Origin of the sequence: Chromobacterium sp. IIBBL 290-4 (assembly GCF_024207115.1) — a bacterium.
In the GTDB taxonomy this organism is placed as follows: Bacteria; Pseudomonadota; Gammaproteobacteria; order Burkholderiales; family Chromobacteriaceae; genus Chromobacterium.
Genome location: NZ_CP100128.1, coordinates 342796 through 456255 on the forward strand (window position 1 = coordinate 342796; position 113460 = coordinate 456255).

Sequence of the window (113460 nt, forward strand, 5' to 3'; positions counted from 1 at the left end):
GCGATGACCGCGCACGGATAGACCCGAAAGCGGCGGTTTTGCAAACCCATCGCGCCGCAGAGACGCCTCCTGGATTGTCTGCGGCGACTGGCCCATGCAAAATGTCAAAATCATAAACACATTTTTGACCGCCATGAGCTCGCCTGAAATCGTCATCCAGAACCATATCGCCCCCAGCGACGCCGCCATCATCGAGGACGGGCTGAGCCGCTACAACGATAATATCGCCGGCTACGCCGACAGACTGCCGCTGGCGGTGCTGGCGCGCGATCCGGACAGCGGCGAAGTCCTGGGCGGCGCCTATGGCCGCAGCTCGCTGGGCCTGCTGTTCCTGGACCTGTTCCATTTGCCGGAATCGCGGCGCGGCCAGGGTTTGGGCAGCAGGATACTGGCCGCCTTTGAAGAGGAAGGCCGCCGGCGCGGCTGCCGACATGCCGTGCTGTATACCATCAGTTTCCAGGCGCCGGACTTCTACCAAAAACACGGCTGGCAGGCATTTGGCGAAATTCCGTGCGATCCGCCGGGAACCAGCCGCATCTTTCTGCGCAAGGCGCTGTGAAGACCTCGTCCGCTTGCCCGCATAATCAAGAAAAACCTCATGAACGAGAGCGCTCATGAGGTTTTTTGGGTATGTCGGCCTGGCGCCCCTGCCCCTTCTTCCCGATGATGCGAGGGCCAAAGGCACTCGCGGGAGGCAATGAGGCGCCAGTCCGCCAGGCTTTTGGGACTGGCGATTTAATCCAGATACTTCTTGAAGAACTTTTCCATCGCGCCATAGGCGTCGAAGCGGTTTTCCACATTGTGGAAACCATGGCCTTCGTTTTCCTTGACGATATACTCCACCTCCACGCCGCGCTTCTTCAAACCGTCCACGATCTGGTTGGATTCGTTGATATTGACACGCGGGTCTTTAGCGCCTTGCAGCACCAACAGCGGCGCCTGGATGCGGTCGACATGGAACACCGGCGAGCGCTCACGCAGCAGTTCCTTGTCCTTTTCCGGATTGCCCACCATCTCGTACATCGAATCCAGGAACGGCTTCCAGTACGGCGGAATCGTCTTCATGAAGGTGAAGAGGTTAGACACGCCTACATAGTCCACCGCGCAACGATACAGTTCCGGCGTTTTGGTGATGCCGGACAAGGTAGCGTAGCCACCGTAGCTGCCGCCATAGATGCAGACCTTTTTCGGATCAGCCACGCCTGACTTCACCAGCCAATCGACGCCGTCGCTGACATCGTCCTGCATCTTGCCACCCCACTCCTTGAACGAGGCCTCCCAGAACTGGCGGCCGTAGCCGGTGGAGCCGCGGTAGTTCATCTGCAGCACCGCCCAGCCGCGGCTGGCGAAGAACTGCACTTCCGGATTGAAACGCCAGCTGTCGCGCGCCCACGGGCCGCCGTGCGGATTGATGATCACCGGCAGGTCCTTGGCGTCTTCCTTGCCCTTGGGCAGCGTCAAATAGCCATTGATGGTCAGGCCATCGCGGCTTTGGTAGTGCACCGGCCGCATTTCGGACATCTGGTCTTCTTTGAGCCAGGGCGTAATTTCAGCCAGCAAGGTCAACTTGTCCGTGGACTTGTCGTACAGATAAGCCTTGCCCGGCGTCTTGTCGTTCCAGGCTCGCACCACGAAGCGGGTCTCATTGTCGTCGGCGGAGACGATATCGACCTTATAGCCTGCCAGCTGCGGCTCAAGCTTGTCATACAAGGCTTGGGTCTGCGCATCGAAACACTGATGGCCCGGCTTGTCCGTCTGGTAGTCGGCGCAAGTGATCACCTTGCGCTTATGCGAAAACGCCAGCTCCTCCACATCGACATCCTGGCGGCCGTATACCTCTTTCACTTCCTTGCCGGTTTTGGGATCGAATTCGACGATGGCGGTCTTGTCGCGGCCGTTCAAATTACTGGCGGCATAGAAACGCTGATTGTCGAAGGTGAAAAACAGCGGCGCGAATGTCTGGCGGAAATCAGTGTTCAGCAGCTTGCGGAAGGCATCGTTCGGTCCATCGCGATACAGCAGCGACTTGTTGACGCCATCGGTCTCCACCGCGATGCGGACATGGCCGTCGTGATCGGTCACCCAGCTATCGACCTTACCTGGATTCTCCGCCTCCAGCCTCAGCTCTCCCGTCTTCAAATCGACATGGTAAACATCGAAGATTTCCGGATTGCGCTTGTTCATGCTGATCAGCATTTCGCCGTCGCGATCGCGCAAGTCATCGATGATGTCGGCGCGCACGCCGTCAAACGGCGTCAGATCGCGCGTTTCGCCGCTGTCCAGATCGACGCTGTACAGATGGAAATTCTCGTCGCCGTTCTTATCCTTCAGGTACAGCAAATGGTCATTGCCCTTCCAGAAATAGCCGGCCAGATCGCGGTCGGCAATGGCGGTGACTCGCTTGTCCGGCTGCCCATCGCGCCGCACTACGATATTCTTGCGCTTCTCCCAGGGCGACAGAAACGCCACACTCTTGCCATCCGGCGAAACGGTGAAATTGCTTTGCTCGGGATTACGGAAAAAGTCCTGCAGGGGGATTTCCGCCGCCATAACGCGGCCCGACAGCAAGGAAGCCGTCAACACGGTCAATGCATGCTTCTTCAATGGTTTTCTCCTCTACACAAGTACCGTGTCTGAAATCGATATTTTATTTGTCCGACGATACTATCCCTCGATCACCAAACTTGCAATATGCATAAAAATGGCATTGCCGCTCAGGCAACAAGGCATACTCTTGCAAGCCTCTCACAGCGTCTGTCCAATACGTTCGCGGCATGCCTGAAAAGATGCCGGCACGTCAAGGGAAGTCCACGCAGACGGGATATCGATTAAAACAATGCCTGCCTGAATTCAACTACTTAAAAAATTCAACCATGGCCCGCATTTACTATTCGCTTTTCTGAACTTAAACATATGTAAAAATTTAAATTAGCATTTAAACCCAGCAACAATAATTCATTTGGAATAAAAATTCCGGCAAGACATTTTAGAATGTTGGAGAGACTTGTTTCATCGCCGTTTGTTTATTGACCTTCATCGACCGTGTCAAACCAATAGGAGAGAAGCATGCAACTACGCAGCTGGTTTTCAGCCGTTTCCCTGGCCTGCGGCATCACATGTCTGGCCGCCGCGGCACACGCCGCGGACTCTCAGCCCAACGCCAAGCAAATCGAAGAGATCGCCAAATCGCAACAAGCGCTGCAAGCGCCGCTTCAACTAGGCGTGGCCTCGCAAAGCCAATATGTTTGCGCCGGCTGGGTGCCTGCCGGCTGGGTCATGGTGGGAGACATGTGGAGCCCCACCAGCTGCGGCAATCCCACTCGCATCACCTACAACGTCTGGCTGATCGAAAGCCTGGCCGACAAAGCCGTCGGTTCGACGATGTATATCTGCAATGGCCCCGTGCCCAGCGGCTGGAGCGTGGTCGGCTCGACGTGGAGCCCCAACACCTGCGGCCATCCCACGCGCATCATGAACAATCAGCTGATCATCCGCCGCATGAGCTAAGCCCCCTCGGCGGCCATGCGCGCGCGCCGGCAAGCGCGTCCCGGCGATGCGCCTGAGTGAACCCTGCATGCATCGCCGGCTTATCCATTCTTATCCGCATCAATAAATCCGCAAAAGACACAGCCTCGCGCGGCTTAGCCTTCTAAACTGAAAATCGGCTTTGTCGACTTAGGGAGCAAGACATGCATGTCAGGGCTTTGGGCGCCTCGGCCTGCATAGGCAACCCCGGCTACACCACTTGCCTGCTGGCCGGCCAGGACACGCTGGTGGACTGCGGAACCGGCGCGGGCACGCTCTCAACAGAAGACATTCTGGCGCTCAGAAGCGTGCTGCTCACCCACAGCCATCTCGACCACACCGGCCTGCTGCCGCTCTTGGCCGATGTGCACGCCTGTCATGACGGACCGGGGCTGGATGTCTACGGTTTGCCGGAAACATTGGATGCCTTGTCCCGCCATTTTTTCAATGACGCCATCTGGCCGGATTACGCCCGCCAGGAGAACGGCAAATCCTGGCTGCGCATGCGGCCCATCGATGTGGGCGACACGGTGCCGCTGACCAATGGCTTGGCGACGGCCCTTCCTGCGCAGCACACTCAGCCCGCGCTGGGCTGGCTGATTGAAGGACCATGGCGCGCGCTGGCGTATAGCGGCGACTCCGCGCCCTGCCCCGCCTTCTGGCAATGGGTCTGCGGCGTTCCCTCGCTGACCGACGTGATATGCGAAGTCTGTTACAACGATGCCCTGCAAGCGCTGGCCGGCAAACAAGGCCATAGCACGCCGGGCCAGCTGGCGTCCTACCTGGCGAAACTGCCCAGCCAGGCCCAATTCTGGGTGACGCATATCGATTCCCGCTGCAGGACTGAAGTGATTCAGGAAATGCAGCGCTTGTGCCCGGCCAATCTGCGTCTCAGCATGCTGAAGGAAGGCACGCTGATTGAACTGTGACTCCATGGCGGAGGACCATCATGCAAGGCTATCAATTATCTTTCTTCACGCAGCAAGACCATCGCCATCATGGCTTGCCGCTAGGCGAATGGATCATGCAGGAGGCTCGCCGGCTGGGCATACGCGGCGCGACGCTGTTCGCCGCCAGCGAAGGCTTCGGCAACGACAGGCGCATCCATGCCGCGCGCTTTTTCGATCTGGCCGACCAGCCGGTGGAGGTGACCCTGGCGCTCAGCGCGCAGGAGGCCGATCTGCTGCTGCAAAGGCTGCGCGAGGAAGGCGTCAAAGTGTTTTACATGAAAACGCCGGTGGAGTACGGCATGCTGGGAGAGGGGTGAAGCAAAAGCGCCGGAAGCCCGCCTCCGGCGCTTGATTCCACTCTTACTTGGGCTGGGTGAAAGTGATGTCGGACAAAGCCGGAACAGGAATGACCTGGCTTTCCACCGTGGCGAAATCGATGTCTTTCAGCTTCAGGCCGAAATACTGCATGCTCTGATAGGTTCGAATGCCGAACTCCCCGGTATTCAGCCCCTTCACCACCGCCCACTGGGTGTAATCCTGATCGTTGCCATCGCGGATGGTGCCGCGCGGAATATCCACGCTATTGAGCAGATGCGTGGCCAGGGTATACGCGTCCTGCACATTGGCCGGCGTATCGGCGTATTGCTTCAGATAGGCGGCGCGGACAAAACGCGACGGCGGCGTGGCGTTGCCCGGCAACCCAGCCAGGCCGCCGCCATGCCCCGGCGAGGAAACCGACAGCGACCCCAGGGTCTGGGACTTGGGATCATTAGGCGTCAGATTCACATAATTGCCCAGATTATCCAGATGCCACGGGAACCAAGGCGCGTTGGTGCATACCCCCACCGGGTTATCGTGGATTTTCTGTTCGCCATTCTGGAATTCGATCACCACCGCCGCGCCGGTCTTGTCCACCACAGAGGCATGCAGAGGCAATTGAGAAGCGAGCAGCGCCGGGAACCAGAAATGCCGAGTCGGCAGCTTGGCCTTGACCTCGGCGATGCTGCCGCAGTTGCCGAGCAGCCAGTCGGCCAGCAACGGCGCCAGCACCGTGTTTTGCAAGTCGCCGAAAGGCTGATACACGGTTCCCGGCAGCCATAGCAAACCCACGCTCAATCCCGCCTCGTTCATGCCGTCGGTCACGATGCGCTCGGACAGCGCCTTCAGCGGCAGATTGGTGGAGCTGATGCCGACATAACCGTATTCGGCGGTCCAGCCCGGCCCTCCCGCCAACTGGCCCAGCAGCTCATGCGCGCCCGAGGGCTGCCGATAAGGCTGGCCTCGCCGCTGGATGTAAAAAGCCGGGGCAAGCGACTGGGCGAACTCCATCGACCGCCCCACCACATGATTGCCGTCTGCAGAGCGGATCTGAAAATGCGTGCACATTCTAGCCTCCTTGGCGCAGGCCATCCCCAACCGCCGGGCGGCGCCGCCAAATCGGCGGCGGGATGGCGCAAACGCCTAGGAAACCCTGTCGCGCGCGGACGCGACACTGTCCTTTCGGACAAATGCTCAGTAGCTCACGTCGAAACCGGCATCGGCTACTGCGGCGGCCAGCTCCTCCGGCGACACGATGGCCGGATCGTACTGGATATCGGCCTGTTTGCCCTCCAGGCTGACTTGCGCCTCGCTGACGCCCGCCATGCCGGTCAGCACGCCGCTGACGCTCTTGACGCAGCCGCCGCAAGTCATGCCATCGATGTTCAAAATCAGGTCTGCCATTTCAATCTCCCTTACGCGTTAATTTGAACGTCAGCGCCAACGGCGCAACAACAAAGAATTGGATACCACCGACACCGAGCTCGCCGCCATCGCCGCGCCGGCGATGACCGGATTGAGCATGCCCAGCGCCGCCAGTGGAATGCCCAGCGCGTTGTAGACGAAGGCGAAGCCCAGATTCTGCCTGATCTTGCGCAATGTGGCGCGCGACAGGCGCATCGCGTCGACGGCATGATTCAGATCGCCGTGCATCAGGGTGATGTCGGCGGTTTCGATGGCGACATCCGAGCCTGCGCCCATCGCCAGGCTGACATCGGCGGCCGCCAGGGCCGGCGCGTCGTTGACGCCGTCGCCCAGCATGGCCACCACCTTGCCCTGCTTTTGCCAGCGCGCCACTTCGGCGGCCTTGTCCTCCGGCCGCACCTCCGCCCGGTACTGGCTAATGCCGGCCTCGGCGGCGATGGAGGCGGCGGTGGCCGGATTGTCGCCGGTCAGCATAAGCACCTCCACGCCCATTCTCTTCAGCGCCGCCACCGCGGCGGCGGAGCTGGGACGTATTTTGTCGGCCAGCGACAACAGGCCGAGCAAACCGCCGTCCGCTTCAACTGCGATCACGGTATGGCCGGCGGCCTGCAGGCTCGCCGCCTGGGTTACCGCCTCTTCTCCTATCCAGGCCGGCACGCCGACACGCACCCGCCCCACGCCCTCGATGCGCGCCGCCACGCCGCGGCCGACCTCGGCCGAGAAGCCGCTCACCGGCAGCAGGGCCAGCCCGCGCGCCTGCCCGCCTTCCAGCACCGCGCGCGCCAAGGGGTGTTCGGACCCGGCCTCCACGCTGGCGGCCAGCCGCAACAGCTCATCCTCGCCCACCCTGCAGGCATGGAGGCCTACCAGCTTGGGCCGCCCTTCCGTCAGGGTGCCGGTCTTGTCCACCAGCAACACGTCCACCTTGCTGGCCATCTCCAGAGCGCCGGCATTGCGGAACAACACGCCGCGGCGCGCGCCATTGCCCACGCCCACCATCACCGCCGTCGGCGTCGCCAGGCCCAGGGCGCATGGGCAGGCGATCACCAGCACCGCCACCGCGTGGATCAAGGCCTGGCTCCAGTCGCCCAACATCCAGGCGCTGAGCAGAAAAGTCGCCGCGCTGATGCTGACCACCGCCGGCACGAACACGCCGGAAATGCGGTCGGCCAATTGCTGGATAGGCGCCTTGGAGCCCTGGGCCGCCGCCACCAGCCGCACAATTTCCGCCAGCTGCGTGGCGCCGCCGACGCCGGTGGCGCGTATCTTCAGCATGCCGTCCTGATTGCGAGTGGCCGCATAGACCTTGTCGCCCAAGGTTTTGGTGACCGGCAGGCTTTCGCCGGTCAGCATGCTTTCGTCCAAGGCGGCCGCGCCGTCCACTACTTCGCCATCCACCGGCAAGCTTTCGCCGTGGCGCACCACCACGATATCGCCGAGCGCCAGGCTGTCCACAGCCACCTCGATCAGCTCGCCACCCCGCTCGACGCGAGCCGTCTTCGGCGCCAGCCGGATCAGCTCCTCGATCGCCGCCGAAGTCTTGCCCTTGGCCCGCGCCTCCAGCAGCTTGCCCAGCAACACCAGCGTGATCACCGCCGCGCTGGCTTCGAAATAGACATGTTGGCCTTCCAGATCCCATAGCGTCACCGCCGCGGACAGCAGCCAGGCCATGCTGGTGCCCAGCGCCACCAGCACATCCATATTGGCCCCGCCGCCTTTCAAGGCATGCCAGGCGCCGCGGTAGAAGCGCCAGCCGACGATGAACTGCACCGGCGTCGCCAGCCACAGCTGCCAATCGCGCGGCAGCAGGCCGTGGTGGCCGAACAGCATCGCCGCCATTTCCGCCAGAAATGGCAGCGTCAGCGCGGCGGAAAAGACGAACCAGGCCAGCTCGCGCCGGTAATGCGCCGCATGGCGCTCGGCTTGGTCCGGCGCCTCGGCGGCCGCCTCCGCCTGGTATCCGGCCTTCGCCACCGCCTGCAGCAGGCTGGCGCGGTCGGACAAACCGGCTATCCAAGTCACCTGCGCCCGCTCGGTGGCGAAGTTGACGCTGGCGGACACGCCAGGCAAACGGCTCAATACCTTCTCCACCCGGGCGGCGCAGGCTGCGCAAGTCATGCCCGAGATGGCCAGCTCCACGCTTTCGCGCCGCACTTGGAAACCGGTTTTGGCGATCGCGGCGATCACCTCGTCCACGCCCGTCCCATCGGCCAGACTGACGCTGGCGGACTCATTGGCAAAGCTGACCGCGGCCTCGACGCCGCTTAATTTGTTCAACTGCTTTTCGATGCGCGCGGCGCAAGCCGCGCAGCTCATGCCGGCGATAGGCAACTGCAGCGTGGTGATGGACATAGCGCTCTCCTTGCCGTCTTTATACCCCCAAGGGGTATCAAGAGCAAGCGAAATCAGGACGCAGGCCACACCTTGTCGCTTTACCGGCCACGGCGGCTGTGTTAACAAGATGGATTGATCGGCAACAACGAGGATGCCCATGCCTTTGAAGCGTTATGGCGCGGATTGCGCCTTGATCGTGGTGGATGTGCAAAACAGCTTCTGTCCCGGCGGCGAACTGGCCGTGCCGGGCGGCGATGAAGTGGCGCCGTTGATCAACCACCTGTCGCTGCTGTTCGAAAACGTCATTCTGACTCAGGACTGGCACCCGCGCGGCCACGTGTCCTTCGCCAGCAGCCATGCCGGCAAGCAGCCCTTCCAGAACATAGATCTGCCCTACGGCCCGCAAACGCTGTGGCCGGACCACTGCGTGGCGGGCAGCCATGGCGCGGCCTTCCACCCGGAGCTGGAAACCGAACGCGCGCGGCTGGTGGTGCGCAAGGGCATCCACGCCCAGGTGGACAGCTACTCGGCCTTTGTCGAAGCCGACCGCAGCACCGTCACCGGCCTGGCCGGCTATCTGAACGCGCTGGGGGTGAAAAAGGTTTGGCTGGCCGGCCTAGCCACCGATTTCTGCGTGGCCTGGAGCGCCATCGACGCCCGCGCCGCCGGTTTTGAAACCTATGTGATAGAAGACGCCTGCCGGGCGATAGACATCGACGGCTCCCTCAAGGAAGCATGGATGACGATGCGCCAGGCCGGCGTCAAACGGCTGCGATCCGACGAAGTGTAAGCGTCCTCAGCCGCGCCAGCGCTGATGCCGGCGCGCGGCCCAAGCCAGCCATTCAAACAGCGCGGACACCGCGGCGGACGTCAGCACGATCAAGGTCGCCATCGCCGCCGCGGCCGCGGTGTCGCCCGCATCGTCCATGGTGACGATGGACACCGCCGCCAGGCTGCGCTCCGGCCCGATGATGAAAATCAACGCCGACAGCGTCGTCATCGCGGACACGAACAGAAAACGCGCCACCTCAAGCAAGGCCGGCAGGCACACCGGCAGCGTCACCCGCCGCATGGTGACCCAGAACGGCACTTTCAACGATGCCGCCACCGCCTCGAATTCGCCATCCAGCTGCTTGAGCACGGTGCAGACCGTCAGGTGCGCGGTGGAGTAAAAATGGCCTATGGCGCACATCGTCAGCAAGGCCAGCCCGCCATACAGGCCGCTCAAGGGATTGAGCGGATGGTTGAAGAAAAACACATAGCCCAGACCCAACACCAGCCCCGGCACCGCCATCGGCAACAAGGCCAGAAAGCCCAGCGCGGCCCGCCCCGCCGGCGCGGCGCGCAAACGCTCGGCGGCGCTCGCGCCGGCGAACACCAGCAGCGTGCCGATCAGCGCCGCGGCGCAAGCCATCTGCAGCGAATTGAAATACGCGTCCCAGCCGCCGCCGTCGACCTGGTCGAAACGATAATGCGCCAGCGTCAGAGACATGTCGTAAGGCCAATAGCGGATGAAGGACGCGGCGACGCCCACGCCCAACAAGGCCAGGAGGGGGAGAGACAACCCCGCCAGCATCAACGCGGCCAAAAGATCGCGCCGGCCATCCGCGCCGGGCGCATAGGGCACGGCCCGCGCCGACATCGCCGCCTGCTGCCGCCGGGAAACCGCGCGCTCCACCCAAAACGACAAGGCCGCGGGCAAGAGCAGCATCAGCCCCACCACCGCGCCGCGCGGAAAGTTCTGCTGCCCCACCACCTGCTTGAACACTTCCACCGCCAGCACATTGCAATCGCCGCCCAGGACCTTGGGCACGCCGAAGTCGGTGGCCACCAGGGTGAACACCAGCAGCGCCGCCGACACCAAGCCATAGCGCGCGCCCGGCAGCGTGATGGTGACAAAGCGCCGCCAAGCGCCCGCGCCCAAGGCCCGGCCCGCCTCGTACAGGCGGGCGTCGGCCGAAGCCAGCGCGGCGCTCAGAATCAAGACGGCGTAAGGGAAAGTGTAAAACGCCTCGCCGGCCGCCACGCCCCAGAAACCATATACCGTGCCGCCATGCAGCCAGGATTTCAGCCAGCCCTGGTTGCCGAACAGATACACCAGCGAGATGGCCGGCATCAGCGATGGCGCCAATAAAGGCGACAGCGCGATCAGACGGAACAGGCTGCGTCCCGGCGCCAGGCTGCGGCTCAAGGCCCAGGCGAAAGCGAAGGCTGCCGGCACCACGATAAGCGCCACCGTCGCGCCCAGCAACAGGCTATTGAGCGCCGCGCGCAGCAGATTGGGAGAGGCCAGCACTTCGGCGAAATTGGCCAGGCCGGCAAAGCGGCCATTCATATCGAAAAAAGCCTTGGCCAGGATGCTGAGCAGCGGCAAGCCCACCGCCAGCGCCAGGGCGGCGACCACCAGCCACACCCAAGCCGCGGCGGCCATCGCCTCGCCATTCACAGTCCGGTCCGGCTCAGCCAGCTTGATTCTGCGCGCCAGATTCAGCATGCGGCCTCCGCGGCATAGGCGCGCAGCTTGCCGGCCGGCAACTCCAGCGCCACGATCTCGCCTGGCAGCAAGGGTTGCCTATCCAGCATCGACGGGCATAGTTCCGCCCGCAGCGTCACCCCCGGCATGCCTTCCGGCCGCAGACGCAAGCGGGTCATGGCGCCGCCGAAGGCCGCATCTTCTATCCTCGCCAGCACGCCGTTGCCGCCCGGCTGCCAACGCGGCTTGAGCAGCACATCCTCGGGCCGCAAAAACAGGGTCAAAGCCTCGGCATCGGGCACATTCTGCTCCAATTCGAAACAGCAACCGCCCACCTCGGCCTCGCGCGCGCCGCGCCGCCGCGCTGGCAGCCAATTGGCGTCGCCGACAAATTCGGCGACGAAGCGGCTGGCCGGCTGGCGATAAATTTGCGAAGGCGTGCCGATCTGCTCGATCCGCCCGCCGTTCATCACCACCACCCGGTCGGCGATGGCCAGCGCCTCTTCCTGATCATGCGTCACCATCAGCGTGGTGACGCCCAGCTTCTGCTGCAGCTGCTTGAGCTCGTCGCGCAGCTTGTCCCGCACCCTGGCGTCCAGAGCCGACAAGGGCTCGTCCAGCAACAACAAGCTCGGCGAAGTCGCCAAGGCTCGCGCCAGCGCGATGCGCTGCTGCTGGCCGCCGGACAGCTGCGACGGATATTTGTCTTCGCAGCCCGGCAAACCCACCATGTCCAACAGCTCGCGCACCCGTTGCGCGTGCGCGGCCTTGTCGCGCCGCGGCGTCAAGCCATAGGCGATGTTGGCGGCGACGCTCAGATTGGGAAACAAGGCATAGCTCTGGAACACGATGCCATAGTCGCGGCGGGCCGGCGCTTCGCGGGTGATGTCGCGTCTGGACAGATGGATGGCGCCGGCGTCGGGCTGATCCAGCCCGGCAATCAGCCGCAGCAGCGTGGTTTTGCCGCAGCCGGACGGACCCAGCAGGCACACAAACTCGCCCTTGGCGATGGAAAGGGAAACCCCGTCCAGAGCGGTAAAGCCGCCGAAGCGGCGGATCAGCCCATTAACAGACAAATGCTCGAACAAGAGGCTATAAGCCGGATGCATCGCGTACTCCAGAAACGCCAAAATCAAAGCCGCCCCGCGCCGGGGGCGGCCTGAGAAACGCCCTTACTCCTTGGGCGCGGACTTGCTTTCATAACGGCGCGACCATTCCTTGAGGATGGATTCGCGGTTCTGCGCGGCCCAGCCGAAGTTGTTCTTCGCCAGACGCTGCGCGTAATCCACCGGGATGAAGGGGTTCTGCTTGGCCACGCCCGGCATCGCCAGCACCGCGTAGTTCTGCTCATACAGTTTCATCGCCGGCAGGCTGACCGAGAAGTCGGCCAATTTCTTGGCGGCATCCAGATTCTTGGTGCCCTTGACGATGGCGGTGGCTTCCAGGTCCCAGCCCAGGCCTTCTTTCGGGTAGATCAGGTCGATGGGCGCGCCCTTTTCCTTCAACTGCGCGCCGCGGTATTCAAACGAGATGCCGATCGGAAACTCGCCGGCGGCGGCCATCTTGCACGGTTTGGAGCCGGAGTGGACATACTGGGCGATATTGCCGTGCAGCTTGTCCATATAGGCCCAGCCCTTCTTATCGCCCATCGTCTGCAGCCAGGCGGACACGTCCAGGTAGCCGGTGCCGGAAGACGCCGGATGCGGCATCACGATCTGGTCCTTATAGATGGACTTGGTCAGATCGGCCCAGGTTTGCGGTTTGGGCAGGTTCTTCTTGGCGGCTTCAACCGTGTTGAAACAGATGGTGGCGGCCCACACGTCCATGCCGGTCCACTTCGGCGGCTTGGCCTTGTCGACAAACTGCGGGCTCAGCTTTTCCACGCCCTTGGGCGCGTAAGCCTGCAACATGCCCTGCTGATCCAGGATCATCAGGCTGGTGGCGGCCAGGCCCCAGACAGCATCGGCCTGCGGACGATCTTTTTCTGCCAGCAGGCGGGCGGTGATCACGCCGGTGGATTCGCGCACCCAGCGGATTTCTACATCCGGGTTGGCCTTCTCGAATGCTTCCTTGTAATCCTTGACCTGATCCGCTTCCAGCGCGGTGTAGACGGTCAGCGTGGTCTTGCCCACGGCCAGCGGGGACAGCAGACCAGTCAGCGCGAGACCGGCGGCGATTGCCACATGCTTCTTCATCGACATTGCTCCTAGATTTAGACGTATAGACCACTACTGCGGCACGTCTTTCGACTTTCGCGAAACAAGCGACACTGTAGAGGGTGGGAATGAAGCCAAAATGAACAAGGGATGAAGTTTGTCTTGCGCCGCTAGACATATTCGCGCCGCTTGGCGCGCGAGACCGGCAGCCAGGCGGATATTAACTATATTTGCAATGCGGATGCTCCCGCGCACCGGCTGGCAGGCCGGCTGCCAACCGATAGGAACCCATGCACGATGGCGCCCCCGTGTCCCGCCCGACTAGCCCTTGCGCGCATGATACTCGGCGCCTTCGCTGTCGCGTTTCCGCTCGCGCAGGCGCAGGCTCAGCCGCTGCTGGAGTTGAGCGTGGGCGTCGTCCCACAACAATCGGCATCCGATTTGGCCAAAAGCTGGGGACCGTTGATCCAATACCTTGGGCAACGCTGCCAGCTGAATCTCCACTTCGATACCGCGCCCGATATCCCGACCTTCGAATCGCGGCTGGCGGACGGGCTCTATGACTTGGCCTATATGAACCCGCTGCACTATGTCCACTTTCATGTCTCTCCAGGCTATCTGCCGCTGACGCGGGAGAAAAACCGCCCGCTCAGCGGCCTGATCCTGGTCAGGAATGACAGCCCCATTCACGCCATCTCGGACTTGCAAGGCAAAACCCTTGCCCTCCCCGCTCCCGAGTCCTTCGCCGCCAGCGTGCTGCCGCTGGCGGAATTGACGGCGCGCGGCATCCGCGTCACGCCCCGCTACGTCGGCTCGCACGACTCTGTCTACCTGGGGGTCAGCAAAGGCTTCTTCGCCGCGGGCGGCGGCATCAATCGAACCTGGCTGCAACAAACGCCCGCCATCCGCAGCCAGCTGCGCATCCTGTGGCAAACCCCGCCGCACACGCCCCACGCCTTCGCCACCCACCCCAGGCTCGCGCCGGAAACCCGTTCCTGCCTGCGGCAAGCGCTGGTCGGTCTGGCCGATGGGCCGGAGGGGCGCGGCTTGTTGAAGACGCTGCAGCTCACGCCGCAAACGGCGGCCCAGGACAGCGACTGGGATGATATCCGCCGGCTGCGCATCCCCTACACTCCCCCAACCGAGCGCTGAACGATGTCATTCCGCATAAAAACCGTCCTGGGCATCGCGCTGATCCTGACCGCCATGCTGGCCATCCTGATCCAGACCGGCCTGACCCTGCTGTACGACGCCAGCGTGGGAGAAATGCGCCGCCATGCGGAAGCGAGCGCCGAGCTGTTCGCCCGCACCGTTCAAAATGCGGTGATCAGCACCGATCTCGCCACGCTCAACAGCGCGGCGGTGCAAATCGTCCAGTCGCGCAGCGTGGTCTATGCCCGGATCTACAACAAACAGGGATGGGTGATGGCGGAAGCCGGCGATCCGATGATCCTGGCCTTGCCGCCCAAAAACAACGTCGAGCCCAATAGCCTGCCGGAAGGACAGCCCTTGGTGACCATTCGGCCCATCTCGGTGGGCCCTGTCGTGTACGGCAGGGTGGAGGTGGGCAATTCCTTGGCCGCCCACCAGCAATTGATGACGCGCGCCCGCGCCTTCGCCGCCGCGCTGGCGCTGGGCGGCTGCGCCCTGTCCATTCTGCTGTCCTGGCTGCTGGGCGACTATTTGACTAGGCAACTGAGCATTCTGCGGCGCGGCGCGGAAAAAATCATCGCCGAAACCGGCTATCAGATGCGGATCTCCGGCCGCGACGAAATCGCCGACACCGCCCGCATGTTCAACCAAGTGTCCGCCCGGCTGGCGGATGAGCATGCCCGCTTGCAAGCGGCGCTCAATGAAGCGGACAAGGCTATCCGCGATCAGCGTCAGCAAGAAAAGATTCTGGACGCGGTCAATTACCTGCAAAGCCTGTTCATCGGCAAGGCCGACAGCGAATCCATGTTCAATTACGCGCGCGACATCTTGCTGCTGTGGTTCGGCGTGGAATGCGGCTTTCTATCCGAAGTCCGCGACAACGCGCATCCTCCCGCATTTCACCCGTTGACATCGCCGCAGCCGCCCTTGACCGCCACGCCGCCCGAGGAAAACATCATCGATCACTGCCTGTTGCGGCAAAGCGAGCAATTGATCAGGCTGCAGCAAAGCTGCGTCGGCGCCTATGGCGACCAACACTGCTTCCTCAGCCTGCCGCTTCAATTGGCCGATAGAGTCATAGGCGTATTCACGTTGTTCTTCCCCGCGGATTCGCCAGAACTGCAGGCCATCGACATTCCTCCCGTCTTGGGCAACACCTTGGCCCAGCTGATACTGGCCAGCCGGGATCAACATGCGCTGGAACAGGCCAGGCTGGAGCTGACTCGGCAGCAAACCCTGCTTTCCGGAGTGGTGAATACCGCCATCGACGGCATCCTGACGCTGGATCGCACCGGCATCGTCATCAGCGCCAATTCGGTGGCGGAAAAGATGTTCCGCTTGCCGCCGGGCAGCATGACAGGCCTGTCTTTGCTGGAGCTGGTGTCTCCTGCGGATCAAGACGAGCTCATGAATATCATTCTTGAGGCCGATGCCGCCGATTTCGGCGATCTCAAGCAAGTCACCGGCCAACGCGTCGACGGCAAGACCTTTCCGCTGGAGCTGGCCATCACCCGGATGCCGGATCTGGACGGCGCATGCTACAACCTGATGCTGCGGGACATCACCCGCCGCCAGGAGGAAAAAGAAGAGCTGCTGCGCGCCAAGGAGCAAGCCGACGCCGCCTATCGGGCCAAAAGCGCTTTTCTCGCCACCATCAGCCATGAAATCCGCACCCCCATGCATGGCGTGCTGGGCATGCTGGAGCTGCTGCGCATGACGCCGCTCAACCCAGAGCAGCAGGACACGCTGCACACCGCGCAGGAATCCGCCCAATCGCTGCTGCGGCTGATCGACGATATTCTCGACTTCTCCAAGATTGAAATCGACCAGATGGAGCTGGCCTCCACGCCCACGCCGATTCGTCCGCTGCTGCAGCAGCTCCAGGGGCTGTATGCCCAATCCGCCCAGCACAAGCAGCTGGATTTCAAGCTGGATATCGCCCCTGAATTGGCGCCGGTCCTGAGAATCGACCCGCTGCGTCTGCGCCAGATTTTGCAGAACCTGTTGAGCAACGCCTTGAAATTCACGGAGCAGGGCAGCATCCAGCTCCGGGCGCGGGTCATAACGCAAGAGGAAGACAACCAGCTGGTGAGTTTCGAAGTCATCGACACCGGCGTCGGCATCCCGTACGAGCGGCAAGCGGGATTGTTTCAGCCCTTCAGCCCCCAAGCCGCCCTGCGCCGACAGGGCAATACCGGCCTGGGGCTGGCCATTTGCCAGAAACTCGCCGCGCTGATGAACGGCAAGATAGAGCTGGAAAGCGAACCCGGCATTGGCACCCGCGTTCAGCTCAGCTTGTGGATAGAGACCGGCAGCCCGGGCGATCCCGTCCAGGAGGCGCCCCCCCTGCCGCCGGCGACCACCGCCAGCGAAGCGCGCATCTTGCTGGCCGAGGACAACCCCACCAATCTGAAACTGGTGACGATGCAACTGGACAAGCTCGGCTATCAGACCGAAACCGCCGTGGATGGCGAGCAGGCCTTTCAGAAATGGCGGCAAGACCGTTACGACCTGGTGCTGAGCGACTGCCATATGCCGCATGTGGATGGCTTCGAACTCGCCAGGCGCATACGCGAGCACGAGGCCGAGCACCCCTTGCGCTCGCGCATTCCCATCATCGCCTGCACCGCCAGCCCTCAAGAACAGGAGCGGATCCGCGCGGCCGGCATGGATGATTTTCTCGTCAAGCCGCTATCCCTGCGCGACCTCGCCGCCATGCTGGAGAAATGGCTGCACACGCAAGCCCATGCGGCCGACGACGCGCCCAAGGCAAGCCGGGAGAAATCGCCGCGCGCGGTCGAGGATGCGCCCGTCGACTTGAACCTGCTGGACGAGTCTGGCGAGAACATGGCGCGCCAGCTGGTGACGGAATTCATACGCCATTGCAAACGCGATATCTCTCGCCTGCGCGACGCCATCGCCTCGGACAATATGCAAAACCTGTCCAATATCTCGCAATCGCTGACCGAAGCGGCCCAAAGCATGGGCGCCAAGGCCATAGGCGCGGTCGCCACCCAGATGCAACAATCCGCCGATGCCGGGCTGGCGGAGGTTCAGCCGCGGCTATTGCTAGAGCTGGAAAACCGCTGCCGCCAGCTTGAGCAATGGCATGAACGCCGCAAAGAGGAAAAACAGCTCAATCAGGAATAGCCTGCCCGGCGTCTTGCCGCTGCCGAAGCAACAGGATCAAGCGCTCCCCGGCCTCTGACAAGGCGCCGTCATTCCACAGCACCTCGCAATCCGGCGGCGGCGCAAAGCTGGCCGCCTCGCGCAAACGCCCGGCGATGGCGTCCACCGACTCACGCCCGCGGCCGGCCAGCCGCGCGGCCAGCACTTCCGGGCTGGCGGTGATCCAGAGCGGCCGCAGCGTGGGGAAATGCGCCGCCGCCAGCGCCAGGCTGGAGCGCGAGCCGTTGACCACCACGTCCAAGCCTTGCCTCAGCCATAGATCAACCTCCACGCCCAGGCCATAAGCCAGGCCATGCCGCCGCCAACAGAGCGCGAAACAGCCGCTGGCCTCGCGCGCGTCGAACTCCTCCGCGCTCAAGGCCACATGATTCTCGCCGCCGGCGTCGGCCGGACGGGTGATATAGCGGTGGGCGAACATCACACCCTGGGGCAAACGCCGCCGAGCATACGCCAGCAGGCTGTCCTTGCCCGCCCCGGACGGGCCGATCACATACCACAACGCTCCCGGTTCAACACTCATAGCGCGCCACCTCGCCGTCAAAACCGCAGTAAGCCAGATAGCGGAACGGCTCGCCCTGCCCGCGCTCAATGAACAGCGCGAGTCCGGCGATCTCCACCTTGTCCAGCAGGCCGGCGAAATGGCGGCGCGCGGCGCGCTCCAGCGCGGCCGCCGTCTCGGATTCGCGGTCCAGCTTGTCGGAAAGCGTCTGGTGGAAACGGAACTGCTCGAACACATAGGGATAGCCCCAGCGCCGGTACAAAGCCTGCTGCCTGTCATTCAATCCAGCCCTGGCCTTCAAGGTCGCGGATCGGTCCGCCAAGGGCGCCAGCGCCACCACGCAGGCCGCGGCCAGCTCATCCAGCGCCGGCGACTCAGCTTGCGGCCGCAAGGCCAGGAAATCGCCCAGCCACGCCACTTGCAGCGGCAGGGAAAAAGGCTGGAATGTTTGGGCCAACGCCGCCGTCCGGCCGATCAAAGCGTCCTGATCGACATCGGCGCTCAAGACAAACGGCGCTTTCAGCGTGGCATGCCAGCCGTAGCGGGCGGCTTCGCGGGTAAGCACGGCCAGCGCCGGCGCGCCCTCCACCGCGGGCTGCGTCAAACGTTCACCAGTACAGGCATCCGCGCCCAGCCATTCGCAGCCAGCGCGCCAGAAATCGCCATCCGGCCGCGGCGCGTAGTACAGGGCATAGCGCATCACTCCTCCCCCATCACCAGTTGCACTAGGTCGCCGTTGAAGCAGGTGACGCCGTATTGCACCGGCGCGCCTGCCGCATCGACGTTCAAGGACTTCACATGCAGCACCGGCCGGTTCTTGGGAATGCCCAGATAATCCACCGTATCCGCGTCCGGCAGCCGCGCGGTGACGCGGGTGAAGCGGCGGGTGTAGTCCGCTACGCCGCAGTCGGCCAGCGCCCGCGTCACCGAACGATGCTTCAAATAGGCTTCCGGCAAACCGGGAAAACGCGCGGCCGGGAAAAACAGGGTGGCGTAATCGACCACCCGGTTCTCCACCCGGCTCAACGTCTTGATGCGGTACAAGGCGTCGCCGACGGCGACCTGCAGCAGATCGGCCAGTTCGGCGTTGGCCGGCACCGTATCGCTATTCAGAATGTCCACGTCGGAGCTGAGGTTCTGCTTGGCCATATTCTGCGAAAAACGCGTGCGCTTGCTGATGGCGTAGTCGATCGCATTGTCCTGTACAAAGGTGCCGCGCCCCTGCTCCACTCGCAACAGGCCGCGCTCCACCAAGGTGGCCACCGCGCGGCGTATGGTGTGGCGGTTGACAGCGAAACGGTCGGCCAATTGCAGCTCGGTCGGCAGCTGCGCGCCCGCCAGCAAGGCGCCTCTGGCGATGTCCGCAGCCAGGCTGTCTTCTATCTGCCGCCACACGGCGACGCCGGAACCTCTCTCAATCATTGCCACGCTCCCCTTTGTCTCGCCTCGGCGAAGGTCTAGCCGCGCCGTAAAAACGTCACAAAACCTTCATCGCCGCATGCTGTTAATCCGTCGATGCTCGCCATTATCATGCATACGTCTATACGTTTATATGAATCTTTCTTGAACCATGAGGCACACGATGGACACCTCCACCCGACAGCGCTGGCTTCGCGTGCTGGCCAACAGCCCGATCGAACCGCTGCTGGCCCTGTTGCCGCCGGCCCTGCCCGCCGCCCCGCGCTGGCTGCGCCGCGCCGAAACCGGACTGATGATGCTGCAAGGCCGCAGCGGCGGCACCGGCGCCCGCTTCAACCTCGGCGAAGTCAGCGTCAGCCGCGCCAGCTGCCAGATCGGCGACCACATCGGACACGGCTGGGTGCGCGGCGGCGACGGCCGCCACGCCGAGCTGATCGCCCAGGCCGACGCGCTGCTGCAAGACTCTGCTCGTCATGCGGAGTTGATGGCGGCCTGGATCGCGCCGCTTGAAGCCGAGCTGATTGAGCGCCGCGCCTCCTGTTCGCGCGAAGCGGCCGCCAGCAAGGTCGAATTCTTCACCATGGTGCGGGGAGAATGAAATGCTGACCGCTTTTGCCCAGCCGGTGGACAACGCCCAACAAACTTTCCGCGCCGTGCTTGGCGCGATGGCCGAACCGCTGCTGCCGCGCGCGCTGCCGGTGCTGCCGCCAGCCTTGCCGGGACTCAAGGCAGCCACCGCCGCCCTGCTCTATACGCTGGCAGACCAGGATGTGAGCGCCTGGCTGCCGGCGCTGCCGGATGAAACCATGTCCAGCCTGCGCTTCCACACCGGCATGCGCGTGACCGATCTGCCGGAGGAAGCCGATTTCATCGTGATCGCCGCCGGCATGCCGCTGCCGGACCTGATGAGCCTGAAAGCCGGCAGCGCCGAATACCCGGACCGTTCCGCCACGCTGTTGATCGAAGTGGATGGTTTCGGCGCCGAGCAGGTGGAAGGCAGCGGCCCCGGTTTCGCCGCGCCGCGCCGCTTCGGCGCCGCCGGCCTGCCCAAAGGCTTCTGGACCGAATGGCAAAGCAACCATGCCCGCTTCCCGCTGGGCGTGGACGCCGTGCTGATTACCGACACCCACATCGCCGGCCTGCCGCGCAGCGCCCGCATCCGGGAGGGTTGAATGTACGTAGCCGTAAAAGGCGGGGAAACCGCCATCGCCCGCTCCTGGGACTTGCTGGCCGCCGCGCGCCGCGGCGACGAGGACGTGCCTGAGCTGAGCATCGCCCAGATCCGCCAGCAGCTGCGCCTGGCCGTGGCCCGCGTGATGCAGGAGGGCTCGCTGTACGACGAAGAGCTGGCCGCATTGGCGCTGAAACAGGCCAGCGGAGACAGCATGGAGGCCGTGTTCCTGCTGCGCGCCTTCCGCACCACGCTGCCGCGCTTCGGCCAGAGCCTGCCGCTGGATACCGCCGCGATGCGGGTGCGCCGCCGCGTTTCCGGCACCTTCAAGGACGTGCCGGGCGGCCAGATTCTGGGCCCCACCGCCGACTATACCCAGCGGCTGCTGGATTTCGGACTGATGGCCGCCGCGGACCAGATGGCGCTGGAACAGGCCGACGCGCCGCTGCCGGACACGCTGCCCGGCGTGCTGCAACTGCTGGACCGCGAAGGCCTGATCGAGGCCGACCAGCCGCCGGCAGGCGATCCGGAACCAGTGGACCTGACCCGCGAGCCGCTGATGTTCCCGGCCAGCCGGCCGGCGCGGCTGCAAAACCTGGCGCGCGGCGACGAAGGCTGGCTGTTGGGCCTCGCCTACTCCACCCAACGCGGCTACGCCGAAAGCCACCCTTTCGCCGGCGAGATCCGCATGGGCGAAGTCAGCGTGATGGTCTGCCCGGAAGAGCTGGGCTTCGAGATCGACATCGGCGAGATCACGCTGACCGAGTGCCAGATGATCAACCAGTTCGCCGGCAGCAAAACCGCGCCGCCGCAATTCACCCGCGGCTATGGCCTGAGTTTCGGCGAGGCCGAGCGCAAGGCCATGGCGATGGCGCTGGTGGACCGCAGCCTGCGCGCCGAAGAACTGGGCGAAGCCGCCCACGCGCCGGCGCAGCAAGCTGAGTTCGTGCTGTATCACAGCGACAACGTCGAAGCCTCCGGCTTCGTCCAGCACCTGAAATTGCCGCATTACGTGGACTTCCAGGCCGAGCTGGCATTGATCCGCCAGCTGCGCGCCGCCGCCGACCAGGAGAAGGACCATGACTGAGGCCCGCCACGACCGCTACAACTTCGGCTTCCTCGACGAGAACACCAAGCGCATGCTGCGCCGCTCACTGCTCAAGGCGGTGGCGATCCCCGGCTGCCAGGTGCCGTTCGGCAGCCGCGAAATGCCGCTGCCCTACGGCTGGGGCACCGGCGGCATCCAGGTGACGGCCAGCGTGATCGGCCGCGACGACGTGCTGAAAGTGATAGACCAGGGCGCCGACGACACCACCAACGCCGTCAACATCCGCCGCTTCTTCGGCCGCGTGGCCGGCGTGGCCACCACCACGGCCACCGCCGAGGCAACACTGATCCAGACCCGCCACCGCATCCCGGAAACGCCGCTAAAGCCCGGCCAGATCATGATCTTCCAGGTGCCAGAGCCGGAGCCGCTACGCACGCTGGAAGCCAGCGAGGTGGAAACGCGCAAGCTGCACGCGCACCAGGAATACGGCCTGATGCACGTCAAGCTGTACGAGGACATCGCCCGCTTCGGCCATATCGCCACCAGCTACGACTACCCGGTGATGGTGAACGATAGGTATCTGACCTCGCCGTCGCCGATCCCGAAGTTCGACAACCCCAAGCTCGACATGAACCCGGCGCTGCTGCTGTTCGGCGCCGGCCGCGAAAAGCGGCTGTACGCGATCCCGCCCTACACCAAGGTGGAAAGCCTGGCCTTCGACGATCATCCGTTCGAGGCGCAAAGCTGGCAGCAAGGCTGCGCGATTTGCGGTTCGCACGACAGCTATCTGGATGAAATCGTCACCGACGACGCCGGCAGCCGGCTGTTCGTCTGTTCCGACACCGACTACTGCCAGCAGCGCACGCAGGAGAATCAAGCATGATCGCGCCCATCCTCACCGTGAACGGGCTTTGCAAGGACTACGGCAACGGCCAGGGCTGCTTCGACGTGGATTTCGAGCTGTACCCGGGCGAGGTGCTGTGCATCGTAGGCGAATCCGGCTCCGGCAAATCGACGCTGCTGTCCACGCTGGCCGGCCGCCTCCCAGCCGACGCCGGCAGCGTGCGCTTCGCCGACCGCGACGGCGCGGCGCATGAACTCACCCGCCTGCCGGAGGCCGAGCGCCGCCGCCTGGCGCGCAGCGAGTGGGGCTTCGTCACCCAGCACGCCCGCGATGGCCTGCGCATGGGCGTCTCCGCCGGCGCCAACGTCAGCGAGCGGCTGATGGCGCTGGGCGAACGCCACTACGGCCGGCTGCGGCAGACTGCCGGCGACTGGCTGGAAAAAGTGGAGATAGACCGCGCGCGGCTGGACGACAAGCCGTCGGCCTTCTCCGGCGGCATGCAGCAGCGGCTGCAGATCGCCCGCAATCTGGTGACGCAGCCGCGGCTGGTGTTCATGGACGAGCCCACCGGCGGGCTGGACGTGTCGGTGCAGGCGCGCTTCCTGGACCTGACCCGCCGCCTGGTGCGCGACGCCGGCATCGCCGTCATCATGGTGACGCACGATCTGGGCGTGGCGCGGCTGTTGGCGCAGCGCACGCTGGTGATGCAGAAGGGCCGCGTGGTGGAGGCCGGCCTCACCGACCAGATCCTCGACGATCCGCAACACCCGTACAGCCAGCTCCTGGTGTCTTCCATCCTGCAGGCCTGAAATCATGAATACGCTATTGATAGACGCGCAAAACCTGAGCAAGACCTTCACCCTGCACCAGCAAGGCGGATTGCGCCTGCCGGTGCTGACCGATGTCTCGCTGCAAGCGGCCGCCGGCGAATGCGTGGCGCTGGCCGGCCCGTCCGGCGCCGGCAAAAGCACCTTGCTGAAGGCGCTGTACGCCAACTACCTGGTCGAAAGCGGCCGCATCGGCGTGTTCCACCAGGGCGCATGGGTGGACATGGCCCGCGCGCTGCCGCATGAAATCGCCGCAGTGCGCCGCCACACGCTGGGCTACGTCAGCCAGTTCCTGCGCGTCATCCCGCGGGTGTCGGCGCTGGACATCGTCGCCGAGCCGCTGCGCGAATGGGGCTCGGCCGACGCGGAAGCCCGACTGGCCGCCGGCGAATGGCTGGCGCGGCTGAACATCGCCGAACGGCTGTGGAGCCTGCCGCCGGCCACCTTCTCCGGCGGCGAGCAGCAGCGCGTCAACATCGCGCGCGGCATGATCGCGCCGCGGCCCATCCTGCTGCTGGACGAGCCCACCGCCTCGCTCGACGCCGCCAACCGCGACGTGGTCGTACAATTGATGCGCGAGGCCCTTGCCCGCGGCGCAGCGCTGATCGGCATCTTCCACGACGCGCCCACCCGCGACGCCATCGCCAGCCGCGTCTTCCAGGTTCCCCTGGCGCAACAAACGGAAATCGCCGCATGAAACAGATTCTGAACCACGCCCGCATCGTGCTGGCCGACCGCGTCATCGACAACGGCGCGCTTCAAATAGACATCGAGACCGGACTGATCGTCGCCATCCATGAGCACGCGCTGCCCGACGGCGAAGACCTGGCCGGCGCCCTGCTGTTGCCGGGACTGGTGGAAATCCACACCGACAATCTGGAAAAACACCTGATGCCGCGCAACGGCGTGCTGTGGCCCGCGCTGCCGGCCGTCATCACCCACGACGCCCAATGCGTGGCCGCCGGCATCACCACCGTGCTGGATGCGCTGTCGGTCGGCGATCTGGAAGGCGACAGCGTGCGGCTGGACACGCTGCACAGCGCTTTCGCCGCCATCAACCAGGGCATGGACGAAGGCGCGCTGCGCGCCGAGCACTTCTTCCACCTGCGCTGCGAGCTGGCCTACCCCAAGCTGATGGACGAGCTGCTGCCGCTGATCGGCCACCCGGCGGTGAAGCTGGTCTCGGTGATGGACCACACGCCGGGCCAGCGCCAGTACCGCGACCTAGAACAGTACAAGAAGTACTACGGCAAGAAGAAAGTGGGCTGGAGCGAGGACACCTTCCTCGCCGCCGTCGAAGAGCGCAAAACCAAACAGGCGCAATACGCCGGCCGCCACAAACAGGCGGCGGTGGAGATGGCGCGCGCGCGCGGCATCGCGCTGGCTAGCCATGACGACACCGACGAAGCGCACATCGAGGAAGCGCTGCGCGACGGCGTGGCGATCTCGGAATTCCCCACCACGCTGGAGGCGGCCGCGGCGGCCAAGCGGCACGGCCTCGCCACCGTGATGGGCGCACCCAATGCGGTGCGCGGCGGCTCCCATTCCGGCAATGTGGCAGCGCTGGAGCTGGCCCACCAAGGCCTGCTGGACATCCTGTCGTCCGACTACGTGCCGGCCAGCCTGCTCCACGGCGCCTGGCTGCTGCACACGCAGGCGGGCTGGAGCCTGCCGCGCGCCGTCGCCGCCGTCAGCCGCAATCCGGCGCGCTCGGTCGGCCTAGCCGACCGCGGCGACATCGCCGTCGGCCAGCGCGCCGACCTAGTGGCGATGACGACGCTGGGCGACGTGCCGCTGGTGCGGCATGTGTGGAATCAAGGCCGGAGGGTGTTCTGATGGATGGCCGCGTCTACGAAATCTACGCGCTGTTCGAACGGCAAGGCCGGCAAAGCTACGGCGAGGCGGTCAGCCAGTTCGACCACGCCATCCAGGCCGCCACGCTAGCGCGCGACTGGGGCCACGACGACACGCTGATCGCCGCCGCCTTTCTGCACGATGTCGGCCATTTATTGGAACAGGAGGGCATGGAAGCGATGGGGGCTTACGGCGCGATGGCGCATGACAAGCTGGGGGAGGACTATCTGCTCTCCCTGGGCTTCAACCCCGCCGTAGCCATGCTGGTGGGCGCGCACGTGGCCGCCAAACGCTATCTATGCGCTGTCGATCCCGGCTATCGCGCTAGGCTGTCGCCAGCCAGCGAGGCGACCTTGGGCTACCAGGGCGGTCCGATGAGCCCGGAAGAGGCCGACGCCTTCGCCTGCCATCCCGATAGAGAAGCGATGCTGACGCTGCGCCGGCTGGACGAAGCCGCCAAAGACGGCGGCTGGTCGCTGGATCAAGCGGAGTGGGTCTGGCCGCTGCTGGCGCGTCAGCTCGATTAAGCCTCGGGCCGGGCGGCCCCCGCCCGGCTCAAATCCAGCGCCGCCGCCAAAACCACCAGCCCATGGCGCTGGAAATCAGCGTCATCGCCGCCAGCACCACATAGTAGCCATAGCGCCACTTCAGCTCCGGCATGTTCTCGAAGTTCATCCCGTAAATGCCGGCGATCAGCGTCAATGGCATGAAGATCATGGTGATGACGGTGAGCACGCGCATTTGCAGATTGAGCCGGTGCGACTGAGTGGACAAATACAGGTCCAGCATGTCGCCCACCATCTCGCGGCTCATTTCCAACGATTCCAGCACATGGATGGTGTGGTCGTAGGCGTCGCGCAAGTAAACCAGGGTTTCGTCGGCGAAACGGTCGCGCTCGTTGCGGTTGAGCGCCAGCAGCATTTCCCGCAGCGGCAGCAAGGCGCGGCGCAGTTTGAGGCAATCGCGCTTCAGCCGCTGGATCTGCCGCAGCACGCCTTGTTCGCCGCCCGCCATCAACTTGCCGTCGGTGGCCTCCACTTTTTCATTGAACTGGCTGAGCACGGCAAGATAGTCGTCTATCACCGCGTCCAGCAAGGAATAAGCCAGGTAGTCCGCGCCCTTGCGACGCACCTGGCCGCGCGCGTGGCGCAAGCGCTCGCGCACCGATTCGAACACGCCGGTCGGCCGCTCCTGGAAGCTCAGCACGAAACCATCGCCGATGACCAGATAGATCTGGTCCGATTGCAGCCGGCCGCCATTGGCGGGGTAATCGAATACCCGAGCGGCGATGAACAGATAGTCGTCGTAATCCTCCACCTTGGGCCGCTGCCGCGCGCTGAGGATGTCCTCCATCACCAGCGGGTGCAGGCCGAACCGCCCGCCTATCCGCTTCATCGCCGCCGCGTCGCGCAAGCCGTAGATATTGAACCAGGCCACACTGTTTTCCGGGCGATGGCCCAGCGCTTGCTCGACATCGTCGAATGCCGTTTCCGCCAAGCTATCGGCGCGGTAGTCGAACAACGAGATGCTGACGGTCTCGTGCTTGTCCTCACCGACCGGAATCAGGGCGCCGGGCGCTTCGCCCAGCATGGGAATCTTGTGCTTCAAGCTAGGGTGTCGCATAAGCCTCCGTGGCTGTTATCGGGCTGACCATCCAGAATGACAAACGGCCCGGCAAGACCGGGCCGCGGCAGACGCCATGGGGACGCCTTACTTCTGGACGATCACCAGTTGGAACCCGACGTTGCGCCATTGGTTCACTTCCTGCTGGAAGCTGCTGGCGGTCAGCGGATTGGCCTCCAGCCAGTCCGCGCTGACAGTCAGCGTGAAGCCGCGGGCATGCTGTTGCAGGTCCAGCACCTCCGGCAGCTCGATCACGATGCGGCTGCGATGGAACAGCACCGCCAAGCGCAGCGCCACCACCGCCTGCCACAAGGCCGGCTGGCTGATGTATTGCGCCATCTTGCCCATATCACCACGGTGGCCCAGCACGATGGCGGCCAGCGTGGCCTGTTCGCGCTTGGAGAAGCCGGGCATGTCGGCGTTTTGCAGAATGTAAGCGGAGTGCTTGTGATAAGCGGTGTGGGCGATGGTCAGGCCGATTTCGTGCAGCTTGGCCGCCCAGGACAGCCGCTTGAGCATGTCCTGGTCTACATCCTCGCCCGCCAGCATGCGGTACAGCCGCTCGGCCAGCTGATTGACGCGCTCTGCCTGCTGGGCGTCCGCGTGGTAGCGGCGCTTGAACAGCGCCACCGTACTGTCGCGCATGTCCTTCTCGCGCTGGCGGCCCAGCAGATCGTAGAGCACGCCGTCGCGCAGCGCGCCTTCGGTGACGATCATCTTCTCGATCTGCAGCTCTTCGAACACGGCGATCATGATGGCCAGACCGCCGGCCAATACCGGCGCGCGGTCGGCCTTGAGGCCGTTGACCTTGATCGCGTCTATGCTGCCTTGCTCGATCAGCACCGCTCGCAGCTTTTCCATGCCGTCCAGCGTGATGTCGGAACGGCTCCAGTCGTTGATTTCCAGCACGTCGCGCAAGGAGCGGGCGGTGCCGGAGGTGCCCACGGCGAGTTGCCACTCGCTGGGGCGGTATTCATGGCGGATGCGCTGGATCTCGTTGCGCGCCGCCAGCCCCGCGTCGCGGAAATTGCCGCGAGTGAGCTTGCCCTCCGGGAAAAAGCGCAACGTATAGCTGACGCAGCCCAGGGGCAGGCTTTCGGTCACCAGCGACTTGTAGTGGCTGCCGATGATGAATTCGGTGGAGCCGCCGCCGATGTCCACCACCAGACGGCGCTCCTTGGTGTCCGGCAAGGAATGGGCCGCGCCCAGATAGATCAGCCGGGCCTCTTCGCGGCCGGCGATCACTTCGATGGGGAAGCCCAGCCGCTCTTCGGCTTCGGCGATGAAGCCGGTGGCGTTCTTGGCCACGCGCAGGGTATTGGTGCCGACCACCCGCACTTGCGCGGGCTCGAAGCCGCGCAGGCGCTCGCCGAAACGGGCCAGGCAGGCCAGCGCGCGCTCTTGGGTGTCGTCGTTCAAGTATTTGTCCGCGGTGAGGCCGGCGCCCAGGCGCACGGTTTCCTTCATCACGTCCAAGGCGTAAAGCTGATCATCCACCACGCGGGATACCTGCAGCCTAAAGCTGTTGGAGCCCAGATCGATGGTGGCAAGCACGGTGTGGGGGGGCGTGGCGTGTGTCAAGGACACCCCTTTTCTTCTTGAGTTGCGTCTGTCCGGCAGCCGCGGCGCCTGGGCGCTTCGGCGGACCGGACAAACAAAATGGCGGTAACCGCGAGATGTTACCGCCATTTTGGCTCCAGCGTCATGTCCGTCGGCGATCAGCGGCCCAGGGTTTCGCGCTTCTTGTCTTCCAGCGTGGTGTGCCGGATATCCTTGCCCTTGACCAGATAGACCACGTACTCGGAAATGTTCTTGGCGTGGTCGCCGATACGTTCGATGGCCTTGGAGATGAACAGCGTGTCGATGGACATGCTGATGGTGCGCGGATCTTCCATCATGAAGGTGATCAGCTGGCGCAGCTCGGACGCGAAATTCTCGTCCAGGCGCTGGTCTTCTTCCGCCAATTCCAGCGCGGCGGTGGTGTCCAGCCGGGCGAAGGCGTCCAGCGCGCGGCGCAGCATGGCCAGCGCCACTTCGGCCATCTTTTCGATCTCGCGGAAGCGCGGCATCTGGTAGCGCTCGGACTGATGGATGGTCTTGCCCATGCGCGCGATCTTGGCCGCCTCGTCGCCGATGCGCTCCAGATCGGTGATGATCTTGATCACGGTGAAGACGATGCGCAGATCGCTGGCAGCCGGCTGGCGGCGGGCGATGATGTGCAGGCAATCGTCGTCTATGCCCACCTCCATCGCATTGACCAGCGCATCCTCGGCCATCACCTTGTCCAGGCGGGAGATGTCGCCGGACAACATCGCTTCGATGGCGGACAGAATCTGCTGCTCCACCAGCCCGCCCATTTGCAGCACGCGGGTACGGATGGTTTCCAGTTCCAGATCGAACTGTTTGGAAATGTGATCTGCCATGTTCGCCTCAGAATCTTGCGGGTAATCGGGGTAAACGGGAATTTTAATCCAGACAGATGACAATGCTATGACATGACATCTAAGCGCCGCCGGCGCGCGGCGGCGCGGATTCCCATTCGGTTTAGCGCAGCACTTCCACGCCGTCCTGCTTGCCCAAGAGCAGCACATCGGCGCGGCGGCGGGCGAACAGGCCGCAGGTGACCACGCCGGCGATGTGATTGATGATCTCTTCCAGCTCCACCGGCTTCATGATCTGCAGGCCGTGCACGTCGATGATGACGTTGCCGTTGTCGGTGCTCACGCCCTGACGCAGCTCCGGGTGGCCGCCCAGTTTCACCAGTTCGCGCGCCACATAGCTGCGCGCCATCGGGATCACTTCGATAGGCAGCGGGAAAGCGCCCAGCATCGCGACGTATTTTTTCTCGTCGGCGATACAGATGAACTCGTCCGCCACGCCGGCGACGATCTTCTCGCGCGTCAGCGCCGCGCCGCCGCCCTTGATCATGTGCAGGTGATGGTTGATCTCGTCGGCGCCGTCGATGTACACCGGCATCTTTTCCACTTCGTTCAAATCGAACACCGGGATGTGATGCGCTTTCAGGCGGGCGGTGGAGGCCTCGGAGCTGGACACCGCGCCCTTGATCCGGCCCTTGATGCTGGCCAGCTCCTCGATGAACAGGTTGACGGTGCTGCCGGTGCCCACGCCGATGATGGCGTCTTCCGGCACGAATTCCAGCGCTTTCTTGGCGACGGCGAGCTTCAGTTGATCCTGGGTCAGCATGGTGTGGCCTCCTGGCTTAGGTGTGGTTCCGCCCATACAGGCTGGGCGATGATGTCGGATTATCCCACAAGCGGGCCTTCATGACAGCCCGCGCGCCGGTTTCAGGCCGGCATCAGCAAGCAGACCGCCTGGGCTTCAATGGCTTCGCAACGGCCCAGATAGCCCAGCTTCTCATTGGTCTTGCCCTTGACGTTGACCGCGGCGATGTCCAGCCCCAGGTCGGCGGCGATATTGGCGCGCATCGCGTCGATATGCGGCGCCAGCTTGGGCTGCTGCGCGATCAGGGTACTGTCCACATTGATGGGCCGCCAGCCGGCCGCGCGCACGCGCGCCGCCGCCTCGCGCAACAGGACGCGACTGTCCGCGCCCTTGAACTCGACGGCCGTATCCGGGAAATGGCGGCCGATATCGCCCAGCGCCGCCGCGCCCAATAGCGCGTCGGTGATGGCGTGCAGCAGCGCGTCGGCATCGGAATGGCCTAACAGCCCTTTGGCGTGCGGAATGTCCACGCCGCCCAGAATCAGCGGACGTCCTTCCACCAGCTGATGCACATCGTAGCCTTGTCCGATTCGGAACATATTCTTACCGTTTATTCAGCATCCCTCGCGGCCAGGATGGCGCGCGCCAGCGCCAGGTCGCGGGGATAGGTTACCTTGAAATTCTGCGCGTCGCCTTCCACCAGCAAGGGCTTCATGCCCAAGCGCTCGATGGCGGACGACTCGTCGGTGATGTCTTCCGCCGCCACGCCAGCCAACGCCTTGGCCAGCAGGCCGGCGCGGAACATTTGCGGCGTCTGCGCCAGCCACAGGCCATTGCGCGACACCGTCGCGCCCACCCGCCCCTCGCTGTCCGCCCGCTTCACCGTGTCCGGCACCGGCAGGGCCAGCAGGCCGCCCACTTGATGCTGGGCCAGCGCGGCGATCAGACGCTCCACCGCCGCCGCCGGCAGGCAGCAGCGCGCGGCGTCGTGCACCAGCACCCAGTCATCCTCGGCGCAGGCCAAGGCCTGCAAGCCCTGCGTCACGCTTTCGGCGCGGCAGGCGCCGCCGACGCGATGGATGGACAGCTTGGGCAGATTCCAGTCGAAATCGTCGAACCACTCGTCCTGCGGCGAAATCACCACCGCCACTTCATCGATGGCGTCCACCGCCGCCAAGGTGGCCAGCGTATGCCACATCAGCGGCTTGCCGTTCAATTGCAGATATTGCTTGGGGCTGGGCGCGCCGAAGCGGCTGCCGGAGCCCGCCGCCGGCACCAGCGCGATCATTCTCGCCATGGCCTCAGCCCTCCGCCGGCGCCGGATTTTCCAAGGCGCGCCAGATGCACGCGCCTTTGACGGTTTTGTCCAAGGTATCCAGATAAGCCTGATGCTCGGCCAGCTCCGCCTCGTTCGCCCGCGCCACTTTCAACGGCTTGCGCTCGAAATCGATGTCCTGGCCGCTTAAGGCGCCCGGCACCTCCACATCGATGTCCATGGCCAGGCTTTCCTGGCCGCGCGTCATCCACAGATAGACTTCGGACAGCAGCTCGCAGTCCACCAGCGCGCCGTGCAGCGTCCGGTTGGAGCGGTCGATCTCGAAACGGTCGCACAAGGCGTCCAGGCTGTTGCGCTTGCCGGGGAACATGTCGCGCGCCTCGGCCAGCGTGTCGATCACATTGGCGCACAGCTCGTGCACCGGCGGCAGCCCCAGCTTGCCGAACTCGGCATTGAGAAAGCCTACGTCGAAGGGCGCGTTGTGGATGATCAGCTCGGCGTCGCGCAGAAAATCAGCGATTTCCTGCGCCACCTTGGCGTATACCGGCTTGCCTTCGAGAAACTCCAGCGAAATGCCGTGCACGCGCTGGGCGTCGGGATCGATGGGCCGCTCGGGATGAATATATAGATGCAGATGCTTGCCGGTGAGCTTGCGTCCAATCATTTCCAGGCCGGCGAACTCGATGATGCGGTGGCCCTGCTGCGGATCGAGACCGGTGGTTTCGGTATCGAGGATAATCTGTCTCATGCTGCTTCCCGCTCGCCGCCCCTTAAATAGAGACGGCCGCTGCTTGCTTTACGCCGCCGACACGCCTTGATTGGCGAGTTGGTCGGCTCTCTCGTTGAACTCATGGCCGGCATGGCCCTTGACCCAACGCCACTCCACTTCAAGGTGGCGGTTGCGCTCGGCGTCCAGCTGCATCCATAGATCGGCGTTCTTCACCGGCTCTTTAGCCGCGGTTTTCCAGCCGCGCGCCTTCCAGCCGTGTATCCACTCCGAAATGCCTTTCTGCACGTATTGCGAGTCGGTATAGACCACCACGCGGCACGGCCGGTTCAGCGCTTCCAAGCCCTTGATCACCGCCATGATCTCCATGCGGTTATTGGTGGTGCCGCGCTCGCCGCCGCACAATTCCTTTTCTTTGCCCTTGTAACGCAATAAGGCGCCCCAGCCGCCGGGGCCGGGATTGCCCTTGCAGGCGCCGTCGGTATAAATCTCGACTTTGTCTTCAGTAGTCATGCTGTCTCGTTGATTAACAGGACGGTGCGCCGTCCTGCTTGTTGCTGTCGGGTTGCTTGTGGGTATGCTGGCGCTCATTGCCGGCCACTACGCCGAGCGCGCCCTGGCTCTGGGCCGCCTGCTTCCATTTCGGCGTGATCAGGCGCATGCCGCGCCGGCGCTTCACCGCCTCGATGCCGTAAACGCCGGCCGCCAGCGGCCACCAACGCTCGCCGGCCCCCTCCATGAAATCGCAGCGGCCCAGCCAATCCTGCTTGGAGAACGGCGGCGCGTAAGCGATAAAGTCGCTCTCTTCCAGCTCCAGCTCCAGCAGCGCCAACCAGTCTTTGATCCGCAGCTGGGTGAAGAAGTTGCCGTTCCACGGCGCGCGCTCCTTGCCCTGGATCAACCGGCGCACGCCCCACAGCGACAAGGGATTGAAGCCGGTCAGGATCAAACGCCCCTCCGGCATCAGCACGCGATCGGCCTCGCGCAGTACTTGGTGCGGCTGAGTGGTAAAATCCAGCACATGGGGCATGACCAGCAGGTCCAGGCTGCGGGTTTCGAACGGCAAAAAGGCGGCGTCGCAACGCACGCCCACTTCGCCGTGATCGGCCACCCGGCACTGCCAGGCAATGCGGTTGCCGCGCAAGGCATCCATCTCCGGCACGCCCACCTGCACGGCGTGATATCCGAACACATCGGCGACCGCCCGTTCGAAATAGGCCTGCTCGCGCTCAAGCAGATAGCGGCCCAGCTCGGTGTCGGTCAGCCAGGCGCCAAACGAATTTTTCATCTAAGGAGGGCCTTATGCCAGCCAGTTTCAGCATCACCCCGGTTGGGGCGTTCACTGACAATTATATCTGGGTTTTGCGCCAGGGCGCGCGCGCGGTGGCAGTGGACCCGGGCGAAGCCGCACCGCTGATGGATTATCTGGCGGCCGAAAACCTTCAGCTGGAAGCGATTCTGATTACCCATCATCATGGCGATCATTGCGGCGGCGTGGCGGAATTGGCTCAAGCCTGGCCGGACGCCCTTGTCTACGGCCCGATCGGCCTGGCCGGCATCACCTGTCCGGTTTCAGAAAACGACAGCGTCACGCTGAGCATGGGGACGGCGAAAGTCTTGGCGGTGCCGGGCCACACCTTGGACCATCTTGCATACCATATAGAAGGACATCTGTTTTGCGGCGACACCATGTTCGCGGCAGGCTGCGGCAGGCTGTTCGAAGGCACGCCGCGGCAGATGCTGGATTCGCTGAAAAAACTGGCGGCTCTGCCCCCGGAAACCAAGGTTTACCCGGCCCACGAATACACGCTGTCCAATTTGCGCTTCGCCCTGGCCGCCGACCCGGCCAATCCGGTGCTGAGCATGCGGATGAGCCGCGATACGGCGCTGCGCGAACGCGGCCAGGCCACGCTGCCCTCCACCATCGCGCTGGAAATCGCCAGCAATCCATTTTTGCGCAGCGGCGTGCCGGCTATCCGCGCCAGCCTGCTCCAGCAAGGCGGCCGGCCCGATGACGATGAAACCGCCTGCTTTGCCCGGCTGCGCGCCTGGAAAAACGATTTCCGCTGACCATGCCCCATGCCGGATAAGTGAATCTGCGGTGCGCCGCAGCTTTATCCTTTGCTTGCGCTGGAATTGGGCTATTAACAATGAAAGCGCATGAAATTATTTGGTTTTTTCAATTGACACCCCTAAAGCGCGTGATTAGCATCAGCCAGAATCAGAATTACGGGTCCGCCAGATGATACGCCTTACACCATTGGCACTTTCCTTGTCGTTGGCTTTGCTTTCGGCATCGACAGCCATAGCCGCCGCCAATCCCGCCCCCGCGCAAAGCGTGGATGAGGGCTTGGCCGCCGGCCTCGACATGATGCTGCAGAACTCCAGCCTGTTGCGCAATGGCGACGATGTATGGAAACGCGTGCGGGAAGGCTTCCAAATGGACGAGGTCAGCGCCGACACGGTGCGCCGCCAGGAACGTTTCTACGCCAGCCGCCCGGAATACTTCAAACGCACGCTGGACCGCAGCCGCAAATACCTGTTCCACATCATGAACGAGGTGGAGCGCCGCGGCATGCCGACCGAGATCGCGCTGCTGCCCATGGTGGAGAGCGCCTTCGTGCCCACCAACAGCTCGCGCGTCGGCGCGGCCGGCCTGTGGCAGTTCATGCCGGCCACCGGCCGCCAGTACGGCCTGGAGCAAACCTGGTGGTATGACGGCCGCCGCGACGTGGTGGACGCCACCCGCGCCGCGCTGGATTATCTGCAAAACCTGTACGCCCAATTCGGCGACTGGGGTCTGGCGCTGGCCGCCTACAACTGGGGCGAGGGCAATGTCGCCCGCGCCATCGCCAAGGCTCAGGCCGCCGGCGTGACGCCCAGTTACGAAACCATCCGGATGCCGAACGAGACGCGCAACTACGTGCCCAAGCTGCTGGCGGTGCGCAATATCCTGCTGGATCCGGAAAAATACGGCGTCCACCTCGACAAATTCCCGAACAAGCCCTACTTCGTCAGCGTCTCAACCGGCAAGCACATGAATATCGACATCGCGGCCAAACTGGCCGGCATGTCGGTTTCCGACTTCAAGGAGCTGAACCCGGCCTTCAACTTGCCGGTGTTCGCCTACAAGGCCGGCCGCCAGATGCTGTTGCCGGTGGCCAAAGCCGAAAAATTCCAGGCCAGCCTGGAAAAATGGGACAAGCCGCTGCTGACTTGGGAAGTCTATGTTCCCAAATCCGACCAGAATGTCCGCGACATCGCCAACGATCACGGCATGAGCGCTTCGTCGCTGCTGGCCGCCAACCGCATCAGCGGCGCCACCCTGCGCGCCGGCCAACCGGTGCTGGTGGCGATGAACAAGCAACTGAACGACGGCCAGCCGCTGGAGTCGGTGGACACGCCGCTGAGCCAGCCGGCTATCGCCGGCGCGACCATGCTGGCGCAAGCGGATGAAACGCCCGCTCCCGCGCCGCAACCATCGCCCTCCGCGGCTCCCGCGGTATTGACCGCATCCGCCGCGCCAGTTCCGGCCGCGACGCCAGCCGTGCAGCCGGTCGCCGTCATCGCCGCAGCCGCGCCTGAAGCGGTCCCTGCCACGGCCAGCAATGCCATCGAACCCAACATCGCGCGGCAAACCACGACGCTTTTGGCCAGCGCCGCGCCTGACGACAACGGCCCGGCCCGCTCGCTCGCCACCCGCGACTTGGGCAGCTACACCGTGGCCAGCGGCGATACGCTGTACAGCATCGCGCGCCGCAGCAATTTGAGCGTGGATGAGCTGAAGGCGCTGAACGGCCTGGACGGCAACCTGGTGCAAGCCGGCCAACAACTGCGACTCAAAGCCGACGCCCAGCAAGACGCGCTTCTCGCCAGCAATGAAAGCAAGCGCGACCCGGCCTTGATCCAGGCCGCTGACAACCGTCCCGCGCCCAGCAACCGCCACAGCGCCGAATACGTGGTGCAGCGCGGCGACACGGTGTTCAGCATCGCCCGCCGTTTCGGCGTGACGCACCACGACATCCAGAAGCTGAACGGCAGCCGCCAGCCCAGCCATCTGCAGCCGGGTCAGAAAGTCAAAATCGTCGGACTGTAAGCAGCCGGCGACAAACAAGGCCGGGACAACTCCCGGCCTTGTTCATTTCCCCTTCGTCAAACGATCCAAACCCATCATCTTCCTCACCAGACTGCGCGCCGGCGGCGGCGCGGCGATCAAGCGGGGCAGGATCTCCTGCAACTGTCCGCGCAGCCCTTCCACCGTCAGCGACAATTCCGCCACCAGCCAGTGGCAATGGGTAGGTTGACGCATTTTCGCCGGATTGTCGGCGGCGGGCAGCGGATCGGCCAGCAACTGCGGCTGATTGAAACGCAAGGCATGCGCGGCGCGCAGCAAGGTGCGCACGATCACCCGCCGCGGCGAGCGGCTTTCCGCCAAAGCCGGCGTATCGGCGGCCACTTCGTCCATTCTGTCGAGCAAGGTCCAGATGCTGCGCTGCGCGCGCTGCACCTGGTCCAGCTCGGCATGTCTCAGCGCAGCCTCCTGCGTGACCGCGGCCAGCAAGCCCCGCATCCGGATCAGCCTGGCATTGAACTGATCCAGCGCCGCGTCCCCCTCCACCGGTAAGCGCCGGGCGATGCGGTTGTATAGCAAGGCCGCCTCGCGCAGATTGTCCGCCAGCAGGAAACGCCAGCTATCCACCGCCCGCAAAGGCAGCGTCGCCGCCGCGGCCATGCCTATCAGCGAGCCGATCAGCACATTGCAGCTGCGCCACAAGGCTTCCGCAATGGGCTCATCGCCCAGGCCGCCGACAATCACCAGGGTGATGCCGGTCAGCAAGGCGAGATAGCCGCCCTTCCCCTGCGCATGCCAGCTGCTCAGGCCCACCACCGCCAGCATCCAGCCATAGCAGGCCCAGGGCGACCAGCCATGCAGCACGATGGCTATCAGGCCCGCCGCAGCGCCCAGCAGCGAGCCGCCCATCCGCTCCAGCGCCTTGCGCCGCACGCCGCCCCAATGCGGCACGCCGCCCAGCACGATCAAAATCGTCACCAGCATCCAGCCGCCATGCGGCAACCCGGTCGTCAACACCAGCGCCAGCCCGATGAGAAAAGCCAGAACCACGCGCAAGACATGCGCCTGCCGCGCATACCGGTTCAAATAATAGGGCACCACCAACACGCGCCACGGCTGCTGCCAGCGATTCATCCCGCTACTCCGGATTCTTGCTGTCCAGCCAGATGGTGACCGGGCCGTCGTTGATCAGGCTGACCTGCATGTCGGCGCCGAAGACGCCGGTCGGCACCGGCTTGCCCAGCGCGCTTGCCAGCTCGGCGACGAAGCGCTCGAACATAGGCTGCGAAATATCGCCGCGCGCCGCCCGCGAATAAGAGGGGCGGTTGCCCTTCTTGACGCTGGCGTGCAGGGTGAACTGGCTGACCGCCAGCGCCTCGCCGCCGCTATCCTGCAGGCTGCGGTTCATCACGCCGGCCTCGTCGTTGAAAATGCGCAGCTGGACGATCTTGCGCACCAGCCAGCCGATATCGTCCGCCCCGTCCGCCTCCTCCACGCCCACCAGCAACAGCAGGCCCGCGCCGATTTCGCCGGTGATCCGCTCCTCCACCGTCACCGCCGCGCGGGACACTCTTTGCACCAGCACTCGCATGCTTCGTTCCTTTCATATCGCGTGCTTTCCATTCTAACGAAACCCGCGCCCCGGGCGCGAGCGCGCAAACTTGCTTACAATAGCGCTCTGACAAGGAGGATGTGCCGCATGCTGATGGTGATTTCGCCGGCCAAGACGCTGGATTACCAAACCCCGCCCGCGCTTTCGCGCTTCAGCCAACCCGATCTGCTGGACCACAGCGCCGAGCTGATCGCCGCGCTGCGCCAGAAAAGCCCGCTGGACATCGCCAAGCTGATGAGCATCAGCGACGCGCTGGCCAATCTGAATGTCGGCCGCTACGCCGACTGGCAGCCGCCATTCACGCCAGGCAATGCCAAGCAAGCCGTCTACGCCTTCATGGGCGATGTCTACGAGGGTCTGAACGCCGCCACGCTGGATGAGCCCGCCGTGAGCTATCTGCAAAACCATCTGCGCATCCTGTCCGGCCTGTACGGCGCGCTGCGTCCGCTGGACCTGATGCAGGCCTACCGGCTGGAAATGGGCACCCGGCTGGCCAATGGCCGCGGCAAGAATCTGTATGAGTTTTGGGGCGGCATCGTCACCGACAAGCTCAACGAGCAATTGGATGCGCTGGGGCAGCGCACTTTGGTCAATCTGGCATCGGATGAGTACTTCAAATCGGTCAAACCCAAGCTGCTGAACGCCGCCATCGTCACTCCGGTGTTTCAGGACAAAAAAAACGGCCAGTACAAGATCATCAGCTTCTACGCCAAGCGCGCGCGCGGCCTGATGGCGCGCTGGGCCGCCGAGCGCGGCGTGACCGATCCGGTACAATTGCGCGGCTTCGACAGCGAAGGCTATGCCTTCGACGCCACCGCCTCCAGCGAACTGAGCTGGGTGTTCCGCCGCGATCACGAATAAAGCACGCAAATATTCAAAACCGTTATGATCATGCCTTTGCCCACCCTGGACAAAGGCATGACTCTCACCCGCCTCGCCACGCCCGAAGACTCCGCCATCCTGGCGGAATTGTTCTATCAGATAGACCTGCATTATTTCGGCCCGGAACGCGCCAGCCGAGAGGCATCGGCCCGCTATGCGCGGGATAATTTGTTCCAGCCGCACTGCGGCGTGCAGATCATGCTGGCGGAACGGGATGGCCAGCCGCTAGGTTTGGCCACGTTCTCTCTGCTTTACCCCGCTCCGGAATACAGCGGCCAGTTGTATATGAAAGACTTGTTCACCTTGCCGGAAGCCCGCGGCAGCGGCGCAGGCCGCGCCCTGATGCGCGCGCTGGCGCAATTGGCCGTTCAAAATGGCTGCAAACGAATGGATTGGACCGCCGAACGCGGCAACGCCGGCGCGCTAGAATTCTATCGCCGCCTTGGCGCGTCCATTGTAGAAGACAAAATCTACTATCGGATCAGCGGCGAATCGCTAGTGAGCTTCAGCCGCCCGTCGGCATCATAATCGCCCTTCTCTGCCACCAGATATACACCAGCCATGCGCGGGATGGCGTGCCCAGCCTTGCCCGCAATGCCACCGCGCCCCATCTCGTCAGACTCCGCTTGTATCGGAAAATCCACGCTATAACTATCTCGCGTCAAAAATAATGGTGTCATACGGCAATCATTGACAATTCTCATGCTTTGGGAATTTTACCATCCATAGAATTCTTCTTTCAGCGACCACATCCCTCCTGGGGCCAAGCATGAAGAAGAATCTACCCGTCACGCAGCGTGAGCAGCGCTTCGAGCAAGGACTGATTGTCTCGCGCACGGATCCAAAAGGCATCATCACCCACGTCAATGACGCATTTGTCCAGGTCTCTGGCTTTTCTCGCGATGAGCTCTTGGGACGCAATCACAATATCGTTCGCCATCCCGACATGCCTCCCGTTCTGTTTGAGGACCTGTGGAGCCACTTGAAACGGGAACAGCCTTGGCGCGGCATCGTGAAAAACCGCTGCCAAAACGGCGATCATTACTGGGTGGACGCCATCGTGGTTCCCGTGAAGGAAAAGGGACAGCTTACCGGCTATATGTCGGTGCGCTCGCCAGCGACCCGCGCGGACATCGCCGCGGCAGAAAAAAACTACCCGCCGCTGTTGAACACCACGCAGCCCTCTTCTCATCCACGCCACGGCATAGAGGAAAATCGCGTCCGCCAATTGCTCGCCGCCTTGTTGTTCTGCGCATTACTCGGCCAGACCATGCTAAAGGACAATGCGCTCATGGCATACTGCATGGCCTCTCTCGGTTTGGCCTCGCTGATCGCCTGGTTGGTTTTCGAACAGTGGCGAGCCAAGCGGCGACAACGCCTATTGCGCATCTGCGAAAATATCGCGGAAGGCAAGCTTGACCAGGCGCTATCCATTCATGGCAGAGGCGAAGATGGCCGCTTGGAATGCGCGCTGGCCTATACCCAGGTACATTTGAAAGTCGTGATCGATGAGTTGCAGATGACCGCACGCGACTTGGAGCATGACGCAGGCAAGCTGCATCAGGCGCTGGAGAATGCTGTGGCGCGGGTTGTGGCCGGCAGCGACAATATTCAAACCCTGTGCGCCACCATCGAGCAGTTGTCCGTGTCGATAGAGCAGGTCGCCGGGCACGCCGGCCGCACCGCGGAGCTGAGCCAGGACGCTCGCCTCACACTTGAGCAAAGCTCGGGCCAAGTTGAACAATCCAGGCAATTGAGCGAATCCACCGTCGAAACGGTAGGCCGCGCGCAACTTTCCATCCACTCCCTGACTAAAGCGGTCGGCAACATCAATCAAGTCGCTCAGGCGATCCATGACATCGCGGAGCAAACCAATCTGTTAGCGCTGAACGCCGCGATAGAAGCCGCGCGCGCAGGAGAAAACGGCCGAGGCTTCGCCGTCGTCGCCGATGAGGTAAGAAAACTGGCAGAGCGAACCAGCAGCAGCACGATCGAAATCAAGCAACTGGTCAGCGGCGTGCGCCAAGCCTCCGACCAAAGCGTGGAGGCCATGGACCAAGTAGGCAGCGAAACCCAGGCCGGCAGCCTAGCCCAGCGGCAAACCGCCGGCCAACTTGAGCAAATTCTGGGCGCAGTCGGCGAAGTTAACCTGATGATGCAGGACATTGCCGGCGCCAATAGCCAACAATCCTCGACAGCAGGCGATCTCAATCAACAAATGCAGGACATGTCGCGCCAGCTGGCCAGCATGAGGGAGCACATCCGCCAGGCCCACGACACAGTCAATGATTTCAACCATCAGGCCCGCAGACTCAGCAAGATGACGGGACACTTTCAGATTGAAATGGAAACCGCGTGAACAAAGCAAAAATCAGGCAGCCCAAGCGCCTAGGAACGTAGCGCAGCCAAGGCATATGCTTCAGCTCCGGAGGGGAATGCCGGAACATAACAGCTAGAACACAATGCAAAAAGGCCAACTTTTTCAAGTTGGCCTTTTGCTTATTGGTTGCGGGGGCAGGATTCGAACCTACGACCTTCGGGTTATGAGCCCGACGAGCTACCAGACTGCTCCACCCCGCGTCTGAATTCTTTTCTGCGCTGCGTTTCGTGCAGAGGAGTGAACTATACTTCAGGTTAAATAATCCGTCAAGCGTTCTTTTGATTTTTCTTGCAGATCGACATCGTGACGGGTTCATATTCCTTAACAGTTGCCGCCGGCAAAAACATAAGCGATCAACAAAGAAGCGCTAAATTGACATCGTGGTCGGCAGCGATGCGAAAGCAAAGCTGAACCGCCCGCTAGCAGGTCTGCCAACCCGCTAGCGAAGCAACCGACCTTGTGCATTTTGACGGGTGTTGCAGTTCCAAAGCGACTGCCAGCGCGATGGATGTCCGCAATACCTGTTCTCCTAAGTGTTCATCACGGAACTTGGGGCCGCCTAGCGCGGCCCTCTTTTTTTTGGGTTTCACTCAGGAAAACGGTCCGACTATACCCGAAATAAATATAAAATGCCAATAAAAGACCAGTGATCCTCTAACTGGCAACCGTCTCCCGATGCGCCTCCACAACAAGCAACCCTCTCGCCATCCTTTTGCGCATCAACCATGTGGCACTCACCAGCACAGCCGCCACGCCATATCCCAACCAAGGCAGGATCAGTAAACAGCGCTCCACCGGCCACCAGCTCACCAGCCACGCGCGCAAAGCCATTTCCGACAACAAGCCCGCGCCCCACATCGCGCTCATCAGCCGGATGCCTTTGCGGAATGGCGCCTGTCGCCACAAGTTCTCGCAATGCTCCCGTCCGTCATCCCGGCTGCGCTCCATCGTCGCGCGCGCCAAATAAAACACCAATGGCCGAGGCAGCAATAGGGATAGCAAAAACGCGGTGCCGAACAAGCCGGTCAACAAGGATTCGCGCATCAGCAGCACCCGCTCATCGCCGCCCAGCAGCAAGGCCAGCAAGGACAGGCCAATGCCCGCCAGCACCAGCATGCTCAAGGCATCCACGCGCTTATGGCTGCGCAGCTCCCATAGGCTCCACAAGACGGGCGGCGCCGACGAAACCAACAAACCGTTGACCTCGCCCCACATCGGCCGGGCCCAGCGGTAACACAGCCACGGCAGCAGAAAATTAACCAGCAGCTCCATCAGTAGCCGCATGCGCTTAGACATATTCAGTACACCTGGCAGTAGAAAACTCAACACTGGCCGACAGTCATGCCAATGTCAAATGACAAAGCCCCGTTTTCACGGGGCCTGGGTGGGATGCAGGAGATTGCGCGCTGCTACGCGCAAGCGATCAGGCCGCAGCCTGAATAAAGCCATTGGCGGGATACATGGCGCTGACCAGGCCCTGAGCGGACTTGAAGGTCACCTCGAACATTCGCCCCACCTGACGAATGCTCACCACTTCGTAATGCTCGGTCCGGCCGCAATCCTTGTGCTCGAAAATCTTATGGCCGGGTTTCAGTTGAGAAATTTGCATGATCAATATCCTTATTCTTTTTTTAAACAAAACAAGCGCATATGAATTATCTTAGTCTGCCCCGCATGCGAGAAGTTCCGCCGCAGACCGCTTCCTGTCCGATGTAAGCCTATATTAGCAAGTCCGAATGACAGCACTGTTAAACGCCGTCGACAGAAAGCAAAACCCCAGCTACCAATATGGCGGCTGGGGCCGTTTACTCCAAGTAGATTCAGGCTAACTGGTAATACTACTTATTTACCTTGATCTGAATCAAAACACAATCTTTTTACACTCAGCCTACGCGCATGCCGGGCTTCACGCCGGCATCCACGTCCAGCAGGAACAGGCCTTCGCTGTCGTCCACGCCGGATGCGCACACAATCATGCCCTGCGACACGCCGAAGCGCATCTTGCGCTCAGCCAGGTTGGCGACCACGATCACATGGCGGCCCACCAGCTTTTCCGGCTCCTGGTAAGCCTTGCGGATGCCGGAGAAGATGTTGCGGGTTTCAAAGCCCAGGTCCACCTTGAACTGCAAGAGCTTGTCCGAGCCTTCGACAAAGTTGCATTCCAGCACCTTGCCGACGCGCAGATCCACCTTGGCGAAGTCGTCGATCTTGATGGTTTCAGCCAGCGGCTCGTGAGCGGCAGTAGCCGGCGTGTCTTGGGTCGTTTGCATATTCTGTTTGTTCGCTTCAATCAGTTTGTCGATCAGCGCCGGGTCGACGCGCTGCATCAGGTGCTGGTAGGCGTTGATCTTGTCGCCCAGCAGCAGGGTTTCCGCATCGCTCCAGGCCAGCGGGGCCACGTTGAGGAAGGCCTCGACGCTTTCCGCCAGCTTGGGCAGCACCGGTTTCAGGTAGATAGTCAGCAGGCGGAAGGCATTGATCAGCACGGTGCAGACTTCCTGCAGACGCGCGTCCTGGCCTTCTTGCTTGGCCAGCTCCCACGGCTTGTTGGCGTCGACATAGCCGTTCACCACATCGGCCAGCGCCATCACGTCGCGCAGCGCCTTGGCGTATTCGCGCGCCTCGTAGGCGGCGGCCAATTCCTCGGCCGCGGCCTGCAGCTGGGCCAGGATGTCGATATCGGACACCGTGCCGGCCAACTGGCCATCAAAGCGCTTGGCGATGAAGCCGGCGGAGCGGCTGGCGATGTTGACGAACTTGCCCACCAGGTCGGAATTCACCCGCGCCACGAAATCGTTCAGATTGAGGTCGATGTCCTCGATGCGGCCATTCAGCTTGGCGGCGATGTAGTAGCGCATCCATTCCGGATTCAGGCCGCAATCCAGATAGCTCTTGGCCTGGATGAAGGTGCCGCGCGACTTGGACATCTTCTGGCCGTCCACGGTCAGGAAGCCGTGGGCGAACACGCCGGTCGGCGCGCGCAAGCCGGAGTAATTCAGCATCGCCGGCCAGAACAGCGCGTGGAAGTAGAGGATGTCCTTGCCGATGAAGTGGTACATCTCGGTCTTGGAGTCCTTGCCGAACCATTCGTCGAAGTTCAGGCCGCTACGCTGGCACAGGTTCTTGAAGCTGGCCATGTAGCCGATGGGCGCATCCAGCCACACATAGAAATACTTGCCCGGCGCGTCCGGGATTTCGAAGCCGAAGTACGGCGCGTCGCGGCTGATGTCCCAGTCCTGCAGGCCGCCGTCGATCCACTCGTTCATTTTGTTCAGCGATTCGGGCTGCAGGTGCGGCTGCGCGCTGCCGTCGGCGCGGCGGGTGGAGCCCGAGGTCCAGCCCTTGAGGAAGTCGGCGCACTCGCCCAGGCGGAAGAAGTAGTGCTCGGAGGTTTTCAGTTCCGGCTTGGCGCCGGAAACGGCCGAGTACGGGTTCTTCAGCTCGGTGGGGTTGTAGGTAGCGCCGCAGACTTCGCAGTTGTCGCCGTACTGATCCTTGGCCGCGCACTTGGGGCACTCGCCCTTGACGAAACGGTCCGGCAGGAACATCTGCTTTTCCGGATCGTACAGCTGCTCGATAGTGCGCACGGCGATCTTGTCGTCGGCGCGCAGCGCCTTGTACACCTGCTCCGCCAGCGCCTTGTTTTCCGGGCTGTTGGTGCTGTAGTAATTGTCGTAGCCAATGCCGAAGCCGCTGAAATCGTACAGGTGTTCGCTCTTGACGCGGTCGATCAGCTGCTCGGGAGTGATGCCCTGCTTCTCGGCAGCCAGCATGATGGGCGCGCCGTGGGTATCGTCGGCGCAGACGTAATAGCATTCGTGGCCGCGCATCTTCTGGAAACGCACCCAGACATCAGTTTGGATGTGTTCGAGCATATGGCCCAGGTGAATGGCACCGTTGGCGTAAGGCAGCGCGCTGGTCACCAGAATCTTGCGTTTGGTCATGGTTGGGTAATCCGTATCGGCAATCTCAAGCGATCGATTATAGAGACAGAATGGTCGGCCGGCCATCGCCCGCCGCGCCGCAGCAAAAACACAAGCCCGGAACGCTGGGCGGCCGGGCTTGTGAACCTACTCAAAACAAAAATCAGGCGTTCTGGCCAGCCAGTTCGCCCTGCGGCTCGGCCGGCGCGGCGCGCTCGGCCATGGCGATGCCCACCATCTTGCGGCCCAGCATCACATATGCCAGCGAGAAACACAGCGCCAACGCGGCGAAACCGGCCAGGCCAAATGCCTGGTAAGCCTGGCGGAACAGCTCGATGCCCACCGCGTAGCCGGCCATAGACAGCATGCTCATGCTGGCGGAGATGGTGCCGCGGCCAGCCACGTCGCAAGACATCAGGGCGAAGCGGTACAGCACGCCGAAGGCCATGCCCTCGCCGAAAGCCATCAGGCTCATGCCGGCCACCATCCAATATTGCGGCACGGAAGAGAAGGCCACGCCGGCAGCCATCATCGCCAGACCGCCGACGATGGGCCACATGCCCACCAAGGCGGAACGGCCCAGCGGCCAACGGTCTGCGATCACGGCCAGCGCCAGGTTGCCGGCGATCAGGCCGCCGAACACCGGAATCTGCATGAAGCCGTATTCGACGGTGCTCATGTGCAGATCGCGCACCAGCAGCACCGGCGACAGCGCGATCCAGCCCATCAGCGGCAGCGCCAAGAGCGGAATGCACAGCGCGGCCAGCACGAAGCGGCGGTGGCCGAACACCTTCAGATAATCGCGCCCCATGCTGGACAGCGGCAGCTTCTCATGGCTGGGCTGCACGGTTTCCGGCATGCGGAAATACAGGCCGATCAAGGACAGCAGCGACAGCGCGGCGATGAACAGGAAGCAGCTGCGCCACGGCGCCAGCTCGATCAAGGCGGCGCCGGCCAGCGGGCCCACCAGCGGCGCGATCAGCGCCACATTGGCCATCAGCGCGGTCACGCGCACGGCGGCGGTTTCTTCAAACGATTCCTGCAGCGAGGCGTAACCGACGGCATTGATGAAGCACAGGCCCACGCCCTGCAATACGCGCAGAACGATGAAGGCTTCGATCGAGCTGACCAGATACGTCGCCAGGCAGACAACGACGAAATAAGCGACGCCGAACAACAGCACCGGACGGCGGCCGATGCGGTCGGACAGCGGGCCGGTCAGCCAGGGCAGGATCGCGCCGCCGGCCAGGAAGGCGGTCATCGACGCAGGCGCCCAGGAGGCGTCCACCAGAAACTCGCGGGTGACCGACAGCATGGCCGGCTGCACCATGTCGTTGCAGATGTAGACGGCGAATTCGAACAGAACCAGGGCCAAGGGAAACAGCAGATTGGACCAGGTGAGTTTGGCGTGTTTGGACTGCATAAAGCGGGAGATGCCTTTCTTTGACAAAGAACAGGGCCCGCGGCCTGACGGGGCCGAGCCTTGGCGGCGCTAGCTGCTCGCGCCGGGAAAAACCGGCCATTCTACGCTTTTTGCCCATCTATATCAAAAAAAACTGATAGACATCAGCCATTTCCGTGATTTTTACTGAGCCGCCGCCGAACGAAAGCGTAAGATCGCAGTCCAGATAGCACGCGCGCGCCGGCGCGTTCCGGCGTAAAATACGCGGAAACATCCACCCGGCACCCAGCATGTTCTCCAAACTCACCCGCCTGTTCGGCGGCCAAGCCGAACAAGCCACCCAGAACGAAACCATGGCCCAGCTCGAAAATCAGATTCTCGACACCCTGAAGCCGCTGATCGACGCCCATACCGGCAAAAGCTACGTCGCGGCCAAGAACATCAAAAACCTTCATTGCGGCGATGCCGAAATCAGCCTGGACGTGGTGCTGGCCTACCCGGCCAAAAGCCAGTTCGACCTGGTTCGCCAACAATTTGAAGCCGCGCTGGCGCCGGTGGCGGAAGGCCGCGCCGTCAAGGTGACGGTTTCCAGCCACATCGTCAGCCACTCCGCCCAGCGCGGCGTGCCGCTGCTGCCGGGCGTGAAGAACGTGATCGCCGTCGCCTCCGGCAAGGGCGGCGTCGGCAAGTCCACCACCGCAGCCAACCTGGCGCTGGCGCTGTCGGCCGAAGGCGCGCGCGTCGGCTTGCTGGACGCCGACATCTACGGCCCGTCGCAACCGCTGATGATGGGCCTGCAGGGCCAAAAGCCGGAAGCGGTGGACGGCAAGCTGATCCCGCTTTCCAACCACGGCGTGCAGACCATGTCCATCGGCTATCTGGTCGACGCCGATCAGGCCATGGTATGGCGCGGCCCCATGGTCAGCCAGGCGCTGCAGCAACTGCTCAACGACACCCGCTGGGACGATCTGGATTACCTGGTCATCGACATGCCGCCGGGCACCGGCGACATCCAGCTGACGCTGTCGCAGAAAGTGCCGGTCACCGGCGCGCTGATCGTCACCACGCCGCAGGACATCGCCCTGCTGGACGCGCGCAAGGGCGTCACCATGTTCCAGAAGGTGAGCGTGCCCATCCTCGGCCTGGTGGAAAACATGGCCATCCACATCTGCTCCAACTGCGGCCACGCCGAGCACATCTTCGGCGAAGGCGGCGCGGCCAAGATGGCGCAAGACTTCGGCGTGGAGCTGCTGGGCTCGCTGCCGCTGGACCTGGCCATCCGCCTGGCCGTGGACGAAGGCAAGCCCAGCGTGGCAGCCGATCCGGAGGGCAAGCCGGCGGAGCTGTACCGCGCCATCGCCCGCCGCGTGGCGGTGAAGGTGGGCGAGAAGGCGCAGGACTTTTCCGGCAAATTCCCCAAGATCGTCATCCAGAACAACTGAGCGGCAAGATGATAGCGATGTACGATTCCGGCCTGGGCGGCCTGTCGGTGTGGCGCGCGGTGCGCGCCGCCCTGCCCGCCTGGCCGATCACCTATCTGGCCGATCAGGCTTACTGCCCTTATGGTCCGCGCAGCCGCGAGGAAATCATAGAGCGCGCGCTGAAAATCAGCCGCTACCTGATCAGCCAGGGCGCCACCATCCTGGTGGTGGCCTGCAACACCGCCACCACGGCCGCCATCACCGCCATGCGCGAGGAGTTTTCGCTGCCCATCGTCGGCATCGAGCCCGCCATCAAGCCGGCGGCGGCGATGAGCCAGACCGGGCGCATCGCCGTGCTGGCCACCGAGTACACACTGGCCAGCGAACGCGTGCAGACGCTGCTGGACGCTCACGCAGAAGGCGTGGACGTGCTGCGCCGCCCCGGCCATGGCTGGGTGGAGCAGGTGGAGGCTGGCGAACTTTCCAGCGAACGCACGCGCGCGCTGGTGCGCCAAGTGGTGGAACCGCTGATGGGCGAGAACATCGACCACATCGCGCTGGGCTGCACCCACTATCCCTTCCTGGAACCGCTGATCCGCGAAATCACCGGCGACGCGATCCGCTTGTACGACCCGGCGGAAGCCATCGCCCGCCGGGTGGACGATCTGATCCGCCAGCATGGCGTGGATTGCCAGGGCGACAGCTACTATCGCTTCATCACCACAGCGGACGACGCCGGCGATATGGCGCAACGCCTGCTGCAGCTGATCGGCCATCCTTACCCGGTGGAATCGCAGCCACTGAATTGAGTGTCCATCCCTCCTCCGCCCCGCTACAATCCGGGGCGGAACCACTCCATCCACTCATCCTATGAAAACAAGACTCCTGCTCGCCTTGCTGGCCGCCTTCAGCCTGCCCGCGCTCGCCCAGACCTCCTGCAAAGATTCCGCCGCCGACGCCAACCGCAAAGTCGGCCACAAGCTCAACATCATCGAGCTGGCCGACATGCTGACCAGCCTGAACCGCGGCAACCAGCTGCCGGACAAATTCGTCACCAAGCGCCAAGCCCAGTCAGCCGGCTGGAAGCCAGGCCGTAGTCTGTGGAGCGTGCCGGCGCTGAATGGAAAATCGATAGGCGGCGACCGCTTCGGCAACTATGAAAAACGCCTGCCCGCCGGCCAATGGCGCGAAGCCGATCTGAACTATAAAGGAGGCAAGCGCGGCGCCTTCCGGCTGATTTTCGGCCAGCAGCGCTTCGTCACCGTCGATCACTACAACAGCTTCATCGAGGTAGCGCCATGTCAGTGAGAGTGTGCGAATTGCACCACATAATCAGCCTGGAACAATTATTCGAGGAGCTCAGCCGCCAGCTGCGGCTGCCGCCGCACTTCGGCCGCAATCTGGATGCGCTGTACGACTGCCTGGCCAACGACGTGCAAGGGCCGTATGAGCTGATCTGGCGCGAAACGGCCGAATCCCGCCAGGCGCTGGGCGCCGACGTCTACGCCACAGTGCTGGAAATCCTGGAAACCGTAGCCGAAGAACGCGGCGATGTGACGCTGGACATCCATCACTGAGCCGCGTTGCCGCGCCGCTACAACAGGCAGCCTCGGCTGCTTTTTCCATAAAAAATTCCATTAGATATTTAAAATACAATAAAAATACCAAATGATTTAATGATTTAATAAGCACATTCGCATATGAAAAGCAATTGTCGAAATCCTGCCAAGACAACTGTTTGCTAACTCACTATAATCGCTAACCTTCAGCCGGCCGCACCTGTCCGACAATGTCAGACACCCACCCGAATTCCGGACTAAAAACAAGAAAGTAACGCGGCCGCTACATAGCGAAGCACGCCGGACACACGGCCAGCCAACATGACCCCGCCCAACCCGATGTCATGTAACGAAAGTGCGATGCTCGTTTAGAATCTCGTCTCAAACAGGCAGGAACAACTCAATGAAGTCGAAAAAACTCACGGCCTTGATTCTGGTCGGCATGCTGCTGGGCATTCTGGTCGGCTATCTATTCCGTCAGCACGCCGGCAATGACGCCGCCGCCATCAAATCCTTCGTCGATGGCATGTCCATCCTCACCGATATCTTCCTGCGCCTGATCAAGATGATCATCGCGCCGCTGGTGGTTTCCACGCTGGTGGTCGGCATCGCCAAGATGGGCGACGCCAAATCAGTGGGCCGCATCGGCGGCAAGACCATGGGCTGGTTCATCAGCGCCTCGCTGGTATCGCTGACCCTGGGCCTGATCATGGTCAACATCCTGAAGCCGGGTGTGGCGCTGAACCTGCCGCTGCCCGACCTGCACGCCGACTCCGGCATCAAGGCCAGCGCCATCTCGCTGAAAGACTTCGTCACCCACGCCATCCCCAAGAGCGTGTTCGAGGCGATGGCGAACAACGAAATCCTGCAGATCGTGATCTTCTCGGTGTTCTTCGGCAGCGCGATGGCCGCGCTTGGCGAGCGCTCCAAGGCGCTGATCGACGTGATCGACGTCGTCGCGCACGTGATGCTGAAAGTCACCAGCTACGTGATGAACTTCGCCCCGCTGGCCGTGTTCGGCGCCATCGCCGCCACCGTCGCCAAGGAAGGCCTGTCCATCCTCGGCACCTACGGCAAGTTCATGGCCCAGTTCTATCTGTCCATCGGCATCCTGTGGGTGCTGCTGATCGCCGTCGGCGTGCTGATCGTCGGCCCGCGCCTACTGCACCTGATGGGCATGATCAAGGAACCGCTGCTGCTGTCCTTCACCACCGCCAGCTCCGAAGCCGCCTATCCGAAAACCCTGGAACAGCTGGAGCGCTTCGGCGTGTCCAACAAGATCGCCAGCTTCGTTCTGCCGATGGGCTACTCGTTCAACCTGGACGGCTCGATGATGTACTGCACCTTCGCGGTGATCTTCATCGCCCAGGCCTACGGCATCGATCTGACGCTGGCGCAGGAAATCTCCATGCTGCTGATCCTGATGCTGACCTCCAAGGGCATGGCCGGCGTGCCGCGCGCGTCGCTGGTGGTGATCGCCGCCACGCTGTCGCAGTTCAACATCCCGGAAGCCGGCCTGCTGCTGCTGCTGGGCATCGACCACTTCCTGGACATGGGCCGCTCCGCCACCAACGTGGTGGGCAACTCCATCGCCACCGCCGTGGTAGCCAAATGGGAAGGCGAATTGAAACGCCATTAAGCGTTTTGAACGCCAATGCCTACGCCACCCTCGCGGTGGCGTTTTTTATAGCTGATTCTTATAAAATCTATTGACAGCAAGGCTTAGCGCATCCATAATGCGCTTCTCGACTGACACCGGAGAGGTGGCAGAGTGGTCGAATGTACCTGACTCGAAATCAGGCGTACGTGCGAGCGTACCGAGGGTTCGAATCCCTCCCTCTCCGCCAGTAGAACGCAATCAAGCCCTTGAGCAATCAAGGGCTTTTTTGTTGCCTGCTCGCCATGAAAACCCAGTCATCCAGACCCGCGCTTCAAAGCGAGTCCATGCAAATCAAACCGCCTCCACATTGTTGTGCACCTCGCTGTCGCGCAACACCACCTGCGCCCACACCACCGAATCCAGATAATACTGATTGGCCAGATCCAGATCGAAATCCAGCACTTTCACCAGGGCCTCGATGCGGACGTTGTCGCCCTGCTCGCAGGCCAGCGCCAGCGCCAGGTGCGGGCCGAAGATGCCCTTCTGCTCCACCACTGCCTCGCGCACCGTCAGCGGCAGCTCCAGCGGATCGAGCACGTCAGGGAAAGGTTGATTGAGCAAGACATCCAGCAAGGAAAACATGCCGGTCAGGAACAGGTGCTCCGATTCCAGCTTGTTGCCGCGATAGCTGCCCAGTTTTTCCAGGAAACGGGCGCGGATCAGCGATTTTTCCAGCAAGGAGATGGCCACGCCGTCATCCTTGCGCGAGGTGAACAGCAGCATGGACAGCCATTTGAACAGCGTCTCCCGTCCCAGCAACAGCAGCGTCTCCTCTATGGTCTGCACCTTGCGGGTCAGGCCGTGGATGGGGGAGTTGATGAAGCGCAGCAGCTTGAACAACAGCACCGAATCCAGCTTGAACTGCGACTCCACGTCCTTAGGGTCGGCATTGGTGCGCAGCAAGCGCATGATCTGCAGCACGCGGGTCTGGCTGGTATCGACCTTGCCGCCTTCCAGCGCGTGGGCGGTGGTGACGAAGGGACCGTGGAACAGCGCGAAACGATTATTGCCCGGCGCCCGCAGGCAGACGTCCAGATCTTCCGCGGTGCCGACATTGCGCGCCATCCAGCGCGCGCCGGGATAACGCTTGGGCAGCTGGTCCAGTATCGGCGCCAGCACGCGGGTGGACGGGCCGGCGAAGTCCAGCACCATGAAGTCGACCCGGCTGAACAGATCGGCCTGCAAGGCGGGGCTGAGAACATGCGGATCGTAGGCGGCCGGCTCCAGCGCGAAGCGCAAGCCCAGTTTTTGCAGCTGATCGAGCTGGGCGATGACATCGGCCGTCACCGCCACGCCCGGCACCGCCTCCAGCACAAAGATCACGCTGCCGGCCGACATGCTGCGCAGCAGCGGCTCCTCCAGCGAAGTGAGGGAAATATGGACAAAAGCCCGCCGGTAAGCCAGCAGGCGGAAGATGTCCATATTCTGCAAGGTGGACAGCAACAAGCGGTCGAACTCCTGATTGGAGCCCGACTCCGGCTTGCCTTTCTTGCCCTGGCGGACAAAAAAATCATAGGCCACCACCCGCTGCTGTCGGTCCATCACCGGCTGGTGGGACACAAACCCCAGCGTGGCTGGCAGCTCTACCGGCTCCTCATCCGGCAACGGCAATCCCACCTCGACCTTTTCGGCTTGCACGGCGGGCACCGGCGGCGGCGGCTCCTCCGCAGTCTTCTTCGACTTTCCGGTCAAGCCATCAAACAGACCTTTCAGCATGACGCCTTCCTCGTGTTGACGGTTGTCACGGGCAAGACAAACATTCTGATAATAGTCTAGTCGATGCGGCCGGCAATTCTGGGGGTTTCCACCTTCACATCGCCGCATTGCGCGCGATGGCGCAAAGCATGGTCCATCAACACCAGCGCCAGCATCGCCTCGGCGATGGGCGTGGCGCGGATGCCGACGCAAGGGTCGTGCCGGCCGTGGGTTTCCATCGTGATCGCCTCGCCTTGCTTGTTGATGGAGCGGCGCGGCTGGGCGATGGACGAAGTGGGCTTGATCGCGATGGAGACATCGATCTGCTGGCCAGTGGAGATGCCGCCCAGCACGCCGCCGGCGTGGTTGCTGGCGAAGCCCTGCGGCGTCAGTTCATCTCCATGCTCGCTGCCTTTCTGCGTCACGCAGCCGAAGCCGGCGCCGATCTCCACGCCCTTGACCGCGTTGATGCTCATCATCGCGTAGGCGATGTCGGCGTCCAGGCGGTCGAACACCGGCTCGCCCCAGCCCACCGGCACGTTGTCCGCCACTACCCGCAGCCGCGCGCCTATCGAATCCAGGCTCTTGCGGATGGCGTCCATATATTCTTCCAGCCGCGGCACGATGTCCGGATCGGCGCTGAAGAAGGGATTGCCGCCCACATGCTCCCAGCCTTTGAAGGGAATGGCCACTTCGCCGATCTGGGTCATGTGGCCGCGAATCACGATGCCGTATTTCTCGCTCAGCCACTTCTTGGCGATGGCGCCGGCGGCGACGCGCACCGCCGTCTCGCGCGCAGACGAGCGGCCGCCGCCGCGCGGGTCGCGGGTGCCGTATTTGTGCCAGTAACAATAGTCGGCATGGCCGGGGCGGAAGGTCTCGGCGATATTGCCGTAATCCTTGCTGCGCTGGTCGGTGTTGCGGATCAGCAGCGCGATCGGCGTGCCGGTGGTCTTGCCCTCGTAGACGCCGGACAGGATTTCCACCGTATCCGCTTCGCGGCGCTGGGTAACGTGGCGGCTGGTGCCCGGCTTGCGGCGATCCAGCTCGATCTGGATGTCCGCCTCGGTCAGCGCCAGTCCCGGCGGGCAGCCGTCCACTACGCAGCCTATGCCCGGCCCGTGGCTCTCGCCGAAAGAAGTGATAGTGAACAAGCGTCCCATGCTGCTGCCTGACATCTGCTTTCCCCTGCTGTTTTTGGCTATTCAAACGATTCTAGCGGCGCGAGCGCGCGCGAGCCAGCGCGCATTGCGCACAATCGATTCCACTGGCATTATTTTTGCATATGACTGCCGGCACCCTTCTTCATCAGAAGGCTTTTCATCCTGCATCAGGAGTTGCCAATGAACGCATCGACACAGGGCCTCGCGCGCAAGCTCGGCGGCTGGCAGTTATGGGGCATCGCCGTCGGACTGGTGATTTCCGGCGAATACTTCGGCTGGAGTTATGGCTGGGCTCAGGCCGGCACGCTGGGCTTTCTCTGCGCCACGCTGTTCGTCGCGCTGATGTACACCGCCTTCATCTTCAGTTTTACCGAACTGACCACCGCCATTCCGCATGCCGGCGGCCCCTTCGCCTACGCGCGCCGGGCCTTCGGCCCGCTAGGCGGCTTCATCGCCGGTTTCGCCACCCTCTGCGAATTCGTGTTCGCGCCGCCCGCCATCGCGCTGGCCATCGGCGCTTACTTGAACGTGCAGTTTCCGGCCTTGGCACCAAAATGGACCGCCTGCGGCGCTTACCTGCTGTTTATGGCGCTGAACATCGTCGGCGTCGGCATCGCCGCCATGTTCGAGCTCGCCGTCACCTTGCTGGCCATCTTCGAACTGCTGGTGTTCATGGGCGTGGTGGCGCCTGGCTTCAGCTGGGACAACTTTCTGCGCCATGGCTGGGCCGGACAAGACGCCTTTCACTGGGGCGCCGTCGGCGGCATGTTCGCCGCCTTGCCCTTCGCCATCTGGTTCTTCCTGGCGATAGAGGGCGCGGCGATGGCGGCCGAGGAGGCCAAAGACCCGGCCCGGACGATTCCGCGCGCCTACATCGCCGGCATCCTCACCCTGGTGACGCTGGCCTTCGGCGTCATGGTGATGGCCGGCGGCGCCGGCGACTGGCAGCGGCTGGCCAATATCAACGATCCGCTGCCGCAGGCGATGAAGCTGATCGTGGGCGAGCACAGCGGCTGGCTGCATATGCTGGTATGGCTGGGCCTGTTCGGCCTGGTGGCGTCTTTTCACGGCATCATCATGGGCTATTCGCGGCAGATTTTCGCGCTGGCGCGCGCCGGCTACCTGCCGCGCGCCCTGGCCGCCATCCATCCGCGCTTCAAAACGCCGCACCGCGCCATCCTGGCCGGCGGCGTGGTCGGCATCGCCGCCATTTTCAGCGACGATCTGCTGCAGATCGCCGGCCAGCCCTTGACCGCCAACATCGTCACCCTGTCGGTATTCGGCGCCATCGTCATGTATATCGTGTCCATGCTGGCGCTGTTCCGCCTGCGCGGCCGCGAAGCTGCGCTGCATCGCCCCTTCCGCGCGCCCTGTTATCCCTGGCTGCCGGCGCTGGCGCTGGGCTGTTCGCTGATCTGCCTGATCGCCATGATTTATTACAACCGGCTGCTGGCCGGCATCTTCGCCGCCATGCTGGCCGCAGGCTATCTGTACTTCCTCGCCACCGCCCGCCAGCGCGCCGCGGCCGCCCAGGACGCCTTGCTGCGCGGAGCCTCGGACGAGCCCCAATCTGATCCCATCAAGGCACCGATATGAGCCACGCCATCGCCATAGGCCCCCGCCGCTATCGTTTCGACGACTTGAAAACGCTGCTGGCGCGCGCCAGCCCCCTGCGCTCCGGCGACCAGTTGGCCGGCATCGCCGCCGCCAGCGCCGAGGAGCGGGTGGCGGCGCAGATGTGCTTGGCCGACCTGCCGCTGACGACTTTCCTCAACGAAGCGCTGATTCCCTATGAAGAAGACGAAGTCACGCGGCTGATACTGGACAGCCACGACAAAACCGCTTTCGCCGCCGTCTCCCACCTGACCGTGGGCGGCCTGCGCGATTGGCTGCTGTCCGACGCCGCCACGGCGGAGTCGCTGGCGGCCCTCGCGCCGGGGCTGACGCCGGAAATGGCGGCGGCGGCATCCAAGTTGATGCGCAACCAAAACCTGGTGCTGGCGGCGAAGAAGTGCCGCGTCGTCACCGCCTTCCGCAACACCCAAGGCCTGCCGGGCCGCATGGGCGTGCGGCTGCAGCCCAACCACCCGGCCGACGATCCGCGCGCCATCGCCGCCGCCATGCTGGACGGGCTGCTATACGGAGCAGGCGACGCGGTGATAGGCATCAATCCAGCCGGAGACAGCCCGGACGATATTCGCGGCTTGCTGGCCATGCTGGACGAGGTGCGCCAGCGTTACGCCATCCCGACGCAAAGCTGCGTGCTCACCCACGTCACCAGCACGCTGGAGCTGATCCGCCAGGGCGCGCCGGTGGACTTGGTGTTCCAGTCCATCGCCGGCACCGAGAAAGCCAATGCCGGCTTCGGCGTCAGCCTCTCCGTGCTGGATGAGGCGCATCAGGCGGCGCTGGCGCTGAAGCGCGGCAGCGTGGGCGACAACGTGATGTATTTCGAAACCGGCCAGGGCAGCGCGCTGTCCGCCAACGCGCACTGGGGCGTGGACCAGCAAACTTGCGAAGCCCGCGCCTACGCGGTGGCGCGCCGCTACTCGCCGCTGCTGGTCAACACTGTGGTCGGCTTCATCGGCCCGGAATACCTGTACAACGGCAAGCAGATCATCCGCGCCGGGCTGGAGGACCATTTCTGCGGCAAGCTCCTGGGCCTGCCGATGGGCTGCGACATTTGCTACACCAACCACGCCGAGGCCGACCAGGACGATATGGACGCGTTGCTGACGCTTCTGGGCGCCGCCGGCGTTCACTTCATCATCGGCGTGCCCGGCGCCGACGACATCATGCTGGGCTACCAGAGCACCTCCTTCCACGACGCGCTCTACCTGCGCAATGCGCTGGGCCTGAAGCGCGCGCCGGAATTCGAGGACTGGCTGGAAACGATGGAAATCACCCGCGGCGGCAAGCTGCTGCCGCAAGACAAACAACAGCGGCTATTGGCGCTGTTGGAGGGCGTGGCATGACTGAGAAGCAGAATCCGATCACCGAAGACGGCTGGGGCGAGCTATCCCGCCTCACCGCCGCCCGCATCGCCCTAGGCCGCGCCGGCAACAGCCTGCCATGCAGAGAAACGCTGCGCTTCGCGCTGGCCCACGCCCAGGCGCGCGACGCAGTGCACACCCCGCTGGATGTGGCGGCATTGGCGGGAGAACTGGCTGCCGACAGCCATCGCGCCATCGACATCCACAGCGCGGCAAGCAGCCGCGCCGAATACCTGCAGCGGCCGGATCTGGGCCGCAAACTGGATGATGCCAGCCGCGCCCGGCTGCAGGCCGAAGCGGACAAAGGCTGCGATCTGCTGATCCTCATCGCCGACGGCCTGTCTTCGCGCGCGCCGGCCCTGCACGCCGCTCCGCTGCTGCGCGAGCTGCTGCCGCGGGTGCGGGAAATGGGTTTGCGCGTCGGCCCGCTGCTGATCGCGCGCGAAGCGCGGGTGGCGCTGGGCGACGAGGCCGGGGAAATCATGGGAGCGAGAATGACGGCGATGCTGATAGGCGAACGCCCCGGCCTGAGCTCGCCGGACAGCCTGGGCCTGTACCTGACCGCCGCGCCCCGCGGCGGCCGCAGCGACGCCGAGCGCAACTGCATCTCCAATGTGCGGCCGGACGGCCTGCCCTATCCCTTGGCGGCGTTCAAGCTGGCCTGGCTGATCAACGCCGCCTTGCGCCAGCCCACCGGCGTGGCGCTGAAGGATGGCAGCGCGGGAGATCCGCGCTGGGCGGCGCTGGCGGCGAGGCAGGCCAGCCTAGCCAAAGGCTGAACGCTGGTGCGACCAGTATGTGTCCGCTACGCGGACGATATTTTAGGTGGCGGTTCCGCCCGCCAAACGGGCCAGGGGCTGTACGGCCAGCCCTGTCGCTGAGCGAATCAAAGATTCGCACGCAGAGGCGATCCCAGGCCGCCCCAGCGGCCCACGAAACCCCGGCAAAAAAACGCCAGGCCAGGAGCCGCCGAAACTACATGCGTGCGAATCTTTGATTCGCTCAGCAGTACGCGCTAACGTCGCGCGGCGTCGAACAAATCGGCGGCTTAAAACCTGGCCAGACATTTTTTTGCCGGTGTGTGCCGAAGGGGAATATGGTCGCGCCATATCGATTCTGTCTAAAACTGGAATGCCAACAAGCTTCTAGCTCTATCAAACCTACAGCAGAAGGCGGGATTCAACATCGGCACTTGCCATGATGCTCACCACGGCAAGCTGCCGCCTTGGCGGCGATACCAGCCGGTGACGGACAAACGTTGTTGCCTGGCGGGCAACACCTCGTGCCAGAAACGGTCGGACAGGAACAGCACCAGCGTGCCGGCCTGCGGCTCCACGTCGATGAACTGTTCGCACGCCTCGTCCAGATACAGCCGGATCTGGCCGCCGGCGTCGGCTGGCCAGTTTTCGTTGAGGTAGAACACCGTGGTCAGGGTGCGGGCGTCGTCGTCTTGAAAGCGGTCCAGGTGCTTTTTATAGAAGGCGCCTGCCGGGTAGACGGCGAAGTGCGACTCCAGCTCGGCCAGGCCCAGATACAGGCCGCGGTTCACCGCCTGCATGATCTCGTCCATCGCCGCGTTGTAAGCCCGCACCGCCGGCAACTCGTCCACCTGGTCCAGCCACAGCACCGAATCGGAACGGATTTCTGCGCGGCGCGCCTGGCCATCGGCGCGGCCGGTGGCGGCTGCGTGGAAACGCCCCTCGTCCCAGACTTGCAGGCAGGCTTGGCGCAAATTGGCGGTCAGCTCCGCCGGCAAGGCCTGGGGAAGCACGATCCAGCCTTGTTCGGCCAGGGTGTCGAGAACGGTGTCGAGATCGAATTGCAGCAGAGTCATGAAGGTATTCGCGGAATAAACGGGCTGACGCTTTCTACCACAAGCCAGGACGCAAGGCGAATGCCGAAAATCAAGTTTTGCGCATCGCACCCGCCGCCCAGCCCATGCTTACGTGCCATCCGGCATCAAGCCGGGCGATCAGACTTTGGCCTCGCCGAGCCAGTCCTTGGCCAGCAGCCCGTACAACGCGGAATCGGAAACCTCATTGCCGACTATCCAGCGCTCCCTCAGCAGGCCCTCCCGCGCAAAGCCTAACTTTTCCAGGCTACGCGCCGACGCGACATTCCTGGGGTCGATGTCGGCCTCCAGCCGATTGAGCCCCAAGGCGCCGAAAGCAAAATCGATCAGCGCGCCTACCGCCTCGGACATATAACCTTGCCGCCAATAATCCGGCCGAATGCCGTAACCCACTTCGGCGCGACGGCACTGCGGCGACAAATGGAAAAGCGAACAGGTGCCGATCAGGTCCGACTCATTTCGAAAGAAAATCCCCAACCGCACATGCTCTCCAGCCGCAAGCTCGCGCAGATCGTTCTGGATTAATTCATCGGCTCGCCGCGGCGAAGCCCACGGCTCGCAACTCCAGTAGCGCATGAACTCAGGATCGGAATGCATGCGGAACAGCGCCTCGGCATCGTCCGGGCAAAACGGCCTGAGCATCAACCGCTCAGTGGACAATCGCACATCAGAAAAAGAAGCGGGCAAGAGCGTGGACATCGTCATGAATCCTGTATCGGCCAGCGAATCCAGTCTGGCATCTTAAAACGAACGCTGGCGCGGCTTTGCGCCCTCGGTTTCGCATAGACACGCCTGCCATCTCCATCGAGCCGCAAGCGCGGATGCGCCAGGTCAAGCCTCAACGCGGCGGTTTGCTTTCCGTCTGCTGCGGAAAATTATATCCGCCCAGCGTATAGCTGACGTTCTTGCACGCCGACACGCTCAACAAAACGCCAGACAGCGCCAACCATGCGAGTTTCATCTTCATTGCGACTGCCTTGACTTACCAATGGATAACCAATATTAATGACGAATGAATTAAATGGCAATCCATGGATTCATGCGCACGCGCAAGCGCCTTCAAGCCATATTCCGCATGCAATGGCAACAAATATTGAGCCGGCAAGCTCAGCATGAAAAAAGAGCTGAATCCTATTCAGCTCTTTTCGCAGCGCCAACCGATTTAGGCTTTTGGCGGCGTGCCTTCGGCGTTCGCCACCACGGCATCGATCTGAATCAAGGCATCATGCGGCAAAGAGGTAACGCCAACCGTCCGGCGCGCCGGGATGCCGCCTGGGAAGAAGGCCGAGTACGCCTCTTCCATCGCGCCCATATCCTCCATATTTTTAAGGAAAATATTGACCTTGACCACATCATTCATCGAGTGGCCAATGCTTTCCACAATAGCCTGAATATTCTTCAAACACTGTTCGGCCTGCGGCTTGATGCCGCCGGACACCAGCGCCCTGGTTTCAGGATGCAAAGGCAATTGCGCGGAGAGATGGTTGTAATGGGAGAAAGCCACTGTTTGCGTAGATAAGGCGCAACGCGGCGCGCAATCGGTGTTATTCGCCCAAATCACAATGCCATGCCTGTCTTCCACCGCTTGCGGCGGCGTGCCGTCGCCATGCGACACCACGGCTTCGATCTGGACCAAGGCATCCATAGGCAGGCCGGATACCGCCACCACCGTCCGAGCCGGAACATAGGCTACCGCGCGGGCGATGGCGGAATCGGGAAAGAAGGCGCGGTAAGCTTCGTTGACGGAATCGATATCCGACAGGTTTTTTAGGAAAATATTGATTTTGACGATATCGTCAAACGGCACATCCATATTTTCCAGAATGGCTTTTATATTTCTTAGACATTGGCTCGTTTGCTCTTTCGCGCCGCCAGCAACCAGCTTCCCCGATTGCGGATCAATCGGCAATTGAGCGGAGAGATTATTGTAGTGGGAAAAAGCGACCGATTGAGTGGACAGCGGGCTGGTCGGCGCATTATTGGTATTGCTGGCGATTTTAACGAGATCGCCAGCTTGCGGCGCATTCGGTATCGTGCCCTCGCCATTGGAAATCAGCGCCTCGACTTGCACTAAGGCCCCCAGCGGCAAAGCCGCCACGGCGGCAGTCGTCAGCGTGGGCTGATAATCTGAGAAGTGGATGGAGTAAACCTCGCCCACCACATTCAGATCCGAGATATTCTTCAAGAAGATGGTGATCCTCACCACATCGTTCATATCATGCCCGATGCTTTTCAACACCTCCTGGATATTCTTGAAGCATTGCTCGGCTTGCTCTTTTACTCCGCCCTCGACTATCCGCCCAGTCTCAGGGTTTACTGGCAGTTGAGCAGACAAATTATTGTAATGCGAGAAGGCTACGGTTTGGGAGTGCTTTCCCATTCCAGAAGGCGCATTTTCCGAATTTCTTGCCAGTACCGCGTTGAAGTTACTCATGATGGTAATTACCTGTTCAGCTTGAATTAATCCGCGACATGGCCGCATGCGTCTCACTCCGCCATGATCGCCATACTCCATTGGCATTACCAGTTTTCAAACCACTCAATCGCCAGATAAGGATTCGGCAAAACCGATCAAGCGAGAAGCGGAAGCAATGCAATCAAGATTCCGGATTTTATCGACAAGCTGACCAAGACTGTCAACATGACTAGCCAACAAAATAACAGACCATGCAACCATCTAAATGGATTAAAAGACCACCATTTCAGGATGTAGCCATTCATCATGTCTCATATCTGAATGAAAATGCTCTTTCAAGAAAACATTCAACCTCTAGCAATATTGACACACCTTCCCTACACATCTTTTAAAAATCTGAAAACCAAACACATTTCAAACAAACTGGATTTGACGACAATCAAAAATGGCAAACTAATGGATGAACTGATCTTCCATTTCCCTTGCACCCAACACCAAAGAAAATCAAAATATTTTTGAAGGAAATGCCGCGCCATGCTGGCGCGGATAACAACACGCTAGCGGGAGTCGCGCAGCGCGGCATATCAGATGGGGCAAGAAGGTCATGACCCGTCCGCGGCATGCAGCCAGTCAAACCATGAAGCCAAGTCCGGCTCAGTAATTTTCCAAGACCTTGTCCCGCCGCTCGGCCAACCAGTCCAATACCATGGGGAAATGGTCTTGCGGCGCGTCCTTGTGGGTCAGCAGCGAAACGTGGTTGTAGTCATGCTGGTGGCCGGTGCGGCGCGCCAGCAAGTGCAGGCAGGATACATGCGGACCGGATTCGTCGCGGAAGCGGCGCACGTCTTCCGGATGGCCGCGGCAGGGATCATTGGCGGCGGCGAAGTACAATACCGGCGGCAGACGGCTGGCCCGCGCCGCGGCGGCGTAATCGAAGCCGTCATCGCTGTCCACCCAGGGCTTGGGCTGCGCCCACAGCTTGCTTTGCAGGTGGCTCTTGTCGCTTTCGTCGTCCGCTCCCAGCCGGATGCGCCGCGCCGGCAGATAGCCGAACGCCTTGATCAACCAGCGCGAGGCGGTGTTCCACATGAAGTCCACTTCGATCAGCTTGTTCAGATTCTTGACCCGCACGCTGCGCTTGGCGCCGAAATAGACCACGCTGGCCACCTCCGCGGCGATGCCGGGAAAGCGCGCCAGGCAACTCGACATATGCACGCCGCCCCAGGAATGGGCGATCCAGTGCAACTTGCGGCCTTCGCTTTTGCGGCGGATGAAGGCATGCAGCGCCGGCAGGTCCTCGCAGATGGTTTCGGTCTGGCCATGGCGCGAAGCGCGGCTGATCTTGGGCGTGCTCTTGCCGCGGCCGCGCAGATCCGCCACATAGACGTCGTAGCCGACGTCGGCCAGAAAATGCGCCAGCCCCTTGCCGGAATCGGTGTAGAAAATCCGGCCATTCGCCATCACCCCATGCACCATCAGCACCGGCTCGCCGCCTTCGCGGCCGATGCGCTTCAGATACAGCCGCTCGCCGCCGCCCACCGGCACATACAGATCCTGCTGCAGTTTCTCCATGTTCTCCTCGCTGGATGATGCCATCGCCGTCTGCGCGGCAATTCAAGCAAACGCTTGATCATGACAAAGAACCCGGCAAAGGAAAAGCCGAACCCGCCTGCCGCTGTTGCAAACGCAGCCGCTCGCAGTAGAGCGCCAGCGCCGCGCCGGCCGCGCACAGCAGCGCCAGCATGGCGAACATCACCCACGACGGTCCGCGCGACAGCAGCACGCCCGCCATCGCCGGCCCCAGCGCGCCGCCCAGCGAGGCCAGGTTCTGCGCGCCGTAATAGCTGCCCTTCAGCGCGTCCGGCGCGATGGCGTCGATATACAGGTATTCGGCCGGCACCAGCACGATCTCGCCCAGCGTGAACAAGACGATGGCCGCGCACATCGCCGCCAGGCTCTCCGCCCAGCCCACCCACAGCATGCCCGCGCCGATCAGCAAAAAACCCCCGACGATGGCGCGCATCAGCCGCTGCGGCTTCAGCAGCCGTCCCAACGGATATTGGAACAGCACCACGGTGACAGCATTGCAGCTGATCAGCGCCGACATCCAGCGCATCGCCTCGGCCTCGTCCATCCGCGTCAGCAAGAACAGCGGCAGATAGCCGGAAAAACGCCCATACACTACGTAGGCGAACAGGCTGCTGATGGTGAACCACACCAGCACCCGGTCGCCGGCCAGCGTGCGCAGCGTGGCGGCGAAGCCGTCTGGCAGCGCCGCCGGATCATGGCGCCGCTGCGGCAGCCTGGGCTGCACGGCCAGACCGGCCAGCGCGATGGCCCCGCCCAGCCAATAAGGCGCCAATTCGCTCCAGAACAGCATCAGGCTGCACAGCATCGGCCCCAGCGCCCAGGCCACATTGGCCAGCGTGTAGCGCATCGAGAATGCCTTGCTGCGCCACTGCTCCGCCACCACGTCGCTGAGTATCGCCTTCACCGCGATGCCGTACACCACCATTGCCAGCTCGCCCGCTGCCAGCGCCGTCACCACCGTCACATAGCTGTGGCCATAGGGCAGCAGCGCGCTCCCCGCCGCCATCAATACCGCCGCGCCGCGCAAGGCCGGACCGCGCGGCAGCCGGTCCAGCCAATAGCCGCCGTAGAGGCCGAACAAAGCCGAGACCAGCAGCACGGCGGCCAGCAGCGTGCCGGTGGCCTGCACCGACAGCTGCAATTGCTTGCCCAGCGCCAGCACCAATAGCGGCGAGATCACCGCCCGCGACAGGGACAAAAGAAAAGAAGACAGCAGCACGCGCCGCACCGTCGGAGAACGCATATCCACGACAACACCTTGTAAAACAAAGGAAACTATTGCAGTATTGCCGATAAAGAGGAATATAAAAATGGATGCGATCCACAATAAATACTTCCTCTTTTAAGCCATCTCACCGGAAGCCGCGATGCGACTGCAAGAACAATATCAACGCCTCTATCAGGCCTATGGCGACGCGCCGGCCCAACCCGGCCTGCCGCAACTGGCCGAGTTATGGCGCTGCAGCGAGCGCAACGCGCGCTTGCAGCTGGCCCGGATGCGCGAACTGGGCTGGCTGGAGTGGCTGGCCGGCCGAGGGCGCGGCAAGCGCTCCACGCTGCGGCTGCTGCAGCGGCCGGATGAGCTGGAGTGGCAAAAATTGCAAAACATGCTGGCGCGCGGCCAGTTGGAGCAAGCTTTCTCCCGGCTGGAGCCGGCCCGGCAGCAGCGGCTGCTGGCCAGCCTGTCCCTGCACCTGGGGGCCGGCGACAGCGGCCGCAGCCTGCGCATTCCCATTCCGCACGCGCCGATGACGCTGGACCCGCAGCAGGTCAACTCCCGGCTGGAGGCCCACCTGGTGCGGCAGATCTTCGACCGGCTGTGCCGGCACGACAAGCAGGGCCGGGAATTGCGGCCGGCGCTGGCCCACAGCTGGGAGAGCGACGCGGAAGGCCGGCACTGGCGCTTCTGGCTGCGGCCCGGCCTGCGCTTTCACGATGGCTCCGCGCTGGACGCGGAGACCGCCGCCGCCAGCCTGCTCAGGCTCAAGCGGCCGGACAACCCCTGCCAGGCGCTATACGCCCATCTGCAAACAGTAGATGTCCACGATGCGTTGTCGTTCAGCTGCCAGCTGGCGGAGCCCGACCAGCTATGGCCGCAGCGGCTGGCCGCCGCCAACGCGTCCATCGTGCCGCGGCGGCGCGGCGCCGACTTCGCGCGCCTGCCGGTGGGCAGCGGCCCATTCCGCGTCGAGCTGCACAGCCCGCAACGGCTGAAGCTGGCCGCCTTCGAACAGCACTACCGCGAGCGCGCCCTGCTGGACGCGATCGAACTATGGATCATTCCATCGCCGGACGAGCAGGATTTTCACCTGCGGCTGGAGTACGGCAGCCATCGCGGCGCCACCATGCTGCAATCGGCCTGCACCTATCTGCTGCTGCGTCCCGGCTCGCGCATCGCCGAGGACCAGCGTTTGCCGCTAATGAGCTTCCTCGCCGAGCCGCACCCGGTAGCGGCCAGCGACGACCGCGCGCCGGCCTGGGGCTTGCAGCCAGGCTGGCGCCATCCGCGCCCAGAGTCGGACAAAACGCCGCGGCTGAATGTCCGTGGGCTGACGCTGTTCCATTATGACCTGCCCTGCTTCCCCTCGCTGGCGGCCGCGCTGGCCGAGCGTTTGTCTGGGCTCGGCATCGCGCTGGAGATCCGTTGTCTATCGCGGCGCGAGTTCTTCGACTCCAGCGCTTGGCGCAACCAGGCGGACTTGATCCTGTGCAGCGAAATCCTGCACGACGACCGCGACTACGGCATGTTCGAGTGGCTGAGCGGCTGCGGCACCTTACGGCTGGGCCTGGATGACGCCGCGGCCGGGCGGCTGGCCAAGGACATGCGCCGGCTGCAAGGCGAAGCGGCGTTCGCCGCCCGCGAGGATGGCTACCGCCGCGCCGGCGACTGGCTGGTAGCCGAGGGCTGGCTGCTGCCGTTGTCGCACGAACAGGTGGGACATAGCGCCAGCCCGCAACTGGCCGGCCTGCAGCTGGGCGGCAACGGCTGGACCGATTTCTCCGGCCTGTGGCTGCGCGCTTGACGGCGATCAAGCAGGCACTCGATTGACACTTGAATCCGCGCGGAGCGCCCTTATCTCCGACCATAAGACGGCAACCGCCGTAAGCCACTGAAACGAAAGGAGAAGCAAATGAGCATATTGCCTGCCCGCCATAGCCTGTTTGACGAATTTTTCCGCGATTTCACCCCGGGTTTCTTTATCAAACCGCTGCATGGCGACGCGCTGCCTTCGCAGATCAAGATGGATGTTAAGGAAACCGGCGAGGCTTATCTGGTGGAGGCCGAACTGCCCGGCGTAGGCAAAGAAAACATCCATGTCGAGATCGACGGTCCGCTGGTGACGATCAAGGCCGAGGTCAAGCAGGTCGACGAATCGAACAAGGATGAGCAGAAGCTGCGCAGCGAGCGTTACTACGGCCTGGTATCGCGCAGCTTCCAGCTGCCGCAAGACATCGACCGCGAAACCTCTTCCGCCAAGTATGAAAACGGCGTGCTGAGCCTGACGCTACCGAAACGTCGCGGCGGCGGCGCGGGGCAAAGGCTGCGGATCGAATAAGCGCCTCTATCGGCCATAAAAAACGCACCGGGGCACCGGTGCGTTTTTCATTCCGGAAAGAGGCGGGCGATACAGCGTCCCCTCTCCCCAACCCCTCTCCCGCGGGGGAGAGGGGCTGTCCCCCAAATATTGCGGCTGTCTGCAAAACACCCTGCATGCCGGTCGTCAACCCTGCGGGAGGCCGCTCGCGCAGGGTGGAAGCCCCCAGAGGCGTGCCGCCTTACGCTTGGCTAGATGGCGGAACGCCCCGGCAAGCCGAGGCTTCCGCCCTACCAAAGCCCGTAGCGCGGGTTGGCCGCCAGGCCATACCCGCGAGCCACGCAAACCACGAGAGCCACGCGGATCAAGCCAGGATCTTGGACACGATCTCGTACACGTCCTTGGACAGCTCGGCCTTGGCCATGCGCTCCAGTTCGGCGCGCATCAGCGCCTGGCGGGACGGCTCCAGTTTCTTCAGGCGGCGGAAAGCGCGGGTCAGGCCGCTGGCGCCTTGCGAGTTGATCGGGTCCAGTTCCAGGATGCGATCGGCCAGGAAACGGTAGCCGCTGCCGTCCGCCGCGTGGAAATGGAAGGCATTGGCGCCGAAAGCGCCCAGCAGCGAACGCACCTTGTTCGGGTTGCGGATGCTGAAAGCCGGGTGCTGCAAGGCCGCTTCCACATGCTGCAGCGTGCCGTCCAGCTGGCTGCTGCCGATCAGCATGAAGAACTTGTCCATCACCAGCGCCTCGTCGTTCCAGCGCGAGGCGAAGGCGGTGAAGCACTCGTCGCGCTCTTCGCCGTCGCGGTCGCGCAGCGCCAGCAGCGCGCCCATCTGGTCGGTCATATTGTCCGCTTCCAGGCATTGCTTGGCGGCCAGTTCCGCCGGCCAGGCGTCGTCCAGACGGTTCAACATCCACAGGGCGCGGTTCTTCAGCGCGCGCTTGCCGGAATCCTGCGCCTTGTATTCGCGGGTGAGGTTGAGCTCGTAAGCTTCGCGCCATTCGCCGCGCAGCGCTTGCGAGAGCTGATCCAGCACGAACTCGCGCACCAGATGGATGATGCCCGGATCGGCGACATCGACCATTTCCAGGATTTCGCTTTCGGTCGGCAAAGTCAGCATCAAGGCCTTGAAGGCCGGATCCAGGCTATGGTTCTTCAGCACCGAGCGGAAGGCGCCGATGAACACTTCCGACAGCTTCAGCTCGCGGCCGGCCGCCGCCTCGTCTATCAGTTGCTTGAACAGACGCTCGGCGAAAGTCTGGCCGGCCTCCCAGCGGCAGAAACTGTCGCTATCGTTGGCCATCAGGAATACCAGCTGGTCGTCGCGCCAGTCGTACTCCAGCTTCACCGGCGCGGAGAAGCCGCGCAGCAGCGACGGCACCGGCTCGGCCGGGATGTCGATGAAGGTGAAGCTTTGCTCGGCGGACTTGACGTCCAGCACGCGCGAAGTGCCCGCGGCCTCAGCCTCGCCAGCCAGACGCAGCGGCAGATCCTTGCCGTCCGCGCCCACCAGGCCCAGGGTCAGCGGGATGTGGAAGGGCTGCTTGCTCTCCTGTCCCGGCGTGGCCGGGCAGCTTTGCTTCACCGTCAGCGTGTAGCTTTGCTCGGCGGCGTTGTAGCTGGAGGAGACGGACAGGCGCGGCGTGCCGGCCTGGCTATACCACAGCGCGAACTGGGCCAGGTCCACATCATTGGCGTCCGCCATCGCCGCGCGGAAATCGTCGCAGGTGACCGCCTGGCCGTCATGGCGCTTGAAGTACAGGTCCATGCCCTTGCGGAAGCCCTCGCGGCCCAGCAAGGTTTCGTACATCCGCACCACTTCCGCGCCCTTCTCGTACACGGTCATGGTGTAGAAGTTGTTCATCTCGATATAGCTGTCCGGGCGGATCGGGTGCGCGGTCGGGCCGGCGTCTTCCGGGAACTGCGCCATGCGCAGGCCCTTGACGTCGTCGATGCGTTTCACCGCGCGGCTGTAAATGTCGGCGCTGAATTCCTGATCGCGGTAGACGGTCAGGCCTTCCTTCAAACTCAGCTGGAACCAGTCGCGGCAGGTGACGCGGTTGCCGGTCCAGTTGTGGAAGTATTCGTGGCCGATCACCGCTTCGATGTCTTCGAAGTCGGTGTCGGTGGCGGTGTCCTGACGGGCCAACACATACTTGGTGTTGAAGATGTTGAGGCCCTTGTTTTCCATCGCGCCCATATTGAAGTCGCCGACCGCGACGATCATATAGATGTCCAGGTCGTATTCCAGGCCGAAACGCTCCTCGTCCCACTTCATCGAGTGCTTGACCGACTCCATCGCGTGCGCGGTCTTGTCCTGATCGGCCGGCTCGGTCCAGATTTCCAGCGCCACTTCGCGGCCGCGCATGGTGATGAACTTGTCTTTCAGCGCCACCAGCTTGCCGGCCACCAGCGCGAACAGATAGGAAGGCTTGCGGTAGGGATCCACCCACTTAACCCAGTGGCGCTTCTTGTCCACCATGCCTTCGCCCACCTTGTTGCCGTTGGACAACAGCACCGGGTACTTTTGCTTGTCGGCCTTGATGGTGGTGGTGAACTTGGCCATCACGTCAGGACGGTCCAGGTAATAAGTGATCTTGCGGAAACCTTCCGGCTCGCACTGGGTGAACAGATTGCCGTTGGAGGCGTAGAAGCCCATCAGGCTGCTGTTGCTGGCCGGGTCCAGTTCGGTTTCCACTTCCAGGATGAAGCTGTCCGGCACGCCGGACACGGTCAGCACATCCTCGGCCAGGCTGAAGCGGCTGCCGTCCAGCTTTTCGCCGTCCAGCGCCACGGCCACCAGCTTGGCGCTGCCGTCCAGCTTCAGGTCGGCGGCGGTCGATTGGCCATTGCGGTTGATCACCAGCCGCGATTGCACGCGGGTGGCTTCGTCTTCGATGTCGAACACCAGATCGACGCGGTCGATCAGGAAGGCCGGGGCCTGGTAATCCTTGCGGTACTTCACTTCCGGCTGTTGGGCCATGCGTGTCTCCTTCGGTCCGGCTCGTGGCCGGTCTCATTCATAGACAGAACGGCGCCGGATCGGCGCCCTTCTTTATCGTTCTGATTCGCCTCAGCGATTTGCGATCCACTTGCCGCCTTCCGGCAGCAGCTTCAGGCGGCAGGTATCTTCCGGCGCGGCCTGCAGCGTCACTTCGAAGCTCATCAGCTCGTCGCGGCGGAAGGCGTGCAGCTTGATCTTGTCGCCGGCGGCGCGGCGGGCGATCTGCTTGTCCAGATCGACAGCCTTCAGCTTGTCCACCGCCACCACCACGTCGCCGCCAGACAGGCCGGCAGCCTGGGCCGCGCCGCCATCCAGCACATGGGTCAGCTTGACGCCGGCGGCCTCGGCCGCGCCGCGCGCGCCTAGGGTCAGCGGCGCCGGCTTGCCGGCGAAGGCGTCCACCACGCCGCCGCGATCAGACGCGCCCTGGCCGGCTTCAAACTTCAATTCGATGCCCTGGCTGGCCAGCAGTTCCGCCAACGGCAGGTCCTGCGTGCTGCGCAAGGCCAGATCGAAGAAAGGCTTGAGCTTGAGGCCGGTGGTTTCGATGGCGATCTTTTCCCACTCGTCTTCTTGCAGGCCCTTGCCGTCGGCCAGCCACTTGGCCCACAAGGCGCGCATCACGTCATCCAGAGACTGCTTGCCCTTGCTGTCGCGGCGGATCAGCAGGTCCAGCGCCAGCGCGGCCAGCGAGCCCTTGGTGTAATAGCTGACGATGCTGTTGGGGCTGTTTTCGTCCTGGCGGTAGTACTTGGTCCAGGCCTCGAAGCTCGACTGCTCCAGCGTCTGCTTCATTCTGCCCGCGCCGCGTTGCACGCCGGTGATGGTTTCGGCCAACAGGCCCAGATAGCGCTTCTCGTCGATCAGGCCGCTGCGCACCAGCGCCAAATCGTCGTAATAGGAGGTGATGCCTTCGAAGGCCCACAGCAGCCGGGTCATGCCCTCGCGGTTCAGATCGTACGGCACAAACGCCGCCGGCTTCATCCGCTTGACGTTCCAGCTGTGGAAGTATTCGTGGCTGATCAGGCCCAGCAGCTTCAGATAGCCGTCGCTGATCTCGGCCGCGCCCGGCGCCGGCAGGTCGTCGCGATTGGCCACCAGCGCGGTGGAGGCGCGATGCTCCAGACCGCCGTAGATGTCCTTGCCGACAAACAGCATGAACACGTAACGGTCGAACGGCGCCGGCTCGCCGAACAGCTTGATCTGGTATTCGCAGATCTTCTTGGTGTCTTCGGCCAGGCGCTTCAGATCGGCCTGGAAGCGGCCGGAGACGACGAATTCGTGCGGCACGCCGCAGGCCTTGAAGCTGACCTTGTGGAAATCGCCCAGCTCCACCGGGTGATCGATCAGTTCGTCATAGTTGGCCGCGCGGTAAGCGCCGAAGCCGCTCTTTTTCTTGACGTCCGCTGCCGGCAGGCTGGTGGCGACTTTCCAATCGGCATAGGCCTTGCCTTCCGGCGCGTGTATCTCCACCGCGCAGGGCTCGTTCTCATAGCCCTCCGCCGCCAGAAACACGCTGGTGCCGTTGAAGAAGCCGCGCTCGGCGTCCAGATAGGCGCCGCGCACCGACAGGTCGAACGCATACACTTGATAGCGCAGCGTCAGCGCGCCCTTGGCCGGCTCAGCCTGCCAACGGTTCTTTTCCAGCTGACGCACGGCGACTGCCTTGCCTGCCGATTCAGCCGACAACTGGATGATGTGCCTGGAAAATTCACGGATCATATAACTTCCGGGAATCCACGTCGGCAAGAAAAACACCTGGCCATTTTTGGCTGGATGCAAAACAGTGGCGGAAACCTCGAACAGGTGCGCCTCCGGCGAAACCGGGCGCAGAGAATAGCTAACGGGGGGGACTGTGTTCATGATCTGCCTGCAAGCGTTGCAAAACTTGATGATTTTAGCATTTCCGCGAGTTTCGCGGCACGACTCATGGCGTATTGATCCATATCAATAAGACTTGTCTGCATGCCAATACAATTGCATCGAGTGGCAATATGGACTGTCATATCGCCATCCGTGAAGTCAAGCAAGAAAGGACATACTAGGACCGCGGCATGCCGCCATGCAACTGGCTTGAAAAAGCCAATTGATCTAGAATTGCGGCATTCTAAAAAAGGTTTTTGGTGCTGTCGAAAAGGCTTGGAAGCTGCTAATACAGACATCAAAGCTTATCGATACAGGTCAAGCACTCCTTGCCTTTTACGTTCGGTTCCCGCGACCTGGGCCACCCTGTCGAGATTGGGATGCAGGGCCAAAGTTCAAGTCGCCATGGTTTGTCTGTTCTGAGTTAGCAACCTTGGAGAAAACCTTAATGGATACGCAACCCACTTATAACTATAAGGTGGTGCGCCAATTTGCCATCATGACCGTTGTTTGGGGCATTGTCGGCATGTTGGTGGGCGTCATTATCGCGGCCCAGCTGGTGTGGCCGGAGCTCAATTTCGGGCCCTGGTTCCACTTTGGCCGCCTGCGCCCGCTGCACACCAACGCCGTCATCTTCGCCTTCGGCGGCTGCGGCCTCTTCGCCACCTCCTACTACGTGGTGCAACGCACCTGTAACGTGCGCCTGATCTCCGACAAGCTGGCCGCCTTCACCTTCTGGATGTGGCAATTGATCATCGTGCTGGCCGCCATCACGCTGCCGCTGGGCATCACCTTCGGCAAGGAATACGCCGAACTGGAATGGCCGATCAAGCTGATGATCGCCGTCACCTGGGTGGTGTACGCCATCGTGTTCTTCGGCACCATCGCCATCCGAAAGGTCAAGCACATCTACGTGGCCAACTGGTTCTACGGCGCCTTCATCCTGGCGGTGGCCTTGCTGCACATCGTCAACTCCGCCTTCATTCCGGTGACGCTGACCAAGTCCTACTCGGTTTACGCCGGCGCGGTCGACGCGATGGTGCAATGGTGGTACGGCCACAACGCCGTGGGTTTCTTCCTGACCGCAGCCTTCCTGGGCATGATGTACTACTTCGTTCCCAAGCAAGCGGGCCGTCCGGTTTACTCCTATCGTCTGTCCGTGGTGCACTTCTGGGCGCTGATCTTCACTTACATGTGGGCCGGCCCTCACCACTTGCACTACACCGCTCTGCCCGACTGGACCCAATCCATCGGCATGGTGTTTTCGCTGATCCTGCTGGCGCCTAGCTGGGGCGGCATGATCAACGGCATCATGACCCTGTCCGGCGCCTGGCATAAGCTGCGCACCGACCCGGTGCTGAAGTTCCTGGTGGTTTCGCTGTCGTTCTACGGCATGTCCACCTTTGAAGGCCCGATGATGTCGATCAAGACCGTCAACGCGCTGTCCCACTACACCGACTGGACCATCGGCCACGTGCACTCCGGCGCGCTGGGCTGGGTGGGCTTCATCACCATCGGCTCGATGTACTACCTGATCCCGCGCCTGTTCGGCCGCGAATCCATGCACAGCGTCAAGCTGATCGAGGCGCACTTCTGGCTCGCCACCGTCGGCGTGGTGCTGTATATCGCCGCGCTGTGGATTTCCGGCGTGACCCAGGGCCTGATGTGGCGCGCGCTGAACGCAGACGGCACTTTGACCTATGCCTTCGTTGAAGCCGTCAAAGCCAGCTATCCGTACTATTTCGTGCGCTTCCTGGGCGGTTCCCTGTACCTGCTGGGCATGCTGCTGATGGCTTACAACACCTTCCGCACCGTCTCCTCCGGCCGCGCCGTGGATGCCAAGATCCCGGCCATCACCGCTGAAGCTCACTAAGGAGGCGAAGGAAAAATCATGGACAAAATCCAGAAACTGATCGAAGAACATGTGGGTTGGCTGATCGTGCTGACCCTGCTGGTGGTCAGCGTGGCCGGCCTGGTGGAAATCCTGCCGCTGGCCTTCCAGAAATCGGTGACCGAGCCGGTGGCCGGCGTCAAGCCCTACACCGCGCTGCAGCTGGCGGGCCGCGACATCTACATCCGCGAAGGCTGCTACAACTGCCACTCGCAGATGATCCGCCCGTTCCGCGCCGAAACCGAACGCTACGGCCACTACTCCGTCGCCGGCGAATCGGTGTACGACCACCCGTTCCAATGGGGCTCCAAGCGCACCGGTCCGGACCTGGCCCGCGTGGGCGGCCGCTATTCCGATGAATGGCACCGCGTGCACTTGAACAACCCGCGCGACGTGGTGCCGGAATCGAACATGCCGGCCTTCCCGTGGCTGTCCAAGAACCTGGTGGACGCCGACATCTTGCCGGCCAAGATGACCGCGCTGCGCCATGTCGGCGTGCCGTACACCGACAAGGACATCGCCGAAGCCAAGTCGCAAGCCGAGGGCAAGTCCGAGATGGACGCGCTGGTCGCCTACCTGCAAGGCCTGGGTCTTGCGCTAAAGAATGTGCGTTGAGCCATGGACTGGGTCACATTCGGGCGCTCGCTGTTCACGGTGGTCTGCTTCGCGTTTTTCATCCTGGTGCTGATCATCGCCTATAGCAAGCGCTCCAAAAACCGGTACGAGGAAGCGGCCAACCTGCCCTTCCTGGACGACGACAAGGTGCAGGAAGCGCAACAAGACATGGCTTCCAACGGAGCAAGAAAATGAGTCAATTCACAAGCGATTTCTGGAATATCTGGATTATCGTGATCGTGCTGGGCGGCATCATCGGCCTGACCCTGCTGGTGTTCACTCAATCCAAAACCACAGTCAAAAAGGGCGAAGAAGTCCAGATCACCGGCCATATGTGGGACGGCGACCTGGCCGAATACAACAATCCGCTGCCGCGCTGGTGGATGCTGATGTTCTACATCACGCTGCTGTTCGGCTTGGTCTACCTGGTGCTGTATCCGGGCCTGGGCGACTACAAGGGCTCCTTCGGCTGGACCTCGGTCGGCCAGTACAAGGATGAGCGCGCAAAGGCCGAAGCCAAGTACCAGCCGCTGTACGACAAGTATCTGAAACAGGATCTGAAGGCGGTGGCCGCCGATCCGCAAGCCCAGGAAATGGGCAAGCGCCTGTTCCAGACCTATTGCGTGCAATGCCACGGCGCGGATGCGCGCGGCGCCAAGGGCTTCCCCAACCTGGTGAACCATGACTGGCTGTATGGCGGCGATCCGGCCACCATCAAGACCACCATCATGGGCGGCCGCCACGGCCAGATGCCGGCCTGGGGCGCGGTGCTGGGCGAGGAGAAGGTCAAGGACGTCGCCAACTACGTGCTGTCGCTGTCGGTCAACAAGAAGAAGTTCGACGCCGAGCGCGCCAGCCGCGGCAAGGAAACCTTCGCCACGCTGTGCTCGGCCTGCCACGGCGCCGACGGCAAGGGCAACCAGCAACTGGGCGCGCCGAACCTGACGCACCCGTCCGGCAGCTGGCTGTACGGCGGCACCGAAAAGACCATCATCGAAACCGTCACCAACGGCCGCAACAACCAGATGCCGGCCTGGAAGGACTTCCTGGGCGAAGGCAAGGTTCACCTGCTGGCGGCTTACGTCTGGAGCCTGTCCAACAATCCGAAGGCGCCGCAATAAGCGCCAGCCGCACCCTCGCCGCCCGTTCATGCGGGCGGCGTTTTCGCACTTCACCCACCCAGAGGCTTTCGTAGAACCCATCCCGGTGAGTTTTACCAAATCCTCTCCAGGAAACCGACATGTCAGACTCCTTGAAAAAGATAGCCGTCAAGGTGGAGAACGGCGGCAACAATCAAGCAACCGTCTCGCTGTACGAATCCCAAAAGAAAATTTACCCTCGCGCCGTCAAGGGCACCTTCAACAACTTCCGCGTGCTGTTCGTGCTGTTCACCCAGCTGTGGTATCTCGGCCTGCCCTGGCTGCAATGGAACGGCCGCCAAGCGGTGTTCTTCGATCTGGTCGACCGCAAGTTCTATCTGTTCGGCCTGACCGTCTGGCCGCAAGACTTCGTTTACCTGGCAGCCTTGCTGATGTGCTGCGCCTTCGCGCTGTTCACCTGGACCACCATCGCCGGCCGGCTATGGTGCGGCTATTCCTGTCCGCAGACGGTGTACACCGAAATCATGCTGTGGATTGAGCAATGGGTGGAAGGCGACCGCAACAAGCGCATGAAGCTGGACGCGGCGCCGATGAGTTTCAACAAACTGCGGCTCAAGTCCACCAAGCATCTCATCATGATCGTCTTCTCGCTGTGGACCGGCTTCACGCTGGTGGGCTACTTCACCCCCATCCGCAGCCTGGTGGCGGCGATGCCCAGCTTCAACTACGGCCCGTGGGAAACCTTCTGGATGTTCTTCTACGGCGGCTTCACCTATCTGTTCGCCACTTTCATGCGCGAGCAGGTGTGCAAGTACATGTGCCCCTATGCCCGCTTTCAGAGCGTGATGTTCGACGCCGACACCCTGATCATTTCTTACGATGAAGCCCGCGGCGAACCGCGCGGCGCGCGCAAGAAAGGCAGCGACCCGAAAGAGCAAAACCTCGGCTCCTGCATCAATTGCAGCATCTGCGTGCAGGTGTGCCCGGTGGGCATCGACATCCGCAACGGCCTGCAATACGAGTGCATAGGCTGCGCCGCCTGCATCGACGCCTGCGACGATGTGATGGACAAGATGAACTACCCGCGCGGCCTGATCCGCTACACCACGGAAAACGCGCTGGAAGGCAAATATCCGGAAAAAGCCATCGCCTCGCGACTCAAGCGCCCGCGCGTAGTGCTGTACAGCCTGGTGCTGCTGATCGTGTTCGCCGCCGCCGTCACCTCGCTGGCGATGCGCAAACCGTTCAAGGTGGACATCCTGCGCGACCGCGCCTCGCTGGTGCGCGAGACCGAAGACGGCCAGCTGGAGAACACCTATATCGTCAAGATCATCAACACCACGGAACAAGACCAGATTTTCAGCATCTCAGCCTCAGGCCTGCCGGACATCAAGGCCAAGGCGGAAAAGCCGCAGATCCGCGTGGCGGCGACCCAAACCGAGGCCATCACCGTGCACGTGCAGGCGGACCCGCAATACGCCACCAAGGGCAGCCATGAGATCCACTTCCAGATCCAGTCCCTCAATCACCCCGGCCTGAGGGTGGAGGAAAAATCCAGCTTCATCGGAGAATAAACGATGCAACACACCGCCCACCACCCGCCCCGCCCCTGGTACCGCGAGCCTTGGCCGTGGATTTTGTTCGGCATCCCGCTGGTTTCCATCATCGTCGGCGTGTTCTTTCTGATCACCGCCATCCGCTCCGACGACGGCCTGGTGACCGACGACTACTACAAGAAGGGCAAGGCCATCAATATGGAGCTGCGCCGCGACAAAGTCGCCGCGCAGATGGGCCTGTCCGGCCAGCTGATGTTCGGCAACGACGGCCGCAGCTTAAGGCTGATCACCACCAGCAAGGCGCAGCTGCCCGACACCCTGACGCTGAAGATGATCCATCCGGCCCAGGACGATTTCGACCAGGGCGCGGAAATGACGCTGACCGGCCCCAATCTGTACCAAGGCGTGCTGAGCAAGGAACTGGTCACCGCCAACCACTGGTATGTGCAGGTGGAAGACCACGACAAGAAATGGCGCATCGTCGGCGAATGGAAAACCGCCCAAGGACCGATGGCGCAGCTGGGCCAGCCCAAGCTGGAGCCGGTGGAGCACTGAGACAGGCCATGCCCGACGAAAACGGCCCGCGATGCGGGCCGTTTTGCTTCAACTAGCTGAGTGAACAGGTCATCAGACCACCGTTCTCACCCGGCTGAAACAACATAGCGCGCCCGCCGCCAGTTGCCAGGCCGCCGTCGCCAGCATCAAGGTCCGCAACGGCATGTCGGCCGACAACATCCCGCCCAGCAACAGCGCCAGCGGCATCAGCAATTTGAACAGCGAGCCGGTCAAGCCGGACACCCGGCCGATCAACTCCGCCGGCGTCGCTTCCTGCCGATAGCTCCAGATGCCGACATTGCCGCACACCACGGCAAAGCTTTGCAGCGCCATCGCGCCGGCCAGCCAGGTCGGCGAATCCAAACACGCCTGCGCCGCCATCCCCGCCGCCTCCAATAGCAACGCCAGACAAATCATCCGTCCCAGGCCCAGCCAGCGCCGCACTTGCGCCACACGCAAGCCCGCGACGATGCCGCCCGCGCCGGCGCAGCCGAACAACACGCCGAGCTCGCCAGGCGACAAACCCAGTTGGTCGCGCGCCCGGAACAGGAACAGCACCTCGGCCACGCCAGCCGAGCCATTGGCCAACACCACAATCCAGCTGAGCTGCCACAAGGCAGCGTTGCCGCGCAAAGCGCGCCAGCCATCGGCCAGCTCCGTCAGGAAGCGTCGTTCGCGACTTGGCCGAACGGCGGACTTGGGTACCCGGACCATCAGCAGCGCTGAGCACAAAAACATCACGGCCGGCACGCCCAGGCTCCAATGCGGACGGGCCCAGGCAATCAGCAAGCCGGACAGCAAAGGCCCGCTGACGGCGAAAACATCGGACAGCGTGCCCAAATAGCCATTGGCCTGCACCAACTGCGCCTGCGGCACGCTCTCCTTCACCAAGGCCATCCGGCAGATGGCGGTCACGTAGTTGCACAGCATCACGCAGAAGGTCAGCGGATAGAACAGCCAGGCGCGCATGCCGCCCGCGGCCAGGGCCAACGCGCATCCGCCCAACAGAACCGCCATCGCCAGCAAGGCCCGCTGCGCCCAGCTGCGGCGGCATACTCTGTCCACCCATACGCCGATGACCGCCGCCAGAGCCAGGTTGGGCAGAAACTCCACCGCCCGCAGATTGCTCATCGCCGCCAGGGAGTGCGTCAGCTCATACAAGATCAAGGGCAAGGCCAATTGATAAATCTGGCCGCCCAGCGCCAGCAAGGCGGTGGAGGCGAACAAGCCGGCGAACACCGGCTGCCGCCACAAGGAAGAAGAAACAGCCGACATGCGCGCTCCATGACATTTGACAGAGGCGCCAGTATCCGGCACAAAAGCGGAGAGAAAAACGGACAATCAACCCAATCCTTCTCCCCTTTTCATATGCGCCTCCCCCACCATTACGCGCGGCTGTGCCGAGCCTTCCCCCGCCATCATGGCGAAATACGTCTGGCCGAGATTGCCGATGCCTTGTGCTGCAGCCTCCGCCACGCCCGCCTGCTGCTGAGCCAGATGGCGGACCAGGGCTGGCTGACTTGGCGAGCCGGCCTCGGCCGCGGCCATCCCTCTCGCCTGGCCCTGCTGGCCGACCCGATGGCCTTGGAGCGAGACGTCCTGCACGCCCATCTCGCGCGCGGCGACATTGAAAAAGCGCTGCAGACCTTGTCCCGCGAAGGACAAAAGCGGCTGACCGCCCTGCTGCCAGGCTATCTGGGCATGGTCGAGGGCGAAACCCGTGCGCTGCGGCTGCCCTTCTATCGGCCGCTGCACAGCCTGGACCCGGCGCAAATCAATCGCCGCACCGAGAACCATCTGATACGCCAGATCTTTGACGGCCTCACTCGCTACGACCTGAGCCTCGGCCGCATCGTGCCGGCGCTGGCCCACCACTGGCAGGCGGATGCCGGTCTGCGCCATTGGCGCTTTTATCTGCGGCCCGGCGTGCGTTTTCATCATGGCCGCCTGCTCGATGGCGAAGATGTAAGGCAAACGCTGTTGCGGCTGCGGGATGAGCCAGGCCCTCACCATGGGCTGCTAGCGCATCTGACCGAGGCGCGGCTGCTGGCGCCGCTGACGATAGACTTGCTCCTCAACCGCGCCGACGCGCTGCTGCCGCAGCGGCTGGCCCATGCCGCCGCCTCCATCCTGCCGCGCGATGGCTGGACACTGCCGGATTTTGGACAGCAGCCGATAGGCACCGGCGCTTTCAGACTAGCCGTCAATAATGAGCGCCGCGCCGTCTTGCAAGCATTCGAGCAATACTGGAAAGAGCGGCCGCTGCTGGATGCAGTGGAAATCTGGGTGGTGAACGACCCCGCCATCCGCGCCAAATTCGACGCCCGCGTCATCCTCCCTGGCGAAGCGTCGCAGAACAGGCCCCAATATCAGCAAGCGGAGCCCGGCTGCAGCTACTTGGCGGCCCATCCGGCAAGCTTGAGCCATAGCCAGCGGCGTCAATTAGCAGACTGGCTGCATCCTGGCGCATGGCAGGCTCGCGTCGACGACGAGCCGGCTTTCGGCATGCTGCCGCAATGGCGGCACAGCCACGCTCCCTGCCATGCCGCGCCCCCCGAGCTGCCCGCCGCCCTGCGGCTGACGACATACCAACTGGACAGCCATATCGAGCTGGCCGAAGCCATCGCCGTTCGGCTCCGAGAGGCGGGTTGCCGCGTTCAACTCGACGTCAAAAGCTATCCCGACTTCGCGCGGATGGACTGGCTGGATCAGACCGACTTGCTGCTGAGCGGCGAAGTGATGGGCGACGATATCGACTTCGGTCTGTATCAATGGCTATTCCAGCAAGCGGGCTACCGCCATTGCCTGGATGACACTGCCCTGCGCTGGCTGGATGCGCGCGGCCAAGCGCTAGCGGCGGAACCCAGCTGCGCACAACGCTGGCAGGGCTACGAAAACTGCGCCAGGCAATTGGTGGAGCAAGCCTGGCTGATACCGCTGCGCCACCATAGACAAAACTGGGACGCTGCGCCCGAGGTGCAAGGCGTGAGTTTGAGCCAATGCGGCTGGATGGATTTTTCGCGGCTCTGGTTCTCTCCCCTCGTCGAGCTGCCGCGGCCGTGAAAAGCCTGTCAGGAAAACCAGACAGAAATTTAAACTGATGCTTCTGCGTGATAGCGCAGCCAAAAAGCCTCCCGGCAGGCGTTGTCGAAACTCTTGCGCGCGGGTTCGATGCCGGGCGAGCACCCCAGCTCCAGCACCTCGTAAGTGATCCAGCACTCGGAGCAGGCCAGTTCGCTGGGGAAATCATCCATCTCTATGCCTCGACGGATCACGACGCCGTTATCGAAGCGGTAGTCCCGCTCCTGCAGCGTCACCTCGCAATCGGCTTCGCGCCAGCTGTCTCGCCGCTCTTCCCGCCCGACGATGCGTTCCGCCCCCGCCCCACCCATGATGGCGCGGGCGTAGGCGGCCAGCGTTTCAAGCTCGTTTTCCTTCATGCCGGTTCCTTGCGGATGTCGGCCAACAGCGGCTGCGCCAGTCGACGGTAATCGTCGCTATCCAGCACCATGGAGGCATCCAGTCTCCCGGCGTTGAAAGCGATTTCGCGATAACGCGCGAGCAACTGCGGATCCACCACCAGCCGGATGGAATCGCTGAAGCTGAACGGCGGAATCGAACCGATGACGCAGCCGGTGGCGGCCTCGGCGTCGGCCGCATCCGCCAGCTTCACCTTGCGGGCGCCGACCGCGGCGGCCACCTTGGCGAAATCCACCCGCTCGTCGCCGGGCAGCACCGCCAGCACGAACTGGCCCGCCTCATCCGCCACCCGGCACAGCATGGCCTTGGCGCCCTGCCCCACCTCGGTGCCGCGAATCTCGGCCACCTTGTGCGAATTGCCCTCGGCCGGGTGTTCTATCACCCGGAAGCGGGCTTGGCCATCGGCAAGCAGTTGGCGTAAACGTTCGAACATGAATATCCTTCCCCAAGCTGAAAAGCGAATCGGCCGCACGCGGCGGCCCATCTCAAAGCCATCTCGCGCATTCGCGGACAGTCAGCGCCGCCAGCCATGAAATGAACCAGATAGCCCCTCCATGCTGCAGCCCTCTACACCCCGCAGCGACGCGCTTCGCCGAAAGCATGGCGCGGCGGCGCGCCTAACCCTTAACTGAACAAATGGGTGCGACCACGCCCGCCTTCAACCGGGCCGAAGGCGAAAATCAATGCTTGCGCGGCGCAATGGCCAAATAGCAGGTGATCTCCTCCCTATCGTGGTAGAGCTGCCTGGCGTTCAGTTGATAAGCGATGCCTGCCCGCCTGAGCTTTTGATCGATCAGCGCGAAGCATTTGCCGCTTTCCAGATAGCGCTTCTTCATCGGCAGCTTCAAATTGAATATGGCTTGGCGGCAATGGCCGGACACAAACCAGCGGGCGATCAGCTCGGCGATGCGGATGGGCTGCTCCACCATGTCGCAGACCAGCCAGTCCACCGGCCGCCTGGGCTGGAAGCGGAAGCCGTCCTCGCGCAAATGCCTGACCTGGGGATGGCCATCCAGCGCGCCTTTCATCGGCCCATTGTCCACCGCCCACACATGGAGTCCGCGCAGCACCAACTGATACGTCCAGCCGCCCGGCGCCGCGCCCAGATCCACTGCTCGCATGCCTTCGCGGAAACGACGCTCCGGCTCATCCACCAGCGTATGGATGGCCTCCAACAGCTTCATGGTCGAGCGGCTCGGCGCGGCGGACGGCATCCGCAAACGCGGAATGCCGTTTGGCCAGTCGCCGGCTCGGACCGGCCGGCTGCAAATCCAGACCTCCCCGCGGCTAGGGAAAAACAGATGCAAGCGCCTGTTGGCGGTTTCATCCAGCCAGCCTCTCGTCCTTGCCGCCGCCGTCACATGCTCGCCGAAATGGCGGCAAAAGCCGGACAAGGCTTTGCCCTCATTGGTATCGGGGCGCTCCAGCCAAATCGCCTGAAACCGCGGCGCGTCCAGCCTGGACACGCTGGCGAGGATGGGGCTCAAGCGGTCGCGCTCGTTCAAATCGATGCGATCCAGCACCGCCAGCGCCTGGCGGGAGAAGATCAACCGGCTTTGCGGCAGCAAACGCCAAGCCTTGGCCGAAAGCGCGGACAAAACCACCCAGCCGCTGTGTTTCTCGACGCGCCCGCCGCCGGCGGCCTCCAGCAATTCTTCGGCGCATTCATTTTCAAAACCGGGACGGCAATAGGCCAACACCGCATCAGACAGGCTTGCTATAGATTTCATAACATCCGCATAGAGGGAAAAGAACCAAGCCATGCCGGCAAATTCCGCCATGGCTTGCGTCCTCTCGCCTAACCGCCGCCTCATTACCGAAGCCAGCGGCCAGCCTGCTACTGTAGCCCCTAGCCCGCCCCTGCGATATATGAATGTCATTTACACTGCGCGCCGCGCGCTGGCGGCCTCGGCCGGGCCTTCCCGCTCAACCGAGGCTCGGGCTGGCTATGCCGGCTGCAAACGCGCCATGAAGTGCCTGAGAATAGGCGGCTCGTAGTCGAAGGCCAGTCCTCTGACCGCGGCCGCGCGCCGTTTCACCTCGATCAGGCAATCGGCGATGTAATCCATGTGGTCGTTGGTGTAGACGCGGCGCGGAATGGTCAAGCGCATCAGTTCGAACGGCGATGGCTCCTGCTTGCCGGTCTGTGGATTGCGCCCCAGCAGCAGCGAACCGATCTCCACCGCTCTCACCCCGCCCTCCAGATACAGTTCGCAAGCCAGCGCGTGCGCCGGGAACTGCTCGGGCGGAATATGCGGCAGCAACAATTTGGCGTCGACAAACACCGCGTGGCCGCCGGTCGGCGTCTGGATGGGCACGCCGCCCTCGCGCAGCCGCTCGCCCAGATACGCCACCTGGCCGATGCGATAGCTGAGAAACGCGTCGTCCAGCCCTTCTTTCAGGCCTATCGCCAGCGCCTCCATATCGCGCCCGGCCAGGCCGCCGTAAGTGACAAACCCTTCCATCGGCACGCAGCGCACCTGCGCGGCGCGGAACAGCGCCTCGTCGTCCTTGAAGCAACACAGTCCGCCGATATTGACCAGGCCGTCTTTCTTGGCCGACATGGTGAACATATCGCCGTGGCTGAACATCTCGCGGACAATGTCGGCCAGGGATGCCTCGCCGTATGCCGGATCGCGCCGGCGGATGAACCAGGCGTTTTCGGCGAAACGGGCGGCGTCTATCACCACCGGGATGCCGCGCGCGCGCGCCAGCTCGCTGACGGCGCGGATATTGCCCATCGATACCGGCTGGCCGCCCGCGCTGTTGCAGGTGATGGTGATGATGACCGCGGCGACGTTGTCGCCCTCGGCCTCCAGGATGTCGCGCAGCCGCGCCAGATCGAAATCGCCTTTCCAGTCATAAGCCGCGCCGGTATCCAATGCTTGCGGCGTCAGGGCGTTGACGGCGCGCGCGCCGGCCAGCTCGACGTGGGCCTTGGTGGTGTCGAAATGATAGTTGGACAGGAACACCGGCCGTTCGCCGCGGCAGCGTTTCACCAGTTCCGGAAACAAAATCTGCTCCGCGCCGCGGCCCTGGTGGGTAGGGATTGTGTGGGCGTAGCCGAACAGTTCGCGCACGGTATCGGCCAGGTGGAAGAAATTGCGGCTGCCGGCATAGGCCTCGTCGCCCATCATCAGCCCCGCCCATTGGCGGTCCGACATGGCGCCGGTGCCGCTGTCGGTCAGCAAATCGATATAAACGTCTTCCGCCTTGAGCAGGAAGGGGTTCCAGCCGGCTTGCTCCAAAGCCAGGCGGCGTTCGGCCGCGGTAGTCTGGCGAATGGGCTCGACCATCTTGATTCGATACGGCTCCGGGATGCGACGCGTCATCTTGTTCTCCCTGCGCGCCATGCGCGCATGATTGGGCCATGCCCGGCGCGGGGCGCGCGCGGGACGGGTAGAACTCAGCAGCGTGTCGGGTGGGGAAAGTCGCAATTCAGGACAACGTCAAGGGTATACCATGCCGGCCTGGGCCAGCCCTGCCGCGACCATGCGCGCATGGCAAGCCGGCGCGGCCTGCGGCCATGCCGCACCGGCGAGGCCTGGGCGGCCTCGGTTGGAGTCGGAAACTGGCGGCATGAGCCGTTTCGGCAATGCAGCAAGGCGAGTCGCGGCAATCGCGGCATCTTCATCCAAATAATCAGTAAAGTCCTATTCAAAAATAGTCAGCGCCCTCCCCGTCTGCAAGCCTGTGTTTTGTAAGTTGAATACAATATTCAACATACCAATAGCATTTCCATGGGCGTTCACTGCAACTAAAAACCATGAATTATCTTCATAACAACAATGATTAAGACCAGAAAATTACAAATGCATTAATATTTGTTGAAAAAAATTTTCACATCGCAACATTTACTAGCTATGATCCCTCCCTGCCTACAAAATCCAAGGCAAGAAAACCAATAACAAAAACATCGCTCGTTGTTAGTGATGTCTCAAGTCACTCATAGGAAACCCTTATGTCTACTCAATCGCATCCCAAAGGGCTGTATCTGCTCTTTGTGACGGAGATGTGGGAGCGCTTCAGCTACTACGGCATGCGCGCCATTTTCGTGCTGTTCATGCTCAAGGCCCTGCTGTTCGACAAGGCGCACGCCGCCGACATCTACGGCACCTATACCGGCCTGGTTTACCTCACCCCGCTGATCGGCGGCTACATCGCCGACCGTTACTGGGGCAACCGCCGCTCCATTCTGGTGGGCGGCGTGCTGATGGCCATCGGCCAATTCATGCTGTTTTTCTCCGGCTCGCTGCATGACACCAATGTCGCCACCGCATCGGCGATGCTGTACGGCGGCCTGGGCTTCCTGATCGCCGGCAACGGCATGTTCAAGCCCAATATCTCGTCGATGGTGGGCCAGCTGTACGCCCCGGGCGACAAGCGCGTGGACTCCGCCTTCACCATCTTCTACATGGGCATCAACGCCGGCTCGCTGATCGCGCCGCTGGTGTGCGGCACGCTGGGCGATACCGGCAATCCGGCCGACTTCAAGTGGGGCTTCATGGCCGCCGGCTTCGGCATGCTGCTGTCGCTGACCGTGTTCTCGCTGTTCAAGAACAAATATCTGGTGACCCCGGAAGGCAAGGCCATCGGCCTGCCGCCCAAGCGCCACCACGAAAGCGGCGAGCGCGTGAAGCACGACCCGCTGACCAGCATCGAGAAGCAACGCCTGGCGGTGATCCTGATCGTGTCCGCCTTCGTGATCTTCTTCTGGTCCGCCTTTGAACAAGCCGGCGCCTCGCTGACCTTCTTCGCCGAAGAGCAGACCAACCGCAACCTGCTGGGCTACACCGTGCCGGCGTCGTTCTTCCAGTCGATCAACCCGATTTCGGTGGTGATCTTCGCCCCTATCTTCGCCTGGATCTGGACCAAGCTCGGCAATAAGGGCATGGAGCCGTCCTCCCCGGCCAAGATGGCGCTGGGCCTGTTCTTCCTGGCGCTGGGCTATCTGGTGATCGCCTTCGGCGTGGATGGCCTGCAGCCTGGCGTCAAGGTCAGCATGCTGTGGCTGGTCAGCCTGTACATGCTGCACACCTTCGGCGAACTGAGCCTGTCGCCTATCGGCCTGTCGCTGGTGGTGAAGCTGTCTCCGTCCCGCCTGACCGGCCTGATGATGGGTATCTGGTTCCTGTCCAACTCCGCCGCCAACAAGTTTGCCGGCATGCTGTCGGAACTGTATCCGGACCCGGCCAAACCGGCCCCGCACTTCCTGGGCTACGCCATCAACAATCTGCACGACTTCTTCATGCTGTTTGTGTTCATGGCCGGCGCCAGCTCGCTGATCCTGTTCGCGCTGTCCACCGTGCTGAAAAAGATGATGCACGGCCGCCAGTAAGCGGATCGCCCGATCGCCCCAACGCCACCTCCGGGTGGCGTTTTGCGTTCCGGCGCGGGGCAGACGCCAGGCCCGCTCTGTGATAGCCTTGCGCCGAAACAATCGCGCTCTGAAACAAGACTCTGCATGAAAAACGCTGCAAGCTCCCACTGGCGGAAACACGCCGTTTACGCGCTGATCGCCCTGCTGCTGATCCGCCTTTTGGCGCTGTGGGCCATTCCGCTCACCGACACCACCGAGGCGCGCTACGCCGAGATCGCCCGCAAGATGCTGGAAACCGGCAACTGGGTGACGCCGCTGCACGACTACGGCGTGCCGTTCTGGGCCAAGCCGCCGCTGTCCACCTGGCTGTCCGCGGCCTTCATGGGGGTGTTCGGCGTCAATGAATTCGCCGCCCGGCTGCCCGCGCTGCTGCTGGCGCTGCTGACGCTTGGGCTGACCGCAGGCCTGATGCGCAAGCGCCACGGCGCAGACGCCGGCCTCGCCACGGCCCTATTCCTGGGGGGCGGCCTGCTGTTTTACGGCGCAGCCGGCACGGTGATGACCGATCCCTCCCTGCTGTTCTGCGTCACCCTGAGCCAGGTCGCCTTCTGGCATGCGATGAACGGCGGCGGCAAGCTGTGGCGCTACGCCTTCTTTGCCGGCCTGGGGCTGGGCCTATTGGCCAAGGGACCGCTGGACGTGGTGCTGGTCGGCATGCCGATCTTCTTCTGGGTATTGCTGCGCAATGAATGGAAGCGACTGTGGCGCGAACTGCCGTGGATTTCCGGCACGCTGCTGGCCGCCGCCATCGCCCTGCCCTGGTATGCCTGGGCCGAAATCCGCACGCCGGGCTTCCTCAATTACTTCATCATGGGCGAGCACGTCAGCCGCTTCCTCGACTCCGGCTGGAAGGGCGACAAATACGGCTTCGCCCACGCCACGCCTCGCGGCATGATCTGGCCCTATGCCCTGGGCGCGCTGTTTCCGTGGTCCTTGGCCATGCTGGCCTGGCTGGCCTGCCGCGCCAAGCGCCTGCCCGCGCTGATCCGCTCCGGCCAGAACGACGGCTGGCTGCTGTACCTGACCTTATGGACCATGATGACGCTGCTGTTCTTCACCATGTCCGGCAATATCATCTTCCCTTATTCCTTGCCTATGTTGCCCGGCGCGGCGCTATTGATGGCCGAGCTGTGGCAACGCGGCCGCAATGAAAAATCCGGCCGCGCCCTGCCTTGGCTGGCGATGGTTTCCGGCTTGCTGGTCATCGCCGGCATGGGCTTGCAATGGCAGGACGGCGCCAAGTACTTCCGCACCCAGAAGCCGGTGATCGCGGAATGGCAAGCGCGCCAGCCATCGGCCGACGCCATGCTGTTCTACTGGGACAGCCGCCGCGAGTTTTCGGCCGAGTTCTACGGCCAGGGCAAGGTGCGCACCACCGCCAAGCCGGAGGCGCTGGCCACGCTGCTGGCGGCTCATCCCGGCAGCTGGATCGTGACCGAGCAGCGCGATCTCGCCACGCTGCCGCCAGCCATCGCCGGCGCGTATCGGCAGGTCAAAGCCTTCCCGGTGATGAAAGACACCATGCTGCTGCTCAAGCCGGCGGCAGGCCATTGATTCGGATCGAACCATGACAGATACCCGCAGCGGCTTCGTCCCGCCCTATTTGTTGCAACTGCATGCCGCCGAGCGGCCGAGCGATCCGCTGATCAGCTGCATCATCCCGGCCTACAACGAGTCGGACAATATCGTGCCCATGCTGGAGACGCTGCACCGGCTGCTGACCGAGGCCGGCTACCGCCACGAACTGGTGGTGGTGGACGACGGCAGCCGCGACGACACCGTGCCCAAGGTGTTGGAAACGACCAGCCGGCTGCCGGTGACGCTGATCCAGCTGTCGCGCAATTTCGGCAAGGAAATCGCGCTGACCGCCGGCATAGACCAGGTAAACGGCGACGTGGCGGTGTTGATAGACGGCGACTTCCAGCACCCGCCGGAAATGGTGCCGGTGTTTCTGGACAAATGGCGCGAAGGCTACGACATGGTCTACAGCGTGCGCGCCAACCGCGACAATGAAACGCTGGCCAAGCGCGCCTTCACCCATGTTTTCTACGCGCTGATCAATAGCGGCGCACCGCTGAAGATTCCGGAAAACACCCAGGACTTCCGCGTGCTGGACAAGAGCATCCTGAACGCGCTGCGCCAGATGCCGGAGCGCAACCGCTTCATGAAGGGCCTGTACAACTGGGTGGGCTTCACCCAACTGGCCATGGAAACGCAGACCCAGGAACGCCGCGCCGGCAAGAGCAGCTTCAACTTCCGCAATCTGCTGGGCCTGGGCCTGACCGGTCTGACCGCCTTCTCCAATATGCCGCTGCGCATCTGGACCCTGCTTGGCTGCGTGATTTCCTTGCTGTCCATCGGCTATGCCCTGTTCGAGCTCTGCCACACCCTGCTGTTCGGCAACGCGGTCAATGGCTGGCCGACGCTGGTGGTGGCGGTGACCTTCCTCGGCGGCGTGCAGCTGTTGTCCATCGGCATCCTGGGCGAATACGTCGGCCGCATCTTCAATGAGGTCAAGGGCCGCCCCACTTATTTGATCAGCCGCATCACCCGCGCGGACAAGGGCGAGGACGCATGAGCCGACAGCTGTTCTGGTTCGGCGTGGTGGGCGTGTCGGCGATGGCGGTGCACTTCCTGCTGGTAACGCTAGCGCTGGTGCCGCTGGGCGCGCCGCCGCTGGCGGCCAATGTGCTGGGTTTCCTGCTGGCTTTCCAGGTCAGCTACTGGGGCCACCGCCAATTCACCTTCGAAGCGCGCCATGTGCCGCACCGCCAGGCGCTGCCGCGCTTCTTTGGCGTGTCCTGCCTGAGCTTCTGCGTCAACGAGGCCATGTACTACCTGCTGCTGCGTTTCAGCGCACTGGATTATCGCGTCTCGCTCGCCATCGTCTTGTTCACCGTCGCCGCGCTGACCTTTGTTTTGGGCAAGCTGTGGGCCTTCTCGCATGAGCCGCAAAAAAATTAACGTTTGGTCAAGCGCGCTTTGTAAACTTTTGCCTCAGTCAACAGTCATACCGTCCATGACAAAACGATTGACACTCTGCGCCGACGACTTCGCCCAGTCCGGCAGCATCAGCGCCGGCATCCTCGATCTGATCGACGCCGGCCGCCTGTCCGCCACCAGCGTATTGAGCCAATCTCCGCATTGGCCGGAACTGGCGGCCGACTTGCGGGCGCGGGCCGAGCGCGTAGACGCCGGCCTGCATTTCAACCTGACCCATGACTTCGGCCAAGCGGCCAAGCCGCTGTCGCATTGGCTGATGAAGAGCCAGCTGCGCCAGTTGTCGCAGCCCGCCTTGCGCGACGAGGCGCTGGCGCAGATCGACCGTTTCGCCGAGCATTTCGGCCGCCTGCCGGACTTTGTCGACGGCCACCAGCATGTGCACGCGCTGCCGGTGATACGCGACGCGCTGTTCGACGCCATCCAGCGCCGCTGGAACGCCGATGCCCTGCCCTATCTGCGCGCGCCGGACAAGCTGGGCCATCCCGGCGACAACCGCCTGAAAGCGCTGATCCTGCGCAGCGTCTGCATCAATTTCGACGAACAGGCCCGCGAGCGCGGCTTCGCCACCTCGTCCTGGTTCGGCGGCATGTACTCCTTGACGCCGCAGGCGGACTTCGCCGGCCTGATGCAGAGCTGGCTGGAGCGCTGCCAGGACGGCGCCTTGATCATGTGCCATCCCGGCCGGGCCACGCAGGATGCAAGCGACCCCATCGCCGCCTGCCGCGGCAAGGAATGGGATTACCTCGCCGGCGACGCCTTCGCCGAACACTGCCGCCAGCGCAAAGTCAGCATCGCGCGGTTTCAGCCGGCCGCCGTCGCCGCCTGATCAGCCTTTCTGCGGCCAGGGCTGATCCCAGGGCGCGCCCAACTCGGCCAATTTGGCCAGGCAGGCTTCAGACTGGAAACGCTCGCCCCGCGAAGGCGGACGGATGAATTCGAAAGCCTGCCCGTTCAGCTCGAAGCGCAAGGCATAGGCATGCAGATAGCCGCGATCGGCCTCGCTGCCGCCGTACAAGGCGTCGCCCAAGATCGGCGCGCCTTGCGACTTCATCGCCACCCGCAGTTGATGGGTTTTGCCTGTGCGCGGCCTAAGCAGGAATAAACGCAAGCCCGGCGTCAGCGAATAGCTGAAAAACTGGGTGACGGCGGGATTGTCCTGCCCCGGCGTCAAGCGCCAGGCGCCGCCTCGCCCCTTCTCCATATCGCCGGCGATCCGCCCCTGCTTTCTCAACGGCTTGCGGTCGGACACGGCCAGATAGTATTTCTCCAGCGCCCGCCCGGCCAAGGCCTCGCCCAATTGCCGGGCCGCCTCCGCCGAGCGCGCCACCAGGATCAGGCCGGACGTGATCCGGTCCAGCCGGTGCACCGGCCACAGCGCCTCGTCCCTTAGCTGCGCGCGCGCCGCCTCGATCAAGCCCTCCTCCTCGCCTTCGCGGTGGAAACTGACGCCAGGGTGCTTGTCCAGCAGATAGAAATCGGGAGCGCTGTGAACCAGATCAAACATGAAAACCGCCGCGGAAGAAGAAACGGGACATTATAAACCGCTCCGCCCCCGCCAACGCGACCTCCGCCGAATGGACAGATCGCCGCGCTGCCTGCACCTTGTGACGGGCCTCGCCGCCGATAGCTTTGGCGCAGACTAAGCTGCGCAAGCCATCCACCAGGCGCAAAGGAGAAACCATGCGGCACCGGCAAACCATAAGAGGCTTTACCTTGATCGAGTTGATGATAGTGCTGGCGATACTCGGCATCTTGGGCAGCATCGCCCTCCCGGCCTATCAGGCCTCGCTGCGCAAAGCCCATGTGACGGAAGGGCTGCAATTGGCCAGCACCGCCAAAGTGGCGGTCGCGACCTACCACGCCATCAACGGCAAGCATGCGGCGGGCGAGAACCTCCACGACCAACTGGGCTTGCCGCCATCCGACGAGTTCAAAGGCAAAGCGGTGGATTCAATCAGCGTGGGCGAGGAAGGCGTGATCAGCGTGGCCTACAACGAGAAAGTCCATGGCGGCGGCGACAACGCCGCCCGCTCCATCCTGGCGCTGCGGCCCGTGCTCGCCTCCGGCAGCTTCAGCTGGCAATGCGAATTGCCGGCCGAAACCGGCATCCTGGCCGAATACGCGCCAGCGGGCTGCGCCGCGAAAACCGCCCCGGGCTCTTGAAGCGGGCGGCGCGGCGCAGGAATCAGCCCATCGCCTCTTTCTGTTTGGCCATGTCTATCCGCAATTGCTTGCGCAGCTCGGCGGCGCGGAAGCGCTGCCGCTGCTCTTCGGTTTCCAGCACCAGCGTCGGCACCGGCATCGCCTTGCCGTCCTGATAGGCCACCATGGTGAAATAGCAGCTATTGGTGTGACGCTGGCTGCGCTCGGCGATGTTCTCGGCCACCACCTTGATGCCCACTTCCATCGAGGTGCGGCCGACATGGTTGACGCAAGCGAGGAAGGTCACCAGCTCGCCGACGTGGATCGGCTGCTTGAACAGCACCTGATCCACCGACAAAGTCACGACATAGCAGCCGGCGTAACGGCTGGCGCAGGCATAGGCAACCTGGTCCAGCAGTTTCAACAGCACGCCGCCGTGCACATTGCCGGAAAAATTGGCCATGTCCGGCGTCATCAACACCGACATCACCAGTTCTCGCTGCTGTTGGCTCTGCTCGCTCATTCCTTGCTCTCCGATATGCTTGATCAGGACATTCTGCCACGCATGCTGGTTTTGGACACGATGGCTTCTATAATGAAATGTTAGAAGGAAGCGCCCGCATGTCCATTTCCAGCATCGCCGGGAGCTATGGCGGCTACACGCCCGCCATGCACGGAGCCAACTGCCAATGCCCGGCCTGCCAGCAATTGCGGGCCGAAGCCGCCGCCGTGCCGGCAGCGGGCGCGGCGCAAAACGGCAACGCCAGCTCGGCCTCCTCCATCCCCGCCGCAGGCAATGCCAATGGCGGCGGCAATGGCAGCCAGAACCCATCCGGCCAGGGCGCCGCCCAGAGCGGCAACAGCGCCAACGTCAATCCGGCCCCCCCCAAGGCGCCGGATGGCAAGCCTTTGAACCAACAGCAGCAGAAGGAAGTCACCGAGCTGCAGTCCCGCGACACCGACGTCCGCCGCCATGAAGCCGCGCACCAGGCTGCCGGCGGCGCGCTTGCCGGCTCAGCCACTTTCACCTATCAGCAAGGCCCGGACGGCAAACAATATGCGATAGGCGGCGAGGTGCCCATCCAGCTCAGCAAAGGCACCACCCCGCAACAAACCATCCAGAATGCGGAAACCGTGCACGCCGCCGCGCTGGCCCCTTCCGATCCATCAGGACAGGATAGGGCGGTGGCCGCCGAAGCCGATCAGATGGAACAGCAAGCCCGCTCCCAGCTATTGCAGCAGCAAAGCGGCAATCAAAATCTCAGTCCGCTGCAAAAGGCCGAAAAAGCCAGCGCCCCGGCCGCGCAACAAACGCAACCGGGGCAGAATATCGACACCTACGCCTGAGCGCTCAGACCTGAACCTTGCGCGCCAGCCGCAAACCGTTGGCGATCACGATCAAGCTGCTGCCGACATCGGCGAACACCGCCATCCACAAACTGGCCACGCCCATCAGCGCCAATACGAAGAACACCAGCTTGATCAGCAGCGCCACCGCGATATTGGTCTTCAGCACGCGCGCCGTGCGGCGGGCATGGGCGATCAAATCCGCCAGCCGGGACAATTTATCGTCCATCAAGGCTGCGCCGGCGGTTTCCAGCGCGCTGTCCGAGCCGGCCGCGCCCATTGCGATGCCGAGGTCGGCCTGCGCCAAGGCCGGCGCGTCGTTGATGCCGTCGCCCACCATGGCCACCTTGCCGTTTTGCTGCAGCTGCTCGATATGGCGCAGCTTGTCCTGCGGCAGCAAGCCGCCGTGCGCCGTGCCGACGCCGGTCAGCCGCGACACCGCCGTCACTACCTGCTGGCTGTCGCCGCTGAGCATCACCGAACGCACGCCCAGCTTGTTTAGCCGGGTGATAGTCTGGGCGGCGTCCGGCCGCACCTTGTCCGCCACCGCCAGCACGGCCAGGGCCTGCTTGCCGTCCAGCAATACCAGCGCGCCCTCGCCCGCCACGTCCAGCGCCTGCAAAGTCTGCTCCAGCAGCGGCGTCAAGGCGCCTTGCTCATCGGCCAGCCGGCGGCTGCCCAGTTGCAGATGGCGGCCCGCCACCCGGCCGCTGACGCCGCGGCCGATCAATTCCTTCACCTGTTCGGCGGCCGGCGGCGCTATGCCGCGTTGCGCCGCCTCGTCCAGCACCGCCTTGGCCAGCGGGTGGGTGGAATGGCTGTCCAGCGCCGCGGCCCAGGCCAGAGCGGTGTTCTCATCTTCTGTAGACAAAGACATCACGCGCGTCACCCGCGGCTCGCCCAGCGTCAGCGTGCCGGTCTTGTCAAAGCACACCGTATCGATGCGCGCGGCCATCTCCAGCGGCGCGCCGCCCTTCACCAGCAAGCCGTGGCGGGCGGCCGAGGCCAAGGCGCTGACCACCGTCACCGGCGTGGCGATCACCAAGGCGCAGGGGCAGGCGATCACCAGCATCACCAGCGCGCTATAGATGGCCTGATGCCAGGGCTGCAGGCCGGTCAGCGGGGCGATGACGGCGAACAACGCGGCCAGGCCCAGCACCACCGGGGTATAGACGGCGGCGAAGCGGTCGATGAAACGCTGTGTCGGTGCCTTGGCAGCCTGCGCGTCGCGCACGGTGGCGATGATGCGCGCCAGCACCGAACCGGACGCCGCCGCGGTGGTCTGGATTTCCACCACGCCGCTGCCATTGATGCTGCCGGCGAACACCGACTCTTGCGGTCCCTTGTCCTTGGGCAGGCTCTCGCCGGTGATGGGCGCTTCATTGAAGCTGCTGTAGCCGTCGACGATGCGACCATCCAGCGGCACGCGCTCGCCCGGACGCACCCGCACGCGGCTGCCCACCGCCACCTCGGCCGCCGGCTGCTCGCGCCAGCCCTGGCCATCGGCCACCCAGGCGGTTTCCGGCGCCAGCGCCATCAAGGAGCGCACCGCCTCGCCGGCGCGCGACAGCGACATCGCCTCCAGCCGCTCGGCGATGGCGAACAGGAACAGCACCATGGCCGCCTCCGGCCATTGGCCTATCAGCATGGCGCCGATCACCGCCACCGACATCAGGAAATGAATGTTCAGCGTGCGGCTGGACAAGGCGATCCAACCCTTTTTCAGCGTGGGGATGCCGCCCAGCAGAACCGAGGCCAAGGCCAGCGCCGCCACCGCGTATTGGCCATCGCCCAGGCTCCAGGCCGCCGCTTCCGCCGCAGCCGCCGTCAAGCCGGAGGCCGCCAGCAGCCAATTGCCCTTGCGGGTGGAAACCACCGGCGCGGCCGCCTGTTCGGCGCCGCTCAGCTCCACCGCCTGCATGCCCACCTTGGCGATGGCGCGCTTGACCTCGTCCAGATGCGGCAGGTCATGCTGCAGCAGCAATACCCGTTCAATAAAGTTGAACTCTAGCGCCACCACCCCACTCATGCCGCCCAGCGCCTTCTCGATTAGCCTGGCCTCGGTCGGGCAATCCATGGCCTGGATTTGCAGGCGCGCACGCTTGGCGCCCTGCCCCTGGCCTAATTGCACCCGCGCCGGCGCGGCGTGCTCATGGCTATGCGAGCAACCCGCGCCGTGCTTATGGCCATGGTCGTGGTCGTGGTCGTGGTCGTGGTCGTGGTCGTGGTCGTGGTCGTGGGCATGATCATGCGAATCGCCATGCTCGTGCGAGCAGCTGGCGCCGTGCTTGGCGTGATCATGCGCCGGCTTGGCGTCATGCTCATGCCCGTGGGCGCAGCCCGCGCCGTGTTGATGTTCGTGTTTGCCATGCTCATGGCCGCGAGCGCCATGCTCGTGGCCATATTCTGTCGGCTGCAAAGCCAGCGCTGCTTCAGCCTTGCCTGAGCAGCAATCGCCGCCGTGGCCGTGGGTCCGATGCTGATGCGGATTGCCCGCCTTGCGATAACGCGTGACGCTTGACATATGCGCCTCCATTGATAAGCTGAGCCCATTACAAACCCTGTAGTCACTACAGGGTCAAGCATGAATTCAACGGGAGGCCTCATGCTGATCGGAGAACTGGCGCGGCAAACCGGCTGCGACGCGGAAACCATACGCTATTACGAGCGCGAGGGGCTATTGTCGGCGCCCAACCGCTCCTCTTCAGGCTACCGCCGCTACAACGCGGAGCAACTGGGCGAGCTGAATTTCATCCTGCATTGCCGCTCGCTGGGCATGTCGCTGGCCGATATCCGCAATCTGGCGGCCTTCAAGGCCGATCACCAGCACGATTGCGACGACATCAATCTGCTGATCGACCAGCAGATCGCCAAAGTGCATCAGCAGATAGAGTCATTGCGGCTGTTGGAGCAGCAACTGTTGGCTTTGCGCGACAAATGCCATGAAAAGCACCCGGCAGCCGACTGCGGCATCCTGCAAACGCTGGTGGAGGCGGCCGAAGGCGCACCCTGCGTCTGCCACACGCCTTTCGGCCAGGACAATCACGGCCACAGCCACGATCACGACCATGCGGCCAAAAAAAATGGCCGGTCCCAAAAGGGCCGGCCTTAATCAACGCTCGTTTTGGGGAAGAGGAGAAACCCACTGATCACCACCCCACCGGCAACCAGCTCACAACACAAACTCTTTACATCCAGTATCCGATCAAGGGCGCGGCGAACACCGTCGCCACCCCGGCCAGCATCATCGTCAGACTGGCCACCACGCCTTCTTCGGCGCCGATCTCAGCCGCCTTGGCCGTGCCGGCCGCATGCGCAGCCGCGCCGAACAAAGCGCCCCGGGCCAAGGCCGAACGGATGGGCAGCACCGTCAGCAACAACTGTCCCAACATCATGCCCGCCACCCCGGTCACCACCACGAACAAGGCGGTCAGATCGGAAGACCCGCCCAGCGTGTGCGACGCTGCCAAGGCGAACGGCGTGCTGATCGAACGCGGCGCCAGACTTTTCTGCATCACATCCGACAGATTCAGCCAGCGCGCCAGCTCCACCGAGCTGATCACCGCCACCGGAATCGCCACCAACACGCCGCAGCTGAGCGACAGCCAATGCTTGCGGATGATGGCCCGCTGTTCGTAGATCGGAATCGCGAACGCCACGGTCGCCGGTCCCAGCATCCAGGTCAGCCAACGCGTATCGGCGAAGTAGGTGTGGTAAGGCACTTTGGCCAACACCACCAGACCGATGATCAGCAGCGGCACCGCCAGAATCGGCGTGCTCCACCAGCTGCGCGTTTTCAGGTAATACTTTTTGACCCCTCCGTACAACACCACGGTGAGCACGAAGGACATCAAGGCAATCTCATGTTCCATGAACTTCCACTCCCAGCTGCGCCTTGCGATTGGAAGCGCGGCGACGCAGCCAAATCTCCAGCCGGTAGCAACGCTCCACCACCAGCGCCGTCACCGCCATCACCAGCGCGGTGGAAGCGACGATCACGGCCAGCAGCTTGACGCCGGCGGACAGGATCACGTCCGGGTACTGCACCACCGCCACCACGGCCGGGATGAAGAACAGCAGCATCTCGGCCAACAACCAGCGCGCGCCGTGACGGAACCAATTCACCGGCAGCAAGCCAGACCATAATCCGGCCAACACCATCAGCATCCCCAGCACCCCGGCCGGCAAAGCCGGCAGAAAACGGCGGGACAGCTCGCTGGCCGCCAGCCACACCAGGCTCAGCAGCAGGACCTGGAAAAAGGTCGTCAGCAGCGGCGACAGGCGGGAAAACATACGGCTGGCCATGATCGGCATCCATCAAACTTAGGAGTTGAAGCTAGTATAGCCAGCCTACTTTCATTCTAAAAATGAATTAAAATTATCAAGACGATTCCAAGAAGGAATGCAAATGGACATCCGCGCGCTGCGCTATTTCGTGGAGCTGGTGAAATGCCAAAGCTTCACCCGCGCCGCCGACGCGCTGTTCGTCACCCAGCCGACGATCAGCAAAATGGTGAAGCAACTGGAAGAAGAGCTGGGCATGCCGCTGATTCTGCGCGAGGGCCGCAGCTTCCGGCTGACCGACGCCGGCCGTGTCACTTATGAACGCGGGCTGGACGTGCTGTCGGCCATGCACCAGCTGAAAAACGAGCTGGCCGACCTGTCCACCCTCAGCCGCGGCGAGCTGGTGGTAGGCCTGCCGCCGATGGTGGGCGTGGCCTTCTTCGCGCCGGTGGTCAGCCATTACCGCCGCCTGTATCCGCAAATCGAATTGAAGATGGTGGAAGACGGCGCGCTGGCGATAGAAAACCGCATCAAGAGCGGCGAGCTGGAAATCGGCGTGGCGGTGCTGCCGGTGGACAGCCAGCTCTACGATCACTACTCGGTGGTGCGCGATCCCTTGTGCCTGGTAGCCACCGCCGGCTCCCGCTGGCATGGCCAGACCGCGGTGCGGCTATCCGACATCGCCGATCAGCCGCTGGTGCTGTATCCGGACGACTTCACCTTGAGCCGCCGCGTCGCAGACGCCTTTCGCGAACTGGGCAAGACGCCCAATATCGTCGGCCGCAGCGCGCACTGGGACTTCATCGTGGAGCTGGTGGCCGCCAATCTGGGCGTGACGCTGCTGCCGCGCAGCATCGTCGAGCGGCTGGACCGCGGGCAATACGATGTGATCCCGCTATTCGACAACAAGCTGTATTGGCATTTGGCGCTGATCTGGCAGCGCGGCGGCTACCTGTCCCACGCCGCCCGCGCCTGGCTGGCGCTGACGCGGGAGCGGCTGGGCGGCCAGGGATGAAAAAGGCCGCGAACGCGGCCTTTTCAAACGGGGAGAATTTACGCCTGCCCCTTCAGCACCCGCTGGCGGCGGCTTTCCGACAGCACCATGCCGGACGACACCGACACATTCAGGCTTTCAACAGTGCCGAACATCGGGATGGACACCAGCACGTCGCAATGCTCGCGCGTCAGGCGGCGCATGCCCTCGCCCTCGGCGCCCATCACCCAGGCCAGCGGACCGGCGGCTTCGAAGTGATAGAGGTCGGTGTCGGCTTCCATGGTGGTGCCGGCGATCCACACTCCGGCGTCTTTCAGGTCGCGCAAGGTGCGGGCCAGATTGGTGACCGTGATGTAGGGCACCACTTCGGCCGCGCCGCAGGCCACCTTGGAGACGGTGGCGTTCAAGGTGGCGGAGCGGTCCTTGGGCGCGATCACCGCGTGCGCGCCCATCGCGTCGGCGACGCGCAGGCAGGCGCCCAGATTGTGCGGATCGGTGACGCCGTCCAGGATCAGCAGTAGCGGCGGCTCGGACAGGTTTTCCAGCACGTCGTCCAGGTCCACGTAGTTCATGCTGGCGTCTATCATCGCCACCACGCCCTGGTGGCGGGCGTTGCCGCTCATGCTGTCCAGGCGCTCCTTGTCGACGATGTGCAGCTTGATCTTCTCTTCGCCGGCCTTTTCCAGCACGGCCTTGGCGCGCGCGTCCTGGCGGCCGCCGGCCAGCCAGATTTCCAGCAGGCTTTTCGGGTTCTGCCACAGGCGGGCGTTGATGGCGTGGAAGCCGTGTATCAGGCGTTTGTTGCTCATGGCGGAGATTCTCGATTCACAATCCCGCCATTTTAGCCGCAAGCGGCGGCAAGGCCCAGCTTTACGCCATCGCCGCCTGTTTCTGCCAGCGCAGCGCCTGCTCGGCGAACTCCGCCGCCGGCAGCGGCCGGCTGAACTGATAGCCCTGCAGCGTGTGGCAACCCTTGGCCTGCAGGAAGCTGGCCTGCTCCTCGCTCTCCACGCCCTCGGCCACCACATGGAACTGCAGCTTCTTGGCCATGGCCAGGATGGCTTCGGCAATGGCGGCGTTGTCGCCGTCCTCCGGCAGTCCGTCCACAAAGGAGCGGTCTATCTTCAGCGTGTCCAGCGGAAAGCGCTTCAGGTAGGACAACGAGGAATAGCCGGTGCCGAAATCGTCTATCGACAGCCATACCCCCAGCGCCTTCAGTTCGGTCAGCAGCTGCACCGCCTCGTCCGGATTCTGCATCAGCATGCTCTCGGTGATTTCCAGCTCCAGCCGCTCGGCCGGCAAGCCGGCCGCGGACAGCGCATCCTCCACCTTGGACAGCAAGGAAGCCTGGCCGAACTGCCGCGGCGACAGATTCACCGCCAGGCGCGGCACCCGCACGCCGGCCTCGTCCCAGGCCGCCAATTGGCGGCAGGCTTCGCGCAGCACCCAGTCGCCCACCGGCTTGATCAGGCCGGTTTCCTCCGCCAAGGAGATGAAACGCACCGGCGGCACCAGGCCCAATTGCGGGTGGCGCCAGCGCAGCAAGGCTTCGGCGCCTTCCAGCTCGCGGCTGTTGGCATTGACCTGCGGCTGGTAGTGCAGCTCGAACTCGTTGCGCTCCAGCGCCATGCGCAAGCCGGTCTCCAGCAGCAGCCGCTCGAAAGTCTGGGTGTTCATGCCGATGTCGAAGAACTGATAGGTGTTCTTGCCCGCCTCCTTGGCGCGGTACATCGCCACATCGGCGTTTTTCAGCAGGGTGCGCGCGTCCTCGCCATCATGCGGGAACACGCTGATGCCTATGCTGCCGGTGATGAAGACCTCGTGTTCTTCCAGGCTCAGCGGCTTGGCCAGTTCGCTCAAAACGGCGCCGGCCATGTCGGCCAGTTGCTTATGGCTTTCATAACCGCTCATCAGCAAGGTGAACTCGTCGCCGCCCAGCCGCGCCAGCAAGCCTTTGCCGCCCACCACCCGCGACAAGCGCAGCGCGATCTCGCACAGCAGTTGATCGCCGGCCTGATGGCCGAAGGAGTCGTTGATCAGCTTGAAACGGTCCAGGTCGATGAACATCACCGCCAGCTGGCCGTTCTGCGCCGCCATCCTGAGCAAAGCCGCGTCCAGATGATTGGTCAGGCTGCTGCGATTGGGCAGCCGGGTCAGCGGATCGTGGTTGGCCAGGAATTGCAGCCGCTCTTCCGCCTCTTTGCGCTGGGTGATGTCGGAGAACACCGCGACGTAATTGCACAGCGCGCCATCCTCGTCGCGCAAGGCCGAAATCGATATTTCCGCCGGATACCATTCGCCGCTCTTGCGCCGGTCCAGCATTTCGCCGTGCCAATGGCCGGCGGCGGCCAGCGCTTCCTGCATCGCCTGGCGCTGCGTGTCCATCCGGAAAATGCGCGAGGAGCGGCCCAGAGTCTCCTGCTCGGAAAAGCCGGTGATGCGCGAAAACGCGTCGTTGACGGCGATGATGCGCGCCGCCGAATCCAGGATCAGAATGCCTTCCGCCGAATTCTCGAACACCTTGGCAGCCAAGCGCAGATTGGTGTCGGCCAGCAGGCGCTCGGAAATATCCATCACTACGCCTATCACCGCCTTGCGCCCATCCAGCTCGAACAGCCGGCTGTGCACCTCCACATCCACCAGCACGCCGTCCTTGCGCAAGCCGCGCGTGGAGTAATGCATCACCGCGATATTGTCGCGGAAGCGGCGCATCAGCTGGTTGCGGATGCGGTCCGCCTCGCCCGGCGCCAGCACCTCGTTCAAACCCAGCCCGGTCACCTCTTCCGGCGCGTAGCCCAGAATGTCGGCCAGCTTGGGATTGACGTAGACCATCTTCTCATCCTGCAGGATGTAGATGCCCACCAGCGACTGCTCCACCAGCGCGAGGTAACGCTCCTCCGCCTCGCGCTTGGCCTTTTGCTCGCGCTTGCTCAGCGTGATGTCGGTGTCCACACTGCCTACGCCGGCCGGGCGGCCCTCGGCGTCGAACAAGGGAAACTTGGAAGCCAAAAGATAGGTCTCCACGCCATTGAGAACGAAATGCTCCTCAAACTGGCGCGGCGACAACAGATTCAGCACCTGCTGGTCTTGCTCGCGGATCTGCCTGGCGTCGTTCTCATCGAACACATCCTCGGGCCGCTTGCCCAGCATCGCGTGGGCCGGCGCGCCGACGCGATTGGCGTAAGCGGCGTTCACCAGCAGATAGCGTCCCTCCATGTCCTTCAGCGACATCATGGTGGGACTGTTGTTGACCAGCGATTCAATCCTGGCCTGGAACGTCTTCAGCGCGGCTTCGTCGCTTCGGCGGCCATCCATCAGCATCGCCACCAGCAGGCCGGACACATTCAAGGCCAGGGCCAGCAGCAAATCCGTCAACACATCGCCAGCGTGGCGGGGCGTCCACCCCAGCTGCAGCGTCGCCAAAGACAGGCATAGCATGACCATCGCCGCAGTCAGCGCCGAGCCTGACATGCTGGTGCGGCAAGCCGCCCAGAGAATCAAAGGAAACAGCAACAGTTGAACCGAGACGCCGAAGAGCTGGCCGCTGTAAAACCACACGCCCGCGCCCGCGGCCACCGACAGCAAGATCAGCGTCAGCTCGAGCCGCGTCGCCAGCGATCGTTGCGCCGACCACGACAAGGGCACGCAGACGAACATGGCTGATGCCAGGGCCAGCCATAACTCGGCGCCCCAGCGCCAAGGCGGCATCGCCGTGCCCGCGCTCAGCCAGGCATACAGGAATAATGGCGCGCAGGCCAACAGCGCCGGACCGAAAAACAGCGCGAACAACACCCGGCGCAATGCCTGCGGCGTGCTGGGCATGCGCCCGCCCCGCAGCCCCGTCAGGCTCAGGCCCGGCGCCAGCAAATATAAAGACGCGGTCAACGCCAGCGCCCATAGCGTCGGCATCGCCGCCCCCGCCAGCGCGCCAGCGGCCAAAGGCCACCACCAGCTGCGCCTCGCGTCGCTCGCCAGCAATTGCCAAGTCAACAAGCCATGCGGCAGCAAGGCCGCCAGCTTCAGCGTCGCCTGCGGGCTCTGCGGCCAGAGCGCCACGCAAGCGAGAAAGCTCAGGAAAACCAGCAGCTCCCTGACCCAAGGTGCGGTTCTCACTCTCTCAATTCCTCTTCACATTGTCTTCCGGCTCGGCGGCGCTTTGCGCGCCCCAATGCCCGTCGCGCCGCGTGGGCGCGATAGGATCATTATTATTTTTCCTGATACCGCACTGGCATTAAATTGCGTAAAACCTTTGTCAAAACGACCCAGCCTTGAGTCTAGCGCATACGATATCCGGGAATTGACATGACGGCTAGTTTTGATTGTCCGGCAAATGCGGGTTAAGGGCGCGCTGAGGACTGTTATAATCGCCGCAAGCCTAATTTCTTAGAAGCCAAGCATCTTGGATACGCTCCCGTCCCTCCCATCACCGGGCCAGAAGAACCGTCGCGGACGACTGCCGGACGGCCTGGACAGCCATGCCATCGCCGCGCTTGCCCAGCAAGGCCGGCCGCTGCTGATTTTGACTGCCGACGCCCAGGCCGCGCAGCGGCTGAAGGCCGAGCTGCCCTTCTTCGCGCCGGACCTGTCCATCGCCTTGTTTCCGGACTGGGAAACGCTGCCTTACGACCACTTCTCGCCGCACGGCGATCTGGTCAGCGAGCGCCTGGCCACGCTGTGGCAGATACGCCAGCGCGAATGCCAGGTGGTGATCGCGCCGGTCAGCACCGCGCTGGGCAGGCTGGCGCCGGTCAGCTACCTGCTGGGACGGACCTTCTTCCTGAAAACCGGCCAGCGGCTGGACGTGGAAAAACTGCGCGGCGACATGGTGTCCGCCGGCTACCTGCATGTCACCCAGGTGATGGCGCCCGGCGAGTTTTCGGTGCGCGGCAGCCTGGTCGACCTGTACCCGATGGGCTCCGCCCTGCCCTATCGCATAGACTTGTTCGACGATGAGATAGACAGCCTCAAGACTTTCGATCCCGACACCCAGCGCACGCTGTATCCGGTGTCGGAAATCCGCCTGCTGCCGGCGCGCGAATATCCGGCCGACGAAAGCGGCGTCACCGCCTTCCGCCAGCGCTACCGCGAAAAGATAGAGGGCGACCCGAGCAAAAGCCGCGTCTACAAAGACGTGTCGCAAGGGCTGTGGCCGGCCGGCATCGAGTACTACCTGCCGCTGTTCTTCGACGAAACCGCCACCTTGTTCGACTACGTCGGCGACGACGCGCTGGTGGTGCAGCACCACGACGTGCAGGCCGCGGCGGAAACCTTCTGGCGCGACGCGCAAAGCCGCCACGAGATGGCCCGCGGCGACGCCGAGCGTCCGGTGCTGCCGCCGGCCGACATCTTCCTGCGGCCCGACGAGCTGATGGCCAGGCTCAAGCCGTATGCCCGCATCGAACTGGCCGCCGATGGCGAGGCGGCGCCCGGCTGCGCGCAGCTGCCGGAACTGGCGGTAGACCGCCGCGCCGACGCGCCGCTGCACAAGCTGCAAGCCTTCATCGCCGCCGGCGGCAAACGCATTCTGCTTGCCGCGGAAAGCCTGGGGCGGCGCGAAACCATGCTCAGCTTTCTGGCCGAACACGGCGTCAAGCCGACGCCGGTGGACAGCTGGGCCGATTTTTCCAGCGGCAAGATGGCGCTGGCCTTGACCGTCTCGCCGCTGTACTCCGGCTTCGCGCTGGCCGATCCGGCCCTGGCGGTGGTGACCGAGAGCGAGCTGTACCAGCACGTCGCCCGCAGCCACACCCGCCGCAAAGCCAGCCGCGCCGGCTCCGACGCCATGTTGCGCGACCTGGCCGAAGTAAAGGCCGGCGACCCGGTGGTGCATGAGGCGCACGGCATCGGCCGCTATGTCGGCCTGGTGGCCATGGACCTGGGCGAAGGCGAAACCGAGCTGATGCAGCTGGAGTACGCCGACAGCGCCACGCTGTACGTGCCGGTGTCGCAACTGCAGCTGATCTCGCGCTACGCCGGCGGCGCCACCGACAACATCCAGTTGCACAAGCTGGGCAACCCGGCCTGGGACAAGGCCAAGAAGCGGGCCGCGGAAAAAGCGCGCGACACCGCGGCCGAGCTGCTGAACCTGTACGCCCAACGCGCGGCGCGCGAGGGTCACAGCTTCGAACTGTCCCATGCCGACTACGCCGCCTTCGCCGCCGGTTTCGGCTTCGAGGAAACGCCGGACCAGGCCACCGCCATCGAGGCGGTGATCCAGGACATGTGCTCCGGCAAGCCCATGGACCGGCTGGTCTGCGGCGACGTCGGTTTCGGCAAGACCGAAGTGGCCTTGCGCGCCGCCTTCGTCGCGGTGATGGGCGGCAAGCAGGTGGCGGTGCTGGTGCCCACCACGCTGCTGGCCGAACAGCATTTCCAGAACTTCTCCGACCGTTTCGCCGACTGGCCGGTGCGCATCGCCGAGCTGTCGCGCTTCAAGAGCGGCAAGGAAACCAAGCAAGCGCTGGCCGGCCTGAGCGAAGGCAGCGTCGACATCGTCATCGGCACCCACAAGCTGGTGCAGCCGGACGTGGAGTTCAAGAACCTGGGCCTGGTCATCATCGACGAGGAACACCGCTTCGGCGTGCGGCAGAAAGAACAGCTGAAGCGGCTGCGCGCCAATGTGGACGTGCTGACGCTGACCGCGACGCCGATCCCGCGCACGCTGTCGATGGCGCTGGAAGGCCTGCGCGACTTCTCCGCCATCGCCACCGCGCCATCGCGCCGGCTGGCGGTGAAAACCTTCGTCAGCCCCTTGAGCAACGGCGTAATCCGCGAGGCGGTGCTGCGCGAGCTGAAACGCGGCGGCCAGGTGTTCTTCCTGCACAATGAAGTCGACACCATAGAGAATATGCGCGAAAAGCTGGCGGAGCTGATTCCGGAGGCGCGCATCGCCGTGGCCCACGGCCAGTTGCGCGAGCGCGAGCTGGAACAGGTGATGCGCGACTTCCTGCAGCAGCGCTTCAACCTGCTGCTGTGCTCCACCATCATCGAAACCGGCATCGACATCCCCAACGCCAACACGATACTGATCAACCGCGCCGATAAATTCGGCCTGGCGCAGCTGCACCAGCTGCGCGGCCGCGTCGGCCGTTCGCACCACCAGGCCTATGCCTATCTGCTGACACCGGACGGCATGACCCGCGACGCGCAAAAGCGGCTGGAGGCCATCCAGCTGTCCGGCGAGCTGGGCGCGGGCTTCTACCTGGCGATGCATGACCTGGAAATCCGCGGCGCCGGCGAGGTGCTGGGCGAGGGCCAGTCGGGCGAGATGCAGGAGGTCGGTTTCAGCCTGTTCACCGAGATGCTGAAGCAGGCGGTGCGCGATCTGAAAAAGGGCCGCGCGCCGGACCTGGACGCGCCGCTGGGCGTCACCACCGAGATCAATCTGCACAGCCCGGCGCTGCTGCCGGACGCCTTCTGCCCGGATGTGCATGAGCGGCTGTTGATCTACAAGCGGCTGGCCAGCTGCGAAACCGAGGCAGAGATCGACGACATCCACGAGGAGTTGATCGACCGCTTCGGCCTGCCGCCGCAGAGCGTGAAGACGCTGATCGAAAGCCATCGTCTGCGTCTGGTCGCCAAGGAGTTGGGCGTGCAGAAGCTGGACGCCAGCGAGGTGGCGGTGCAGATCACTTTCATCAAGAACCCGCCTATCGATCCGGTGAAGATCATCATGCTGATTCAGAGCAAGAAGAATTACCGTTTGGCGGGGCAGGATAAGTTGCGGGTGGAGCAGGCGCTGCCGGAGGTGGCGCAGAGGATTGTGAAGGTGAAGGAGGTGTTGAAGGAGTTGGGCGCGTAGGCACCCAGCTTGTTTTCAAGAACTCAACAATGGGGCGTGTCCTAATTTTTGTGTAAACGGGGTTTGGGTTACGCCTGTGGAATGCGTTCCTCGAACTGAATGGTAAAGCGAGTCAGCGCTGCCTTCCAATCCCGAATCGGCATGGTCCACTTCTGACTGATGTTCCTTAGCGCCAGATAGAACAGTTTCAGCAATGCCTCATCACTCGGGAACGAGCCCCGATTCTTGGTCAGCTTTCGCAGACTCATATTCACCGACTCGATGGCATTAGTGGTGTAGATCACTTTCCTGATCTCCGGCGGGTAGTCGAAGAATGGCGTCAACCGAGCCCAGTTGCGCCGCCAGGACTGACCAATTGGCAAATACTCGTCATCCCACTTGGCCTCAAACTCACCTAGCCGCTGCTCAGCTTCGTCGAGGGTGGCCGATTGGTAGATTCGCTTCAGGTCGGCGGCTACTTCAGCACGCCGCTTCCACGACACGTAGTTCAGGCTGTGTCGCACCATGTGCACGATGCACAACTGCACCGCTGCTTTCGGGAAGACCGCCTCGATCGCTTCCGGGAAACCCTTCAGACCATCGACGCAGGCGATAAAGATGTCCTGTACGCCCCGGTTACGCAGCTCGGTCACGACCTGAAGCCAAAACTTGGCTCCTTCCGTCTGAGCCAGCCACATCCCCAGAACCTCCTTCTCTCCAGCCAGGGTAATACCGATGGCGAGATAGACGGCTTTCACACGTACAGCTCCCTCACGTACTTTCACGTGGATGCAGTCGAGGTAGATGATCGGATAGAGCGAGTCCAGGGGGCGAGCCTGCCACGCCTTGACCTCTTCTGTGACGGAATCGGTGATGGAGGAGATCAGGCTGGGCGAGACCTCGGTGCCGTACATCTCTTCCAGATGGGCCTGGATTTCCCGAACAGTCATACCACGGGCGTAAAGCGAGATGACTTTGTCGTCGAAGCCGGTCCAGCGGGTCTGGTGCTTGGGAATGAGTTGCGGCTCGAAGGTACCCTGGCGGTCTCGTGGCACTTCGATAGGCAATTCGCCGAACTCGCCCTTGAGGGTCTTGCGGCTCTTGCCGTTCCGGGTGTTGCCGGCTGGATTGAGCACCGGCTCGTGTTTGCTATGGCCGAGGTGTGCGGCCATCTCAGCATCCAGTGCTTTCTCGACCAGCAGCTTGGTCAGTTGCTTGAGTAGGCCGTTCTCACCGATGAGGTCTTCGGGCTTCTGATAGTCGGCCAGCAAGCTGTCCAGTAGTGTGTCAGGTACGTCGTGTTTCTTTGAGCTCATTGTGTCTCCAGACTAGGTGGCAGTTTCCTGCCAAATGTCCGTTTACACAAAATTCAGTACACGCCCCAACAATGGCCGACTTAATAAAGTCGGCCATTTCTGCATCTAGCACACCAAGTCAAAATTATCACGTCTTGCCCATAAGCAATCAATAGTGGCAAATACTATAATAATAGCCCACATTGCTTTCGAGGCATCTATGAGCAAGGCAAAATCATTACTAGCCATACTGGCAATAGGCACCTTCTCCATCGCACATGCAGATCACTACACAGTAGAATTCCAATCACTGAAAGATAAAATTGACAAAGAAATTTCCAAAAGAAATCATCTACTAGACAAGCTAAAAATTAACACCAGCCCCGATACTATCCTGCTAGAGTCATTTAATCTAAACGAGTTATCAATAGAGTACTTGCTAGAAATAACCACAACATTTCTTTCAAAAAACAACCCATCACTCAACTCAGAAACATCTAAAAATATCGAAAAATTCAGAGAAGCAGCCACGAATCTTTGCACAGCTCAAAAGCTACAAATGCTGGAAATCTCCCAAAAAATACAAGACCAAAAAATTAAAAACGAGGCTAACATCCAATTAGAAAATACCAGACAAGCCTGTGATAGATTTGCTGGTTTTATCATTCATGAAGATAGACGAATTGAAAAAATTTACTGATCTTTATAGCATCCGCTACGCGGATGATGATTAAGCGCCGATTCCACCCGGCAAACGGCACCCAATCATCGTCCGCAAAGCGGACACAATCCTCCACTCAGCCCACCAAGCATCGCTCCGCATTAGCTGAACCTATGCGACGAACCCTCTTCCCCTTCAGCACGCGCCGGAAAAAAAACGCCGAGCGAGGTTTGAAGACACCGACTGCTCTACGCCGCGCGACATTCTCTCAGCCATAAGGGGCTGGCCGCGCAGCCCTCCATTCAGCCTTCCACATTAACTAATTCGTCCCGACCTCATGCTTAGGGGCAAAGCGCATCTGGCCTTCCTCGCACAAGGCTCTGAAATCCGAGAAGCCTCGCCACCCAGAGGGCCAGTCCATCCACCGCCACACTATGGGCAGAGAATTGGGACGAGACGATTCCAATATCACGATCGGGAAACTCGTGCGATATCCGCGGTGGCAGCCAGGAGGTGGCGTCTCCAGATCAGATATAGGCCCATACCCCCTGATCCAACGCTCTGGCACACTCAGCTGGCGGATCTCCTCCCATCGGATCAAACCATGACGGCGGCTCTGGATACCTTGCCGGCTGATGACGATCCTATCAAGCGAGTTGTGCCACGTTAGCAAGGCGGCAGCAAAACATAGCCAGCTGATCGCCCCGCACACTGCCGTCGACTGCTCGTGGGGTCCCCCCACATACCAAAGTATTGCGCAAATCACGGACGTTAAGAGTAAATACATCAACCAATCCGGATCAACGGAAACTGGCCGGAACACACGTCCCTCCTCCCACTCATCCCGAGACACTGTCAATTGGATTGCATCTACCGGCAACCAGCCCAACAAAGAACCCAACTCATGCCGGAACCGCACGATTGGATGAGCCAAACGGCTTCTGCTCGATCGCACGACCTTATCGGGGGCCGCCACCAAGCGAACAGGCGCTAGTCCATCAATCTGAAGCCACAAAATGGCCTTGTCTGCATTTCTGACATCCAACGTATGTCCGCCCAGCAGGTTTTCGCCCCGCATCGAGCAAACAATCTTTACCCGTTCCCAGCCCCATATTTCACCGTCATTCAGACAAACACCCTTACTGCCATAACGTAAACAGATTGGTTCCTGAAAGCGCTTCTGCCAGCGATGACCGACCATCACCAAAATGGCAGGAAGCAACAACGATGCCGCATGCCAAACGGCCAGCTCAAAATGCATTGCAATATTGATCAAACTCCCGATGGGCAGCACAATAAGGCAAAGAAAGCCAAACGCATAGATTCCATCAGCCCAATTCTGTTCTCGTTGCTTTCGCTCGCTCAGCTGACGAACGCTCAACTGCCCTTCCTGTTTGCGTATCGGCGAAGGCTCAACACGCTGGATCTTCTTTTTACGCACCACACCAACCACCTCCCAAACAACTCATTTCAAACCGCCTTCCGACCTGCCTCATCAACCATAAACTCTCCAACTTGCAGACAAGTAGCCCATATTCCATCCGCGGCTAGAAATCCCCACCATCCAGATATAGCCCCTGCTACTCAATGTGGGCACCGGCACGCCAAATGCCCACATGCTACAACATGCCTTACTCTGCTCCAATGCAAGGCAAGCTCCTCTGTCCCGAGCTAGATTGGAAAGACAAGCACAATGAGGAGCCATCATGCCCCGCCCCCACCCCGAACTGGACGACGAGCCCGACAAACCCGCCCCCCTCTACCGCCAATACGAAACCCAAGGCGCGGTGCGGCAGATTTCTTTCTACCTGTCCGAAGAAATCGGCGCCGCCATCCACTACACCGACCTCCTGTACACGCTGCGCACCGCCGCCAGCACCGACATCGTCTATCTACACCTCAACACCCCCGGCGGCAATTTCGACGCCGGCCTGCAAATCATCAACAACATCACCGCCAGCCCCGCCCACGTCGTCACCATACTGGAAGCCCGCGCCTACTCCATGGGCGCGCTGATCTTCCTGGCCGGCGACGAGCTGGTGGTGCACGACACCTGCCAGCTGATGTTCCACAACTACTCCTCGGCGCTGATCGGCAAGGGCAACGAACAGCAGGCCCAAGTGATGGCCAGCAGCAAATGGTTCGAGAAAGTGATGCGCCACGTCTGCCGCCCCTTCCTCACCGACGAAGAGCTGGACCGCATCCTCAAGGGTGAAGACATCTGGCTGGATAGCGACAACATCCGCCGCCGCCTGGCCAATATCCAAAAAGGCGCGCTGGCCACCGCGCCGCGCCCGCGCCTTAAGAAACCCGCCAAACCGGCGGCGGATGGATAAGGCCTTGCCTGCTCCACTCGATGAACGATAATCAGAACAAGCCGCATTGAAACCATCACCATGCCCTCTGCCCGCGCCCTGAGCCTCGCGCTGATCGCCGCCATTGCTTACGCCGCCCCGCGCTCCGCCGGCGCGGCGGCGGACGATGTCATGCTGTCCACCGGCGACTTTCCGCCTTATACCAGTGAAAAGCTGCCGCAAGGCGGCATCACCAGCATGATCGTGCGCGAAGCCTTCCGCGCCGCCGGCCTGCCGGAGCCGCGCATCGTTTTTCTGCCCTGGAAGCGCGGCTATAGCGAAACCGAGGCCGGGCATTTCGCCGCCGGCTTTCCGTATGCCCGCGATGCCAAGCGCGAGCAGTCTTTCCTCTATTCCGAACCGCTGCACCTGGACAAGTTTTCCTATTTTGTCCGCAAAGACAATGCCGAGGCCGCCGCCGGGCAATGGCAGGGCATGCGGCTATGCTTGCCGCTGGGCTGGACCAGCGCCTATACCGATGCCGACAGCCAAGCCTACCGCTGGAAACTGGAACGCCCGGCCACCTTGGACAATTGCTGGAAAATGCTGGAAAACGGCGCGGTCGATCTCGTGTCGTGCAACGACTTTGTCGCCGCCTATGCCATCCGCCAGCTGTTCGGCGCACAAGCGCCCTTTGCCGCGGCGGCGATAGGCAAGGATCAGAGCAGCGCGCTTTACTTGATCATCAGCCGCAAGCTGCCTGATGGCGAGGCCTTGATGCGCCAGTTCAACGCCGGGCTGGCGGAAATCAAACGCAATGGCCGCTATCGCCAATTGCTGCAAAAGGCGCAGGACGCCTCCGCCGCCCCATGAGCCAGCACGTCCTCTGCTCCGCGCGCCGGCTCATGCTTGGCCTGATCTGCCTGTTCGCCGCGCTCCCCGCGCTCTGCGCGCCGGTGCTGCGCGTGGCGTTTTCGTCGCAGCGTCCGCCGTTCTCGTTTTACGACGACAAGCAGGGCGACACCGGCATCGAGGTGGACATCATGCGCGCCGCGCTGAACAAAATGGGCTATGAGCTCAAGCCCATCATCGTGCCGAATTCCCGCTTGATCCTGGAGGTGGCCAAGGGGAAAGCCGACATCGCCTCGGCCGTCCACGAGCACGGCGCCGACCGCCCCGGCCTTTATCTGTCCGATGGCATGGTGGAGTACGACAATATCGTCATCGCCAAGAAAAAACGGCGCTTGAGCATACGTTCGCTGACCGACCTGATGCAGCATGACTTCGTGATCTGGCAGCACGGCTGGCAAGATTTGGGCGAGCCGTTCCGCGCGGCGTTTCAGCCCGACCGCAACGGCCGCTTCCGCGCCAATTACCACGAGACCGCGAATCAGGAGAGTCAATGCAAAATGTTCTGGGCCAATCGGACGGAGCTGATCGTCATCGACCGCACGGTGTTCAGCTGGTATCGCAAAAAGCTGGAGGCCAGCATGCCCACCGGCGAAGACTTGTCCTTTTTCCCGCTGTTTCCCCAGGCCACGCAATATCCGGCGGCCTTCCGCTCCATGGCCCTGCGCGACCGCTTCAACCAGGAGCTGAAGGCATTGCGCAAGAGCGGGGAGTATCAGCGCATCGTCTCGCGCTACCGGCTGGCGGGATAAACCGCGGTCTCGCCGAACCGCAGCGCTTCTTCCGCGTCGATTGAAACTTCCACCCGGTTGCGGCCCTTGCGTTTGGCCTGATACAACAGCTTGTCGGCCCGCGCGAACAAGCTGGCAATATCCTCCTGGCGTCCCCCTTCGCGGATCCAAGCTACGCCGATGCTGGCGGTGATGGGCAGCGGCGCGGCGCCGCAATGCGGATTCAGCGCCTCGATCGCCCCCCGCAGACGCTCCGCGGCAAGCGCCGCCTCGTCCGCTTGGGTGTTCGGCAACAACATGACGAACTCCTCGCCGCCGTAACGCCCCAGCAAATCGCTGCGCCGCGCTTGGCCGCGCAGGCAATCGGCCAGCTGCGCCAACACCTGATCGCCCGCCCAATGGCCAAAACGGTCGTTGACGCTCTTGAAATGGTCCAGATCTATCATCAGCAAGGCCAGCGGCGCGGCTTGGCCGCAAGCCTTGTTGCCAAGCTCCCGGAACGCGCGCGGATTGAGCAGCCGGGTCAGGCCATCCTGCCGCGCCTCGCGGCTCAGTTGCGCCCATACCCGCTCATAGCAAATGCAAAGCACGCTCAGGCAAAAACAAAAGGCACTCCAAAACAGCCCCAGCGCCGTATACAAATTGAACAGTTGCCCCGACAGATTGAAATTGGCGTCGCCCGCCAAGGCGGCGTAACCGCCGCGCCACGCCGCCAGCGCCAGGATGGCCACGCCGGTGCATGCCGCCAAAGCATGGCCATATGGGGTAGCGCGCGCCCTTTCCTGCCATAACAGCCGCAAAACCCACAGCCAGTAGAAAACATGAAGGCTGGAAGTCACCATCACCCGCTTGGCGTAAGCCGCATGCCCAACATAAATGAACACGCCCATCGCCAGCGCCATCACCAGCGCATGGGTCCAAGGACGGATCCGTCGTCCGAACATTTGCTGCAAGGCGATCAAGGCCATGGGGTGGAACAAAAGAAGCAAAAACATGTCCAAGATCAGGGCCGGCCAAGCCGGCATGAACGCCGGCAGCACACTGTGCAGCGCGCCGAAACTGCATGCCATCGCCGCCGCGCCCAGCGTCAGCAACCCTTTTTCCTGCCGATTGCGCCACCAAAACAGCAGCAGCAATATTCCCGCCATCGTGGAATAGCCGAAAGTGCCAAGCATGGTGTTTTTGAAATCGAGAATGCTTTGCGCGGTATGAAGAGTCATGGCGGCGCTGATCCAAGGTAAGTGGACACGCGGACGCGGGCGCCGACGCGCCCAGCCTGCCGCAGATTATGCCTAATGAATCTACCCGAGTCGACGGGCACCCTCTTCAGCCAGCCACGCCCAAACGGACGCCAGCCAGCCAGTTCTCTCATTTGCCGATATTTAGGAACCGAATGTTTTTGTTGCGTATTTCCCCCGTCCTGGCGATGTGCGCCGTCGCGCCGTCTCCGGCTGCCGCCGCCTCCGCCCACAACACACTGCCCTCCTATGACTTCGCCATGCCGCGTCCACCCGCCATCGACATGTCCGCGCCGGCCAAGCCTTTGAAAAAGCCGCGCGCCGTCAAGCTGGACAAACTGGCGGACGATGAGGTCAAACGTCCCATCGCCATACTCGCGCCGCCCTCTCCCACGGAGACCCGCTGCCTGTCGGGCAAAGCCAAGATCCCTGGGCCGCCCTGCCTGGAACCAGGCTATCTGCCGCCTACGCCGGGCGGGGATGGCCGCAAGCGAGCCATCCCCTATCATCAATTGCCGGCCCTGCCGGTCCGCTGAGCCTCAGCGGTTGAGCAGCGCCATGACTTCCGCCTGATAACGAGAACCGCTGACCGCGCCTTCGGCGAATAGCTGATCCAAAGCCTGCACATCGCCGGCGGACATTTCCACCGACAGCGCGCCCAGGTTATCGCGCAGATTGGCCTGTTTGCGCGCGCCGGGAATGGCGATGATGTCGTCGCCCTGGGCCAGCAGCCAGGCCAGCGCCAGTTGCGCCGGGCTGCAGCCCTTGGCCGCCGCCAGCGCTTTCACCTGGGCCACCAGGTCGAGATTGCGCTGGAAGTTCTCGCCCTGGAAACGCGGATTGCCGCGGCGGAAATCATCCGGCGCGAAATCGTCCGGGCTCTTGATGGCGCCGGTCAGAAAGCCGCGGCCCAGCGGGCTGTAGGCGACAAAACCGGCGCCCACTTCGCGGCACGCCGCCAGCACGCCGTCTTCCGGATCGCGGGTCCACAGCGAGTATTCACTCTGCAACGCGTGGATGGGATGCACGGTGGCTGCGCGGCGCAAAGTGTCGGCCGATGCCTCGGACAGGCCCAGGTAGCGCACCTTGCCCGCCTGAACCAGTTCCGCCATCGCCCCCACCGTCTCTTCTATCGGTATCAGCGGGTCCACCCGGTGCTGGTAATAGAGATCGATATGATCGACGCCCA

103 protein-coding genes and 2 tRNA genes (1 of these 105 only partly in view) are annotated in these 113460 nt (G+C 62.8%); 53 read left to right on the top strand and 52 right to left on the bottom strand.

Annotation, left to right across the window (positions count from 1 at the left end):
* Nucleotides 1-133 precede the first annotated feature (133 nt).
* Complete coding sequence (locus tag NKT35_RS01545) at nt 134-559, top strand: GNAT family N-acetyltransferase (protein ID WP_254298106.1); 426 nt, start codon at nt 134-136, stop codon at nt 557-559.
* Between the two features lie 176 nt (nt 560-735).
* On the opposite strand, the gene NKT35_RS01550 is transcribed toward NKT35_RS01545, so the two are convergent.
* Nucleotides 736-2604: a S9 family peptidase gene (locus NKT35_RS01550; protein WP_254298108.1), complete on the bottom strand. Its 1869-nt coding sequence runs from the start codon at nt 2602-2604 to the stop codon at nt 736-738.
* A gap of 462 nt (nt 2605-3066) precedes the next feature.
* Between NKT35_RS01550 and NKT35_RS01555 the strand changes: the two genes are divergently transcribed.
* The 3 genes from NKT35_RS01555 (at nt 3067) to NKT35_RS01565 (ending at nt 4792) form a co-directional block, all read left to right on the top strand.
* Nucleotides 3067-3507 (top strand): hypothetical protein, encoded by a 441-nt coding sequence (locus NKT35_RS01555; protein ID WP_254298109.1) that lies wholly within the window; start codon nt 3067-3069, stop codon nt 3505-3507.
* A gap of 182 nt (nt 3508-3689) precedes the next feature.
* Nucleotides 3690-4454: a 3',5'-cyclic-nucleotide phosphodiesterase gene (locus tag NKT35_RS01560; protein ID WP_254298111.1), complete on the top strand. Its 765-nt coding sequence runs from the start codon at nt 3690-3692 to the stop codon at nt 4452-4454.
* Nucleotides 4455-4474: 20 nt separating this feature from the next.
* Nucleotides 4475-4792: a DUF190 domain-containing protein gene (locus NKT35_RS01565; protein WP_254298113.1), complete on the top strand. Its 318-nt coding sequence runs from the start codon at nt 4475-4477 to the stop codon at nt 4790-4792.
* Between the two features lie 43 nt (nt 4793-4835).
* On the opposite strand, the gene NKT35_RS01570 is transcribed toward NKT35_RS01565, so the two are convergent.
* From NKT35_RS01570 to NKT35_RS01580, 3 genes are all read right to left on the bottom strand, one after another.
* Nucleotides 4836-5861, bottom strand: coding sequence for a linear amide C-N hydrolase (locus tag NKT35_RS01570; protein ID WP_254298115.1), 1026 nt, complete (start codon nt 5859-5861; stop codon nt 4836-4838).
* A 126-nt stretch (nt 5862-5987) separates the two neighbouring features.
* Nucleotides 5988-6197 (bottom strand): heavy-metal-associated domain-containing protein, encoded by a 210-nt coding sequence (locus tag NKT35_RS01575; protein WP_254298116.1) that lies wholly within the window; start codon nt 6195-6197, stop codon nt 5988-5990.
* A gap of 30 nt (nt 6198-6227) precedes the next feature.
* Nucleotides 6228-8570: a heavy metal translocating P-type ATPase gene (locus NKT35_RS01580; protein WP_254298118.1), complete on the bottom strand. Its 2343-nt coding sequence runs from the start codon at nt 8568-8570 to the stop codon at nt 6228-6230.
* A 139-nt stretch (nt 8571-8709) separates the two neighbouring features.
* Between NKT35_RS01580 and pncA the strand changes: the two genes are divergently transcribed.
* Nucleotides 8710-9342: a bifunctional nicotinamidase/pyrazinamidase gene (pncA, locus tag NKT35_RS01585; protein ID WP_254298120.1), complete on the top strand. Its 633-nt coding sequence runs from the start codon at nt 8710-8712 to the stop codon at nt 9340-9342.
* 6 nt (nt 9343-9348) lie between these two features.
* Here pncA and NKT35_RS01590 read toward each other — a convergent pair whose 3' ends face one another.
* The 3 genes from NKT35_RS01590 to NKT35_RS01600 form a co-directional block, all read right to left on the bottom strand.
* The gene (locus tag NKT35_RS01590; protein ID WP_254298122.1) at nt 9349-11046 is read right to left on the bottom strand and encodes a putative 2-aminoethylphosphonate ABC transporter permease subunit; all 1698 of its coding nucleotides are present in this window, start codon (nt 11044-11046) and stop codon (nt 9349-9351) included.
* Nucleotides 11040-12134: a putative 2-aminoethylphosphonate ABC transporter ATP-binding protein gene (locus NKT35_RS01595; RefSeq protein WP_254298124.1), complete on the bottom strand. Its 1095-nt coding sequence runs from the start codon at nt 12132-12134 to the stop codon at nt 11040-11042. The genes NKT35_RS01590 and NKT35_RS01595 overlap by 7 nt, the downstream gene beginning before the upstream one ends.
* A 63-nt stretch (nt 12135-12197) precedes the next feature.
* On the bottom strand, nt 12198-13220 hold the full coding sequence (locus NKT35_RS01600) for a putative 2-aminoethylphosphonate ABC transporter substrate-binding protein (protein WP_254298126.1): 1023 nt from the start codon (nt 13218-13220) through the stop codon (nt 12198-12200).
* 297 nt (nt 13221-13517) lie between these two features.
* On the opposite strand from NKT35_RS01600, the gene NKT35_RS01605 reads away from it, so the two are divergent.
* Together NKT35_RS01605 and NKT35_RS01610 are read left to right on the top strand one after the other, a co-directional pair.
* Nucleotides 13518-14333 carry a phosphate/phosphite/phosphonate ABC transporter substrate-binding protein gene (locus tag NKT35_RS01605; RefSeq protein ID WP_254298128.1) on the top strand — a complete coding sequence of 272 codons (816 nt, stop codon included), beginning with the start codon at nt 13518-13520 and terminating at the stop codon, nt 14331-14333.
* 3 nt (nt 14334-14336) lie between these two features.
* On the top strand, nt 14337-17483 hold the full coding sequence (locus NKT35_RS01610; protein ID WP_254298129.1) for a PAS domain-containing hybrid sensor histidine kinase/response regulator: 3147 nt from the start codon (nt 14337-14339) through the stop codon (nt 17481-17483).
* Here NKT35_RS01610 and phnN read toward each other — a convergent pair.
* Genes phnN through phnF form a run of 3 tightly spaced genes read right to left on the bottom strand, consistent with a single transcriptional unit; the run spans nt 17470 to nt 19443 of the window.
* On the bottom strand, nt 17470-18042 hold the full coding sequence (phnN, locus tag NKT35_RS01615; RefSeq protein WP_254298131.1) for a phosphonate metabolism protein/1,5-bisphosphokinase (PRPP-forming) PhnN: 573 nt from the start codon (nt 18040-18042) through the stop codon (nt 17470-17472). The genes NKT35_RS01610 and phnN overlap by 14 nt on opposite strands.
* A complete protein-coding gene (locus NKT35_RS01620) occupies nt 18032-18721 on the bottom strand; it encodes a DUF1045 domain-containing protein (protein WP_254298133.1) in 690 nt (229 codons plus the stop codon). Before NKT35_RS01620 ends, phnN begins: the two co-directional genes overlap by 11 nt.
* Nucleotides 18721-19443 (bottom strand): phosphonate metabolism transcriptional regulator PhnF, encoded by a 723-nt coding sequence (phnF, locus tag NKT35_RS01625; protein WP_254298135.1) that lies wholly within the window; start codon nt 19441-19443, stop codon nt 18721-18723. The genes NKT35_RS01620 and phnF overlap by 1 nt, the downstream gene beginning before the upstream one ends.
* Nucleotides 19444-19603: 160 nt before the next feature.
* On the opposite strand from phnF, the gene phnG reads away from it, so the two are divergent.
* The 8 genes from phnG to NKT35_RS01665 are packed head-to-tail and all read left to right on the top strand — an operon-like array spanning nt 19604 to nt 25711.
* Nucleotides 19604-20038, top strand: a complete 435-nt coding sequence (gene phnG / locus NKT35_RS01630; RefSeq protein WP_254298137.1) for a phosphonate C-P lyase system protein PhnG — start codon at nt 19604-19606, stop codon at nt 20036-20038.
* 1 nt (nt 20039) lies between these two features.
* Nucleotides 20040-20612, top strand: coding sequence for a phosphonate C-P lyase system protein PhnH (phnH, locus tag NKT35_RS01635; protein WP_254298139.1), 573 nt, complete (start codon nt 20040-20042; stop codon nt 20610-20612).
* The gene (locus NKT35_RS01640; RefSeq protein ID WP_254298141.1) at nt 20613-21698 is read left to right on the top strand and encodes a carbon-phosphorus lyase complex subunit; all 1086 of its coding nucleotides are present in this window, start codon (nt 20613-20615) and stop codon (nt 21696-21698) included.
* The gene (locus tag NKT35_RS01645) at nt 21691-22542 is read left to right on the top strand and encodes an alpha-D-ribose 1-methylphosphonate 5-phosphate C-P-lyase PhnJ (protein WP_254298143.1); all 852 of its coding nucleotides are present in this window, start codon (nt 21691-21693) and stop codon (nt 22540-22542) included. Before NKT35_RS01640 ends, NKT35_RS01645 begins: the two co-directional genes overlap by 8 nt.
* Nucleotides 22539-23312, top strand: a complete 774-nt coding sequence (gene phnK / locus NKT35_RS01650) for a phosphonate C-P lyase system protein PhnK (protein ID WP_254298145.1) — start codon at nt 22539-22541, stop codon at nt 23310-23312. The genes NKT35_RS01645 and phnK overlap by 4 nt, the downstream gene beginning before the upstream one ends.
* A 4-nt stretch (nt 23313-23316) precedes the next feature.
* Nucleotides 23317-24027 carry a phosphonate C-P lyase system protein PhnL gene (gene phnL, locus NKT35_RS01655; protein WP_254298147.1) on the top strand — a complete coding sequence of 237 codons (711 nt, stop codon included), beginning with the start codon at nt 23317-23319 and terminating at the stop codon, nt 24025-24027.
* On the top strand, nt 24024-25166 hold the full coding sequence (locus NKT35_RS01660; RefSeq protein ID WP_254298149.1) for an alpha-D-ribose 1-methylphosphonate 5-triphosphate diphosphatase: 1143 nt from the start codon (nt 24024-24026) through the stop codon (nt 25164-25166). The genes phnL and NKT35_RS01660 overlap by 4 nt, the downstream gene beginning before the upstream one ends.
* On the top strand, nt 25166-25711 hold the full coding sequence (locus tag NKT35_RS01665; protein ID WP_254298151.1) for a phosphonate degradation HD-domain oxygenase: 546 nt from the start codon (nt 25166-25168) through the stop codon (nt 25709-25711). The genes NKT35_RS01660 and NKT35_RS01665 overlap by 1 nt, the downstream gene beginning before the upstream one ends.
* 28 nt (nt 25712-25739) lie before the next feature.
* Here NKT35_RS01665 and corA read toward each other — a convergent pair whose 3' ends face one another.
* The 9 genes from corA to NKT35_RS01710 form a co-directional block, all read right to left on the bottom strand.
* A complete protein-coding gene (gene corA, locus NKT35_RS01670) occupies nt 25740-26807 on the bottom strand; it encodes a magnesium/cobalt transporter CorA (protein WP_254298154.1) in 1068 nt (355 codons plus the stop codon).
* An 87-nt stretch (nt 26808-26894) separates the two neighbouring features.
* Nucleotides 26895-28388 carry an exopolyphosphatase gene (gene ppx / locus NKT35_RS01675; protein WP_254301329.1) on the bottom strand — a complete coding sequence of 498 codons (1494 nt, stop codon included), beginning with the start codon at nt 28386-28388 and terminating at the stop codon, nt 26895-26897.
* A 137-nt stretch (nt 28389-28525) separates the two neighbouring features.
* Nucleotides 28526-29230: a phosphate signaling complex protein PhoU gene (phoU, locus tag NKT35_RS01680; RefSeq protein WP_254298157.1), complete on the bottom strand. Its 705-nt coding sequence runs from the start codon at nt 29228-29230 to the stop codon at nt 28526-28528.
* A gap of 121 nt (nt 29231-29351) precedes the next feature.
* Nucleotides 29352-30011, bottom strand: a complete 660-nt coding sequence (gene rpiA / locus NKT35_RS01685; protein WP_254298159.1) for a ribose-5-phosphate isomerase RpiA — start codon at nt 30009-30011, stop codon at nt 29352-29354.
* A 101-nt stretch (nt 30012-30112) separates the two neighbouring features.
* Nucleotides 30113-30589 carry a 2-C-methyl-D-erythritol 2,4-cyclodiphosphate synthase gene (gene ispF, locus NKT35_RS01690; RefSeq protein ID WP_254298161.1) on the bottom strand — a complete coding sequence of 159 codons (477 nt, stop codon included), beginning with the start codon at nt 30587-30589 and terminating at the stop codon, nt 30113-30115.
* Between the two features lie 11 nt (nt 30590-30600).
* Complete coding sequence (ispD, locus tag NKT35_RS01695; RefSeq protein ID WP_254298163.1) at nt 30601-31287, bottom strand: 2-C-methyl-D-erythritol 4-phosphate cytidylyltransferase; 687 nt, start codon at nt 31285-31287, stop codon at nt 30601-30603.
* A gap of 4 nt (nt 31288-31291) precedes the next feature.
* Nucleotides 31292-32014 carry a DNA polymerase III subunit epsilon gene (gene dnaQ, locus NKT35_RS01700; protein ID WP_254298165.1) on the bottom strand — a complete coding sequence of 241 codons (723 nt, stop codon included), beginning with the start codon at nt 32012-32014 and terminating at the stop codon, nt 31292-31294.
* A gap of 48 nt (nt 32015-32062) precedes the next feature.
* Entirely contained in the window at nt 32063-32506 is a 444-nt protein-coding gene (rnhA, locus tag NKT35_RS01705) for a ribonuclease HI (RefSeq protein ID WP_254298167.1), read from the bottom strand.
* A 13-nt stretch (nt 32507-32519) separates the two neighbouring features.
* Complete coding sequence (locus NKT35_RS01710) at nt 32520-33281, bottom strand: class I SAM-dependent methyltransferase (protein WP_254298170.1); 762 nt, start codon at nt 33279-33281, stop codon at nt 32520-32522.
* Nucleotides 33282-33295: 14 nt separating this feature from the next.
* Here NKT35_RS01710 and gloB point away from each other — a divergent pair, with 14 nt between their 5' ends.
* Together gloB and NKT35_RS01720 are read left to right on the top strand one after the other, a co-directional pair.
* Nucleotides 33296-34063, top strand: coding sequence for a hydroxyacylglutathione hydrolase (gloB, locus tag NKT35_RS01715; protein ID WP_254298172.1), 768 nt, complete (start codon nt 33296-33298; stop codon nt 34061-34063).
* 202 nt (nt 34064-34265) lie between these two features.
* The gene (locus tag NKT35_RS01720) at nt 34266-36089 is read left to right on the top strand and encodes a LysM peptidoglycan-binding domain-containing protein (RefSeq protein ID WP_254298174.1); all 1824 of its coding nucleotides are present in this window, start codon (nt 34266-34268) and stop codon (nt 36087-36089) included.
* Between the two features lie 42 nt (nt 36090-36131).
* Here the strand turns inward: NKT35_RS01720 and NKT35_RS01725 are convergent, their stop codons facing one another.
* Together NKT35_RS01725 and dtd are read right to left on the bottom strand one after the other, a co-directional pair.
* Nucleotides 36132-37199, bottom strand: coding sequence for an FUSC family protein (locus NKT35_RS01725; protein WP_254298176.1), 1068 nt, complete (start codon nt 37197-37199; stop codon nt 36132-36134).
* A 4-nt stretch (nt 37200-37203) separates the two neighbouring features.
* Nucleotides 37204-37656, bottom strand: coding sequence for a D-aminoacyl-tRNA deacylase (gene dtd / locus NKT35_RS01730; RefSeq protein WP_254298178.1), 453 nt, complete (start codon nt 37654-37656; stop codon nt 37204-37206).
* 108 nt (nt 37657-37764) lie between these two features.
* Here dtd and yaaA point away from each other — a divergent pair, with 108 nt between their 5' ends.
* The 3 genes from yaaA (at nt 37765) to NKT35_RS01745 (ending at nt 40918) form a co-directional block, all read left to right on the top strand.
* A complete protein-coding gene (yaaA, locus tag NKT35_RS01735) occupies nt 37765-38538 on the top strand; it encodes a peroxide stress protein YaaA (RefSeq protein WP_254298180.1) in 774 nt (257 codons plus the stop codon).
* 57 nt (nt 38539-38595) lie between these two features.
* Nucleotides 38596-39087, top strand: a complete 492-nt coding sequence (locus tag NKT35_RS01740) for a GNAT family N-acetyltransferase (protein WP_254298181.1) — start codon at nt 38596-38598, stop codon at nt 39085-39087.
* Nucleotides 39088-39328: 241 nt separating this feature from the next.
* A complete protein-coding gene (locus NKT35_RS01745) occupies nt 39329-40918 on the top strand; it encodes a methyl-accepting chemotaxis protein (RefSeq protein ID WP_254298183.1) in 1590 nt (529 codons plus the stop codon).
* 144 nt (nt 40919-41062) lie between these two features.
* On the opposite strand, the gene NKT35_RS01750 is transcribed toward NKT35_RS01745, so the two are convergent.
* The 5 genes from NKT35_RS01750 to NKT35_RS01770 all read right to left on the bottom strand — a co-directional run bounded on the left by NKT35_RS01750 (nt 41063) and on the right by NKT35_RS01770 (nt 46285).
* A tRNA-Met gene (locus NKT35_RS01750) sits at nt 41063-41139 on the bottom strand.
* Nucleotides 41140-41593: 454 nt separating this feature from the next.
* Nucleotides 41594-42235, bottom strand: coding sequence for a VC0807 family protein (locus NKT35_RS01755; protein ID WP_254298186.1), 642 nt, complete (start codon nt 42233-42235; stop codon nt 41594-41596).
* A 127-nt stretch (nt 42236-42362) separates the two neighbouring features.
* Nucleotides 42363-42548 (bottom strand): hypothetical protein, encoded by a 186-nt coding sequence (locus tag NKT35_RS01760; protein WP_254298188.1) that lies wholly within the window; start codon nt 42546-42548, stop codon nt 42363-42365.
* Nucleotides 42549-42822: 274 nt separating this feature from the next.
* Entirely contained in the window at nt 42823-44883 is a 2061-nt protein-coding gene (gene metG / locus NKT35_RS01765) for a methionine--tRNA ligase (protein WP_254298190.1), read from the bottom strand.
* 142 nt (nt 44884-45025) lie between these two features.
* Nucleotides 45026-46285, bottom strand: a complete 1260-nt coding sequence (locus NKT35_RS01770) for an MFS transporter (protein WP_254298192.1) — start codon at nt 46283-46285, stop codon at nt 45026-45028.
* 269 nt (nt 46286-46554) lie between these two features.
* Between NKT35_RS01770 and apbC the strand changes: the two genes are divergently transcribed.
* The 6 genes from apbC to NKT35_RS01800 all read left to right on the top strand — a co-directional run bounded on the left by apbC (nt 46555) and on the right by NKT35_RS01800 (nt 51091).
* On the top strand, nt 46555-47706 hold the full coding sequence (gene apbC / locus NKT35_RS01775) for an iron-sulfur cluster carrier protein ApbC (RefSeq protein ID WP_256493430.1): 1152 nt from the start codon (nt 46555-46557) through the stop codon (nt 47704-47706).
* A gap of 8 nt (nt 47707-47714) precedes the next feature.
* On the top strand, nt 47715-48494 hold the full coding sequence (murI, locus tag NKT35_RS01780; RefSeq protein ID WP_254298194.1) for a glutamate racemase: 780 nt from the start codon (nt 47715-47717) through the stop codon (nt 48492-48494).
* 61 nt (nt 48495-48555) lie between these two features.
* Nucleotides 48556-48993, top strand: coding sequence for a ribonuclease domain-containing protein (locus NKT35_RS01785; RefSeq protein WP_254298198.1), 438 nt, complete (start codon nt 48556-48558; stop codon nt 48991-48993).
* Between the two features lie 2 nt (nt 48994-48995).
* Nucleotides 48996-49262, top strand: coding sequence for a barstar family protein (locus NKT35_RS01790; protein WP_254301331.1), 267 nt, complete (start codon nt 48996-48998; stop codon nt 49260-49262).
* Between the two features lie 385 nt (nt 49263-49647).
* Nucleotides 49648-50883 (top strand): dicarboxylate/amino acid:cation symporter, encoded by a 1236-nt coding sequence (locus NKT35_RS01795; protein ID WP_254298200.1) that lies wholly within the window; start codon nt 49648-49650, stop codon nt 50881-50883.
* 118 nt (nt 50884-51001) lie between these two features.
* Nucleotides 51002-51091, top strand: a tRNA-Ser gene (locus NKT35_RS01800).
* 104 nt (nt 51092-51195) lie between these two features.
* Here NKT35_RS01800 and NKT35_RS01805 read toward each other — a convergent pair.
* Nucleotides 51196-52620, bottom strand: coding sequence for an EAL and HDOD domain-containing protein (locus NKT35_RS01805; protein ID WP_254298202.1), 1425 nt, complete (start codon nt 52618-52620; stop codon nt 51196-51198).
* 56 nt (nt 52621-52676) lie between these two features.
* Nucleotides 52677-53777 (bottom strand): chorismate synthase, encoded by a 1101-nt coding sequence (gene aroC, locus NKT35_RS01810; RefSeq protein ID WP_254298204.1) that lies wholly within the window; start codon nt 53775-53777, stop codon nt 52677-52679.
* Nucleotides 53778-53942: 165 nt separating this feature from the next.
* Here aroC and eat point away from each other — a divergent pair, with 165 nt between their 5' ends.
* The 3 genes from eat to eutC are packed head-to-tail and all read left to right on the top strand — an operon-like array spanning nt 53943 to nt 57534.
* Complete coding sequence (gene eat, locus NKT35_RS01815) at nt 53943-55358, top strand: ethanolamine permease (protein WP_254298207.1); 1416 nt, start codon at nt 53943-53945, stop codon at nt 55356-55358.
* Nucleotides 55355-56737 (top strand): ethanolamine ammonia-lyase subunit EutB, encoded by a 1383-nt coding sequence (locus NKT35_RS01820; RefSeq protein WP_254298209.1) that lies wholly within the window; start codon nt 55355-55357, stop codon nt 56735-56737. The genes eat and NKT35_RS01820 overlap by 4 nt, the downstream gene beginning before the upstream one ends.
* Complete coding sequence (gene eutC, locus NKT35_RS01825) at nt 56734-57534, top strand: ethanolamine ammonia-lyase subunit EutC (protein ID WP_254298211.1); 801 nt, start codon at nt 56734-56736, stop codon at nt 57532-57534. The genes NKT35_RS01820 and eutC overlap by 4 nt, the downstream gene beginning before the upstream one ends.
* A 425-nt stretch (nt 57535-57959) precedes the next feature.
* Here the strand turns inward: eutC and NKT35_RS01830 are convergent, their stop codons facing one another.
* The 6 genes from NKT35_RS01830 to NKT35_RS01850 form a co-directional block, all read right to left on the bottom strand.
* Complete coding sequence (locus NKT35_RS01830) at nt 57960-58589, bottom strand: 2OG-Fe(II) oxygenase (protein WP_254298215.1); 630 nt, start codon at nt 58587-58589, stop codon at nt 57960-57962.
* Nucleotides 58590-58727: 138 nt separating this feature from the next.
* Nucleotides 58728-59306 carry a GNAT family N-acetyltransferase gene (locus NKT35_RS01835; protein ID WP_254298217.1) on the bottom strand — a complete coding sequence of 193 codons (579 nt, stop codon included), beginning with the start codon at nt 59304-59306 and terminating at the stop codon, nt 58728-58730.
* A 139-nt stretch (nt 59307-59445) separates the two neighbouring features.
* Entirely contained in the window at nt 59446-59574 is a 129-nt protein-coding gene (locus NKT35_RS24010; protein ID WP_256493431.1) for a hypothetical protein, read from the bottom strand.
* Between the two features lie 195 nt (nt 59575-59769).
* Nucleotides 59770-61041: a RidA family protein gene (locus NKT35_RS01840; protein WP_254298220.1), complete on the bottom strand. Its 1272-nt coding sequence runs from the start codon at nt 61039-61041 to the stop codon at nt 59770-59772.
* A 636-nt stretch (nt 61042-61677) separates the two neighbouring features.
* Complete coding sequence (locus tag NKT35_RS01845; RefSeq protein WP_254298222.1) at nt 61678-62595, bottom strand: alpha/beta fold hydrolase; 918 nt, start codon at nt 62593-62595, stop codon at nt 61678-61680.
* Nucleotides 62596-62653: 58 nt separating this feature from the next.
* Complete coding sequence (locus NKT35_RS01850) at nt 62654-63856, bottom strand: MFS transporter (protein ID WP_254301332.1); 1203 nt, start codon at nt 63854-63856, stop codon at nt 62654-62656.
* A gap of 124 nt (nt 63857-63980) precedes the next feature.
* On the opposite strand from NKT35_RS01850, the gene NKT35_RS01855 reads away from it, so the two are divergent.
* Entirely contained in the window at nt 63981-65636 is a 1656-nt protein-coding gene (locus NKT35_RS01855; RefSeq protein WP_254298223.1) for an ABC transporter substrate-binding protein, read from the top strand.
* Nucleotides 65637-65744: 108 nt separating this feature from the next.
* A complete protein-coding gene (locus NKT35_RS01860) occupies nt 65745-66170 on the top strand; it encodes an Hsp20/alpha crystallin family protein (protein WP_254298225.1) in 426 nt (141 codons plus the stop codon).
* A 343-nt stretch (nt 66171-66513) separates the two neighbouring features.
* On the opposite strand, the gene pepN is transcribed toward NKT35_RS01860, so the two are convergent.
* Nucleotides 66514-69132 carry an aminopeptidase N gene (gene pepN, locus NKT35_RS01865; protein WP_254298227.1) on the bottom strand — a complete coding sequence of 873 codons (2619 nt, stop codon included), beginning with the start codon at nt 69130-69132 and terminating at the stop codon, nt 66514-66516.
* 90 nt (nt 69133-69222) lie between these two features.
* The gene (locus NKT35_RS01870) at nt 69223-71016 is read right to left on the bottom strand and encodes a M61 family metallopeptidase (RefSeq protein WP_254298229.1); all 1794 of its coding nucleotides are present in this window, start codon (nt 71014-71016) and stop codon (nt 69223-69225) included.
* Between the two features lie 448 nt (nt 71017-71464).
* Here NKT35_RS01870 and ccoN point away from each other — a divergent pair, with 448 nt between their 5' ends.
* The 6 genes from ccoN to NKT35_RS01900 all read left to right on the top strand — a co-directional run bounded on the left by ccoN (nt 71465) and on the right by NKT35_RS01900 (nt 76733).
* Nucleotides 71465-72889: a cytochrome-c oxidase, cbb3-type subunit I gene (ccoN, locus tag NKT35_RS01875; protein WP_254298231.1), complete on the top strand. Its 1425-nt coding sequence runs from the start codon at nt 71465-71467 to the stop codon at nt 72887-72889.
* 18 nt (nt 72890-72907) lie between these two features.
* Nucleotides 72908-73522, top strand: coding sequence for a cytochrome-c oxidase, cbb3-type subunit II (gene ccoO / locus NKT35_RS01880; RefSeq protein WP_254298233.1), 615 nt, complete (start codon nt 72908-72910; stop codon nt 73520-73522).
* Between the two features lie 3 nt (nt 73523-73525).
* Nucleotides 73526-73717, top strand: a complete 192-nt coding sequence (locus NKT35_RS01885; protein WP_254298235.1) for a cbb3-type cytochrome oxidase subunit 3 — start codon at nt 73526-73528, stop codon at nt 73715-73717.
* Entirely contained in the window at nt 73714-74643 is a 930-nt protein-coding gene (gene ccoP / locus NKT35_RS01890; protein WP_254298237.1) for a cytochrome-c oxidase, cbb3-type subunit III, read from the top strand. Before NKT35_RS01885 ends, ccoP begins: the two co-directional genes overlap by 4 nt.
* Before the next feature lie 119 nt (nt 74644-74762).
* Nucleotides 74763-76196: a cytochrome c oxidase accessory protein CcoG gene (gene ccoG, locus NKT35_RS01895; RefSeq protein WP_254298239.1), complete on the top strand. Its 1434-nt coding sequence runs from the start codon at nt 74763-74765 to the stop codon at nt 76194-76196.
* 3 nt (nt 76197-76199) lie between these two features.
* Nucleotides 76200-76733, top strand: a complete 534-nt coding sequence (locus NKT35_RS01900) for a FixH family protein (RefSeq protein ID WP_254298241.1) — start codon at nt 76200-76202, stop codon at nt 76731-76733.
* Nucleotides 76734-76805: 72 nt separating this feature from the next.
* Here NKT35_RS01900 and NKT35_RS01905 read toward each other — a convergent pair whose 3' ends face one another.
* Complete coding sequence (locus tag NKT35_RS01905) at nt 76806-78008, bottom strand: MFS transporter (protein ID WP_254298243.1); 1203 nt, start codon at nt 78006-78008, stop codon at nt 76806-76808.
* Nucleotides 78009-78101: 93 nt separating this feature from the next.
* On the opposite strand from NKT35_RS01905, the gene NKT35_RS01910 reads away from it, so the two are divergent.
* The gene (locus NKT35_RS01910; protein WP_254298245.1) at nt 78102-79796 is read left to right on the top strand and encodes an ABC transporter substrate-binding protein; all 1695 of its coding nucleotides are present in this window, start codon (nt 78102-78104) and stop codon (nt 79794-79796) included.
* Between the two features lie 29 nt (nt 79797-79825).
* On the opposite strand, the gene NKT35_RS01915 is transcribed toward NKT35_RS01910, so the two are convergent.
* The 4 genes from NKT35_RS01915 to NKT35_RS01930 all read right to left on the bottom strand — a co-directional run bounded on the left by NKT35_RS01915 (nt 79826) and on the right by NKT35_RS01930 (nt 83545).
* Complete coding sequence (locus tag NKT35_RS01915; protein WP_254298247.1) at nt 79826-80173, bottom strand: hypothetical protein; 348 nt, start codon at nt 80171-80173, stop codon at nt 79826-79828.
* The gene (locus tag NKT35_RS01920; protein WP_254298250.1) at nt 80170-80646 is read right to left on the bottom strand and encodes a YbaK/prolyl-tRNA synthetase associated domain-containing protein; all 477 of its coding nucleotides are present in this window, start codon (nt 80644-80646) and stop codon (nt 80170-80172) included. Before NKT35_RS01920 ends, NKT35_RS01915 begins: the two co-directional genes overlap by 4 nt.
* 247 nt (nt 80647-80893) lie before the next feature.
* Nucleotides 80894-81943: a 23S rRNA (cytidine(2498)-2'-O)-methyltransferase RlmM gene (gene rlmM / locus NKT35_RS01925; protein ID WP_254298252.1), complete on the bottom strand. Its 1050-nt coding sequence runs from the start codon at nt 81941-81943 to the stop codon at nt 80894-80896.
* 216 nt (nt 81944-82159) lie between these two features.
* The gene (locus NKT35_RS01930) at nt 82160-83545 is read right to left on the bottom strand and encodes a tryptophanase (RefSeq protein ID WP_254298255.1); all 1386 of its coding nucleotides are present in this window, start codon (nt 83543-83545) and stop codon (nt 82160-82162) included.
* Between the two features lie 629 nt (nt 83546-84174).
* Here NKT35_RS01930 and NKT35_RS01935 point away from each other — a divergent pair.
* The 5 genes from NKT35_RS01935 (at nt 84175) to NKT35_RS01955 (ending at nt 89422) form a co-directional block, all read left to right on the top strand.
* Nucleotides 84175-85551: a peptide MFS transporter gene (locus tag NKT35_RS01935; protein ID WP_254298257.1), complete on the top strand. Its 1377-nt coding sequence runs from the start codon at nt 84175-84177 to the stop codon at nt 85549-85551.
* Nucleotides 85552-85677: 126 nt separating this feature from the next.
* Nucleotides 85678-87147 carry an ArnT family glycosyltransferase gene (locus NKT35_RS01940; protein ID WP_254298258.1) on the top strand — a complete coding sequence of 490 codons (1470 nt, stop codon included), beginning with the start codon at nt 85678-85680 and terminating at the stop codon, nt 87145-87147.
* A 13-nt stretch (nt 87148-87160) separates the two neighbouring features.
* Nucleotides 87161-88171 (top strand): glycosyltransferase family 2 protein, encoded by a 1011-nt coding sequence (locus NKT35_RS01945; RefSeq protein WP_254298260.1) that lies wholly within the window; start codon nt 87161-87163, stop codon nt 88169-88171.
* A complete protein-coding gene (locus tag NKT35_RS01950; protein ID WP_254298263.1) occupies nt 88168-88557 on the top strand; it encodes a GtrA family protein in 390 nt (129 codons plus the stop codon). The genes NKT35_RS01945 and NKT35_RS01950 overlap by 4 nt, the downstream gene beginning before the upstream one ends.
* Before the next feature lie 55 nt (nt 88558-88612).
* Entirely contained in the window at nt 88613-89422 is an 810-nt protein-coding gene (locus tag NKT35_RS01955) for a ChbG/HpnK family deacetylase (protein ID WP_254298265.1), read from the top strand.
* Here the strand turns inward: NKT35_RS01955 and NKT35_RS01960 are convergent, their stop codons facing one another.
* Nucleotides 89423-90100 (bottom strand): TIGR01621 family pseudouridine synthase, encoded by a 678-nt coding sequence (locus NKT35_RS01960; protein WP_254298267.1) that lies wholly within the window; start codon nt 90098-90100, stop codon nt 89423-89425.
* A 176-nt stretch (nt 90101-90276) separates the two neighbouring features.
* On the opposite strand from NKT35_RS01960, the gene NKT35_RS01970 reads away from it, so the two are divergent.
* Complete coding sequence (locus NKT35_RS01970) at nt 90277-90759, top strand: pilin (RefSeq protein ID WP_305883462.1); 483 nt, start codon at nt 90277-90279, stop codon at nt 90757-90759.
* A 22-nt stretch (nt 90760-90781) separates the two neighbouring features.
* On the opposite strand, the gene NKT35_RS01975 is transcribed toward NKT35_RS01970, so the two are convergent.
* Nucleotides 90782-91261: an acyl-CoA thioesterase gene (locus tag NKT35_RS01975; protein ID WP_254298268.1), complete on the bottom strand. Its 480-nt coding sequence runs from the start codon at nt 91259-91261 to the stop codon at nt 90782-90784.
* A gap of 98 nt (nt 91262-91359) precedes the next feature.
* Between NKT35_RS01975 and NKT35_RS01980 the strand changes: the two genes are divergently transcribed.
* Nucleotides 91360-92085, top strand: coding sequence for a putative metalloprotease CJM1_0395 family protein (locus NKT35_RS01980; protein WP_254298270.1), 726 nt, complete (start codon nt 91360-91362; stop codon nt 92083-92085).
* 4 nt (nt 92086-92089) lie between these two features.
* Here the strand turns inward: NKT35_RS01980 and NKT35_RS01985 are convergent, their stop codons facing one another.
* The gene (locus NKT35_RS01985) at nt 92090-94609 is read right to left on the bottom strand and encodes a heavy metal translocating P-type ATPase (protein WP_254298272.1); all 2520 of its coding nucleotides are present in this window, start codon (nt 94607-94609) and stop codon (nt 92090-92092) included.
* An 81-nt stretch (nt 94610-94690) separates the two neighbouring features.
* Here NKT35_RS01985 and NKT35_RS01990 point away from each other — a divergent pair, with 81 nt between their 5' ends.
* Nucleotides 94691-95197, top strand: coding sequence for a Cd(II)/Pb(II)-responsive transcriptional regulator (locus tag NKT35_RS01990; RefSeq protein WP_254298274.1), 507 nt, complete (start codon nt 94691-94693; stop codon nt 95195-95197).
* Between the two features lie 76 nt (nt 95198-95273).
* Here NKT35_RS01990 and NKT35_RS01995 read toward each other — a convergent pair whose 3' ends face one another.
* Together NKT35_RS01995 and NKT35_RS02000 are read right to left on the bottom strand one after the other, a co-directional pair.
* Nucleotides 95274-95957 (bottom strand): LrgB family protein, encoded by a 684-nt coding sequence (locus tag NKT35_RS01995; protein ID WP_254298275.1) that lies wholly within the window; start codon nt 95955-95957, stop codon nt 95274-95276.
* Complete coding sequence (locus NKT35_RS02000; protein WP_254298276.1) at nt 95947-96390, bottom strand: CidA/LrgA family protein; 444 nt, start codon at nt 96388-96390, stop codon at nt 95947-95949. The genes NKT35_RS01995 and NKT35_RS02000 overlap by 11 nt, the downstream gene beginning before the upstream one ends.
* A gap of 103 nt (nt 96391-96493) precedes the next feature.
* Between NKT35_RS02000 and NKT35_RS02005 the strand changes: the two genes are divergently transcribed.
* Nucleotides 96494-97384 (top strand): LysR family transcriptional regulator, encoded by an 891-nt coding sequence (locus tag NKT35_RS02005; RefSeq protein ID WP_254298278.1) that lies wholly within the window; start codon nt 96494-96496, stop codon nt 97382-97384.
* A 38-nt stretch (nt 97385-97422) separates the two neighbouring features.
* Here the strand turns inward: NKT35_RS02005 and rlmB are convergent, their stop codons facing one another.
* Both rlmB and NKT35_RS02015 read right to left on the bottom strand, forming a co-directional pair.
* The gene (gene rlmB, locus NKT35_RS02010; RefSeq protein ID WP_254298280.1) at nt 97423-98172 is read right to left on the bottom strand and encodes a 23S rRNA (guanosine(2251)-2'-O)-methyltransferase RlmB; all 750 of its coding nucleotides are present in this window, start codon (nt 98170-98172) and stop codon (nt 97423-97425) included.
* Nucleotides 98173-98233: 61 nt separating this feature from the next.
* Nucleotides 98234-101476 (bottom strand): sensor domain-containing protein, encoded by a 3243-nt coding sequence (locus tag NKT35_RS02015; RefSeq protein ID WP_254298282.1) that lies wholly within the window; start codon nt 101474-101476, stop codon nt 98234-98236.
* 283 nt (nt 101477-101759) lie between these two features.
* Here NKT35_RS02015 and mfd point away from each other — a divergent pair, with 283 nt between their 5' ends.
* The gene (mfd, locus tag NKT35_RS02020) at nt 101760-105164 is read left to right on the top strand and encodes a transcription-repair coupling factor (RefSeq protein WP_371926487.1); all 3405 of its coding nucleotides are present in this window, start codon (nt 101760-101762) and stop codon (nt 105162-105164) included.
* Nucleotides 105165-105232: 68 nt separating this feature from the next.
* On the opposite strand, the gene NKT35_RS02025 is transcribed toward mfd, so the two are convergent.
* On the bottom strand, nt 105233-106459 hold the full coding sequence (locus NKT35_RS02025) for an IS256 family transposase (RefSeq protein ID WP_254293804.1): 1227 nt from the start codon (nt 106457-106459) through the stop codon (nt 105233-105235).
* 199 nt (nt 106460-106658) lie between these two features.
* On the opposite strand from NKT35_RS02025, the gene NKT35_RS02030 reads away from it, so the two are divergent.
* The gene (locus NKT35_RS02030; protein ID WP_254298284.1) at nt 106659-107138 is read left to right on the top strand and encodes a hypothetical protein; all 480 of its coding nucleotides are present in this window, start codon (nt 106659-106661) and stop codon (nt 107136-107138) included.
* A 280-nt stretch (nt 107139-107418) separates the two neighbouring features.
* Here NKT35_RS02030 and NKT35_RS02035 read toward each other — a convergent pair whose 3' ends face one another.
* The gene (locus NKT35_RS02035; protein ID WP_254298286.1) at nt 107419-108540 is read right to left on the bottom strand and encodes a hypothetical protein; all 1122 of its coding nucleotides are present in this window, start codon (nt 108538-108540) and stop codon (nt 107419-107421) included.
* A gap of 265 nt (nt 108541-108805) precedes the next feature.
* Between NKT35_RS02035 and NKT35_RS02040 the strand changes: the two genes are divergently transcribed.
* Genes NKT35_RS02040 through NKT35_RS02050 form a run of 3 tightly spaced genes read left to right on the top strand, consistent with a single transcriptional unit; the run spans nt 108806 to nt 111054 of the window.
* Nucleotides 108806-109435, top strand: a complete 630-nt coding sequence (locus NKT35_RS02040) for a Clp protease ClpP (protein WP_254298288.1) — start codon at nt 108806-108808, stop codon at nt 109433-109435.
* 60 nt (nt 109436-109495) lie between these two features.
* Nucleotides 109496-110266 (top strand): substrate-binding periplasmic protein, encoded by a 771-nt coding sequence (locus NKT35_RS02045; protein ID WP_254298290.1) that lies wholly within the window; start codon nt 109496-109498, stop codon nt 110264-110266.
* 32 nt (nt 110267-110298) lie between these two features.
* Complete coding sequence (locus NKT35_RS02050) at nt 110299-111054, top strand: substrate-binding periplasmic protein (protein ID WP_505190899.1); 756 nt, start codon at nt 110299-110301, stop codon at nt 111052-111054.
* Here NKT35_RS02050 and NKT35_RS02055 read toward each other — a convergent pair.
* Nucleotides 111036-112253, bottom strand: coding sequence for a GGDEF domain-containing protein (locus NKT35_RS02055; RefSeq protein ID WP_254298295.1), 1218 nt, complete (start codon nt 112251-112253; stop codon nt 111036-111038). The two genes, NKT35_RS02050 and NKT35_RS02055, sit on opposite strands and share 19 nt — an antisense overlap.
* Nucleotides 112254-112426: 173 nt before the next feature.
* Here NKT35_RS02055 and NKT35_RS02060 point away from each other — a divergent pair, with 173 nt between their 5' ends.
* A complete protein-coding gene (locus tag NKT35_RS02060) occupies nt 112427-112807 on the top strand; it encodes a hypothetical protein (protein ID WP_254298296.1) in 381 nt (126 codons plus the stop codon).
* A gap of 3 nt (nt 112808-112810) precedes the next feature.
* Here the strand turns inward: NKT35_RS02060 and NKT35_RS02065 are convergent, their stop codons facing one another.
* Nucleotides 112811-113460 carry the 3' portion of an aldo/keto reductase gene (locus NKT35_RS02065; RefSeq protein WP_254298298.1) on the bottom strand. It continues 340 nt past the right edge of the window, so 650 of the gene's 990 nt are visible here — the last part of the coding sequence; its start codon lies beyond the right edge, outside the window — the gene reads right to left on this strand; the stop codon is at nt 112811-112813.

Excerpts from the sequence above, each read along its gene's own strand:
- NKT35_RS01545 (WP_254298106.1), top strand. The coding sequence starts at position 134 with ATGAGCTCGCCTGAAATCGTCATCCAGAACCATATCGCCCCCAGCGAC.
- NKT35_RS01555 (WP_254298109.1), top strand. The coding sequence starts at position 3,067 with ATGCAACTACGCAGCTGGTTTTCAGCCGTTTCCCTGGCCTGCGGCATC.
- NKT35_RS01560 (WP_254298111.1), top strand. The coding sequence starts at position 3,690 with ATGCATGTCAGGGCTTTGGGCGCCTCGGCCTGCATAGGCAACCCCGGC.
- NKT35_RS01565 (WP_254298113.1), top strand. The coding sequence starts at position 4,475 with ATGCAAGGCTATCAATTATCTTTCTTCACGCAGCAAGACCATCGCCAT.
- NKT35_RS01570 (WP_254298115.1), bottom strand. The coding sequence starts at position 5,861 with ATGTGCACGCATTTTCAGATCCGCTCTGCAGACGGCAATCATGTGGTG.
- NKT35_RS01575 (WP_254298116.1), bottom strand. The coding sequence starts at position 6,197 with ATGGCAGACCTGATTTTGAACATCGATGGCATGACTTGCGGCGGCTGC.
- NKT35_RS01580 (WP_254298118.1), bottom strand. The coding sequence starts at position 8,570 with ATGTCCATCACCACGCTGCAGTTGCCTATCGCCGGCATGAGCTGCGCG.
- pncA (WP_254298120.1), top strand. The coding sequence starts at position 8,710 with ATGCCTTTGAAGCGTTATGGCGCGGATTGCGCCTTGATCGTGGTGGAT.
- NKT35_RS01590 (WP_254298122.1), bottom strand. The coding sequence starts at position 11,046 with ATGCTGAATCTGGCGCGCAGAATCAAGCTGGCTGAGCCGGACCGGACT.
- NKT35_RS01595 (WP_254298124.1), bottom strand. The coding sequence starts at position 12,134 with ATGCATCCGGCTTATAGCCTCTTGTTCGAGCATTTGTCTGTTAATGGG.
- NKT35_RS01600 (WP_254298126.1), bottom strand. The coding sequence starts at position 13,220 with ATGAAGAAGCATGTGGCAATCGCCGCCGGTCTCGCGCTGACTGGTCTG.
- NKT35_RS01605 (WP_254298128.1), top strand. The coding sequence starts at position 13,518 with ATGATACTCGGCGCCTTCGCTGTCGCGTTTCCGCTCGCGCAGGCGCAG.
- NKT35_RS01610 (WP_254298129.1), top strand. The coding sequence starts at position 14,337 with ATGTCATTCCGCATAAAAACCGTCCTGGGCATCGCGCTGATCCTGACC.
- phnN (WP_254298131.1), bottom strand. The coding sequence starts at position 18,042 with ATGAGTGTTGAACCGGGAGCGTTGTGGTATGTGATCGGCCCGTCCGGG.
- NKT35_RS01620 (WP_254298133.1), bottom strand. The coding sequence starts at position 18,721 with ATGCGCTATGCCCTGTACTACGCGCCGCGGCCGGATGGCGATTTCTGG.
- phnF (WP_254298135.1), bottom strand. The coding sequence starts at position 19,443 with ATGATTGAGAGAGGTTCCGGCGTCGCCGTGTGGCGGCAGATAGAAGAC.
- phnG (WP_254298137.1), top strand. The coding sequence starts at position 19,604 with ATGGACACCTCCACCCGACAGCGCTGGCTTCGCGTGCTGGCCAACAGC.
- phnH (WP_254298139.1), top strand. The coding sequence starts at position 20,040 with ATGCTGACCGCTTTTGCCCAGCCGGTGGACAACGCCCAACAAACTTTC.
- NKT35_RS01640 (WP_254298141.1), top strand. The coding sequence starts at position 20,613 with ATGTACGTAGCCGTAAAAGGCGGGGAAACCGCCATCGCCCGCTCCTGG.
- NKT35_RS01645 (WP_254298143.1), top strand. The coding sequence starts at position 21,691 with ATGACTGAGGCCCGCCACGACCGCTACAACTTCGGCTTCCTCGACGAG.
- phnK (WP_254298145.1), top strand. The coding sequence starts at position 22,539 with ATGATCGCGCCCATCCTCACCGTGAACGGGCTTTGCAAGGACTACGGC.
- phnL (WP_254298147.1), top strand. The coding sequence starts at position 23,317 with ATGAATACGCTATTGATAGACGCGCAAAACCTGAGCAAGACCTTCACC.
- NKT35_RS01660 (WP_254298149.1), top strand. The coding sequence starts at position 24,024 with ATGAAACAGATTCTGAACCACGCCCGCATCGTGCTGGCCGACCGCGTC.
- NKT35_RS01665 (WP_254298151.1), top strand. The coding sequence starts at position 25,166 with ATGGATGGCCGCGTCTACGAAATCTACGCGCTGTTCGAACGGCAAGGC.
- corA (WP_254298154.1), bottom strand. The coding sequence starts at position 26,807 with ATGCGACACCCTAGCTTGAAGCACAAGATTCCCATGCTGGGCGAAGCG.
- phoU (WP_254298157.1), bottom strand. The coding sequence starts at position 29,230 with ATGGCAGATCACATTTCCAAACAGTTCGATCTGGAACTGGAAACCATC.
- rpiA (WP_254298159.1), bottom strand. The coding sequence starts at position 30,011 with ATGCTGACCCAGGATCAACTGAAGCTCGCCGTCGCCAAGAAAGCGCTG.
- ispF (WP_254298161.1), bottom strand. The coding sequence starts at position 30,589 with ATGTTCCGAATCGGACAAGGCTACGATGTGCATCAGCTGGTGGAAGGA.
- ispD (WP_254298163.1), bottom strand. The coding sequence starts at position 31,287 with ATGGCGAGAATGATCGCGCTGGTGCCGGCGGCGGGCTCCGGCAGCCGC.
- dnaQ (WP_254298165.1), bottom strand. The coding sequence starts at position 32,014 with ATGAGACAGATTATCCTCGATACCGAAACCACCGGTCTCGATCCGCAG.
- rnhA (WP_254298167.1), bottom strand. The coding sequence starts at position 32,506 with ATGACTACTGAAGACAAAGTCGAGATTTATACCGACGGCGCCTGCAAG.
- NKT35_RS01710 (WP_254298170.1), bottom strand. The coding sequence starts at position 33,281 with ATGAAAAATTCGTTTGGCGCCTGGCTGACCGACACCGAGCTGGGCCGC.
- gloB (WP_254298172.1), top strand. The coding sequence starts at position 33,296 with ATGCCAGCCAGTTTCAGCATCACCCCGGTTGGGGCGTTCACTGACAAT.
- NKT35_RS01725 (WP_254298176.1), bottom strand. The coding sequence starts at position 37,199 with ATGAATCGCTGGCAGCAGCCGTGGCGCGTGTTGGTGGTGCCCTATTAT.
- dtd (WP_254298178.1), bottom strand. The coding sequence starts at position 37,656 with ATGCGAGTGCTGGTGCAAAGAGTGTCCCGCGCGGCGGTGACGGTGGAG.
- yaaA (WP_254298180.1), top strand. The coding sequence starts at position 37,765 with ATGCTGATGGTGATTTCGCCGGCCAAGACGCTGGATTACCAAACCCCG.
- NKT35_RS01740 (WP_254298181.1), top strand. The coding sequence starts at position 38,596 with ATGACTCTCACCCGCCTCGCCACGCCCGAAGACTCCGCCATCCTGGCG.
- NKT35_RS01745 (WP_254298183.1), top strand. The coding sequence starts at position 39,329 with ATGAAGAAGAATCTACCCGTCACGCAGCGTGAGCAGCGCTTCGAGCAA.
- NKT35_RS01755 (WP_254298186.1), bottom strand. The coding sequence starts at position 42,235 with ATGTCTAAGCGCATGCGGCTACTGATGGAGCTGCTGGTTAATTTTCTG.
- NKT35_RS01760 (WP_254298188.1), bottom strand. The coding sequence starts at position 42,548 with ATGCAAATTTCTCAACTGAAACCCGGCCATAAGATTTTCGAGCACAAG.
- metG (WP_254298190.1), bottom strand. The coding sequence starts at position 44,883 with ATGACCAAACGCAAGATTCTGGTGACCAGCGCGCTGCCTTACGCCAAC.
- NKT35_RS01770 (WP_254298192.1), bottom strand. The coding sequence starts at position 46,285 with ATGCAGTCCAAACACGCCAAACTCACCTGGTCCAATCTGCTGTTTCCC.
- apbC (WP_256493430.1), top strand. The coding sequence starts at position 46,555 with ATGTTCTCCAAACTCACCCGCCTGTTCGGCGGCCAAGCCGAACAAGCC.
- murI (WP_254298194.1), top strand. The coding sequence starts at position 47,715 with ATGATAGCGATGTACGATTCCGGCCTGGGCGGCCTGTCGGTGTGGCGC.
- NKT35_RS01785 (WP_254298198.1), top strand. The coding sequence starts at position 48,556 with ATGAAAACAAGACTCCTGCTCGCCTTGCTGGCCGCCTTCAGCCTGCCC.
- NKT35_RS01795 (WP_254298200.1), top strand. The coding sequence starts at position 49,648 with ATGAAGTCGAAAAAACTCACGGCCTTGATTCTGGTCGGCATGCTGCTG.
- NKT35_RS01805 (WP_254298202.1), bottom strand. The coding sequence starts at position 52,620 with ATGCTGAAAGGTCTGTTTGATGGCTTGACCGGAAAGTCGAAGAAGACT.
- aroC (WP_254298204.1), bottom strand. The coding sequence starts at position 53,777 with ATGTCAGGCAGCAGCATGGGACGCTTGTTCACTATCACTTCTTTCGGC.
- eat (WP_254298207.1), top strand. The coding sequence starts at position 53,943 with ATGAACGCATCGACACAGGGCCTCGCGCGCAAGCTCGGCGGCTGGCAG.
- NKT35_RS01820 (WP_254298209.1), top strand. The coding sequence starts at position 55,355 with ATGAGCCACGCCATCGCCATAGGCCCCCGCCGCTATCGTTTCGACGAC.
- eutC (WP_254298211.1), top strand. The coding sequence starts at position 56,734 with ATGACTGAGAAGCAGAATCCGATCACCGAAGACGGCTGGGGCGAGCTA.
- NKT35_RS01830 (WP_254298215.1), bottom strand. The coding sequence starts at position 58,589 with ATGACTCTGCTGCAATTCGATCTCGACACCGTTCTCGACACCCTGGCC.
- NKT35_RS01835 (WP_254298217.1), bottom strand. The coding sequence starts at position 59,306 with ATGTCCACGCTCTTGCCCGCTTCTTTTTCTGATGTGCGATTGTCCACT.
- NKT35_RS24010 (WP_256493431.1), bottom strand. The coding sequence starts at position 59,574 with ATGAAGATGAAACTCGCATGGTTGGCGCTGTCTGGCGTTTTGTTGAGC.
- NKT35_RS01840 (WP_254298220.1), bottom strand. The coding sequence starts at position 61,041 with ATGAGTAACTTCAACGCGGTACTGGCAAGAAATTCGGAAAATGCGCCT.
- NKT35_RS01845 (WP_254298222.1), bottom strand. The coding sequence starts at position 62,595 with ATGGAGAAACTGCAGCAGGATCTGTATGTGCCGGTGGGCGGCGGCGAG.
- NKT35_RS01850 (WP_254301332.1), bottom strand. The coding sequence starts at position 63,856 with ATGCGTTCTCCGACGGTGCGGCGCGTGCTGCTGTCTTCTTTTCTTTTG.
- NKT35_RS01855 (WP_254298223.1), top strand. The coding sequence starts at position 63,981 with ATGCGACTGCAAGAACAATATCAACGCCTCTATCAGGCCTATGGCGAC.
- NKT35_RS01860 (WP_254298225.1), top strand. The coding sequence starts at position 65,745 with ATGAGCATATTGCCTGCCCGCCATAGCCTGTTTGACGAATTTTTCCGC.
- pepN (WP_254298227.1), bottom strand. The coding sequence starts at position 69,132 with ATGGCCCAACAGCCGGAAGTGAAGTACCGCAAGGATTACCAGGCCCCG.
- NKT35_RS01870 (WP_254298229.1), bottom strand. The coding sequence starts at position 71,016 with ATGAACACAGTCCCCCCCGTTAGCTATTCTCTGCGCCCGGTTTCGCCG.
- ccoN (WP_254298231.1), top strand. The coding sequence starts at position 71,465 with ATGGATACGCAACCCACTTATAACTATAAGGTGGTGCGCCAATTTGCC.
- ccoO (WP_254298233.1), top strand. The coding sequence starts at position 72,908 with ATGGACAAAATCCAGAAACTGATCGAAGAACATGTGGGTTGGCTGATC.
- NKT35_RS01885 (WP_254298235.1), top strand. The coding sequence starts at position 73,526 with ATGGACTGGGTCACATTCGGGCGCTCGCTGTTCACGGTGGTCTGCTTC.
- ccoP (WP_254298237.1), top strand. The coding sequence starts at position 73,714 with ATGAGTCAATTCACAAGCGATTTCTGGAATATCTGGATTATCGTGATC.
- ccoG (WP_254298239.1), top strand. The coding sequence starts at position 74,763 with ATGTCAGACTCCTTGAAAAAGATAGCCGTCAAGGTGGAGAACGGCGGC.
- NKT35_RS01900 (WP_254298241.1), top strand. The coding sequence starts at position 76,200 with ATGCAACACACCGCCCACCACCCGCCCCGCCCCTGGTACCGCGAGCCT.
- NKT35_RS01905 (WP_254298243.1), bottom strand. The coding sequence starts at position 78,008 with ATGTCGGCTGTTTCTTCTTCCTTGTGGCGGCAGCCGGTGTTCGCCGGC.
- NKT35_RS01910 (WP_254298245.1), top strand. The coding sequence starts at position 78,102 with ATGCGCCTCCCCCACCATTACGCGCGGCTGTGCCGAGCCTTCCCCCGC.
- NKT35_RS01915 (WP_254298247.1), bottom strand. The coding sequence starts at position 80,173 with ATGAAGGAAAACGAGCTTGAAACGCTGGCCGCCTACGCCCGCGCCATC.
- NKT35_RS01920 (WP_254298250.1), bottom strand. The coding sequence starts at position 80,646 with ATGTTCGAACGTTTACGCCAACTGCTTGCCGATGGCCAAGCCCGCTTC.
- rlmM (WP_254298252.1), bottom strand. The coding sequence starts at position 81,943 with ATGAAATCTATAGCAAGCCTGTCTGATGCGGTGTTGGCCTATTGCCGT.
- NKT35_RS01930 (WP_254298255.1), bottom strand. The coding sequence starts at position 83,545 with ATGACGCGTCGCATCCCGGAGCCGTATCGAATCAAGATGGTCGAGCCC.
- NKT35_RS01935 (WP_254298257.1), top strand. The coding sequence starts at position 84,175 with ATGTCTACTCAATCGCATCCCAAAGGGCTGTATCTGCTCTTTGTGACG.
- NKT35_RS01940 (WP_254298258.1), top strand. The coding sequence starts at position 85,678 with ATGAAAAACGCTGCAAGCTCCCACTGGCGGAAACACGCCGTTTACGCG.
- NKT35_RS01945 (WP_254298260.1), top strand. The coding sequence starts at position 87,161 with ATGACAGATACCCGCAGCGGCTTCGTCCCGCCCTATTTGTTGCAACTG.
- NKT35_RS01950 (WP_254298263.1), top strand. The coding sequence starts at position 88,168 with ATGAGCCGACAGCTGTTCTGGTTCGGCGTGGTGGGCGTGTCGGCGATG.
- NKT35_RS01955 (WP_254298265.1), top strand. The coding sequence starts at position 88,613 with ATGACAAAACGATTGACACTCTGCGCCGACGACTTCGCCCAGTCCGGC.
- NKT35_RS01960 (WP_254298267.1), bottom strand. The coding sequence starts at position 90,100 with ATGTTTGATCTGGTTCACAGCGCTCCCGATTTCTATCTGCTGGACAAG.
- NKT35_RS01970 (WP_305883462.1), top strand. The coding sequence starts at position 90,277 with ATGCGGCACCGGCAAACCATAAGAGGCTTTACCTTGATCGAGTTGATG.
- NKT35_RS01975 (WP_254298268.1), bottom strand. The coding sequence starts at position 91,261 with ATGAGCGAGCAGAGCCAACAGCAGCGAGAACTGGTGATGTCGGTGTTG.
- NKT35_RS01980 (WP_254298270.1), top strand. The coding sequence starts at position 91,360 with ATGTCCATTTCCAGCATCGCCGGGAGCTATGGCGGCTACACGCCCGCC.
- NKT35_RS01985 (WP_254298272.1), bottom strand. The coding sequence starts at position 94,609 with ATGTCAAGCGTCACGCGTTATCGCAAGGCGGGCAATCCGCATCAGCAT.
- NKT35_RS01990 (WP_254298274.1), top strand. The coding sequence starts at position 94,691 with ATGCTGATCGGAGAACTGGCGCGGCAAACCGGCTGCGACGCGGAAACC.
- NKT35_RS01995 (WP_254298275.1), bottom strand. The coding sequence starts at position 95,957 with ATGGAACATGAGATTGCCTTGATGTCCTTCGTGCTCACCGTGGTGTTG.
- NKT35_RS02000 (WP_254298276.1), bottom strand. The coding sequence starts at position 96,390 with ATGGCCAGCCGTATGTTTTCCCGCCTGTCGCCGCTGCTGACGACCTTT.
- NKT35_RS02005 (WP_254298278.1), top strand. The coding sequence starts at position 96,494 with ATGGACATCCGCGCGCTGCGCTATTTCGTGGAGCTGGTGAAATGCCAA.
- rlmB (WP_254298280.1), bottom strand. The coding sequence starts at position 98,172 with ATGAGCAACAAACGCCTGATACACGGCTTCCACGCCATCAACGCCCGC.
- NKT35_RS02025 (WP_254293804.1), bottom strand. The coding sequence starts at position 106,459 with ATGAGCTCAAAGAAACACGACGTACCTGACACACTACTGGACAGCTTG.
- NKT35_RS02030 (WP_254298284.1), top strand. The coding sequence starts at position 106,659 with ATGAGCAAGGCAAAATCATTACTAGCCATACTGGCAATAGGCACCTTC.
- NKT35_RS02040 (WP_254298288.1), top strand. The coding sequence starts at position 108,806 with ATGCCCCGCCCCCACCCCGAACTGGACGACGAGCCCGACAAACCCGCC.
- NKT35_RS02045 (WP_254298290.1), top strand. The coding sequence starts at position 109,496 with ATGCCCTCTGCCCGCGCCCTGAGCCTCGCGCTGATCGCCGCCATTGCT.
- NKT35_RS02050 (WP_505190899.1), top strand. The coding sequence starts at position 110,299 with ATGCTTGGCCTGATCTGCCTGTTCGCCGCGCTCCCCGCGCTCTGCGCG.
- NKT35_RS02055 (WP_254298295.1), bottom strand. The coding sequence starts at position 112,253 with ATGACTCTTCATACCGCGCAAAGCATTCTCGATTTCAAAAACACCATG.
- NKT35_RS02060 (WP_254298296.1), top strand. The coding sequence starts at position 112,427 with ATGTTTTTGTTGCGTATTTCCCCCGTCCTGGCGATGTGCGCCGTCGCG.